This window comes from Pseudoalteromonas sp. A3, assembly GCF_025942345.1.
GTDB classification, from domain to species: domain Bacteria; phylum Pseudomonadota; class Gammaproteobacteria; order Enterobacterales; family Alteromonadaceae; genus Pseudoalteromonas; species Pseudoalteromonas atlantica.
This window is the reverse complement of the sequence record NZ_JAPCKL010000005.1, coordinates 57672-173014: the sequence shown is the minus strand read 5'-3', so window position 1 is coordinate 173014 and position 115343 is coordinate 57672. Positions and strand designations below refer to the sequence as shown.

Annotated in this window: 97 protein-coding genes, 2 pseudogenes and 1 riboswitch (2 of these 100 cut by a window edge); of the genes and pseudogenes, 37 read left to right on the top strand and 62 right to left on the bottom strand. The window is 41.2% G+C overall.

Going from position 1 to position 115343, the window contains the following annotated elements; translation table 11 throughout:
• From OIZ54_RS11250 to OIZ54_RS11240, 3 genes are all read left to right on the top strand, one after another.
• A protein-coding gene (locus OIZ54_RS11250) for a cryptochrome/deoxyribodipyrimidine photo-lyase family protein (RefSeq protein WP_264390426.1) crosses the window boundary here: on the top strand, positions 1-634 show its end. Its footprint begins 869 nt before the window's first position; only the last 634 of its 1503 coding nucleotides appear in the window; the start codon falls outside the window, past its left edge; it ends in the stop codon at positions 632-634.
• A gap of 1 nt (position 635) precedes the next feature.
• Positions 636-773 carry a DUF2256 domain-containing protein gene (locus tag OIZ54_RS11245; protein WP_024034255.1) on the top strand — a complete coding sequence of 46 codons (138 nt, stop codon included), beginning with the start codon at positions 636-638 and terminating at the stop codon, positions 771-773.
• Positions 774-920: 147 nt separating this feature from the next.
• Positions 921-1358: an OsmC family protein gene (locus OIZ54_RS11240; RefSeq protein WP_024034256.1), complete on the top strand. Its 438-nt coding sequence runs from the start codon at positions 921-923 to the stop codon at positions 1356-1358.
• A gap of 58 nt (positions 1359-1416) precedes the next feature.
• Here the strand turns inward: OIZ54_RS11240 and OIZ54_RS11235 are convergent, their stop codons facing one another.
• Positions 1417-1605 carry a 2TM domain-containing protein gene (locus OIZ54_RS11235; RefSeq protein ID WP_264390425.1) on the bottom strand — a complete coding sequence of 63 codons (189 nt, stop codon included), beginning with the start codon at positions 1603-1605 and terminating at the stop codon, positions 1417-1419.
• Positions 1606-1843: 238 nt separating this feature from the next.
• Between OIZ54_RS11235 and OIZ54_RS11230 the strand changes: the two genes are divergently transcribed.
• Entirely contained in the window at positions 1844-2629 is a 786-nt protein-coding gene (locus tag OIZ54_RS11230; protein WP_264390424.1) for a putative porin, read from the top strand.
• Positions 2630-2703: 74 nt separating this feature from the next.
• Here OIZ54_RS11230 and OIZ54_RS11225 read toward each other — a convergent pair whose 3' ends face one another.
• Positions 2704-4185, bottom strand: a complete 1482-nt coding sequence (locus OIZ54_RS11225) for a dipeptidase (protein WP_264390423.1) — start codon at positions 4183-4185, stop codon at positions 2704-2706.
• A gap of 215 nt (positions 4186-4400) precedes the next feature.
• Between OIZ54_RS11225 and OIZ54_RS11220 the strand changes: the two genes are divergently transcribed.
• Complete coding sequence (locus OIZ54_RS11220; RefSeq protein ID WP_264390422.1) at positions 4401-4574, top strand: DUF2986 domain-containing protein; 174 nt, start codon at positions 4401-4403, stop codon at positions 4572-4574.
• Between the two features lie 42 nt (positions 4575-4616).
• On the opposite strand, the gene OIZ54_RS11215 is transcribed toward OIZ54_RS11220, so the two are convergent.
• The 3 genes and pseudogenes from OIZ54_RS11215 to OIZ54_RS20335 form a co-directional block, all read right to left on the bottom strand.
• Positions 4617-6746, bottom strand: a complete 2130-nt coding sequence (locus tag OIZ54_RS11215; protein WP_264390421.1) for a TonB-dependent receptor plug domain-containing protein — start codon at positions 6744-6746, stop codon at positions 4617-4619.
• A gap of 98 nt (positions 6747-6844) precedes the next feature.
• A pseudogene (locus tag OIZ54_RS20340) lies at positions 6845-7270 on the bottom strand (methyl-accepting chemotaxis protein); the annotation flags it as partial.
• Between the two features lie 105 nt (positions 7271-7375).
• A pseudogene (locus OIZ54_RS20335) lies at positions 7376-8146 on the bottom strand (PAS domain-containing protein); the annotation flags it as partial.
• A 370-nt stretch (positions 8147-8516) separates the two neighbouring features.
• On the opposite strand from OIZ54_RS20335, the gene OIZ54_RS11200 reads away from it, so the two are divergent.
• Entirely contained in the window at positions 8517-9719 is a 1203-nt protein-coding gene (locus tag OIZ54_RS11200; RefSeq protein WP_264390420.1) for an MFS transporter, read from the top strand.
• A gap of 69 nt (positions 9720-9788) precedes the next feature.
• Here OIZ54_RS11200 and OIZ54_RS11195 read toward each other — a convergent pair whose 3' ends face one another.
• The 8 genes from OIZ54_RS11195 to OIZ54_RS11160 all read right to left on the bottom strand — a co-directional run bounded on the left by OIZ54_RS11195 (position 9789) and on the right by OIZ54_RS11160 (position 21759).
• Positions 9789-10838, bottom strand: coding sequence for an NAD(P)-dependent alcohol dehydrogenase (locus OIZ54_RS11195; protein ID WP_154944824.1), 1050 nt, complete (start codon positions 10836-10838; stop codon positions 9789-9791).
• Positions 10839-11030: 192 nt separating this feature from the next.
• Entirely contained in the window at positions 11031-11753 is a 723-nt protein-coding gene (locus tag OIZ54_RS11190) for a DUF1499 domain-containing protein (RefSeq protein WP_154944826.1), read from the bottom strand.
• Between the two features lie 256 nt (positions 11754-12009).
• The gene (locus tag OIZ54_RS11185) at positions 12010-13350 is read right to left on the bottom strand and encodes a DUF1501 domain-containing protein (RefSeq protein ID WP_126006262.1); all 1341 of its coding nucleotides are present in this window, start codon (positions 13348-13350) and stop codon (positions 12010-12012) included.
• Positions 13351-13359: 9 nt separating this feature from the next.
• On the bottom strand, positions 13360-15267 hold the full coding sequence (locus OIZ54_RS11180; RefSeq protein WP_264390419.1) for a DUF1800 domain-containing protein: 1908 nt from the start codon (positions 15265-15267) through the stop codon (positions 13360-13362).
• A gap of 110 nt (positions 15268-15377) precedes the next feature.
• Entirely contained in the window at positions 15378-16418 is a 1041-nt protein-coding gene (locus OIZ54_RS11175) for a sterol desaturase family protein (protein ID WP_085065492.1), read from the bottom strand.
• Positions 16419-16428: 10 nt separating this feature from the next.
• On the bottom strand, positions 16429-18663 hold the full coding sequence (locus tag OIZ54_RS11170; protein WP_264390418.1) for a TonB-dependent receptor family protein: 2235 nt from the start codon (positions 18661-18663) through the stop codon (positions 16429-16431).
• A gap of 8 nt (positions 18664-18671) precedes the next feature.
• Positions 18672-19946 carry an imelysin family protein gene (locus OIZ54_RS11165; RefSeq protein ID WP_264390417.1) on the bottom strand — a complete coding sequence of 425 codons (1275 nt, stop codon included), beginning with the start codon at positions 19944-19946 and terminating at the stop codon, positions 18672-18674.
• A gap of 85 nt (positions 19947-20031) precedes the next feature.
• A complete protein-coding gene (locus OIZ54_RS11160) occupies positions 20032-21759 on the bottom strand; it encodes a DUF4856 domain-containing protein (protein ID WP_264390416.1) in 1728 nt (575 codons plus the stop codon).
• A gap of 876 nt (positions 21760-22635) precedes the next feature.
• Between OIZ54_RS11160 and OIZ54_RS11155 the strand changes: the two genes are divergently transcribed.
• A complete protein-coding gene (locus tag OIZ54_RS11155; protein WP_004587424.1) occupies positions 22636-22851 on the top strand; it encodes a hypothetical protein in 216 nt (71 codons plus the stop codon).
• Between the two features lie 82 nt (positions 22852-22933).
• On the opposite strand, the gene OIZ54_RS11150 is transcribed toward OIZ54_RS11155, so the two are convergent.
• The gene (locus tag OIZ54_RS11150) at positions 22934-23398 is read right to left on the bottom strand and encodes a nuclear transport factor 2 family protein (RefSeq protein WP_264390415.1); all 465 of its coding nucleotides are present in this window, start codon (positions 23396-23398) and stop codon (positions 22934-22936) included.
• A gap of 94 nt (positions 23399-23492) precedes the next feature.
• Positions 23493-25919, bottom strand: a complete 2427-nt coding sequence (gene hrpB / locus OIZ54_RS11145) for an ATP-dependent helicase HrpB (protein WP_264390414.1) — start codon at positions 25917-25919, stop codon at positions 23493-23495.
• A gap of 273 nt (positions 25920-26192) precedes the next feature.
• On the opposite strand from hrpB, the gene OIZ54_RS11140 reads away from it, so the two are divergent.
• The 3 genes from OIZ54_RS11140 to OIZ54_RS11130 all read left to right on the top strand — a co-directional run bounded on the left by OIZ54_RS11140 (position 26193) and on the right by OIZ54_RS11130 (position 28000).
• Positions 26193-26390 (top strand): CsbD family protein, encoded by a 198-nt coding sequence (locus OIZ54_RS11140; protein ID WP_064386857.1) that lies wholly within the window; start codon positions 26193-26195, stop codon positions 26388-26390.
• A gap of 257 nt (positions 26391-26647) precedes the next feature.
• A complete protein-coding gene (locus OIZ54_RS11135) occupies positions 26648-27547 on the top strand; it encodes a M15 family metallopeptidase (RefSeq protein WP_264390413.1) in 900 nt (299 codons plus the stop codon).
• Between the two features lie 9 nt (positions 27548-27556).
• Entirely contained in the window at positions 27557-28000 is a 444-nt protein-coding gene (locus tag OIZ54_RS11130) for a hypothetical protein (protein ID WP_096739986.1), read from the top strand.
• Between the two features lie 80 nt (positions 28001-28080).
• On the opposite strand, the gene OIZ54_RS11125 is transcribed toward OIZ54_RS11130, so the two are convergent.
• The 5 genes from OIZ54_RS11125 to OIZ54_RS11105 form a co-directional block, all read right to left on the bottom strand.
• The gene (locus tag OIZ54_RS11125; RefSeq protein ID WP_096739987.1) at positions 28081-30342 is read right to left on the bottom strand and encodes a xanthine dehydrogenase family protein molybdopterin-binding subunit; all 2262 of its coding nucleotides are present in this window, start codon (positions 30340-30342) and stop codon (positions 28081-28083) included.
• Positions 30339-30836 carry a (2Fe-2S)-binding protein gene (locus OIZ54_RS11120; protein ID WP_024034278.1) on the bottom strand — a complete coding sequence of 166 codons (498 nt, stop codon included), beginning with the start codon at positions 30834-30836 and terminating at the stop codon, positions 30339-30341. Before OIZ54_RS11120 ends, OIZ54_RS11125 begins: the two co-directional genes overlap by 4 nt.
• A gap of 185 nt (positions 30837-31021) precedes the next feature.
• Complete coding sequence (locus OIZ54_RS11115; protein ID WP_096739988.1) at positions 31022-31777, bottom strand: hypothetical protein; 756 nt, start codon at positions 31775-31777, stop codon at positions 31022-31024.
• Positions 31778-31923: 146 nt separating this feature from the next.
• Complete coding sequence (locus OIZ54_RS11110; RefSeq protein WP_096739989.1) at positions 31924-32304, bottom strand: hypothetical protein; 381 nt, start codon at positions 32302-32304, stop codon at positions 31924-31926.
• 68 nt (positions 32305-32372) lie between these two features.
• Positions 32373-32738 carry a hypothetical protein gene (locus OIZ54_RS11105; protein WP_096739990.1) on the bottom strand — a complete coding sequence of 122 codons (366 nt, stop codon included), beginning with the start codon at positions 32736-32738 and terminating at the stop codon, positions 32373-32375.
• 491 nt (positions 32739-33229) lie between these two features.
• Here OIZ54_RS11105 and OIZ54_RS11100 point away from each other — a divergent pair, with 491 nt between their 5' ends.
• Positions 33230-33784, top strand: a complete 555-nt coding sequence (locus OIZ54_RS11100; RefSeq protein WP_264390412.1) for a hypothetical protein — start codon at positions 33230-33232, stop codon at positions 33782-33784.
• Positions 33785-33888: 104 nt separating this feature from the next.
• Here the strand turns inward: OIZ54_RS11100 and metH are convergent, their stop codons facing one another.
• Genes metH through metA form a run of 3 tightly spaced genes read right to left on the bottom strand, consistent with a single transcriptional unit; the run spans position 33889 to position 38541 of the window.
• Positions 33889-36522, bottom strand: coding sequence for a methionine synthase (gene metH / locus OIZ54_RS11095; RefSeq protein ID WP_264390411.1), 2634 nt, complete (start codon positions 36520-36522; stop codon positions 33889-33891).
• Between the two features lie 8 nt (positions 36523-36530).
• Positions 36531-37604 carry a homocysteine S-methyltransferase family protein gene (locus tag OIZ54_RS11090; RefSeq protein WP_248451664.1) on the bottom strand — a complete coding sequence of 358 codons (1074 nt, stop codon included), beginning with the start codon at positions 37602-37604 and terminating at the stop codon, positions 36531-36533.
• On the bottom strand, positions 37594-38541 hold the full coding sequence (metA, locus tag OIZ54_RS11085; RefSeq protein WP_004587433.1) for a homoserine O-acetyltransferase MetA: 948 nt from the start codon (positions 38539-38541) through the stop codon (positions 37594-37596). Before metA ends, OIZ54_RS11090 begins: the two co-directional genes overlap by 11 nt.
• Positions 38542-38775: 234 nt before the next feature.
• Here metA and ettA point away from each other — a divergent pair, with 234 nt between their 5' ends.
• The 3 genes from ettA (at position 38776) to OIZ54_RS11070 (ending at position 41896) form a co-directional block, all read left to right on the top strand.
• Positions 38776-40449, top strand: a complete 1674-nt coding sequence (gene ettA, locus OIZ54_RS11080) for an energy-dependent translational throttle protein EttA (protein ID WP_029773845.1) — start codon at positions 38776-38778, stop codon at positions 40447-40449.
• A gap of 119 nt (positions 40450-40568) precedes the next feature.
• Positions 40569-40925: a PilZ domain-containing protein gene (locus tag OIZ54_RS11075; protein ID WP_096042578.1), complete on the top strand. Its 357-nt coding sequence runs from the start codon at positions 40569-40571 to the stop codon at positions 40923-40925.
• Between the two features lie 62 nt (positions 40926-40987).
• Positions 40988-41896, top strand: a complete 909-nt coding sequence (locus OIZ54_RS11070; protein WP_264390410.1) for a histone deacetylase — start codon at positions 40988-40990, stop codon at positions 41894-41896.
• Positions 41897-41918: 22 nt separating this feature from the next.
• Here the strand turns inward: OIZ54_RS11070 and OIZ54_RS11065 are convergent, their stop codons facing one another.
• Positions 41919-42917, bottom strand: a complete 999-nt coding sequence (locus tag OIZ54_RS11065) for a helix-turn-helix domain-containing protein (protein ID WP_024034286.1) — start codon at positions 42915-42917, stop codon at positions 41919-41921.
• Positions 42901-43818 carry a GGDEF domain-containing protein gene (locus OIZ54_RS11060; protein WP_264390409.1) on the bottom strand — a complete coding sequence of 306 codons (918 nt, stop codon included), beginning with the start codon at positions 43816-43818 and terminating at the stop codon, positions 42901-42903. Before OIZ54_RS11060 ends, OIZ54_RS11065 begins: the two co-directional genes overlap by 17 nt.
• A 285-nt stretch (positions 43819-44103) precedes the next feature.
• Between OIZ54_RS11060 and OIZ54_RS11055 the strand changes: the two genes are divergently transcribed.
• The 4 genes from OIZ54_RS11055 (at position 44104) to OIZ54_RS11040 (ending at position 50204) form a co-directional block, all read left to right on the top strand.
• Positions 44104-46398, top strand: coding sequence for a TonB-dependent receptor plug domain-containing protein (locus tag OIZ54_RS11055; RefSeq protein WP_264390408.1), 2295 nt, complete (start codon positions 44104-44106; stop codon positions 46396-46398).
• 63 nt (positions 46399-46461) lie between these two features.
• On the top strand, positions 46462-47436 hold the full coding sequence (locus OIZ54_RS11050; RefSeq protein WP_264390407.1) for a metallophosphoesterase: 975 nt from the start codon (positions 46462-46464) through the stop codon (positions 47434-47436).
• 11 nt (positions 47437-47447) lie between these two features.
• Positions 47448-49406: a phytase gene (locus tag OIZ54_RS11045; protein ID WP_264390406.1), complete on the top strand. Its 1959-nt coding sequence runs from the start codon at positions 47448-47450 to the stop codon at positions 49404-49406.
• Positions 49407-49538: 132 nt separating this feature from the next.
• Positions 49539-50204, top strand: coding sequence for a hypothetical protein (locus OIZ54_RS11040; protein ID WP_264390405.1), 666 nt, complete (start codon positions 49539-49541; stop codon positions 50202-50204).
• A 67-nt stretch (positions 50205-50271) separates the two neighbouring features.
• Here the strand turns inward: OIZ54_RS11040 and cyoE are convergent, their stop codons facing one another.
• The 17 genes from cyoE to OIZ54_RS10955 all read right to left on the bottom strand — a co-directional run bounded on the left by cyoE (position 50272) and on the right by OIZ54_RS10955 (position 67052).
• Positions 50272-51156 (bottom strand): heme o synthase, encoded by an 885-nt coding sequence (cyoE, locus tag OIZ54_RS11035; RefSeq protein WP_064386876.1) that lies wholly within the window; start codon positions 51154-51156, stop codon positions 50272-50274.
• Positions 51157-51165: 9 nt separating this feature from the next.
• Complete coding sequence (gene cyoD / locus OIZ54_RS11030; RefSeq protein ID WP_004587444.1) at positions 51166-51522, bottom strand: cytochrome o ubiquinol oxidase subunit IV; 357 nt, start codon at positions 51520-51522, stop codon at positions 51166-51168.
• Positions 51522-52157: a cytochrome o ubiquinol oxidase subunit III gene (gene cyoC, locus OIZ54_RS11025; protein ID WP_264390404.1), complete on the bottom strand. Its 636-nt coding sequence runs from the start codon at positions 52155-52157 to the stop codon at positions 51522-51524. Before cyoC ends, cyoD begins: the two co-directional genes overlap by 1 nt.
• Positions 52154-54142, bottom strand: coding sequence for a cytochrome o ubiquinol oxidase subunit I (gene cyoB / locus OIZ54_RS11020; RefSeq protein ID WP_004587446.1), 1989 nt, complete (start codon positions 54140-54142; stop codon positions 52154-52156). Before cyoB ends, cyoC begins: the two co-directional genes overlap by 4 nt.
• A 2-nt stretch (positions 54143-54144) precedes the next feature.
• The gene (cyoA, locus tag OIZ54_RS11015; RefSeq protein ID WP_248442972.1) at positions 54145-55098 is read right to left on the bottom strand and encodes a ubiquinol oxidase subunit II; all 954 of its coding nucleotides are present in this window, start codon (positions 55096-55098) and stop codon (positions 54145-54147) included.
• Between the two features lie 310 nt (positions 55099-55408).
• On the bottom strand, positions 55409-55828 hold the full coding sequence (locus OIZ54_RS11010) for a hypothetical protein (RefSeq protein ID WP_264390464.1): 420 nt from the start codon (positions 55826-55828) through the stop codon (positions 55409-55411).
• Positions 55829-57104: 1276 nt separating this feature from the next.
• On the bottom strand, positions 57105-57317 hold the full coding sequence (nqrM, locus tag OIZ54_RS11005; RefSeq protein WP_264390403.1) for a (Na+)-NQR maturation NqrM: 213 nt from the start codon (positions 57315-57317) through the stop codon (positions 57105-57107).
• A 162-nt stretch (positions 57318-57479) separates the two neighbouring features.
• The gene (locus tag OIZ54_RS11000) at positions 57480-58511 is read right to left on the bottom strand and encodes an FAD:protein FMN transferase (protein WP_264390402.1); all 1032 of its coding nucleotides are present in this window, start codon (positions 58509-58511) and stop codon (positions 57480-57482) included.
• A 98-nt stretch (positions 58512-58609) separates the two neighbouring features.
• Entirely contained in the window at positions 58610-59839 is a 1230-nt protein-coding gene (nqrF, locus tag OIZ54_RS10995; RefSeq protein ID WP_004587138.1) for an NADH:ubiquinone reductase (Na(+)-transporting) subunit F, read from the bottom strand.
• Positions 59840-59857: 18 nt separating this feature from the next.
• Complete coding sequence (gene nqrE, locus OIZ54_RS10990) at positions 59858-60466, bottom strand: NADH:ubiquinone reductase (Na(+)-transporting) subunit E (RefSeq protein ID WP_004587139.1); 609 nt, start codon at positions 60464-60466, stop codon at positions 59858-59860.
• 10 nt (positions 60467-60476) lie between these two features.
• Complete coding sequence (locus tag OIZ54_RS10985; protein WP_004587140.1) at positions 60477-61109, bottom strand: NADH:ubiquinone reductase (Na(+)-transporting) subunit D; 633 nt, start codon at positions 61107-61109, stop codon at positions 60477-60479.
• Positions 61109-61861 (bottom strand): Na(+)-translocating NADH-quinone reductase subunit C, encoded by a 753-nt coding sequence (locus OIZ54_RS10980; RefSeq protein ID WP_004587141.1) that lies wholly within the window; start codon positions 61859-61861, stop codon positions 61109-61111. Before OIZ54_RS10980 ends, OIZ54_RS10985 begins: the two co-directional genes overlap by 1 nt.
• Positions 61854-63056 (bottom strand): NADH:ubiquinone reductase (Na(+)-transporting) subunit B, encoded by a 1203-nt coding sequence (locus OIZ54_RS10975; protein ID WP_004587142.1) that lies wholly within the window; start codon positions 63054-63056, stop codon positions 61854-61856. The genes OIZ54_RS10980 and OIZ54_RS10975 overlap by 8 nt, the downstream gene beginning before the upstream one ends.
• Positions 63057-63059: 3 nt before the next feature.
• On the bottom strand, positions 63060-64403 hold the full coding sequence (locus OIZ54_RS10970) for a Na(+)-translocating NADH-quinone reductase subunit A (protein WP_004587143.1): 1344 nt from the start codon (positions 64401-64403) through the stop codon (positions 63060-63062).
• Positions 64404-64756: 353 nt separating this feature from the next.
• Entirely contained in the window at positions 64757-65950 is a 1194-nt protein-coding gene (gene fabV, locus OIZ54_RS10965) for an enoyl-ACP reductase FabV (protein WP_024034299.1), read from the bottom strand.
• A 123-nt stretch (positions 65951-66073) separates the two neighbouring features.
• Positions 66074-66385 (bottom strand): BolA family protein, encoded by a 312-nt coding sequence (locus OIZ54_RS10960; RefSeq protein WP_004587145.1) that lies wholly within the window; start codon positions 66383-66385, stop codon positions 66074-66076.
• Positions 66386-66440: 55 nt separating this feature from the next.
• Positions 66441-67052 (bottom strand): alpha-ketoglutarate-dependent dioxygenase AlkB family protein, encoded by a 612-nt coding sequence (locus tag OIZ54_RS10955; protein ID WP_004587146.1) that lies wholly within the window; start codon positions 67050-67052, stop codon positions 66441-66443.
• A gap of 42 nt (positions 67053-67094) precedes the next feature.
• Here OIZ54_RS10955 and OIZ54_RS10950 point away from each other — a divergent pair, with 42 nt between their 5' ends.
• From OIZ54_RS10950 to OIZ54_RS10935, 4 genes are read left to right on the top strand one after another with little or no spacing between them, the layout of a single operon-like run.
• Positions 67095-68237 (top strand): methyltransferase, encoded by a 1143-nt coding sequence (locus OIZ54_RS10950; RefSeq protein WP_024034301.1) that lies wholly within the window; start codon positions 67095-67097, stop codon positions 68235-68237.
• Between the two features lies 1 nt (position 68238).
• Entirely contained in the window at positions 68239-68799 is a 561-nt protein-coding gene (locus OIZ54_RS10945; protein ID WP_096042114.1) for a YajG family lipoprotein, read from the top strand.
• 2 nt (positions 68800-68801) lie between these two features.
• Entirely contained in the window at positions 68802-69419 is a 618-nt protein-coding gene (locus OIZ54_RS10940) for a peptidylprolyl isomerase (protein ID WP_004587149.1), read from the top strand.
• Positions 69420-69465: 46 nt separating this feature from the next.
• Positions 69466-70845 (top strand): AmpG family muropeptide MFS transporter, encoded by a 1380-nt coding sequence (locus OIZ54_RS10935; RefSeq protein WP_004587150.1) that lies wholly within the window; start codon positions 69466-69468, stop codon positions 70843-70845.
• A 71-nt stretch (positions 70846-70916) separates the two neighbouring features.
• Here OIZ54_RS10935 and OIZ54_RS10930 read toward each other — a convergent pair whose 3' ends face one another.
• The gene (locus OIZ54_RS10930; RefSeq protein WP_004587151.1) at positions 70917-71156 is read right to left on the bottom strand and encodes a helix-turn-helix domain-containing protein; all 240 of its coding nucleotides are present in this window, start codon (positions 71154-71156) and stop codon (positions 70917-70919) included.
• A 499-nt stretch (positions 71157-71655) separates the two neighbouring features.
• On the opposite strand from OIZ54_RS10930, the gene OIZ54_RS10925 reads away from it, so the two are divergent.
• Complete coding sequence (locus OIZ54_RS10925; RefSeq protein WP_004587152.1) at positions 71656-71844, top strand: hypothetical protein; 189 nt, start codon at positions 71656-71658, stop codon at positions 71842-71844.
• 48 nt (positions 71845-71892) lie between these two features.
• On the opposite strand, the gene erpA is transcribed toward OIZ54_RS10925, so the two are convergent.
• Positions 71893-72231 (bottom strand): iron-sulfur cluster insertion protein ErpA, encoded by a 339-nt coding sequence (gene erpA, locus OIZ54_RS10920; RefSeq protein WP_002958911.1) that lies wholly within the window; start codon positions 72229-72231, stop codon positions 71893-71895.
• 248 nt (positions 72232-72479) lie between these two features.
• Between erpA and OIZ54_RS10915 the strand changes: the two genes are divergently transcribed.
• The 5 genes from OIZ54_RS10915 (at position 72480) to OIZ54_RS10895 (ending at position 79052) form a co-directional block, all read left to right on the top strand.
• Entirely contained in the window at positions 72480-74162 is a 1683-nt protein-coding gene (locus tag OIZ54_RS10915; RefSeq protein ID WP_055252948.1) for a chloride channel protein, read from the top strand.
• A 7-nt stretch (positions 74163-74169) separates the two neighbouring features.
• On the top strand, positions 74170-74604 hold the full coding sequence (locus OIZ54_RS10910) for a CopD family protein (protein ID WP_248442964.1): 435 nt from the start codon (positions 74170-74172) through the stop codon (positions 74602-74604).
• Between the two features lie 116 nt (positions 74605-74720).
• Entirely contained in the window at positions 74721-75737 is a 1017-nt protein-coding gene (locus OIZ54_RS10905; protein ID WP_004587156.1) for an aspartate carbamoyltransferase, read from the top strand.
• A gap of 35 nt (positions 75738-75772) precedes the next feature.
• Positions 75773-77053, top strand: coding sequence for a glutamate-1-semialdehyde 2,1-aminomutase (hemL, locus tag OIZ54_RS10900; RefSeq protein WP_096042116.1), 1281 nt, complete (start codon positions 75773-75775; stop codon positions 77051-77053).
• Positions 77054-77210: 157 nt separating this feature from the next.
• Entirely contained in the window at positions 77211-79052 is a 1842-nt protein-coding gene (locus OIZ54_RS10895) for a methyl-accepting chemotaxis protein (protein ID WP_264390401.1), read from the top strand.
• A 62-nt stretch (positions 79053-79114) separates the two neighbouring features.
• Here the strand turns inward: OIZ54_RS10895 and mrcB are convergent, their stop codons facing one another.
• The 4 genes from mrcB to OIZ54_RS10875 all read right to left on the bottom strand — a co-directional run bounded on the left by mrcB (position 79115) and on the right by OIZ54_RS10875 (position 84629).
• Positions 79115-81457 (bottom strand): penicillin-binding protein 1B, encoded by a 2343-nt coding sequence (gene mrcB / locus OIZ54_RS10890; RefSeq protein WP_264390400.1) that lies wholly within the window; start codon positions 81455-81457, stop codon positions 79115-79117.
• 149 nt (positions 81458-81606) lie between these two features.
• Complete coding sequence (locus tag OIZ54_RS10885; protein WP_004587161.1) at positions 81607-82836, bottom strand: ammonium transporter; 1230 nt, start codon at positions 82834-82836, stop codon at positions 81607-81609.
• 12 nt (positions 82837-82848) lie between these two features.
• On the bottom strand, positions 82849-83187 hold the full coding sequence (locus OIZ54_RS10880) for a P-II family nitrogen regulator (RefSeq protein ID WP_004587162.1): 339 nt from the start codon (positions 83185-83187) through the stop codon (positions 82849-82851).
• Between the two features lie 221 nt (positions 83188-83408).
• Positions 83409-84629 carry a response regulator gene (locus OIZ54_RS10875; RefSeq protein WP_029773860.1) on the bottom strand — a complete coding sequence of 407 codons (1221 nt, stop codon included), beginning with the start codon at positions 84627-84629 and terminating at the stop codon, positions 83409-83411.
• A 336-nt stretch (positions 84630-84965) separates the two neighbouring features.
• Between OIZ54_RS10875 and OIZ54_RS10870 the strand changes: the two genes are divergently transcribed.
• Positions 84966-86483: a S10 family peptidase gene (locus OIZ54_RS10870; RefSeq protein WP_264390399.1), complete on the top strand. Its 1518-nt coding sequence runs from the start codon at positions 84966-84968 to the stop codon at positions 86481-86483.
• Positions 86484-86507: 24 nt separating this feature from the next.
• On the opposite strand, the gene OIZ54_RS10865 is transcribed toward OIZ54_RS10870, so the two are convergent.
• The 3 genes from OIZ54_RS10865 to OIZ54_RS10855 all read right to left on the bottom strand — a co-directional run bounded on the left by OIZ54_RS10865 (position 86508) and on the right by OIZ54_RS10855 (position 91234).
• Positions 86508-88754 (bottom strand): ATP-binding protein, encoded by a 2247-nt coding sequence (locus OIZ54_RS10865; protein ID WP_264390398.1) that lies wholly within the window; start codon positions 88752-88754, stop codon positions 86508-86510.
• On the bottom strand, positions 88741-89550 hold the full coding sequence (locus OIZ54_RS10860; RefSeq protein WP_264390397.1) for a phosphate/phosphite/phosphonate ABC transporter substrate-binding protein: 810 nt from the start codon (positions 89548-89550) through the stop codon (positions 88741-88743). The genes OIZ54_RS10865 and OIZ54_RS10860 overlap by 14 nt, the downstream gene beginning before the upstream one ends.
• 163 nt (positions 89551-89713) lie before the next feature.
• On the bottom strand, positions 89714-91234 hold the full coding sequence (locus OIZ54_RS10855) for a CYTH and CHAD domain-containing protein (protein ID WP_024034312.1): 1521 nt from the start codon (positions 91232-91234) through the stop codon (positions 89714-89716).
• A gap of 215 nt (positions 91235-91449) precedes the next feature.
• Here OIZ54_RS10855 and OIZ54_RS10850 point away from each other — a divergent pair, with 215 nt between their 5' ends.
• Entirely contained in the window at positions 91450-92055 is a 606-nt protein-coding gene (locus OIZ54_RS10850; protein ID WP_024034313.1) for a TIGR04211 family SH3 domain-containing protein, read from the top strand.
• A gap of 112 nt (positions 92056-92167) precedes the next feature.
• On the opposite strand, the gene OIZ54_RS10845 is transcribed toward OIZ54_RS10850, so the two are convergent.
• On the bottom strand, positions 92168-92650 hold the full coding sequence (locus OIZ54_RS10845) for a winged helix-turn-helix transcriptional regulator (protein ID WP_055252943.1): 483 nt from the start codon (positions 92648-92650) through the stop codon (positions 92168-92170).
• A gap of 207 nt (positions 92651-92857) precedes the next feature.
• Between OIZ54_RS10845 and putA the strand changes: the two genes are divergently transcribed.
• A complete protein-coding gene (gene putA / locus OIZ54_RS10840) occupies positions 92858-96661 on the top strand; it encodes a bifunctional proline dehydrogenase/L-glutamate gamma-semialdehyde dehydrogenase PutA (RefSeq protein ID WP_264390396.1) in 3804 nt (1267 codons plus the stop codon).
• A 119-nt stretch (positions 96662-96780) separates the two neighbouring features.
• The gene (locus OIZ54_RS10835; RefSeq protein WP_264390395.1) at positions 96781-97974 is read left to right on the top strand and encodes an HD-GYP domain-containing protein; all 1194 of its coding nucleotides are present in this window, start codon (positions 96781-96783) and stop codon (positions 97972-97974) included.
• A gap of 49 nt (positions 97975-98023) precedes the next feature.
• On the opposite strand, the gene OIZ54_RS10830 is transcribed toward OIZ54_RS10835, so the two are convergent.
• The 6 genes from OIZ54_RS10830 to OIZ54_RS10805 form a co-directional block, all read right to left on the bottom strand.
• Entirely contained in the window at positions 98024-99106 is a 1083-nt protein-coding gene (locus tag OIZ54_RS10830) for a general secretion pathway protein GspB (RefSeq protein ID WP_264390394.1), read from the bottom strand.
• Positions 99107-99117: 11 nt separating this feature from the next.
• On the bottom strand, positions 99118-100035 hold the full coding sequence (locus OIZ54_RS10825; protein WP_024034318.1) for an ExeA family protein: 918 nt from the start codon (positions 100033-100035) through the stop codon (positions 99118-99120).
• Between the two features lie 175 nt (positions 100036-100210).
• Entirely contained in the window at positions 100211-100729 is a 519-nt protein-coding gene (locus OIZ54_RS10820) for a DUF1566 domain-containing protein (RefSeq protein ID WP_096042124.1), read from the bottom strand.
• 9 nt (positions 100730-100738) lie between these two features.
• Positions 100739-102394 (bottom strand): DUF1566 domain-containing protein, encoded by a 1656-nt coding sequence (locus OIZ54_RS10815; protein ID WP_264390393.1) that lies wholly within the window; start codon positions 102392-102394, stop codon positions 100739-100741.
• Between the two features lie 151 nt (positions 102395-102545).
• Positions 102546-102878, bottom strand: a complete 333-nt coding sequence (locus OIZ54_RS10810; RefSeq protein WP_024034321.1) for a hypothetical protein — start codon at positions 102876-102878, stop codon at positions 102546-102548.
• Between the two features lie 20 nt (positions 102879-102898).
• Positions 102899-103603, bottom strand: coding sequence for a DUF2982 domain-containing protein (locus OIZ54_RS10805; RefSeq protein ID WP_029773870.1), 705 nt, complete (start codon positions 103601-103603; stop codon positions 102899-102901).
• A gap of 246 nt (positions 103604-103849) precedes the next feature.
• On the opposite strand from OIZ54_RS10805, the gene OIZ54_RS10800 reads away from it, so the two are divergent.
• The 3 genes from OIZ54_RS10800 (at position 103850) to msrA (ending at position 108639) form a co-directional block, all read left to right on the top strand.
• Positions 103850-104902, top strand: a complete 1053-nt coding sequence (locus OIZ54_RS10800; RefSeq protein WP_126006201.1) for an efflux RND transporter periplasmic adaptor subunit — start codon at positions 103850-103852, stop codon at positions 104900-104902.
• 3 nt (positions 104903-104905) lie between these two features.
• Positions 104906-108013: an efflux RND transporter permease subunit gene (locus OIZ54_RS10795; protein WP_264390392.1), complete on the top strand. Its 3108-nt coding sequence runs from the start codon at positions 104906-104908 to the stop codon at positions 108011-108013.
• Between the two features lie 89 nt (positions 108014-108102).
• Positions 108103-108639 carry a peptide-methionine (S)-S-oxide reductase MsrA gene (gene msrA, locus OIZ54_RS10790; RefSeq protein ID WP_055252937.1) on the top strand — a complete coding sequence of 179 codons (537 nt, stop codon included), beginning with the start codon at positions 108103-108105 and terminating at the stop codon, positions 108637-108639.
• A gap of 245 nt (positions 108640-108884) precedes the next feature.
• On the opposite strand, the gene OIZ54_RS10785 is transcribed toward msrA, so the two are convergent.
• The 3 genes from OIZ54_RS10785 to OIZ54_RS10775 form a co-directional block, all read right to left on the bottom strand.
• Positions 108885-110714, bottom strand: coding sequence for a TonB-dependent receptor domain-containing protein (locus tag OIZ54_RS10785; RefSeq protein ID WP_264390391.1), 1830 nt, complete (start codon positions 110712-110714; stop codon positions 108885-108887).
• A gap of 36 nt (positions 110715-110750) precedes the next feature.
• A riboswitch (cobalamin riboswitch) is annotated at positions 110751-110914 on the bottom strand.
• Positions 110915-111000: 86 nt separating this feature from the next.
• The gene (locus OIZ54_RS10780; protein ID WP_264390390.1) at positions 111001-111783 is read right to left on the bottom strand and encodes an ABC transporter substrate-binding protein; all 783 of its coding nucleotides are present in this window, start codon (positions 111781-111783) and stop codon (positions 111001-111003) included.
• A 268-nt stretch (positions 111784-112051) separates the two neighbouring features.
• On the bottom strand, positions 112052-112534 hold the full coding sequence (locus OIZ54_RS10775; protein WP_004588518.1) for a YajQ family cyclic di-GMP-binding protein: 483 nt from the start codon (positions 112532-112534) through the stop codon (positions 112052-112054).
• A 150-nt stretch (positions 112535-112684) separates the two neighbouring features.
• On the opposite strand from OIZ54_RS10775, the gene OIZ54_RS10770 reads away from it, so the two are divergent.
• Positions 112685-113038, top strand: coding sequence for a VanZ family protein (locus tag OIZ54_RS10770; protein WP_064386896.1), 354 nt, complete (start codon positions 112685-112687; stop codon positions 113036-113038).
• Positions 113031-113945 carry a ketopantoate reductase family protein gene (locus tag OIZ54_RS10765; protein WP_264390389.1) on the top strand — a complete coding sequence of 305 codons (915 nt, stop codon included), beginning with the start codon at positions 113031-113033 and terminating at the stop codon, positions 113943-113945. The genes OIZ54_RS10770 and OIZ54_RS10765 overlap by 8 nt, the downstream gene beginning before the upstream one ends.
• Before the next feature lie 14 nt (positions 113946-113959).
• On the opposite strand, the gene thiI is transcribed toward OIZ54_RS10765, so the two are convergent.
• Positions 113960-115343: the 3' portion of a tRNA uracil 4-sulfurtransferase ThiI gene (gene thiI, locus OIZ54_RS10760; RefSeq protein ID WP_096042132.1), read on the bottom strand. Its footprint extends 74 nt past the window's final position; the window shows 1384 of its 1458 coding nt (coding positions 75-1458); the start codon falls outside the window, past its right edge; its stop codon occupies positions 113960-113962.

The window sequence follows — 115343 nt, the reverse complement described above, 5'->3', positions numbered from 1 at the left end:
AGCGCTCAATGCGGGGTATCATCAGTTCCCATATAGAAACGATGACAACGTACAACACGATATTGAGCGCTGGGCACAAGGCCAAACGGGTATACCCATTATTGATGCCTGCATGCGCTGCTTAAAAACCACGGGCTATATTAATTTTAGAATGCGCGCTATGTTGGTTAGCTTCGTAACGCATCATTTAAATATAAGCTGGCAGCAGGCAAGCTTACCTTTGGCAAATTACTTTTTAGACTTTGAACCTGGCATTCATTACCCACAAATACAAATGCAGGCCTCAGTTACGGGTATTAACACCATTAGGCATTACAACCCAATTAAGCAATCTGAAGATCAAGACCCAACCGGCGCCTTTATTAAAAAATGGTGCCCCGAACTTGAAAAGCTGCCGATAGAATATTTACACGAGCCTTGGCAACAAACACCAATGGAAGCGCTGTTTAACGACTTTAAACTTGGTGAAGACTACCCCGAGCCAATGCTTGATTTAACTCAAGCCTCCAAACAAGCGCGCGAACGTTTATGGCAATATCGCGAGCGCGCCGATGTTAAACGTGCAATTCCTAACATATTAAAAAAGCATGTAGGGCTTACTCGTACACACAAAAACACCGCAAAAAGTAATTAATATGGCACATAAAAAAAGTCACTTACCACAAAAAATGTGCCCTGTTTGCAACAAGCCTTTTGCGTGGCGTAAAAAATGGCAGCGCGATTGGGATAACGTTATTTACTGCTCAGAGCGCTGTAAACGTAATAAAAAGTAAAAGGTATTAATCCTTTAAGCTATGCGTGAGCTGGCGTCTATTTTGCAATGGTATGAATAACTCGGCTTTTAAGGCTGTATTTAGGTGTTTTATGTAAATAGCACTTACTCAGCCTGAAAAGCTTACATGCAATGCAAGGAGAAGATGATGACGATTAAAAAAACGGCAAACTCAACTTGGTCAGGCGATATTAAAACAGGTAAAGGCAGTATTTCTACACAAAGCGGCGCACTTGATAAACAACCATTTGGTTTTAATACTCGCTTTGAAGACGAGCCTGGTTCTAACCCAGAAGAATTAGTGGGAGCTGCGCACAGTGCCTGCTTTAGTATGGCGCTTTCGCTTGCACTTGGCGATGCCGGTTTTAAAGCCGATAAAATTGATACTAAAGCCACCGTAAGCCTTGATGAGGTTGATGACGGCTTTGCAGTCACCCATATAGCGCTTGAAGTAAAAGCACGTATTAATGATATTGCTAACGAGCAATTTCAGGCATTGTGTGAGCAAACTAAAAAAAGCTGCCCTATTTCAAAGCTACTTAATACAGAAATCTCCCTAAACGCAACGCTCGACTCAACCGCATAAAACGTAATTTTTAAACCTTACGGTTTTACGCGTTAAGCCAGGTAACCTGTTACTTGGCTTAACACTCATCCCTAACCCTTTTTGAGTTATTTGAGTTTAATAACTCATTTAGCAGTGCTATACCCATCCCTAAAGCAGGCCAAACTACCCATAAATTATTTGGCGATGTAATTAAGTTTATCGCGGTCAAAAATACCAAAGCCACAAAGTAACGTTTTAAAATATCAAAAAATGCTGGTGTATTCATGTTTGCTCTCCTCTTAAAATGTAAGGTTATTATTGCCTTAATTTTAAAGCCTGAAAGGTGCCATTTGTCATCAGTTAATATGACATTAGTCATAAATTTATAGCGGCCCCTTCAAGCGCATCTCTACAAATATTTATACAAACATACAGTTACTTACAATTATTTAAATGTATTTTAAAGGGCATTTAATATAATACATTTTCTAGATACACCTATTTAATTATAAGAAAGGATACTTATGCGCTACTTAATACCACTCTCTTTGCTTGCACTTAGCTGTGCGCCGTCAGTAAACGCCGAACAATCAGCATCAAAGCAATGGTTTAATACAATTAACTACGCAAAAATTGATTCACGCTATTACAGCGATAATGTGTACGGATTATCTACGCATTATTACTTTGAAGAGCAACAAAGCTCGGGAGTGTGGGATGATTATGGCTACCTAGATACAGATAGTAATATAGGCTTAAATTACTTTAATTCAGATGGTTTTAGTAGAAAAGGGATTTTTGGAGAAGGCTTTTACGGTAATGCTTTTGCAACCATAGAGCTGCCTAATATTGGCGATACTGATACCTATTCACTTGGCATAGGTTACTTATTTGCTGATTCGTTAAAAGTATCTGCACGCATGGTAGATTACGAATATGGTGACACAGTTTATTTATTTAAAGCGCAATATAATCACCAAATTAATGACACCGACTACATTGGTTTTACTGTTGAGACGGATGATGAAATAGAGTCGTGGGACTTATCATCACGTTACTTTGCTCACCTTTACGATGAACGCTACTTTACTATAAATGCTGACTATCTCGATGCTGGCGATGATTCAATTTTTAATGTGTTGGCAAATTATTACTTTAATAAGCATGTTGCAGTTGGCGTTGGCTTATACGACTCAGATTTAGTTGTTGAAGGTAAATACTTTATTAACGATAACTACTATTTTACAGCTAATTACACCGATAACGATGACTACGATATATACAATCTCAGTTTTGTAGCTCAGTTTTAGTAAATACAAAAAAGCCGCCTTGCTGGAGTCACTTCAGCTAAATAAGGCGGCTTTTATATTAAAACAGCTATAGCTTACATATTACCTAGCTCTATCATCATTGCGGTATACATACGTAAATTAAGCGCTAATTGCTCAAGCGTAATAAATTCATGCTCTGAGTGGCCGGTATAACGTTTGCCTGGCATTGAAGGGCCAAACGATACTGCATTATCAAATAGCTTTGCGTTAGTGCCGCCACCTATTGATACAAAGTCAGCTTTTTCGTCACCTGTAAAATGTTTAAAAATATCGAGCAGCTTTTGTGCGTGCGGCGCGCTATCTAACAGCATGGGTGTACCAATAATGGTCTCGACTTTAGTAAGCGTTACGTTATTTGCAGTTTCCCATTCCTTAATCGCACTGTTTATTTGCGCTTTAAGTAAGTTTTCATCTTTACCAACTGGGCGGCGCGCGTTTATGGCTAACGTTAGTGCGTTACCATCGCGTTCAATTACGGTAGGGGCTACGCTCATTGGGCCCATGAATTCATGCTCGTAGGCAATATTACCAAATTGCTTACCATGAATATCTAAGCCAATTAATTGATTTACAAATTTTATAAGCTGGCCATCGCTATTATTTTCAAGTGCGACGTCTTTAAATAGCTCGCTCAGGTGTGCAATAGCATTAACGCCCGACTCTGGCTCTGATGAGTGCGCAGACACCCCTTTTACAGTTATTTTTAAGCCTTCACCTAGCTCTTCAAAGTTAAACTCAACTTCACTAAGTGTTTTAGCTTTTAATGAGTTAATAACTGCAGCGCTTGCGTTATGCAGCACTAAGCTTGCATCTTCTGGTATTTGGCTTTTAAACGCGCCGCCCGCTAAATCACTCACATACATACCGGTTTGTTTTGAGGTAGCATTAAAAGTAGGAGCAATTAAGCTCCAGCCTTTCTCGGCTACTACAACTGGGTATGATGCATCAATGGTTACGGCGTATTTTGGCTGCTCGTAGGTTTTCATAAATTCAGTAAGCGGGCCCCAGTCAGATTCCTCAGCTAGGTAAATCATCAGCTCTATGCGGTTATTAAGCTCTATGCCTTTATCTTTAATCGCTTTCATGGCGTATAGTGCGGTGGCTATTGCACCTTTGTCGTCTTCGGTACCGCGCCCGACTAATTTTCCAGGCTCTGAGGTATCAATAATAAATGGGCTTTGCTTCCACTTACTGGCATTGGCAGGTTGTACGTCTCCGTGGGTTACAACGGTAACCTTTTCGCTTTGATCTCCCATGCCTATAAGCACGGTGTAGCCTAGGTCTTGGTAATCAAACCCAAGCTCTGCAGCTTTCATTTTTAATACAGATTTGAAATTAATAAAGTCAGGATTTTGTGGCGCGGGTATCGACTCTTTATTTACCGTAGGAAAAGCCACTAAATTAGTTAACGTGTGAATTTGTGATTGTTGATAAGTATCCACAGCGTAATCGGCAACACTATCAATATTTGTATGTAATTGTGCATGTGCGCTAAAAGCAAATAAAGCACTACAAAGCAAAGCTAACTTTTTCAAAACGTATCCTTTTGTATGAATCATTACTACCAATGCGCAATAATAAATCGCTTAAATAATTAAATTGGTATTAAAGCTAAATTATACCGCCAAGCAATAGTATTAAATAGCACTTTGCGGCAGGGTTACAACAATCGCGCTTTAAATTTAGATAGCGGCTTACATTGCATTGGTTGTATAATGCGCGACCTTAATTAATCAGAGTATTAGTACTAATGAACCGCCGCAAAAAAATTGTCACCAAATTTCAGAAAAAAGATAAACGTGCTAATGCTAAATTGCATAAGAGTAATAAACCGGCGTATGTATCAAAAGCAGCGCGTGAAAAACTAGCTTTAGAGGCGCAGCAAACAACCAACGCCGAGCAAGTTACGCCAACATCAGATTAAACTTAAGCGCCAAGCAACCTATTCTCAACGCTTTATATGGGTTTAAAATGCGTAACTGGCACTTATATTAAATGAGCGCCCTTGCCCAGCTAATTGAGTAAACCCCGTGCTGTTACCTTGCTTAAGCGCTGCAATACTTACCCCGCCTAGGGGTAATTGGTAAAACGTATCAAATAAGTTTACCACCTCAATACCCAGCGTAAGCGCATCAAAAGAAGCTTTAGAGCTTATATTAACTAAGCTGTAACTGACGGTTTGGTTTTCTAAGCGGTTAACATCAAGGCGTGATTTTGTATCTACCCACTCCCACGACAGCGCATTTTCAAATAATCCTATTTGCTGGCTTAGTGAGAGCGCTGTATGTAACGGCTTAATTTGATAAAGCGGTTGGTTAGTGTCGCGGCGCTTACCACGAGTGCTCGTTATGTTTGCTTTTAATTGCCATTCGCCAAACTGTGTTGATTGATAAAGAGACTTACTTATATCAAGCTTTGCGCCATAAAGTGTGGCGTCAACATTACTAAACTGCAAAATATTACGTGATGTGTTTGCTAACCCATAACTATTAAAACTACGTACAATATCTGCATCAATGTAGTCGTTTACATCGGTGTACCACACATTAGCACTTACCCGCCACGCATCATTTTTTGCTGTTTTTAAATACGTTGCACTGATGGTATGGGCGGTTTCGGCTTTGAGGTTTGGGTTACCAATATAACCATTAGCGTCGCCGTACCAGCCAATCATAGTGCTTGCCATATTACTTACACCCCAACTGTAACGTTCATATAAATTAGGGGCTCGGTTTTTACGGGCCAAGCCTAATTGCAGCTCGTCATAAAGTGTAATTTGATAATTAGCTAGTACATTTACATCAACTAAGGTGTCGGTTTTGTCTCTATCAGCATTGTTAAAGTTATTGGCAGCTAGCGCATTATTGGCAGTTGTCATTGCGCTCATACTGCCCGTATTCATCATGCCATCGTTATAGGCTTGTACTTCATCAACCTGTGTATTAACACGCTCAACCCTTATACCCGTATTTAACCAGAGCTTGTTATTGATTTGGCTTGCATATTCTGCAAATAAGGCAATACGCTCACGCTTACCGTTATTAATATTTATATAATCATTTGGCCCCATCATGGTTGAGCCTTCAATCGCTGGCCACCAATCATCAATGCGGTAATTATAATATTCTTGTCCAAGTAGTAATGAGCTATTTTGATCAAGTGTAAGGCGCCATTTAAGCTGTGTGCTTATGTCTTTTGCATCTGTTTTCATGGGCATCATGCCGGTTTTTTCTTTACTAAAAAAACCCATTTCGTGTTTAACGCTGTGCCAATTAACTTGTCCTTGTAGCTCGCTGTTTTCAAAACTGCGCTTATATTGGGCAATAGCGCCATAACTGGTGTTATCAGTCATATCCATGTACTGATTAGCAAAACCCTGATACGGTATTTTTTGATGCGTAAGCTTTATCACAAATTGTTGTTTATCGTCACGTATCGCGCCAGTTAGGCTGTGGTTTTGAGCCCGATATAATGTATCAAGTACCACATTACCCTTTCCATCTTCGTAGCTGTTGGCATCGCTAAACGAGCCTTGGTAATTAAGGCTCACAGTATCGCTTGCTAAACGTGCTCCCAAACCTAGTTTTTGGCCATTATCCACACTGCTGTACTTAGCCGAGACATAGCCTGAGTGCCATGCAAGCTCAGTATTTTCGCTGTATTGTGGTGAAATTGAGTTAACGCTTATTACACCTGCAATGTTATCGCCACCAGCACTTACAGGTGAAACACCAGCAACTACATTGTAAGCCGTTACTTGATTAGCTGATATATAAGAAAGAGGCGGGTTCATCTGATTAGCGCACGCTGCAGTAACCTCTGCGCCATCAATCAGTACTTTTACTCTATCGCCCATTAAACCATTTAAAATAGGTAAGTTAGACACCCCGCCCGCAGCCGAAAAATCAACACCTAAATTGCTAAGCATTGCCTCTGACGAACCAAGCGATAAGTGCTTATTGTGTACCTGCCCATGCACTTCAATAATTTCTAAAGTGTTATCATCTGCAAATACTGCAGGAGAAAAAAGGCCAGTTAATAAAAGTGCTAAAGGAGAGAATAAATAAGTGTGTTGGATATGTTGAATATGAGCCATTTATAATTTATGCCACTGTTATATATGGCATAAATTATATAATGTAGTTACAAGTTTAGAGCGCGACAAAATGTCGCACTTTGAGAACTTACTGCCACTTAACTCGCGTTAAGCTTAGACACTGTAGCAGAAACAGCATCTGCGCCGCGTTCTATTTCTTGAATTACTTCTGAGACTTTCGCTATTAGCTCTCGGCCTTGCTCTGAGGAATCAGAGACGGAGGTGATTTGCTTTGAAATATCGTTAGTCAGCTCTTGGTTGTTTTTAACTACGGTTGCAATTTCGTTGGTTGAACTGCTGGTGCTTGCTGCAAGCTGCCTAACTTCATCGGCTACCACGGCAAAGCCTCGCCCGTACTCGCCCGCTCGGGCGGCTTCAATGGCTGCATTTAACGCCAATAAATTAGTTTGATCGGCAATACTGCTTATGGTCGACACAATAGAGCCGATAACTGCTGACTGCTCATTCAGGTTTTTAATTAAATCAACCGATTTAAGTACTTGGCTTACAATTGCATCTGAGTTTGCAATTGCATCATGTAATATATCTGAGCCCCTTTTAGCCGTTTGCGCACTCGACACCGCCGATTCATACGCAATTTGTGCGGCCTCACTAACGGCTTCGTTGTCTTTTATGCGATCGGTAATATTAGAGGCAAACTTCACTATTTTTATCACTTTGCCTTTATTATCTAAAATTGGGTTATAAGTTGCCTCCAGCCATATTTGCGAGCCATCAGAGGTTATGCGTTTAAACTTACCCGACTTAAACTGTCCATCGCTTAGCTCTTCCCAAAACCGAGGGTTATTTTGATAAAAAGAGTCGGTACAAAACATTTTGTGATGTTTGCCAACTATTTCTGCAAGTGAATAACCCACCGTAGATAAAAAGTTTTGATTTGCTTTAATTATGGTGCCGTCGGGGTTAAATTCTATTGTAGCCAGCGCCTTATCAAGCGCTTCGGTGAGCGCTTCTTGAGATTTTCGCTGTACATAATTTTTTGTAATATCCGACGCTATTTTAATAACCTTAGTAACCACCCCGTTTACTTCAACAGGAAAATAAGTAGCCTCTAGCCATAGCTTTTCGCCATTAGCGTTAAAGCGCATAAAGGTACCGCTCGTTGAGTTTGCCCCTTGCAGCGCTTGCCAAAATTGGCCGTACTCACTCGACTTAGCGTAGTCTGAATCGCAAAAAATCCGGTGGTGCTTGCCTATTACCTCTTCTCTTTTGTAGCCTACGGTATCTAAAAAAAGATCATTAGCGTCTAAAATTTTTCCCTCGGGTGTAAATTCAATATACGCTACATGGTTATAAATAGCGGATAGTAATGATTTACTTTCATTGAGTTGACGTTCCAATTCTTCAACTTTGGCGTTATCTTTTCGTAGACCAAACATGTGTTAAACCTTTAGGGAATAATAATAGGATGACAATAACAAACAAATATAAAAATAATATGTAAGCTAGCAATAAATGTAACAACTTTGTAAATATAGGTGTTTTTTAGTTTTTCTGCGAGCAATTAAACACTTGCTAGTGAGCTGCTTTGTAAAAACTTTTTATAAATTAATCTAATAAGTAGCACTTTTTGATAGTTAACAAAAGTAAAACAAGCCAAAAATACTATTTTTTATACATGACGCAGTACACTTTTTAACTTAAAATAGCCATCTCACTGACACACTCCACACCTAATATATGTTTACTCTCCACACAGTTAATGTGTGGCTATTCACTATTTTTAAAATCAAAGTTAAAGGATCTTCTATGAGTGCAGATGTTGCGTCGGCATCTAATCAGTTAAATAAAGCTGCTATTTTATTAGTGTTAGCACTAGGTACGTTTATTTTAGGATTATCAGAATTTTCAATGATGCCTATGCTGCCGCTGATCAGTGAAACGTTTGGCTCAACCCCTTCGCAAAGTGGCTATGCAATTAGCGCCTATGCTATTGGTGTTGTGGTAGGCGCGCCGGTATTAATGCTTACAACGGCCAATATGCGAAAACGCAAAGCTTTGCTGATTTTTTTAAGCCTAATGTGTATTTCTAATGGTTTGAGTGCATTAGCAACCTCATTAGAGCAGCTCGTTATTTTTCGCTTTTTAAGTGGCTTACCTCACGGCGCTTACTTTGGTGCCGCTATTTTGCTTGCCTCCGATATTGCCCCTTCGGGTAAACGCGCGAGCTTTATGTCAAAAGTATTTATGGGCTTAACCATTGCAACCATCGTAGGCGTGCCTATTGTTACCTTGGTGGGGCAAAACCTAAGCTGGCGTTATTGCTTAGGTGGCGCTGCGGTTTTAGCGTTTATTGCGTTTATATTTGTATACAAAGTAGTGCCAAATATTGATAACGCTAAGCCATCTAACTTACTTAACGAGTTTGGCGTACTTAAAAATAAACTGGTGTGGTCTATTTTAGGTATTGTTATTATTGGCTTTGGCGGCGTGTTTTGTATTTATACATACATTGCCGATACAATTTTAGATGTAACTAAAACAGCCCCTTACACTATTTCTATCGCTATGGTGATGTTTGGTATTGGTTGTACGTTAGGTAATTACGTATTAGGCAAAGCGGCCGATAAATCTGCCATTAAAACCACAGGCCTTGCACTGGTGTGCACCATCGTATTTGCAATTGCCTACGTTAGCGCAAGTTACAATATTTGGATGCTTTATGCGGTTATATTTTTTATTGGTTGCAGTGTGGGTTTGGCAACGCTTATTCAATCTTTACTAATGGATGTAGCCCCAGAGGGCCATGCAATGATTGGTGCATTAGTACAATGCGCATTTAACACCGCAAATGCTATCGGCCCTTGGGTTGGCGGGGCTGTTATTGCACAAGGTGCAGCGCCTAACCAAACAGGTTATGTCGCAGCGGCGTTGTTTTTAGGCGGCTTAGTAATGTGGTTTTTAAGCTACTTGCAACTTAATAAACAACAACCCACAGCACAAACGTGTTAAGCATATAAAAAGAGCGGCTAATACAATTAGCCGCTCTTTTACTTTAACAAGGGTATTTAATCACCCACCTTACTGGGCCTCTAACGACGCCATATCAATAACAAAACGATAGCGTACGTCTGATTTTTCCATTCGCTCATACGCGGTGTTTATTTGGTCAATATTAATCATTTCGCACTCTGGCAATACGTTATTTTTGCCGCAGAAATCTAGCATCTGCTGGGTTTCTTCTATCCCACCAATTAGTGATCCTGCGATGCGCCGACGACCCATTAAAAGAGGCACTGTGTTTAGCTCCTCTACAGGGCCAACCTGCCCAACAATAACTAGCGTCCCATCTATGTCTAATAAGGGTGTGTAAATAGACAAATCGTGCTTAACAGGTACGGTGTCAATAATAATATCAAAAGCCGACTGCGACGCTTTCATTGCATCTTCGTCAGTCGACACTAAATAATGCTGCGCGCCAAGTTTTACTGCGTCATCTTTTTTAGACTCACTTCGCCCAACCACTGTTACACTCGCGCCCATCGCTACGGCATTTTTAACAGCCATGTGACCTAAGCCACCAAGCCCTACAACAGCAACACGGCTGCCTTTTGTAACGCCCCACTTATGTAATGGGGAGTAAGTAGTGATACCTGCACATAATAAAGGGGCAACGCGCGAAAGCTCTAGGTTTTCAGGGACTGATAGTACAAATTCTTCACGAACAACAATATGTTTAGAATAGCCACCTTGGGTCATCTCGCCGGTTACTCTATCTTTACCTGCGTATGTGCCTACCATGCCTTCTTGGCAAAATTGCTCTTCGCCGTTATCACACTGTTTACAGCTTTGGCATGAATCAACCATGCAGCCTACCGCTACCGTGTCACCTTTTGCATAGTTTTTAACAGCGCTACCAATGGCTTTTACTTTACCTACAATTTCGTGCCCAGGGACTAACGGGTAACGGCTGCCTCCCCAGTCATTGCGCACTGCATGTAAATCAGAGTGGCATACGCCACAATATAAAATTTCAATTTCTACATCGTTATCGCGTAAATCGCGGCGCTCAAAAGTATATTCACCTAGTTGCGCACCTTCGCTTTTTGCTGCATATCCTACTGTTTTCATAACAACTCCATAGTCTGTAAAAATTTAAGTCGTCTACCTTTTCGCTTATTTAAGTGCTTTATTTTAAAACTAATCCCATGAGGGCTAGCTCTAAAAATAAAACCGGTATGCACTTTGATGTGGTTTACACTAACGCCGGCGCTGTGAATGCACCCTGACCAAAAAAGCCCAACAAGGTTGGGCTTTTTTAACTTAAATGTTTGTCTTGTCCAGTAACGTATTTATCTCATCAATGAGTGAATGTATACGTTCAGCATTTTTTCCTAAATCGCTTCGCCCCACGCGTGACTTACTGCGTATATCGACAAAGCGCTGGCTGCCTTCGTCATTGATACGCACAACTACATCGTCTTTAAAACCAAACCATGTGGTGGTATCCGTTGCTTCTACAATGCCCGTAGCCGCATTAACATTAACAAGCTCAAACCCTAAATTTTTAACCGCTTGCTCGGTAGCAGCCAATAAGTCTGTTTTTGATTGTGCATAATTTAGTGTTTTTAGCTCAGGGTAAGCTTTGCGTTGCTGCGTGGCTGTTTCTTCTCCTGCGTATTCAGCTGGGTTTTTAGCATCCGCTCGCAGCGGTACAATTGCCACAAATTTTGGCGGGTTAATTAAATCGGTCGAAATATCATGGATCGCGGGTACACTTTTAGCCTTGCTCATCATGCTCAGTGGCATTGCAATCGCGATGGCTGCAAACACCAATGCCATTAAAGTGCTGCCCATGCTAAGCGTTTTACGCATAAAAATAACCTGTATAACAAGCAGCACTAATGCAGCGCCACCCACATACACACCAAATCTAAACCCTGCAAACGCAGTACTTAGTTCAACAACCCCATACTTATATAAAGGCCCTGGCAGTAAAACGAGTAAAAAAGCGATTAAACTTACTAAGCTCACTAAAATTTTCATTATTATGATTCCTTTATCATGTGTGATCTTTAATTTTAAGTATTTGAAACCAGTACATTATACTGCCAAGCACTGGGTTTAGATTACAATTAACAGCTCACGCCACTGTATAGTGATAATTAAGTGCTTTAAATAATAAGCTTTGTTCAAAAACCTTAAAATAAGCTAATTAAAACAACTAAATAACGCATTTTTATTATCAAGCAGCGGCGCTTTAACCTTAAACTAACGTACCTAGGCTGGCGTGTCAGTATCATTACACAAAAAAGTCTAAGGTAGCGCTGTTAAAGTTACTTAAATTAGGAAAAATATCAACCAGCTCCGAAACAGGCACGCCAAACCACTGCGCTAACGTTGCAAAGTATTGCTCGTTAGCCACTTGCGGAATTAACCGCCCGCCTCCGGTATCGTATTCGCCCTCTAATTGCTGAGTAAGTAACTGGCCATAAATAGAACGGCCTTTTACCGCGCCGCCCATTACTATTTGATTCCCCGCCCAGCCATGGTCGGTGCCATCGCCGTTTGAGGTGAGCGTGCGGCCAAAGTCCGACATAGTAAACGTGGTGACTTTATCATTCATGTTTAGCTCTTTCATGGCACTGTTAAACTCGCTGAGCCCTTGAGCTAGCGTATTTAATAACGCAGGGTGCGCAGTAAGCTGATCATCGTGGGTGTCAAATCCCCCCATAGAGACAAAAAATACTTGGCGCTGTGTACTTAACGACGACTGCACACTAATAGCTTTGGCCACCGCGGCTAATTGCTCACTCAAGCTAGTATCGCTAAAGGTGGTAGTAAGCGCTGGGGCTTGTTCAAGCGCACTGTTCATCGTTTGCGTGTTGGTAATTGCGCTATTTAAGCCATTCGCATATTCACGCCCTAGTACATGGCTTGCATTGCCTAGCAAGCGGTTCATTATGTTAGTAACGTGCTCAGTGCGGGGCTGATAACCACCAAAGGCGTTAATTGTGCTTATGCCACTTTTGTTAAGCGCAAAGGCACTGGTATTTGTGCCTGTTTGCCATAAATTAGTGCCATCGAGAGAGATATTTGCCGCAAACTGATCCTCTACAGCTAATCGCTCTAGCATACGTGCGCCCCACCCACTGTTTAAAGAGGCTTTTTCTCGGCCGTACATCCATGACGCTTGCTGATCGTTATGCGAAAATAAATGCTTAGGTAAAGGCACCGCGTTATTTTTGTAATCTGTTAATGTGGTGGGAGTAAGTAAAGTGCCTACGCCACCAACAAAGGCTAAATCATCCGACTCAAACACGCTCTGTAAAGGCGCAAGTGAGGGATGAATTCCCACGCCACCTGCAAACTGCTGAGAAACACTTAACGCTAGCGGATTGTCTACTGCGAGGTTTTGCCGGCTTTGCTCGTATAAACTACGCTGCTCTCCCTCAAGGGGTAGCAACATATTAAGTGAGTCGTTTCCGCCGTATAAAAATACACACACTAGGGCTTTATAATCACCGAGTTCTATTGCATTAGTTGCCCCCGTTAGCGCTTGTAGCTGCAAACTGGTTAAAGCGGCTGCCGATACCCCGCCTTTTAAACATAATGACAAAAAGTCTCTTCTATTTAGGCTCATTATGCGCTCCTAATACTGCACGTTAAATTCAGGTGAAATAGCAATCATGTATAACAAGTACGAAACCCTCACGCGGTACTGTTCCTCGTCAAAATAGGCATCTAAATCAAGTAAAGCTTGTGTTGTGTCAGCGCTCATATTGCCGGCAAAATACAGGGTATTATATTGCTCTATCAATGCGCTAATGCCATTTTGCGCCAAGTAATCCATATCGCGTTGAACATAAACATAAATTCCTGCAGGGTTTAACTCGGTATGCGCTTCGGCTGTACTCCAAACCAAACTTGCAAATAAGGCATTCATTGTGCCTATTAAAGTCGCATCGTTGGCTATTTGTAATTCAGGCGCTACCAAACCTTGGGGGCGTAACGCCGCACTTTGGTAATCGGGTCTAAAAAAATTAAATACTGAGCCCGACTGCATGGGGCCTTGCCCATAGCTATCGACTAAGTTCCACGTTGTATAATAACCTTGCTGCGACTTCGCATTAAGGTTTCGCCAAAACTGCACAGTTTTTAAAAGTGGTTCTTTAATTTTACCTTGATAGCTAAGTACACTGCCAAAATGGCGTGCTTCGTCATCTAAATAAATAGCTTTAACAACTGCGGCTAAATCGCCTCGCACACCACTTCCATTATCGTTAAATACACGTGCAACGCGCTCTACATATTGCGCAGTAGGGTTTGAGGTAATTAACCGCTGAATAAGCTGCTTAGAAATAAACGGCGCTACGTTATCGTGATTAAATAAATTATCGAGGGCTATTTTTAGCGACTCCTCTGGGCCATAACCTGGCGGTATAACCTCATTATTTAATAGGACTTTTTCTTTGCTCGAATGGTATTCGCTGTAAGCTTGCATAGGGTTTATATAATCACGGCTTTTGCGTTTAAAGGTTTCGCTGCCGGCAAATGTCCAGCCTGTAAATACACGCGCAAACCCCTGTATTTGAGCCTGTCCGTAAGTTGCTATGCTATTACCGTCTGCATCTAGTTTAGCGGTGCCATCAAGGTTTAACTCATCTAGGCCAATGGTAAATAATTGCATAACCTCACGGGCGTAATTTTCATCTGGGCGAATATTAAGTGCTTCATCAGCTTTTTCGTTCCCTAAATGGCTTAGGTACGTGCCCATAATTGGCGAAAGCGTTACCTCTTCGAGTAACTCTCTAAAATTGCCAAACGCATGTTTGAGTAATAAATCGTAGTAAGTGATCATGCCCTCTGGTTGTGCACGCAAATCGCTATTTTCATCCGATACAACCAATATTTCACTCAGTGCAAATGCAACGCGTTGGCGTAGTTGATCGTCACTTTGTAGCACCGCTTTCCACCATGCATCTATTCGGCTTATATATTTAAAGTCTTCGTCATCTTCAAGTTTTACCAAGTAGTTTCGATGGTAGCTAACTGGCAGTGCTATTTGGTTATCGAGCCATTGTTGCTCACTTAAACCTTGAGCACTGTTTATTTCAGCAAGCGTTGGCCCCATGCTAGCTTGGTGTAATAACCTAGCGGCGCTGTGTATGTCCATGCTGTTTTTGGCTACAAATGTAACGGTTTGAGTGTTTGTTGCCCCTTCATTATCGGTGGCTGTTACGCTAAATGAATACGTTATAGGCTCATAACTTTGCGCAGCGGGTATAGTAAGGCGGGTACTTAACGCATCTAATGGTTCATTCAATAACGTGGTGCCCGCAGTTTGTTGCCAAACCACACTGCTTATTGAGCCGTCTTCATCGCTTGCTGTTGCAATTAGCTCAATGGTTTGGCCTTTAGTTAATTCGCTGGGTATGTCGGCAACCGACAAGGTAGGAATTTTATTTGAATTGACGGTGGGCGTGTCATCGCCGCCTGAGCCACCACAGGCGCTTAGCAATAAAGCACAACTTGCTAATAAAACTGATTTGTAATGCATGTTAAATCGTCATCGTAAATTAAAGAAGGTACGCGTGTATGTACCGAGTTTGATACGATTATTGAAACACAAAATTTACAGTTTAACCTTTTATTTTTTGTAACCGAGCGCTATTTAGCTGTTTTGTCGTTAATATTAACCTCAATAATGGGCTTTTTTTTATTAAAAACGTTCACCTTATTAGCGGCTTTAGCCACACGTTGCCAAGGCGTTTGTAGGTTCTCGTAAATTGGCCGCCAATACGCATCCATTACACTGTTGTGCCCCCGGTCGTTATTGCCAACCCCCACGGTAATTTTACCTACTTGATGCGCTTTTATCAGCGTGCCACAGGCTCTATCCCAAATGGCTAACGCTGAGCCTAGGTTACGGTCAAAATGTTTTGGGTTATCGCTGTGATGAATTTGGTGCTGAGCTGGGCTAATTAACCAATTTTCTATTTTTTTACCAAAGCTCCACCACACATGTGAGTGGCGTAAATTAGCGCCTAAAGCATTAAAGGCAAATACAAATACATTAGCCCCCAAAATATCTAACATTGATAAATTTCGGCCAAAGCAATACACACAAACGCCCACTACAAAACCTTGGGCTAACGCCATTCGACAGGCATATAAATAGCTTTCAAACGGGTGGCTGCGATAAATGGTCATTGGGGTGAGCACTAACGCACTATGATGTACCTTATGAAAATGCCACAAAAACGGCACTTTATGCAGTGCTAAATGTAATAAAAACCGTGTTAAATCATCAAATATAAACAATAAAACGGTAAAAATAACTAACACCACAGTACTTGGCAGCTGCCATACTGCGCGCTCACCAAAAAGCCATTGCAGGGCATCACTTACGCCAATAGCAACAGGCACCATAGTTAACACTATAGGCACCCACAGCGCGGCTTTAAGTAAGCGGTTTATAATTAATAATTGGTAGTCGAGCTTGGCACTTTTACTCAGCCAAATACGCTTACTAAATAAATAGCGCCCCAGCCCACGCCACGTGCGCTTTTTTTGCTGCGCACGGCCCGAGAAATAAAGCAACATTGCAATCACTAACGCCGCAATGCTATAGCCAATAAAAATACGTTTATTGGCATCAAACAAATAATTTGGCGTTTGAAGAAGCGTTTGCCATATAGTCTCGAGCATAACTTACCTCTTAAAATTGATATTTGTAACCCACGGCTACGCTACGCGGTTTACCCGGGCGCGCGCCATATGGGCGACGACTAACAATGTTATCTTGGTCAAACAGATTATCTACCTTAGCGTAAATATGCCCATATTGATCAAGCTCGTAGCGCGCAGCAATATCTACAACGGTTGTAGCGGGTACCTCGACACCTGCCAACGGTAATGAAAAATCATTCCCTGTGGTGTTACCAAGCTCGCCAGCGGTATAAGCTACGCCAGCGGCCTCTGGCATTTCTGAGGTGTATTTTATTAATACATCAACCGACCAATCGTTATGTGCAAGGCCTAAGCTCAGCGCAGCTTGATGGTTAGGCAAGTACGGTAAATGATCGCCCGGGCGAATATGCCCCCACTGCGTAAATTCGCTAAATAGCTCTTCTTTAAACTCACTTTGCGTGTAGGTATAAGTTAAGCGTACCGGCACATCAATGTGCTTATTTAATGCGTAAGTGTGTGCAAATTGAGACTCAACGCCCCATACATCCACTTCCCCACCACTAAATTCGCGGTCAATTTCGTTTTCGATTCCACAATTTGACTGGCCACAGCTTTCTACTAAGTTTGAATAATCATTAAAAAAGCTCACTACTTCCACTTGGCTGTTACCGTTGTTGTAACGGCCACCAAATTCATAGTTTACGCTTTTTTCAAACTCTTCATCTCCTTCACGTACAGGGCTAGATGGGCTTGAGGGCACAAACCCTTGGTGTACACCAAAAAGTAACCCTGCATTGGCCGATAATTGGTAAAAGCCACTTAACCCAGGTAACCAAATACGGCTCGATTTATCTTGCCAATCGTTTGCTTGTCCAGGGGCGTCATTTTGATACGACATATCCATTAACTCGCCGCGCACGCCCAAACCAAGAGTTAGCTTATCGAAAGTTACTTTGTCTTCAATATATAACGACCACGCATCGGTAGATTCGGTATTTTGTGTGGTAAATACACTCGCGGTGTCTGTACGGGTGTTAACCGCGTTAACCATGGCGTAGGTGTCTTCAAAATGATCGCGCTCTATTTCATCTTGATGAAAACGCACCCCGAATGAGAGTGAGTGCTCTAGCCCAAACGCAGCGACTTGCCAATCACCATCAAACTGTATGCCTTGTGAGAAAAAGGCTCTGTCGTTCGTTCCCATAGTTAAAAACACATTGCTTTCACCACTTTGAACCGAATCGGCTTGGCCACTAATAACGCTGTATTCACGCTCAAAGCGTGTTGGGTCTGCCAAAATATCCGACAAACTACCACTGCTGTTAGTAACCGCGTTGAGTTTAAGCCACGCACGTTCAAAATCGTTGCGATAGGCGCGGGTTGTAAGGGCAAAATTGTCGCTGCTAAGCTGGTGGGTAAACATCACTTGCGTATGCTTAGTGTCCATATTTGCAGGGCCACTGGCGGCATAACGGCGATACGGTGTTTGCTGGTAATCTTCTTCGGTTAACCCAAGGTAGGTTTCGTTAGAAAGCTCATCTGAATAGGCCAGCTTTAACTCAAAGCGTTGTTTATACTGCTCGCTATTAAGTGTGTAATCTAATTTAACTAATAAATCGTCTTTTTCAAAGCCAGTATCTTGCCCACCATCAAGCTCTTTAAAACCGTCACTTTCTAGGTGAACGCCTTCAACTAAAAAGCCAAACTGCCCTTGGCGATTACCATAATACGCGTGCGCTTTTTTATAGCCATCGGAGCCTGCTGAAATATCAAGCATACCGCTGGCGTCATCAGGCACTTGGCGCGACACTAAATTAAGCGTACCCGCCACCGTTTGCGGGCCATAATGTATGGCTGCTGGGCCTTTAAACACTTCAACTGCGGTCATGCGTGTAGTAAGCGGAAAATAATAAGCCGCCGGTGCCGAATACGGCGCAGGGCCAATTAAAACACCGTCTTCTAAAATGGTTATTTTTTTACTACGTTCAGGGGTTACGCCCCTAAAACCAATGTTAGGCCTTAGCCCAAAGCCGTCTTCTTCGCGAATGTTTACCCCAGGCACCTGCGATAAAATACGATGAATATCATCAAACTCAAATTGTTCAAGTTGCGCTTCGCCAATTAAAGTAGCCGAGCCTGCTTCGGTGCGCAATTTATCGTTATGGCTAATAATTTGAATATGCTCTAATTCGTTTTTTTGCTCTGCCACTGCTTGGCAACTTAAGGCCATAAGCAATGCAATTGTAAGTTTATTGTATTTCATTGTCGCCCTTAGTCGTTATCGCCTGCAGAGGTGGTGGGTAGCTCAAGTGCTAGCTCATTAATAAAGTCATTTTTTAGCTCATCGGTCAGCACTTTCACTTGCCCATGTACATCACGTACCTGTTGCTCGTTATCAATTAGCAAATCGGCCAGCGAGCTATCTATGCTATTTAAAGTGGCTTTAAGGGCTGCTATTCCTTCAACTAAACGTGATTTAGTAGCCTGTGCTTGCTCTGCATCTAAAAAGTCATCAAAGCCAGTGCCTGCTTGCTCAGCGTCTAAATTACCCATAATTAACGCTTCAAACGCCGCTAAGTTATTACGAATATTATCTAAAGAGCTTTTCGCATCTAGGCTTTCTACATCTTCAGGGCACGCCGATGCGCCACACGAATTTGAAAAAATACCAATCGGCTCTGCTAATTTTTTATCTTTTACTATTGTGTCGATATAAAACAGTGCATCGCTAATATGATTAAGCGCTTCGTGAGTTGTGCTAAAGCGAGAGCCACTTTGGCCGGTATTTTTTAATTCGTTAGCAAAACCGTTATCCCCTTGCCAAGCTTGTAATAGCTGCGCTGACGAACTTAAAACATCTTCACTTGCCACCACAGCAAACTCACAACGAGCCTGACGACGTGCTAAATCTGTACGGTTATTCCAATCTGCAAGGGCGTCATTTGCCACACTACAGTGATGTGCTAATTGCTCGTTAAACAACACATGCCCAATTGCAAATAAGCCGCGGCGTGTTGCTGTTCTTTCGCTAATGGCATACGGGCGATTTTGATCTTGGTTAATAACACCGTCTTGGTTATACACCACGTCTTGGTCTATCCCACAACGGCTAAAAGTAGGCCATGAATATATTTGGTTACGTAACTGCCCTGCGTTATCAAGAAGCGGCCCCATTTGCATCATTTCGGCTTGTTGCCAACCCGCCATGGTATCTAGCCAGGCTTGTTGTGCTTGAGCACGCAGCGCAATGGCCTCTTCTGAGCTTTCTTGTACGCTTTGTATTTCAGCTTGGCAGTAATTTGCAACGGCCTGTGTTTGTGTTTGTGCTTGTTGATTAAACAAAACAAACGTCGGTGTTATTACATTATCGACTAAGTTAGCAACGAGTTGTGCTTCATCAAACTCTGTAACCGCAGGCGTCGTAGTTTGCCCGCTATCACTACTTTGAAAATCACTACCTGTGCTACTTGAGCTACTTTCACCACACCCACTAAGGGTTAATACAGTAGCTGCAACCACAACCCCTTTTTTTGCATAATTGAACATTATTTCAACCCTAAAAACTTTGAAAATTAAACGGCAAAAGGCCAGCCCGTGGGCTGACCTTCCTTGGTGCTAAAACGGGTGGTTATTACCAGTTTTCAATGTTTTGAGCATCAAAGCCGTAAACTTCCTGCATCAAATCACGTGCCTCTACTAACTGCGCTTTGTATGCATCTGTTAGCAGTGGCGCTTCACCGAGTAATGTATGTAGCTCGGCAAATTTACCTGCGTTATCGTCGCTGTAAAAAGGTGAAAATGGGTTAAATTGAAAGTTCAGTGCAAAGCCTTTCATTTCACTAAAGTGTTTAGCTAAATTAGCAAAATCGTCAGCACTTGCCTCTGTACCTTGTACTGTATCAATGTCGGCTAATGTGTCGTTGATGTAATGTACAACGGTGGCTGCAATTGCGTTTTCCCAATTGGCTACAGCAATATCACGTTGTGCTAATAACTGCGTTTTTTGATCATCGGTTAATGTACTTGGTGCAGCATCGTTAATAATTTTACGACCCGCAATAAACGCCGTCATTGCTGCGCTGCTAAAGTCAGTTGCTACTACCGCGCCTTTATCACGTTTAGCTGCGTTGGTAGAGTTACCCCAGTTGTATTCACTCGCTAAGTCAATTTTGCCATCGCCATCAATATCAGCGCTTGCGCTACCATCAGCAATAGCCTCGTCGCTAAATTCTAAATAATGACGTGCTGCGCCAAAGTAACCAAAACCTTCATCGTATTGATGCTCTAAAGTACTGTAAGTGCCATCGGCTGCTGCATCGGTGTTATCTTCATCAAGCCCTTCGTCTAGGTAATCGTCAGTGCCTTGCGAGAACATTAACGCACCTAGCGTGTGCTTTTGAATAAGCTGGTTTAAATCAAGGCCACTTGTTGTGATGTATGCCGCAGTAATGTCATTACCGTTTACATCCTCAGATTGTGTACCGCTTGCAATTGCATCTACATTAGCGGCAAGTAAATCAAAGTAATGAAAAATAAGCCCTTCTGGTGTTTTTGCTTGAGTGCCAAAGTCACTCCAGCCTTCAAATGTACCTTCTGTTAGCCAATCTTCTTCCATTTTAGACGCATCGTTACCGGCAATTTTACCTGTTAAGGTTTTGCCTGAATTCGAAATTTCTGCAAACGACTGTTGCAATGTAGTTGCGCCATCAATAAACAAAAAGCTGTTATCTTTTACGGCTTCGTAATCGCTCCAATAAGCCATTAACTGCGCTTTAACGGCATCGCCCGTTAAGCCTTCGCTTTCAATGTAATCAACACTTAATAAGCTTATGTAAGCTTTAATTTGCGCCGAAAGTGCATGACGAGCCACTTGGCCTGTGTAACTTACCGCAGAATTACTAGCATTAACTGTTGAGGCAAATTCGTAAACGTTTACGCCATCTTGCGCTTCAATATCAGTTACAGATACGCTCAGTGTTTGTGTAAAACTTAAATCGCCAGCATCGGTTGCAGTAACTGTTACATCAATTGTTTCTACTTGCTCAGCATTAAGCGCTAACGTGCTTTTAAGCGTTAGCTCATTGCTGTCATTAATTTCAAAATACTGTTCATCATCAGAAAGTGTAAATACCATGCCTGTTGCATCGTCATCGGTTGCACTTAAAGTACCGACTACTGCGCCTACTTCATCTTCTGTTACAGCCGCTGTTGATAAGCTAATAGCGGTAGGTGCCGAATTAGTCACTGTTGGAGTGGTTGGTGTTTCGGTGCTATCGCTAGAGCTTGAGCCGCCACACGCAGTTAAACCCATAGTTGCAGTAATTACTGCACTAGCAAGGAGAGATTTACGCAAATTCATGTTGAATCCTAATATTGTATGTGAATCATTCTTATTTGTAATAGCGACTATTCTAATTACAAATACCTAACAATCAACCTAAATGTTGCTTTTTTGTTTTATTTTTAAAATAGTTTTAGTTTTTAGAACAAAGGGAGATCGGCAAAAATACTATTTAACATAGCTAAACAACACGTAAATTGCTTAGCAAAACATTCGCTGTACAAAGCTAATCTACTTATTAAAGTAATTAACTATCAAAAACTTATAACAATGCTTGGTTTGTACTAGATAAGTATTTTTAGAAAGGAACACTGCGGCTTAATGCAAAGTGCGAACATTACGTAAAAATAAAATCACATTAACTTTTTAGATATAAAAGCTATTTGTAATAATTATTATTTATTTTAAAAACGCACCACTTATAGCGTTTAAGTGTGGTTTTTTGCTTCACTTACTGTTTTAGAGGCTTATATCAGCGTATTGATTAAAGGTATACTAGGGTGTGTTGACCTTGGCGGATAGAAATTTGTTCAATCTAGGGGGGATTAAATCACGGCGTGTGGTTTGTAACTTAGTAGGCTCGATAACGGCTTCTGCGTTATTTTAATGACTTACATCCATGTAAGAATAAGTAAAAACCAATTAAGAATAGTTTATCGCCCTAGAAAGAACCCAATGGGCAGCCCATGTTTGGCTTTTATACTGCGTTATCGCCTATTTATGGGGAATAACCAAGTTTCATAGACTCTGCCTTGCCTAAAACCCAAACATACGGCTGAAAATTCAACCATTAAAAATCAACACACCCAAGAGATTATGAGAGGTGGTAATGCATTAAATAGTGTAATTTTACTACTCACTTTTAGCTAAGCCATACAATAACAGAGCCTTTTTATGAAAACAGAAATTCGCTACCGCTTTGAAACCTCGCAAGTTGCTAACCGCTTTGTGCATGTACTAAAAGATTGGCCCGTAAACCAAGTTAAAACTCGCCTATTTAATGGCGGCGACAGTGTAAAAGTCACTTACGAGTATGATGAAAGCGGATTTGATTACACCTCTGCCGAGCTAGATGATTTAGCAGAGCAACACGGTGGTAAAGAAGTTTAAGCACTTAACAACAAAAAGCTATTACAGCCCAATTAGCCATTAACTTTGCTTTAATGGCTAGCGCGTTTTATCACTTTACGTTTTATTCGTGATATTTACGGATCATCGCCACTTTACCGTTTTCAACTTCTATTACTTCCATCATTACTGATGTGTACTCTATTGGCTGCTTACTTTGCGGATGAATACCCTTAGCGTGTTTTTTATAACGAATCGCAAAGCCGCTATCGTTAAATACAAAGGTATTAAGCAGCTCGCTTTCGTATAAGGTGTGCGCGCCTAAATAAAAACGCATGCCCTTACGCATTAGTTTTTTACCCTCTGCAGTGCGAGAGTCATCTACTTGATACGGTATGTGCTGGCTGCCTACATCGTCTGTTAATAAATTAAGGTAAGCTTCAAGCTCTTTTTCACTTGCGTTAGGCGCTTGCGTGGCGGTCATTGTGTTGTAGTAATGCTGTGCAAATTTGTTTAAGTCCAGTGCCTTTTCAGCATTAACCGAAAAGGTACTCACTAATAGCAAAGCTAATGTAAATAGTCGTTTCATCACTTCTTCCTTGTAGTTAAAAGTATAGATTTATATATAGGTACACTATATTCACATGTTCAAAAATAAAACAAATACTTTTAAGTTAATAAACCTACATTTTGCTTTTTACTCTATTGGTTGCCACGCTGTTGGCTGGATCGTCGGGCCAAAAATGCTTGGGATAACGTCCTTTCATTTCTTTTTGTACATCGCGATAACTACTAGCCCAAAAGTGCGCAAGATCTTGCGTAAGCTGTAATGAGCGCTTACCTGGCGAGAGTAACTCCATAAGCAGTGGCAGCTTGTCATTTGCAAGCATTGGCGTACTTGTTAAACCATACACTTCTTGCATGCGCACGCTAAGTTTTGCGGGGCCATCTAGCTGGTAATTAATTTTTATATTTGAGCCACTCGGTACCGTTAACCTAAGCGGTAACAGCGTTTTTAGGGCTGTTTGCTGTGTCCAGTCAAAACAATTTTGCAGTGCTTCAAAGTAGTTAAACTTTTTAAGCTGCTCCAGCGTTTTTATATCCTGTAAATATACGCCTAACCAATCATCAGCTGTTTTGATAAGTTGCTGCTCGCTTATTGCCGGGAACGTATCTGGCATAAACTGACTGGCTAAACTCATGCGAATTAATAATTGCTGCGCATCGGGTTGTTCATTAAATAATGCAAAGCCGTGCTTAGTAAATAAATTAAGCCACGCTTTGGCGCGCTCGGTTTTATCAAGCTTTTGCTTACTTGGTTGGCTTGTAAGGGTAATAGCGCCGAGCTTTACTTCGTCTTGATGGATAAAGCGCGCGGTTTTTTCATCAAACTCACAGCGGGTAAGCGTAGTAAACAAATGCGGTAAGTAATCTTGTAGTTCAAATGGGCTAAGTGCGGTGGCTGCAAAAATACGCGTGCCTTTATGACCGCCCATGCTTGCAATAGCAAGGTAGTCATCGTTATGCCAGTAATCGGTGTTTAAATCAGCGCCCGCACCATTGGCAAGTAAGTAGCCATTGCCGCGTTTTTTTGCAATGCGATCGGGGTAAGCTAATGCCACCAGCAAACCTAAATACTCGGTGTTTAGCTCACTGTTACTGTCGGTTACTTTTAAACGGCTTTGCCAGTATTTTAACTGCTGCTTAAATACTGGGTGTGGCCTTTGTTGTTGGCTATGTAGCGCCAAGCTTAGCTCGTTGGCGCTGTTTATTCGGCTCTCAAGCAGCGCCACTAAATAAAGTGCTAAGCGATAAATACCAGGGAGTTCTGCCTCAAGCGCTTGCGCTTTTAAAAGCATATGCGCTAAGCGAATATCCGCCCCAAAACCCAGCATGTTGCTGCCCAATTTGGTTAACTTACCTTTAGAGTCGATGGCTTCAAGCATGGTTAGTAAGTTTGCCGCTTGCGTGCATTGCTGCGCTGTTGGCGTATCAAGCAAGGTGAGTTCGCTGATATTTGCGCCCCACTGTTTTGCCTCCAGCATAAGTTGGCTTATGTCTGAGGTGAGTATTTCCGGGCTATCGTGGCTATTGCGTCGCTCAAAGGTTTGCTTTGAGCCAAGCCTGTAAACAACACCGGGTTCTATTCGCCCTGCACGCCCTGCTCGCTGCACAGCAGAGGAGCGAGATATACTTTGTGTTGTAAGCTCAGTTACGCCTGTTTTTAAGTTATAGCTCGCCGCGCGGCGTTTGCCGCTATCAATAACAATGCGAATGCCTTCAATGGTTAAACTAGTTTCGGCTACATTGGTGGTAAGCACAATTTTGCGCATACCTTTAGCCGCAGGGGCAATCGCCGCTTGCTGATTGGCTTTATCTTGCTCGCCAAATAATGTGGCAACTAAGCAGTTACTTGGTAAATCATTAAGGGCCTGCTGCACACGTACTATTTCAAATTGCCCAGGTAAAAAGACTAATGCACTACCGCTTTGCTCATTGAGCGCTTGCTTAACGATATTAGGAATGGCATCTAACCAGCGGCTCTCATCTTTTATTGGTATATATACTTCGTCTATGGGGTAACTACGCCCGCTTGATTGTATAACCGGGCAATCAAAAAACTGCGTATAGCGCTCAGTATCAAGGGTGGCCGACATAAGTAGTATGGTTAAATCGTCGCGCAGCGCACTTTGGGTCTCTAAAGCAAAGGCCAGTGAGGTGTCGGCCGCAATTGAGCGTTCATGAAATTCATCAAATATCAGTAAATCTATATCGCTTAATTCGGGGTCGTTTTGTAGCATGCGGGTAAGCATGCCCTCGGTGACTATTTCAAGGCGCGTATGGCTACTTACTTTACTCTCGCCGCGTACACGCAGGCCAACACTTTGCCCCACATTTTCGTTTTGGCACTGTGCTAAGTAATTGGCAATATTACGTGCTGCTAAGCGGCGCGGCTCAAGCATTACAATACGTTTAAAATGGCCGTCGCGCATAAGCTGTAGCGGCAACCAGGTTGATTTTCCCGCACCAGGCGGTGCTTGTAATAACGTTATGGGGTTACTTTGTAATGTAGTTAAAAGTTGTTGATATATGTTTTGAACCGGCAGCACTGCTATTTACCCAAAATTGCTTTGTGCGCATTGTAACAAAAACCAAAAATAAACGCGCCGCAAAAGCGGATGAGTTTACGCGTATCCATAATCAGAAATAATTACAGACCGCTCTGTACATTTTTTAAGAACATACGCGCTATATTAACTTCTACTACCCCAATAAAAAAATAACACCTTGATTATAATTACAAAAATTTAAATTTAACTTATTGGTACACGCCTTGCTCCTTTTATAGTGAACGTTAATTAAATCTAAGTAAGGAGATACTTATGAACAACGATCGTATGAAAGGTAATTGGAACGAACTTAAAGGTAAGGCGCAACAAAAATGGGGCGATCTTACTGACGACGATTTAGACAAAATTGAAGGTAGCCGTAAGGAGCTAGTGGGTAAAATACAGCAGCAGTACGGTAAATCTAAAGAAGAAGCAGAGCGCGAAGTAGACGAGTTTGAAAAAACTCACTAATCGCTAACTTCTAAAAAAACCGCCATTTGGCGGTTTTTTTGTTTACTAGAAACCATTTAAGTTAAATTAGGTAAAGCTTACCTAAAATAATTTTAACGAAGCCATTGTTCCTCTCTATTTTGAAATTTTACGGTGTATCCATAATGATTTAACGAAAATATTGTTCCTATATTTTATCTTTAGTTATATTCTTTTATCGCTAATATAACGAACGCGATGGAATAAATGCGGTTAACTATAAATTTAAAGGAACTTATATGAATAATAATGCTGTAGTGTCAGCTTTAAGTGGTGTGACGGATTTATTTGGTAGGTTTTCTCTTCAAAGAGGAGACAATGACAAAAAACAAATCTGGGAAGGAAAAAGCCTCATAGCTAATCACTCTTTTGTATCCGAATTACAAATATTGCTCAATAAATTAGGAACATATAAATCAAAAGTTGATGGTGATTTTGGCTTAAAAACTGCGCTCGCATTAAAGTTATTCCAATGGAACGCCAAATCAGCACCGTATCGATTAAAAAATTTGAGGGTTATTAATCAACTGCCCACCTTTAAGGGAAGTACCTCTGGACAAACTGACAAAGCAACTCATCGAGAGCTTAATATCTGGGCCGCTAGCAATTTTCAATGTACAGGTGACTTGCTAAGGTTAAGAGAAGCAACTTTTACTAATATAGAGCTCAATCCTAACTTCAAATTAATTGCAAACCAAAATGTATTGAAAGGTGAATTTGTAGTTTCAGCAACTTTAATTACTGAGATAAAAGCAATGAACATTGAAGCAAAAAAACTAGGTTTAAAATTGGTTTTAAACCAGACAGTAAGGCAGCTTGGAGTTTCTCCAAATGGCGCTGTAGTAACGCCAGCAAAACGCAGCCAACATTATATTGGGCATGCTTTAGATTTAAATATTGTTGATGGCTCTAATTGGAACAACTCAACAGCTTTTAAAACTAAAAGTGCTACGTCTTCAGCCATTAAATTTATTGATGCAATGAAAAAAAGAGGGCTTAGATGGGGAGGCGATTTTACCAGGATGGATTCTCCTCACTTCGATAAGCAGCTATCGGCTTCAACATTCGACTATGAAGCTAAGCACTTTTTTAACCAATCATCAATTTCAAACAATCAGATGATTCCACTTTCTATATAGGATACTAAAATGAAAAAAATCCTATTAGGGTGCTTTGCTTTTAGCGTAATCGGCTGCACTGGGGTAGTAACTGCTGAACAAACATCTTCAGAGAAACAGCTATGCGATGACTATAATAATGATAAAGCTATTATTATTATAGGAAATACACCATTTGAAGATTCTGAGTGGTATGCAGACTGGTCATCAATCCTCAATAGCTTTGTTATCGCAAACAATGAGTTTTTACATGTATATAGAGCCAGCCAATTTAAACATACAGATTTAAAAAATTACTCAGTATTATTCAGTAAAAAGTCTAAGCAGAACTACCTACTTGAGGAAGTTATTGAGCCACAATCTTATGAATACGTCCTTCTAGAATATACTCAAGCCAATATACCTAAACATATTAGTGCGTTTAAACCGAACCATGTCAATACAAATTTAGTGAGCAAAATATGTAATTTATGAGTTTGAAAAGACATAGACTTACGAATAAAAAAACCGCCATTTGGCGGTTTCTTTGTTTAACGGCTAAAAAAGGACGTTATTTACGCTTTTAATTGATTACCTATTGGCAGTTGCCTAATACGTTTACCACAAGCGGCAAAAATAGCGTTACACAGCGCTGGGGCGTAAACCGGCGTTGCAGGCTCGCCTACACCTGCTGGCGGTGCATCGCTTTGTATGATTTCTACTTCTACCTCTAGTGGTGAGTCGCTCATACGCGGTACGCGGTAATCATGAAAATTACTTTGCTGCACGCGGCCTTTATCAAAGGTAATACCATCGCTTATTGCTGTTGTAATACCGTAAATAGAGCCACCTTGCGTTTGATTTTTAACGGTATCGGTGTTTACTACCGTACCTGCATCAATAGCCACCCACGATTTAATCACGTTTAAATCACCAGCGTCGGATACCTCTACCTCAACCACAGTAGCCACATAGGTTAAAAAGCTGCGGTGCGCTGCAATACCTAACCCGCGACCTTTTGGCAGCTTTCGGCCCCATTTGCTTATATCGGCTACTTTTTCAATAACATGGCGTAATTTACCAATATCTAATGGGTAAACATCTTTATCGCCGCCATAGTTATCGTACGAGGCATTTTGCTCGGTTACATCTAAAATGCGATCAGGGCCTATGGTTTCAAGTAAATAGTCTTTTTGGTCGCGCCCTGCTTTGTGCGCCGCTTCAGCAATAAATGACTGAATAGCAAAAGCATGAAAAATATTTGATACCGAACGCATCCAACCTACTCTTGTTTTAGCGGGTGCTTCGCCGTTTTCTAACTTTAAGTTAGGTGAGTTTATGGGGTTATCGGTAAAGCCCAAGCGCAGCTCAAAACCTGCAGGCGACGTTGCCCCTTCTTGAAAGGTCGACATAATTGGCGAAAACGCCGTACGGTGTAAGTAAGCCTCAATATTACCTTTTTCATCTAGTGAAGCTTCAATATGTTGAGCCGATACCGCATGATAAAAACTGTGCTGAATATCATCCTCTCGCGTCCACTGTACGCGTATAGGTTGTCCTACTTTCATTGAAATGTAGGCAGCTTCTGCTGAAAAATCAGGTTTTGATTTACGCCCAAAACCGCCACCTAACATGGTGACATGCACGTTAATTTGGCTCTCCTCCATACCAAGTAACGCAGCTACGGTTTTCATATCAGCTTGCGGGTTTTGCGTTGCAGCCCAAATATCTACCCTGTCTTTATTGTACATTGCAGTGGCGCAAGGTGGCTCCATAGGTGCTTGAGCCAAATGCGGCGCGTAATAGTCGGCTACTAACTTATTGCTCGATTTAGCCAATACGCTGGCGGTATCGCCTATTTCACGTACATGCGCTTGCGGCTCATTAACGGTTTGTAATAACGACTTTTTAAATTCTTTTGAATTATAATCGCCGTTTTTACCATCATCCCACACCACCTTTAGTACTTTACGCGCCTGCCATGCAGCCCAGGTATTTTTAGCAACAATAGCAATACCGCCTTTTGGCTGAAATTGCGGCGCACCTTTTGGTACAGGCATTTCAATAATATCAACTACGCCATTAATTGCTTTAGCGGCGCTGGCATCAAACGATTTAACCACACCACCTACTACCGGTGGGCGCTCAATAATAGCCACCAGCGCTTTTGGTTCGCGAACATCAGCAGCAAATGTGGCTTTACCGGTTACTAAATCGGTTAAATCTATATGCGCCATACCGGTATTTATATAACGCCATTCTTTGCGTGTTTTAAGTGTTAACTTATCAACTTCTGGTGGCGTTATTGTAAGTGCTAAGTCGATTAAATCTTTATAAGTAAGCGATTTACCTGAGCTGTGTGTAACCACGTGTTGATTGGCTGTACAGGTTTGCGGCTCAACTTTCCAATATTTAGCGGCTGCGTGCTGCATCATATAACGTACACTTGCGCCCATTTCGCGCAGGCGCTGCATGTTGTAGCGAATACTGCGCGATCCATCAGTATTTTGATCCCCGTATTTAGGGTCGCCCTTACCTTGAATAACAACCACTTTATCCCACGCGGCTTCCATTTCGTCTGCCACAATTTGGGCAATGGCGGTACGAATTTGCTGGCCCATTTCAGAGCGGTGGCAGGTTATTTCAACCATGCCATCGGGGCGCAGCGCTATAAATAAGTTAGCACGTTTTGCTTGCTCAGAGGGTTGCTCTAACACGCCTGCAAACGCTTTTGGTGCACTGCCTACAAAATAAGTGCCTAATACTAATGCGCCTATTGCGCTGGTTTTTAAAAATTGGCGACGGTTTAAGTCAAAGTACGTATTGTCGTTTTTCATACCTCTTCCCCTTGTTCATTTGGGTCAAAATATTCAACGCCCGCAATAGTTTTAGCCGCCGACTTAATTGCTTTATGAATACGCGGATACGTGCCACAACGACAAATATTGCCCGACATATTACTCACTATTTCATCATCAGTGGGATTAGGGTTAGCGGCTAATAAGCTTGCCGCTTGCATTATTTGTCCGCACTGACAAAACCCACATTGCGGCACTTTATGCTCAACCCAGGCTTTTTGCACGGGGTGGTCGCCTTGCTCGCTTAACCCTTCAATAGAGGTAATAGCACGCCCTGCCACAGCCGACACCGGTAATATGCACGAGCGCTGCGCTACGCCATCAATATGTATGGTGCACGCACCACATTGCGCCATACCACAGCCAAACTTAGGCCCGGTTAAATTTAATTCATCTCGAAGATACCAAAGCACCGGCGTTGACGGATCGCCTGTAAACTCATGTTTATTACCATTAACGGTAAGCGTGATCATATTTAACTCCTTGGCAAAGCGCTTTAAAGGAATGCCTTGTTGCGCGAGAACGGTTTGAATAATTGCTACTTTTTTAGCCTACCACTTAGGATTGGTTTATTGAAATTTTTATCGGCGAACCGCCAACTTATAGCTGTTATTTAGTGGCAGCTTTATTAGGTATAAATAAGAAGGCTTTATTGACTCTACTCAGCACTTATAACTGGCTCATTTAATAACTGCTCATCATTTTTATATACTTCAAGCCAACCAGGTGGCGATGTATCGCAACCAATTACAGTAACGTGTAATACGTAACTATAGCGTCCGTTTTTAAACGTATAACTATGATTACCGCCAGTGCCACTAACAGTCACATCGCCGTTAAATAAAACCATATCTGGCTTGTCCTTTGGCCTTTTATCACTACTCCACACTGCATAACGGTAATTTCTATCACCTAAATCATCAACGCGAATATGGTAGCTAGCCGTTTTCCAATCCAGCACTGGCTCTTCATACGTATTAATACTTGAATGGAGTGATTGCTTGTCTTGTTCAATTAAGCGTTTAGCAAATGCCTGCTCTTTAGATGTTCCGCGATTTATACCGAAAATTTTGCCGTCAGTATCAACCCACATCACGCCGTTATTTAGCATAATGCCGCGCCAACCAACTTTATCCCAATCGGTATTAATATTAGAGCTGCCAATAACGGCAACTAGTTCATCGTCGAACACTTCATCAAAGCGGTTAATAAACTCAGCTTCATTTTTAATGTCGGGCAATGGATATTGCCTTTTTAGAGGGTAGCGAATATGCGCAGCAATCGCAGTTTTATCCTCCGCTTTAAAAGCAGCAATAACAGGTAAAACACTCTCGTGATACTTCTGCTCAAGCGCAAATGTGTTCGATGTGAAAAGTAGGAATAGGCAAAGCAATATGTAATTTAGATACTTCATGAATAGTCCTTTATCTAAAGTAATAGAATAGATTTATAAAGAGATTAAATGTATTAGAGTTTTAGGCAAAGTATATCTAATAACCTAAAAGAATAAATAATTATTGTTTTAAATCAATGGAGTACGAATGTAATCCCACTTAAAGCTTAGCCTTTACTATTTTTTAAAAAGGCAGCAAATTCGTGAGGCGAACTATCATAAAATAGACGTATTATATTTTCTGTTTCATCTTCATTTTTATCTATAAAGATTTTAAAGGTGCTACGCTTAAAGAAGGGCCCTAGAAAGCGCCTTCGGATGGAAGCACTGGCAGAAATGCACCATAATTTTTTTTCTAGGCAACTTATTTGCAATGAAGCCTCATTATCCCCTAAGGATTGAAAAAATAAAATTTTCATGGCGGATTCTGAACTCTCATTCTCCCAAATAAAACCTTTGAAAAAGGTTATAGCTTCACTAATGTTTGGTTGTAATGGAACATCCTGCTCCGCTTCCTCATCATAATACCCACAAAAAATATTTTCCATTAGATATTTTTTCCTTTTAAGTTATAAATTTTCAGCTTAAAGAAGCTAAAAATCACATTAAATAAACCTTATAAACTATACAGCTTATTAATAAATACATAGATTATTAATCCGCATATAAACGAAGCTAGTATATTTGAGTAAATTCGAACGTCATAGCTTTTCATAAAGCGTTCTTTCATTATAGTTATGGGGATTAAAGCTAAGCACAAATAAGCAAACCAAGAAGATACAAATATATCTGCTAATTTAGATTGCATTAAGGGAGCGCTATTGCCATATTTTGCGTTACTTATCGCCTCAAAACTCTCACGATCGAATGCGATGGCAGCTACACCAAATAAAAAAATTATATGAGTAAATAATAAAGCTAAATTTAGCGCTCTTTTAAACAAGCTGATTTCATGAGTTTTAATAATACGCGATCCTTGCATTTTAGCTTCCTGTTCCTAAAAATTGATTTGAAAGGCTAGTCTGACTTGTTTAACCTCAAAGCGAAAATTAAATAACGTTCCTGCGAATAAAACAAGTTTGCTTTTACTTTTTTTGGCTAACCGAGTTTGGGTGCCATGGGCTGAAGTATCATAAAAAAGCACAACGCGAGATCCTATGATAATATTTTATATAAACCAAACTTACTTGGTGCTTTTTAAAATCAATCTAAGACACTTTACTTTTTTAACCTAAACAAAACCTGCTACTTCGTTTTTCATTGTAAAAGATTTGAAGTGAAATCTAGCTTATTTTTTCTTATTGGGGCTCTTGCTGCAGGAGTAGCTATATGTTTAATTTATATACTATATTAGATAGCTAAAAAATTGTAGTTAGTCTAAGAGTTGCCAATAATGCATATGTCGAAGCCGTATAAAGTGTAACCGCGACGTCTTTTTTTTACCTTGTTTAAATGATGATTAAAGAGAATTTAATGAAACACGACAGAGTAACATTAAGTGAAAATATAAAGGGTGTTTTTTTATTTGTTTTATTCTTTATCATCACCTTAGTTTTACCGATTGCACCATATAATGAAGTGGCATTTGTCTTTGAGGCGTTAAATAATCACCCGATGATTTTTAAGGAAAAGAGTTTTGCTCCGAGCTTAATTTTAGGCACGCCAGCATTTGCTATGCTCACTCGGCTAATATTATTAAAAGTAAGAAACACTGAAGTAGAGCCAGAGCTTCTAATTAAATGGTATAAGCTCTGTGGGATTACTTTAATTTTACTATTAGTTTCAGTTCCTACTTATACTTACTTTATTGAAAGTAAAATTAAAAGTGAAGGCTATATTATTTGTAACTCTTACAGTGGCAGCACTAGAGGAGCCCCAGATGTATGGGTTACCTCTCAACACTACTGCATTAAAAAAGGTTACAGAGTCAGCTCAGAAATAATAGATTGGTTAAAACAACAAACGACTGAACCAAAACCAAAAGATGTTATAAAAAAAGTAGATGAGCTACTCGCTTATAGCCCTTGATGATTTTTTAAAATACACACAAAAACGAGCCTCTCTGGGCTCGTTTTCGTTTTAACTGATAGCTGACAGCTAAAAACTGACCGCTTCGCTATTTAACCACTTCACTATGACTCCGGCTCATACCCCAAATTAGGCGATAGCCAACGTTCAGCCTCTTCGAGCGTCATATTAGTTCGCTTGGCGTAATCTTCTACCTGATCCTTTTGAATAGATGCTACGGCGTAGTATTTTGCCTCTGGGTGTGAGAAATACCAGCCCGAAACCGCTGCCCCTGGCCACATGGCGTATGAGCTGGTGAGCTGCATGCCAATGCGTTTTTCGGTATCGAGTAACTGCCAAATTTTCTTTTTCTCGGTGTGCTCTGGGCACGCTGGGTAACCAGGCGCTGGGCGAATACCTTGGTAGTTTTCGCGAATTAGCTCATCGTTACTTAAGTTTTCATCGGCTGCGTAACCCCAATACTCTTTACGCACTTGTTCGTGCAAGTATTCTGCAAAGGCCTCTGCAAGCCTGTCGGCAACGGCTTTTACCATTATTTTATTGTAGTCGTCTTGCTTGGCATCGAACGCGTCGGCTAGGTCGTCTTCTTCTAAACCGCCCGTTACTGCAAACGCGCCAAAGTAATCAGGTGTGCCTTTTGGCGCAATGTAGTCGGCTAAACAATAGTTAGCAAAGTCGGTTTTTTCGGTTTGCTGGCGTAAATGGCATGAGGTAGTTAACAGCTCTTTGCGCGTTTCGTCGGTGTAAATTTCTATGTCATCACCCATGCGGTTTGCAGGGAATAAACCAATTACACCTAAAGGTTGCAAAGCACCTGACTTTTCAAGGTCGTCGAGCATGTCGTTAGCGTCTTTAAATAAGCTACGTGCTTGCTCGCCAACGACTTCATCGTCCATTATGCGCGGGTATTTACCAGCGATTGACCACGTCATAAAGTACGGGGTCCAATCTATGTATTTACGTAACGTGGCGATTGATACATTTTTAAATTCGGTCACGCCCAGCTTTTTAGGCACCGGTGGCGTGTAATTATCCCAATCAAGCTTGGCTGCGTTATCGCGGGCACGCTGTATGGTAACGGGTTTTGAACGTGGCTTTTTGCGCGCTTGTTGCTCGCGTACTTTTTCGTACTCGGCTTTAGTTTTTTCTAAAAAGGCCGGTTTTAGCTCTTTAGATAATAAGCTTGATACCACGCCCACTGCACGGCTGGCGTTATTTACGTACACTACGCCTTTGTCGTACTGCGGTTCAATTTTAACGGCAGTATGCGCTTTAGAGGTCGTTGCGCCGCCAATCATAAGTGGGAGCTCAAAGCCTCGGCGGGTCATTTCTTTGGCTACGTGTACCATTTCATCAAGCGATGGGGTAATTAAACCCGAAAGGCCGATTATGTCGGCTTTTTCGTCAATCGCGGTTTGCAGTATTTTTTCGGCAGGTACCATTACGCCTAAGTCGATTACTTCGTAGTTATTACATTGCAGTACTACGCCTACAATGTTTTTACCTATGTCGTGCACGTCGCCTTTTACGGTGGCCATAACTACTTTACCGTTAGTGGCACCTTCTTCTTTTTCGGCTTCTATGAATGGGTCTAGGTAGGCCACTGCGCGTTTCATTACGCGGGCCGATTTAACAACTTGCGGTAAAAACATTTTACCTGCACCAAATAAATCCCCTACCACGTTCATGCCATCCATTAATGGCCCTTCAATTACGTGAATAGGTTTATCGGCGGCAGCGCGGCACTCTTCGGTGTCTTCATCTATAAAAGTAGTAATGCCTTTCACAAGAGCGTGCTCTAGGCGTTTTTCAACTGGCCATGTACGCCACTCTAAATCTTCTACGCGTTCGGCTTGTGCCATACCCGAAAACTTAGGGGCTATTTCTACTAAGCGCTCACCTGCACCTGGGTCGGTGTTAAGGATTACATCTTCTACGGCTTTGCGAAGTTCCTCGGGTATATCGTCGTAAACCGCAAGTTGCCCTGCGTTTACAATACCCATATCCATACCCGCTTTTATCGCGTGGTATAAAAACACCGAGTGAATCGCTTCACGTACGGGGTTATTACCCCTAAACGAAAACGAGACATTAGACACCCCGCCCGACACTTTACAGTGTGGTAAGTTTTGTTTAATTCGGCGTGTACCTTCAATAAATTCTACGGCGTAGTTGTCGTGCTCTTCTATACCGGTGGCTACGGCAAATATATTGGGGTCGAAAATAATATCTTCCGGCGGGAAGCCAATCTCTTCGACTAATATTTTGTAGCTGCGTTCACATATTTCGTATTTACGGTCTGCGGTGTCGGCTTGGCCGTCGGTATCAAACGCCATAACAACAGCAGCTGCACCAAAGCGTTTAATAATTTTAGCTTGGCGTTTAAATGGCTCTTCACCCTCTTTAAGCGATATTGAGTTAACAATAGCCTTGCCTTGAATACACTTTAAACCTGCTTCTATTACTTCCCATTTAGAGGAGTCGACCATAATGGGCACTTTAGAAATATCGGGCTCTGAGGCAATTAAGTTTAAAAACTTAACCATGGCCGCTTTTGAGTCCAACATGGCTTCGTCCATGTTTATATCAATAACTTGGGCGCCGTTTTCTACTTGCTCGCGGGCAACATTCAGGGCGGTCTCGTAATCTTCTTCCATGATTAAGCGTTTAAACATGGCAGAGCCAGTTACGTTGGTACGCTCGCCAACATTGGTAAATACTGCAATTTGCTGGGTCATGTTGGCTCCTAGTTTAAGTTACAGGCTTCAAGGCCTGATAAACGCATGCGAACATCAAGCTCTGGCAATGCGCGAGGTTTTACCCCTTCAAGCCCTTTGGCAAACGCACGAATATGCGCAGGCGTTGTGCCGCAGCAACCACCAACAATATTTATAAAGCCCGATTTGCCCCAGTCTATAATCTCTTTCGCCATGTCCTCTGCTTCTAGGTCGTACTCACCAAATTCGTTAGGTAAACCTGCATTTGGGTGTACTGAGGTAAATGTTTCGCATACGCGCGAAAGCTCTTCTACGTATTGGCGAAGTAAATCTGGCCCTAGGGCGCAGTTAAGGCCTATAGAAAGCGGCTTAATATGGCGAATAGAGTTATAAAATGCTTCGGTGGTTTGCCCCGAAAGCGTACGCCCAGAGGCATCGGTAATTGTGCCCGAGATCATTACAGGTAATGTGCGCCCTGCTTGCTCAAACGCTTCTTCTACTGCGAATGAGGCCGCTTTTGCATTTAGCGTGTCGAAAATGGTTTCGATAAGTATTAAATCAGCGCCGCCTTCCATTAATGCAAGAGTAGACTCAACATAGGCAGTAACCAGCTTATCAAAGGTAATATTGCGATAACCAGGGTCGTTTACATCTGGCGAAATTGAGCAGGTTTTAGAGGTTGGCCCTAACACACCGGCTACATAGCGTGGTTTTTCTGGGTTTTTAGCGGTGAACTCGTCACATATTGCGCGTGCGAGTTTGGCCGACTCTAAGTTTACCTCACGGCTTATGCTTGCCATGTCGTAATCTTCCATCGAAATGGTGGTTGAGTTAAAGGTATTGGTTTCAATAATGTCTGCACCGGCGGCTAAAAAGCTGCGGTGTATATCGGTTATTAACTCAGGTTTTGTAAGGCTTAATAAATCGTTATTGCCTTTAATTAGTACGTGCCAGTCTTTAAAGCGCTCGCCTCGGTAGTCTTCTTCTTCAAGCTTGTGAGTTTGGATCATGGTGCCCATGGCGCCATCTAAAATTAAAATACGCTCTTTTAATGCTGCGCTTAATTCGCTGTGTTTATTATTGTTTTGCACGTTATTCGGCATAGTTGTTAGTCCTCACATCTTGGCTAACTAAATTAATATCATAAGGGGTCGTTTGGTACACGTAGTAATTTAACCAGTTCGAAAACAGCAAAAAAGCATGGCTTTGCCACGTTTTTGACGGCTTTTTGCTTGCATCGTTATCTGGAAAATAGTTTTCGGGTTTTGGCGCATCAGGGCTTTTTTGTAAATCGCGCTCGTACTCTGCTTTTAATGTGTCGGCATCGTATTCTGGGTGGCCGGTTATAAACACTTGGCTGCCCGACTTATTTTTCATTAAGTAAGCGCCTACTTTTTCAGAGCCTGCCAGCACGACTATATCGTCGCAGGCATTTATTTTATTTATATCTATGTGGCCATAACGTGAGTGCGGCACTAAAAAGGTGTCGTCGAAGCCACGAGTAAGTGCCCCGTGATCAAAGTAACACTGGTGAGTAAACACACCACAAAGTTTATCTTCTTTTAAATCGCGTTTTAAATTGTAACGATGGTACAACGCGGCATGCGCCGCCCAGCACGAAAACAGCGTAGAGGTAACGTGCTGCTCTGCCCAATCAATAATCACTTTTAGCTCATCCCAGTACGCAACATCGTCGTATTCAAGGTGTGCAAGTGGCGCGCCGGTAACAATTAACGCATCGTAGTTATTGTCTTTCACTTCTGAAAAATAACGGTAAAAGGTATCTAGGTGCTCTTCTGAGTTGCTACTGCTGCGGTGCGTATCTAGGCGCAATAGCTCTACATTTACTTGCAAAGGCGAATTTGCAAGCAAACGAATAAACTGCACTTCGGTTTCTACTTTATTAGGCATTAAATTTAAAATAGCCAAACGCATAGGACGAATTTCTTGCGTTTTTGCGCGACTTTTTGGCATTACAAACACGTTTTCTTCACGTAAACGGGCAATAGCCGGTAGCTCGTCTTTCACTGTAATTGGCATATTTTTTACTCCTACTCATAAAAACCGAGAATTTATACGCTCTCATTATGAACAGTATGCTAAAAATATCAACCTCTAGATGTATAGATGTCTAAATGAAATTTATTCATGATTTTATACTTTATCAACCTGCAGCCATTAGCGCTTTAAAACCCGCCATTCGTTGACTGTTTCACCCGTGAGCCACTACAATACAACATTGAAATTTTTATTATTATTTGAAGGCTTTCCTCCATGGTTTTACCTGATAAGTTTATATTCTCGATGAGTCGAGTATCTAAAGTTGTGCCACCTAAGCGCACAATTTTAAAAGATATTTCGTTGCACTTTTTCCCTGGCGCTAAAATTGGTGTGCTAGGTTTAAATGGTGCTGGTAAATCTACATTACTTCGCATTATGGCCGGTGTTGACCAAGACTTTGAAGGTGAAGCCCGCCCTCAACCTGGCACTAAAATTGGTTACTTACCGCAAGAGCCTGTGCTGGATGAAAGCAAAACAGTACGCGAAATAGTTGAAGAAGCTGTTGGCGAAGTAAAGCATGCCCTTAACCGCCTTGACGAAGTGTACAACGAGTACGCAATGGAAGACGCTGACTTTGACGCCCTAGCAAAAGAGCAAGGCGAGCTTGAAGCAATCATTCAAGCGCACGATGGTCACAACATCGATAACGTTTTAGAACGCGCTGCTGATGCACTTCGTTTACCTGAGTGGGATGCTAAAATTGAGCACCTTTCAGGTGGTGAGCGCCGCCGTGTTGCTATTTGTCGTTTATTACTCGAAAAACCAGATATGCTTATTCTCGATGAGCCTACTAACCACTTAGATGCTGAGTCGGTTGCTTGGCTTGAGCGCTTCTTACATGATTACGAAGGCACTGTTGTGGCGGTAACGCATGACCGTTACTTCCTTGATAATGTAGCTGGCTGGATACTAGAGCTTGACCGTGGTGAAGGTATTCCGTGGGAAGGTAACTACTCTTCTTGGCTTGAGCAAAAAGATGCGCGCTTACAACAAGAGCAAAAATCTGAAAAAGCACGTCAAAAATCAATTGCTCAAGAGCTTGAGTGGGTACGTTCAAACCCTAAAGGTCGTCAAGCTAAGTCTAAAGCGCGTATGGCGCAGTTTAGCGAGCTACAGCAGTCTGATTACCAAAAGCGTAACGAAACTAACGAGCTATTTATTCCACCTGGTCCGCGTTTAGGTGACCAAGTGCTTGAAGTTAATAACTTACGTAAGAGTTTTGGCGATCGCGTATTAATCGACGATTTAAGCTTTAGTATGCCAAAAGGCGCGATTGTGGGCATTATCGGTGCCAATGGCGCGGGTAAATCAACCCTATTTAAAATGCTAAGCGGCGAAGAGCAACCAGATAGCGGCAGCATTAGCGTAGGTGAAACTGTAGAGCTTGCAACGGTTGATCAGTTCCGTGGCAACATGGACGAAAGCAAAACTGTATTCCAAGAAATATCTGACGGGCAAGACGTGCTAAAAATTGGTAACTTTGAGTTCCCAAGCCGTGCATACGTTAGCCGCTTTAACTTTAAAGGTAACGATCAGCAAAAGTTTGTAAAAGACTTATCAGGTGGTGAGCGCAACCGTTTACACCTTGCTAAGCTTTTAAAAGCGGGTGGTAACGTAGTACTACTGGATGAGCCAACCAATGACCTTGATGTTGAAACACTTCGCGCCCTTGAGAACGCTATTTTAGAGTTCCCAGGCTGTGTAATGTGTATATCGCATGACCGTTGGTTCCTCGACCGTATTGCAACACATATTTTAGATTACCGCGACGAAGGCCAAATTAACTTCTTTGATGGTAACTACACTGAATACGAAGAGTGGCTTAAAAAGACCTTAGGCGCAGAAGCTGCACAACCTAAGCGTATTAAGTATAAAAAAATTGGTTAATTGTTAACTGATATAACAAACCCTGCATTTATGCGGGGTTTTTTTATGCCATTTTTTATCGCTATGGGCTATTTCCCGCTATGCTTGATTTAAATATTACAATAAAGGCAACTCGTTTTATGGAAAATCGACGTCAGTTCTCGCGTATTCTTTTTTCAACCGCGGCCCAATTAGAATTTGCAGGAGAGAGCTACCCATGCAAATTACTCGATGTATCTTTACATGGCGCACTCATTACTAAATGCGCGGCGTTTAGTGGCACAAAAAATAGCGAAGCCACCTTGCGCTTTACCTTGCCACAAAGCGATATAGAAATAAAAATGGAGGTGTTTATTTGCCACATAGAAGATCAACACATCGGCCTTAATTGCCACCATATAGATATAAACAGCATTACCTATTTAAAACGGTTAGTTGAACTTAATTTAGCCGATGAAAAATTACTTCATCGCGAGCTTGCCTCATTGATTGAATAGCGGCAATAGACTCCCTTAGCTAAGTTTATTACCATAGCGCAAACTTTATTATTGATACGGTTATGCGCCTAAACCCTCACTTACCTTTGGTCTATCACAGTAATTATTCGTTTAGCTTTGACCCTAAGCACCGATTTGTAATGAGTAAATTTGCTCATTTATATGAGCAGGTTAAAGGTTTAGGCATTGCAGGTAATAATTTAGTAGAGCCTATTTTGGGCTCCCCTGAACCACTTGAACTGGTACACTGCGAAAACTACATTCACGATTTATGGCATAACCGTCTAGACGAAAAAGCCATGCGCCGCATTGGCTTACCTTGGTCGCAACCGCTAATGAACCGTACATTCACCGCCCCACAAGGCACGTTACAAACTGCACGCTTAGCATTAAAGCATGGCTTAGCCTGTCATTTAGCAGGCGGTACACACCATGCACACACTGATTTTGGCTCAGGTTTTTGTATGGTGAACGACTTAGCCTTTACCGCGCAAACATTAATACAACGCGGTGAAGTGACCAACGTGCTCATTTTTGATTTAGACGTACACCAAGGCGATGGCACAGCTGCAATGCTTGCGCATCAGCCGTATGCGTATACATGCTCTATACACTGCGAAAAAAACTTCCCGTTTAGAAAATCCCCCAGCGATTTAGACATAGGCCTTGCTAACAATATGCAAGACGCAGAATACTTAGGCATTGTGGATGATACGCTGCAGTTTTTACTAAAAGAGCTCAACCCCGATTTAGTCCTATACGATGCGGGTGTAGATATTTGGCAAGACGATGGCTTAGGCAAACTAGATATAAGCTGGGACGGTATTAAACAGCGTGACCATTTAGTGTTTAAGCGCTGCCTTGAACATAACACCGCTATTGCCAGTGTTATTGGTGGCGGCTACGACAGAGACCATACGCGTTTAGCGCAGCGCCATGCAATAGTGATTGAGCAGGCTGCTGGTTTTTAACAGAAGTATTAACCTGTGCGCTTTATACTTTTAACTGGCTTGGGGTTAGCCCTGTCCAACGTTTAAATGCCCGCCTAAAGTTAGGAATATCGTAAAATGCCAAACGCTCAGCAACATGCTCATTGCACTTAGCGCGCAAGGTAAGTAAATAAATGGCTTTATGTTTATTTTGCTCATCTACTAAGCTCGAAAAGCGCATATTATGGCATTTTAGTTTTCGTTTAAACGTGGCTGGGCTCATGGCAAAATACTGGGCGGTTTGCTCTAAACTTGCCTCGTTATAAGTGTGTAGATAGCGCCAAACAGCCTCTATAAAGGTGTATTTTTCGTGTGATTTTACAGCCAATTGAGCGCGTGCTTGCATAAAGCGTAATTCGCTGGCGTACGGGTTAGCTTGGCGAAGCAATGTTTTGCTAATTACCCAACGAGTCGTTGGCTGCTCAAAACGTAGCTTTAAACCTAAATGTTGCTCGTACTGATGAATATGACGCGGTCGCTTAAAGCTAAAGTCGAACTCACATTGCGGATAGTGCGGGCTTAAACGCTTTAATAAACTATAAAACGCGGCACTGTAAATTTCTAAAATGTAGTTATGTAGGTCGTCATCAAGCCCTGTAGCAGCATTTAAAAAAATATAAAATTGCTGATTACTTACATAGTGCTGACTAAAAAACAAAGGGCAAAGCTGTAAACGCGCTCGCTGTATTTGTAACAGTGCCGCCCCTAGTTTAGCGCTGAACAATACACTTTGTGCTGCGCTACTTGAATCGTTAACTAATTGACTACCTAGTAAAAAACCGCTGTCGGGGGTGTTCATTAGGCGTTTAAATTGACTTAGTAATTTAACTTGCTGCTCTAAACTAAAGCAATGCTCAACGCTGAGTAAATCTTGTTCAAAAATCCCGGTGCCGCGTAACAACTTATGTAAGGCAACCCCCCTACTTTGCGCAAGCTCTACAACGGCAGTTATAAGCCCCTGTGCAGTTAAATACTTGTCACTTAAGCTAACATAACTGTTCACTGCTGGTGGCTCTTTGTTGTTTTTGTAGTTGTAGGCCGCTGTGCAATTGTTGCATTAGAATGTGAGCTGTATCACTTTTTTGCGCTTGTATGATGTGGGTAGTTACACACTGAAACTTAGCAAGCCCAGAGCCTTCTACTTTAAAAGCACAATGTTTTAATGCGGCTGTTATTTGCCTAAGAAGCTCTTGGCCTTGCTGCTTTGATGTGGCTGGCATTAGCACCATAAAACAGTCTCCCGCATAACGACATACCACATCGCTTAACCGACAGTTCATTAGTATAAGCTCGCTTATTTCGCGTAGCAGTCGATCCCCTTCGCTAAAACCAAACTCATTATTAAAACTAGCGAAGTCGCGTATATCAATAGCGGCTAATAAAACTGGCTGCGGCGCCTTAAGCTGCGTGTTTAAAACGCTTTGTAAGTATTCGGCTGTATAAACGCCGGTAACGGGGCATACTTTGTCGTGTTCACGTAAATGTGCTTCACGGCGCCTTAGCTGTTTATTTAAAACATATTGTTCTTGGTGCCAATGGTATAAACCTAAACTGGTTAGTAGCATCCCAACGGGGGCTGGCAGTGACTCTATCCAGCTTAGCCACTGCTGCGCAGGTTGCATTAACCATTCATCGAGCAAATCGAGCGTGGCCGAGAACATAAATAAACCAAGCCCAAGCACCAAATAACGAGTAACTTTACCCGGCGGGCGCGAAATAAGTAAGGCAACAATCCAAGTTAGGGTCATAATCACTATGCCGCCCTCACCAATAATATCGAGCCATTGTATGTGTTGCAGCTCTTTGAGCTCCCCTAAATAGGCACATAAAAATATGGCTAATAACGCCATAGCTATAATACTGTTTGTTAAAAGCCGATGGCTAATAAAGGGATTAAATCGCATAGTTTGTCTTATTTAAATTGCGTATGTATTTATGCTACCCGAAGTGCATTTTTTGTAGCAGGGTCATATTAGCTCAATGATGTGACAGCTAAATGATATGCACTTACTTATAACCTGCACATAGCCCATTAACGCTATATTGCTTGGGAGTGCGATTAGCTCACACGCCAAGGTAAAGCTTTTAAAACCTTAATAACCTGCTGATCTAAATAGGGTGTTGTCACATTTGCGTCATTTAATTTAATTAGTTTGCTTTCAAACCAAGCAGCAACAGGAGCAAATTACATGGCACACTTTAAACTTAAAGCACTGGTAACAGCGCTATCACTTTGCAATTTAGCAGTACATGCAGCACAAGAAGAACACACAACTGATGTAAAAATATCTGAAGAGTTAGTAGTTTATGGCGAAATAGGTTATCGCAACCGCTCACAAGAACTAGCCCCAACGCTTGAATACTCTCAAGAATACTTTCAGCGTTTTGAACCACTAACAGCAGGTGATGCACTAAAGCGTGTACCGAGTGTGACGTTTTTATCAGATGTGCTTGAGTCTGACGGCGCACGTATGCGCGGTTTGAGCCCTGCTTACACAAAAGTACTGATCAATGGCGAAGAAGTTCCAGGCGCTGGTGCTGATCGCTCATTTTTTGTTGACCGTATTCCTGCCGAATTAATCGAGCGTGTAGAAATAATTCGTTCATCAAGTGCCAACCGCTCTGCCGATGCAATTGCGGGCACCCTTAACATTGTACTTCGAGATGGCTACAGCTTAGACGGCGGTTATATTCGCGCAGGAGGATTACGCTATGATGATGGTGAACTAAAAGAAAGCTTTGCGGGCGTTTACGGTACTGAGTTTGCAGGTGGACGTTTACTACTAGGCGCTAATTTTCAAGGTCGTTATAACCCAAAACAAAAATCAAGCATACGTTATGGTGATAGCCCTGAAAATAACCCTAATTATGCAACTGATGATTTTGATAACCGTGAAGATCAATCTGATACTCGTGATGGCGATGACACATCATTAAATGCCAGCTTTGAAAAGGTATTTGATAACGGCGGTAAATTTGATATTAGCGCAATGTGGGTTGATACAGACCGTACCGAAGACGAGCGTTCTTTTGAATATGACGACGCGACGGCCACGTCTAACTCTGTGGTTGAAGGCGGTAACTTGCTTTCAGACAACGCAAATGTTTCCTACATTGACCAAACCAACTACAACATAAACTCAGGTTATGAATTACCGTTATTAGGCGGTACCAGCAAGTTTAAAGTAGGCTATGCCAGCTTTGAAGAGTCAGTTTACGAGCAAGAAGTTGAGCTTGATACATCTGAGCTCCCAATGGTTTTTGAGGAAGCAGAAGAAACTGTTGAGATTGACGATAAAGAATGGTCATTACAATGGCAACATAGCTTACTGCTAGGTGACTCAAAAGAAGTTCAGTTTGGTGCTTTTGTTCAAGGAAAAGAGCGCGACACAGCAATTTTTGAAGCTGAAGATGAAAGTGAGCAAACACTTACTGGCTGGGATCAATTTAGCCAGACGCCAATGTCATTAGCGCAATTTAACAATGAATTTGAAGCAGTAGACGGAGGCGTTAATACGCTTGAAGAAGACCGTTTTGACTTATTTGCATTAATCAAACACGAAGCTGATGTGTTCTCATGGGAGATGGGTGTGCGCTGGGAGTCAACTGACTCAAACATTACCGATACCAATGAAGGCGTTACTGCAAAAAATGACTATGACTTTTTCTTACCTTCAGCTCACTTTCGTTACAGTGTAAGTGATAACGGCCGAGTCAGCGCCTCTGTTGCTCGTAGCTTACGCCGCCCAGATTTTGATTACATGACACCGGCTCTTCTTGAAGAAGAACTCGCTGATAATGACTTTTTAGGTAACCCAAACCTCAAGCCAGAATCTTCTTGGGGTATCGATTTAGGTTACGAATACCGTTTAGGTAAAAGTGGCGTTGTCGGTGTAAACGTATTTTACCGTGACGTAAACGACCTAATTGAAATTGCCAGCACAGGTGTTGAAGGCTCAGAAGGCGAAGGTACATTTGTACTGCAACCACAAAATACTGGCGATGGCACAGTACAAGGTATTGAGTTTGATTTATCAACGCCACTGAGCGCAATCAACATGCCAAATACTGGTATTTTCTTAAACTACTCTTGGCTTGACAGTGAAGTTGAAGACAGTTTTGGCAAACGTAAATTTAACGACCAATCAGATTATGTTTATAACATTGGCTTTATCCAAGATTTACAAATACTGCGTGCATCATTTGGCGCAACTTACCGTAACCAAGGTGATGCATACGGACGCTTTGTAGGGGAAGAAGTAACAACCTCTTACGGTGCTGATTTAGAGCTTTTCGTTGAAAAGCGCTGGGATGATGTAACACTTCGCCTAGTGGGTTCAAACTTACTTGATGCCAGTAAAGATGAAGTTTTTAACAAATTTGACTCACTTGATGACCAAAACAATCGTGACTTTGATGAGTACGAGCTTGAATCTGAAGAAGCAGGCCCAGTCATTCAAGTAATGTTGCGCTACGCATTTTAATAGCAGGCATCATCATATTAGGCACGTAATCGCTTGCTATTACGTGCCTTTTGGAGTTAGAACATGTTTAAATTGTCTTTCATAATGGCCGCCCTACTAAGCTCATCAGCACTCAGTGCTGACGAGTCTGTTATTTATAAAGATGAGCTTTATCAACAGCAAAAAATAGCTAAGTTAAATACGCTACCTGATAGCCTTAACTTTATTGTAATTGGTGATTGGGGACACAACGGCCACTTTTATCAAAAAGAAGTGGCTCACCAATTAGAAATAGCCATGTACCAAACTGATGCTGACTTTATCGTCTCAACTGGCGATAACTTTTACCCAAATGGTGTGGCAAGCGTCAACGACCCTTTATGGCAATCAGCCTTTGAGAACATATACCATGGCCCGCATACTTTTGAAGACTGGTATGTTGTGTTAGGTAATCACGATTACTTGGGTAACGCCCAAGCACAAATTGACTACACAGAAAAAAGCCAGCGTTGGCAGTTACCTGCAAGGTACTACAGTAAAACATTTGCGCTTGAAAACAACGAGCAAGTGTTAATGGTTTTTTTAGATACCAACCCAATTCAGCCTGAATATAAAGGCCGTGATAAATACCGTTCTACCCAAGGGCAAGGCTATAAAACCCAGCTTACTTGGCTTGAAACCCAACTTGCCGGCAGTAGAGCAAAGTGGAAAATTGTGGTAGGCCACCACCCGCTTTATTCAAGTGGTAAACGCTTTGGCCGTAACCAAGGGCTTCGCGACATTTTAGAACCTATTTTGGAGCGTCATAACGTGCAAGCTTATATCGCTGGGCACGAGCACGACTTGCAATACAACCAACCAAAAAATAGCAAAGTGGCTCACTTTATCTCTGGTGGAGGCAGTGAAGCACGGTTTGTAAAACAACGTGAATTTACCCGCTACGCAGAAGCAACACCTGGTTTTTTAAGTGTATCTATCAATGGCGAAACACTCAGTGTAAGTGCGATTAATCACCTTGGTGAAGTACGTTTTAGCACTGAAAAGCACATAGATAAGTAAAGGATAAAATAATGAACTTTAAATTAAATACCATTTCAACAGTGCTCTCAAGTGCACTTCTGGTTACAGCTCTTAGCGGCTGCACAAGTAATGAGGAACCTAGCAGCCAAAGCAACGCAGCTATGGTAAAAGCAGCAATAGCTGTGGAAAAATTTGGCCCTCAACAAAATATGCAAGGCTCACAGGCAGCAGCGCTGGGTAATAACCAATGGTTGATTGCCAGCGAAAGCCAGGGCTTATTAGTGGCAGATAAAGACCAAAGCAGTGTGTTATTGGCCGGAAACTTTGAGTCAATTTCACTAAAACAATTATCAGCGCAGCAATTTTTACTCTCAAGCATTGATAAAAGCCAAGACAACGTCGCCATCTTTAAGCTTGAAAAAAATGGTCAAACTTGGCAGATAAATGAACTCTCTCGTATTACCCCTCCTCAAGCTCAGCCTGATGCCGTGTGTTTATTTAAAAACACTGATAACAAGACTGTCTCAGCATTTGTGCCGGATGTTCGAGGCTTGATCAGCGAAACCATTATTTATGATTTAGCCACTAAACAAGCTAAAAATATTGCAGTACGTGAGTTCTCTGCAGTCACTGAGGCTTCAGGCTGTGCTGTTAATGATGAAACTAAAACTTTGTATGTGGGCGAAGCAGAGCTAGGTGTGTGGGCCATTAATGCTGATGCGGAATCAGATGCCAATAAACAACCTGTGGCTTTAGTGCAACCTTACGGTGAATTAAAAGCTGAAATCGGGGCATTATCAGTATCACAAGATGGTACTTTATGGCTTACTGCCACTGATGGCAATATGATCTATGCTTACCACGAAAATACTGAAAAACTAAGTCAGTGGTCACTTTCTGGCGATCACACCATTGAATCTGTTGCAGCGAGTTTGCTCAATAACAATCAAGCGCAGCTAGTTTTAATTGATGATGAAACAGGTGCCTACATTCAAGCAAATGTTAACTACACTGCGCAAACAGTTACTTCACAAAACCAAGTCGCGATGACTCACCTTCATGCCAGCACACAAACAACGCCAGTTGCAGCATTTGGCGATGCAGCAGATGACCCGGCAATTTGGATAAATGAACAAGACGCTAAAAGCAGCTTAATTTTAGGCACAGACAAACGCCGCGGCTTAATGGTTTATGATCTTGCTGGCAACAAAATACAATCACTTAATGTAGGGCGTTTAAATAATGTTGATGTACGCCAGCATCAGGATATAAACAACGAAACCCAGACTTGGATCACAGCCAGCAACCGCACGCTTAACAGTATTAGCGTGTTTACTGTCGATAGCGCGAACAAAGTAAACCATGTAACAGAAGTAGCCACAAACCTGCTTGAGATTTACGGTATGTGTATGTATTCGTCTGAATCTGGTCAATACATATTTGTTAATGATAAATCAGGTTTATTCCAGCAATATAAACTCACCGGTGAGCAAAGTAACTTAAGCGGTGAACTGGTTAGAGAGTTTACCCTACCAAGCCAGCCTGAAGGCTGTAGTGCTGATGATAAGCGCGGCCAATTATTTGCAGGTGAAGAAGATGCAGGCATTTGGTATATCGGTGCTGAGCCAACCTCTGGCAACAAAGCGGTCATGCTACAAGGTATAAATGAGCAACTTGTGGCAGATGTTGAAGGCATGGAAATCTATCATGCTGATGATAAGCGCTATTTAGTAGTATCAAGCCAAGGCGATAATAGCTATGTGCTTTATAAAATATCAGATAATACACAGCCTAGCCTAAGCTTTGCAGGTAAATTTAATGTGATTGCTAATCTAGATAAAGGCATTGACGGCGCAGGTGAAACAGACGGCTTAACCGTTACAGCTAAAGCTTTACCAGGCTATCCTGAAGGCATGCTTATAGTGCAAGACGGCTACAACCGTATGCCACTACAACCACAAAATTTTAAAATTATTGACTGGCGTGAAGTAAAAAAAGCGATTAAGTAAAACCTACCATATTTAAACGTAATAAGGCTCTTACGAGCCTTTTTACTATGTGTATTTAAAATAAACCTAGTAAATTTAGAGTTATTAAAGCTATATACTACACTTTAAGCTCATAAATTAATTGAGATTATTATGCGTTTACTTCTTACATTGTTGCTCATTACTATAAGCGGATACGCTTTTGCTGAGGAAGAGGCAGCAGAATTGCCACCACTCAACCCCAAATACAAGGCTGAGCATGCAATAGCACTGGTGAATAAAGGTTCAGGGATTTATGCGTTTAACTTACCCGGCTATAAATTACCTCACGATGTACAAGTGGTGTATAGGATTAAAAACCCCGATGTGGCTTTTTTAGATGTTGTGCGCAACGCAGAGCTTATAACGCTAAAGCCCAAACCTTTTAATATTCAACGCTTAATGCGCGGTGAAGAAATAACCATTACCGCAGATGTGTACGAGGGCAATTACAAAAAAGCAGGTAGCCTAATTTACACAAACAGAACAATAGAATTGAGTAAACAGCTATATGCTCGCCAATTAAAAGATTTAGCTAAACCTAGCCAGTGGCAAGAATACGACATGATAGACCTAGGTAGCACAGAGCGTATTTACATACATAAAATTAGCCAAGCACCTAGTTTCAGCCACTTAATTTTTGTAGATTTAGTAAATGCCTGTATGCAAAAATTTAGAACCTCAACCCTCCTTCCTAGCCAGAATGAGTTAACGTATAAATTTATAAACTGCGGCACCCTAAAACCTTTATTTTACGAAGCAGAAAGTTTAAAAAAATAGTTTCAAACATGAAAAAAGGCCCTTTCGAGCCTTTGGATTAACTTTGGAAATATAAAGCTTTAAAAAATTATATCAGTGTAAGCAGTTGTGGCGCTGCGCTGTGGTAGTCAACGGCCATAGCAATACTGAGTGCTGTAATATTTATAATAGAAAAAGCAAACACTTGGCGTGCCCAGCTCGTTAAATTAACATTACGGCGATAGCCACGCAGTGCCATAAGTAACCACCAAAAACTGGTAATACACGCCACTGCCATAAAGGCGGCGCCAGTGTAGCCACTTATTGGTAATAGCATGACGACTAAAGCGTACACAGCAATATAAAGTACAATATGGCGCTTCGCTTTATCAATACCTTGCGCTACGGGTAATACGGGAATACCTGCGGCTTGGTAATCTTTAAAACGAAAAATAGCAATGGCATATGAATGTGGCATTTGCCACAGACTAAACATAACTAATAATATTAATGCACCTATATCGAACTGCCCGGTTACAGCGCAGTAACCTACAACAGGAGGCACTGCGCCAGAAAGGCTACCTACAAACGTGCCATAAACTGAGTTGCGCTTCATGTAAAGGCTATAAACCCCAACATAAATGATATAGCCAAACGCTGCAAAAAATACCGCGGCTTGTGTGGTGTAAGCAATGAGTAAACCAAAACCTACAACCCCCAATAAAACCCCGTGACTTAGTGCAGCAAAGGCCGACATTTCGCCTGTTACTGTAACCCGCGTACGAGTACGTGCCATGGCTACATCTATGTCCCTATCAATTACATTGTTGATAGCACAGCCCGATGCAACCACAAGTGACAAGCCAATAAGCGTAACAACCATTAGCCATGGGTCTATATCCCCGCGCGAGGCAAGTAAAAAACCGCCTGCAACGCTGATAAGGTTGCCCATAATAATGCCTGGCTTAGTCACTGATAAATAACGACGAAACATCTTCAACTCCTAGTACATCATCATTGCGTTAGATTCGTAAATTATCCAAACCGATAACCCAACAACCATGACGATAATTAGGGCACTGAATAAAAATGAGAAGGTACTTGCACGGCCATCTTCTGTCGTAAAATTAAGGTGTAAAAAGTATTTTAAGTGCACCCAAATTTGTACAATAGCTAAAGTAACAATGCTCCAAAGCGTAGTTACTTTTGAAAAGTCGCCTTCCATTACCATGTAAAACGGTATCGCGGTTAAAATTATGGATAGCACAAAGCCTATTAAGTACGTTTTAACACTGCCATGAGACTCATCATGGTGCTCGTTTTGCATTTGCTTTAACGCGTGCGCTTCGCTGTGGCTCATTACATTGCTCCCATTAAATAAACAACGGTAAATACACAAATCCAAACAATGTCTAAGAAGTGCCAAAATAGGCTTAGGCAGCTTAAGCGTGTCACTGTTTGTTTACCTAAGCCACGTTTAGCCACTTCTATCATCATAATACTCATCCAAATTAGACCCGCAGTTACGTGTAAACCATGTAAGCCTACTAACGAGAAGAATGAGGTTAAAAAGGCACTTTGTTGTGGACCATTGCCATGCACAATTAGGTGGTGAAATTCGTAAATTTCCATGCCTATAAACACAGCACCTAAACAAAAGGTAATAAACAACCAGGTGAGTGTTAGTGCCTTTTTTTGCCCTTGTGCGGCAATCATGGCAAAGCCAAAAGTAATACTACTAATGAGTAGCGCCGCTGTTTCTACAGCAACAAAGTCGAGTTCAAAAATGTCTTTACCTGATACACCACCGGCTGTGTTCATAAACAGCACGGCGTAAGTGGCAAAAAACGAGGCAAATAATAGACAATCGGTCATTAGGTATAACCAAAAGCCAAAGATTGTATCGCCAGAGGTATCGTGATGCTCATGTGCATGAGCATCGTGCGAAACTGAGTCTAAATGGGTAGTTTCTACATTCGCAGATAGTGTACTCACGCGCTTAGCTCCTTATTTCCACTAGAATTATACGCAGCTTCAATACGTGCGATTTCATCAGGTTGTATATAGTAATCAACATCGCTGGTGTAACAACGCTTGATAAATAAGGCAATTGCGCCAACAAAACCAACGGCAGCTAACCACCAGATATGCCAGATCATGGCAAAGCTAAATACAGTTAAGCTTGCTGCAATTAACACCCCAGATGCTGTGTTTTTAGGCATATGAATTGGGCTGTAGCTTGCTTTTGTTTGATACGCTTGGCCTTTTTCTTTCGCTTCGGTCCAGGCATCAATGTCATCAACGTGAGGAATAGTGGCAAAGTTATACACTTGTGGAGGTGAGCTAGTTGCCCATTCTAGTGTATGGCCGTTCCACGGATCGCCGGTTGTATCGTCAAGTGCTTCGCGGTCTCTAAAGCTAACAAAGAGCTGCACGACTTGGAAAATAATACCAAACATAATAATGACAGCACCGCCTGCTGCAATGTATAACCACATGTTCCAATCTGGGTTATTAGTGTGATTTAAGCGACGTGTCATACCTAAGAAACCAAGTACATACAACGGCATAAACGCCACGAAGAAACCAACTATCCAACACCAAAAAGACGCTTTACCCCATTTTTCGCTAAGCTTAAAGCCCATTGCTTTAGGGAACCAAAATACAAAACCTGCAAGGTAGCCAAATACAGCGCCACCAATAATTGTGTTATGGAAATGCGCAATTAAGAATAAACTGTTATGCAACACGTAATCGGCACCCGGAATAGCCAGTAGTACGCCGGTCATACCGCCTACTGTAAAGGTAACCATAAAGCCTAATGTCCAAAGTACAGGAACGCTGATACGTAAACGGCCGCGGTAAATGGTAAACAACCAGTTGAATAGCTTAACGCCAGTAGGGACGGCAATAACCATGGTCATTACCCCAAAGAACGCATTAACGTTGGCGCTCGACCCCATGGTGAAAAAGTGGTGTAGCCAAACAATAAAACCTAAAATAGAGATTGCACCGCTGGCATACACCATCGATTTGTAACCAAATAAACGTTTACCGGCAAAGGTTGAGATAATTTCAGAAAATATACCAAAAGCAGGCAGTACTAAAATATAAACCTCAGGGTGACCCCACGCCCAAAACAGGTTGATGTACATCATGGCGTTGCCGCCCGCTGCATTGGTAAAAAAGTGAAAATCAAGGTAACGGTCAAGCGTTAGCATGCCCAGCACAGCAGTTAAAATAGGGAAAGATGCTGCAATTAAGATATTTGCCCATGTACATGCCCATGTAAAAATTGGCATTTTCATTAGGGTCATACCTGGGGCACGCATTTTAAACACAGTCGCTAAAAAGTTTACTGCAGTTAAAAGCGTACCGAGTCCGGAAATTTGCAAGGCCCAAATATAATAATCAACCCCCACCCCAGGGCTAAAGGTCAGCTCCGAAAGCGGCGGATACGCCACCCAACCTGTTTTTGCAAACTCACCAAATACAAGCGACAAGTTAATTAAAATGGCACCGCTGGCAGTAAACCAAAAACTTAAGTTATTTAAAAATGGAAAAGCGACATCGCGTGCGCCAATTTGCAGTGGCAATACAATGTTCATTAGGCCAATCATAAATGGCATAGCCATAAATATGATCATGATAACGCCGTGCGCTGTAAATATTTGGTCGTAATGCTCAGGAGGCAAATAACCAGGTGCACCACTAGTAGCAAGTGCTAACTGCGCACGCATCATAATGGCATCAGAAAAACCACGAAACAGCATTATTAATGCTAAAAAGATGTACATTACGCCTAAGCGTTTATGATCAACAGAGGTGATCCAGTCGTGCCAAAGCACGCCCCACTTTTTATATTTAGTAATAAGCCCGGCAATAATAAGCCCGGCAATCGCTATCACCGTCATGGTAACCATTATAATTGGCTCATGAAACGGAATTGCGTCGAGTGAAAGTTTACCTAAAAACGACATTATTATTCCTCGCCCTGGCTGTGAGATGAAGGCATTGCGTGTTCATTCATTTCATGGTGCTTTTTGCTCATTTGCCCATGCTCGCTCATCGCTTGATGTTTTTTGTTCATATCGCCATGTGCCTGCATATACTTCATCACAATGGTATGAAATAGGCCGTCGTCGACCTTGCCATAATAGGCAACAGGATTGTTTTCACTGGCTTTTGCAAGCTCAACATAATTGGCATGAGTGAGGTTATTAGCATTGGCTTTAACGCTTGTTACCCACTTGTCAAAATCAGCTTGTGTTGGAGTGGCAATGGCATTGAACTTCATACCGGTAAAACCTGCGCCACTGTAATTAGCAGAAAAGCCTTTAAATGTGCCCGGCTCATTTGCGATTAAATGAAGCTTGGTTTCCATGCCTGCCATAGAATAAATTTGACTACCTAGCTGAGGAATAAAAAACGAGTTCATTGTGCTTTCTGAAGTGATTTTGTATTCCACCGGCACATTTGCCGGAAATACCAATTCATTTACCGTTGCAATACCTTGCTCTGGGTAAATAAATAGCCACTTCCAGTTTAATGAAACCACCTCTACAGTGAGGTGCTCGCCTTTACCTTCAATAGGCTTATAGGGGTCTAAGTCTTGGGTAGACTGCCAGGTAATAACACCTAAAATAATAACGATAACAATAGGAACAGCCCAAACAACGGCTTCAATCTTATTTGAATGAGCCCATTTTGGTGCATAAATTTCATGATCTTGTGTGTCTCGGTATTTCCATGCGAAATACAAAGTCATCACAATAACGGGGATTACTACGAGCAGCATAAGGACAGTAGCAATGATGATTAAGTTTTTCTCATCAATACCTATTTGGCCTTTTGGATCGAGTATCCCGCCTTTACAGCCTGACAACGCCAGCACCGTACTAGCTAAAGCAATATTACAAAGGTTACGAATTAACAAGGGAGTATCCTACAAACCTAGAGTTTTAATTTGCTGCTTTAAATAAAAATTAAGCAACGATTTTTCAATAAAAACCCAAGTTAACTAGAACTAAATTATAAAAATAAAGGGGACTGAACCCGCTGCAAGTGGATGCAAAAAATACCTAGCAACAAACCCAGCTTCTAAACGCATTTATATAACGTAATAAAAGTTAACTTGGGTGAGTGTTGGTTGGCTGACGTGTTTAAAACACGCGGCTACATTGCTAATGCAAACTTTAATTATTTACAGCAAGAAAAAATAATTAAAACCAGCAACAAGTGAAGCCTTACAGACAACCTGTAAAGCTAGGTGGAGCACGACAACCATGTGCAGCGGACACAGGTTGGTGTACTTTTGCCTCGCGAAAAGCGAAAGCGGCTTTACGAAGGATTATTCCAGCACGACGCGCCGGAAAAATATGGAACAATAACCAGCAAAGGCCAATGAGTAACTGACTAGATATGATCGGATGAGCTAAAAATTGCGTAATGTGCAGCAAAACAGGCTGAACAATAGAGCCATTGCTAAACAACGCTTCAAGCTGAAAGGCATCCTCTAATGCACCACTTAGCAGCATTACCGTATTAAACACTAATAATGTTATAGCGACACACACGCCCTTGCCCGCTTTATTCAAGCGTTCACACGTTTGCGGTTTGCTAGAAGCAATAGCCGTATTTGTATGATGCAAAGAAAGTGTGTTCAAAGACATTAACCTACTAAATGACTAATAACAAAATTAGAGTAATAAAGCGCGCAATGGAAAAATTAAAAAAACATTGCTGCTGTAAGCCCTAAAACGAGGTGCTAAATACAATCAAACCCGGCTAGCACACATTTACCTAGTGAGAATTGATCCGTATCAAACAAACTTTCAAAACTTACTGAAAGTTCGATGCTGAGTATAACAAAGACAGTTTTCGGTTCAACAAAAAATATAAAGTTTTGCGTTAAGCTTTCGCAGCTATTTTGTTAATAAAAAATAACATAATAAAAATAAAGACTTAGTTTATAAATATTTTATATTTAGGAAGCTTGAGGAGTAGAGATAAGGGGGATTAATGAAGTTAAAAATAAAGCCGCACAAACAAAAACAGCCCAAATTCAGTCACCACCGAACTTGAGCCGCCTTTCACACTGACAACATCTTCACACACATATAAAGATTCTTGGTTTACACTGCATGGCAATTGTAGGGAATAAAAACAACTCAAAACCGGTCACCACCGACCTTGAGTTGCCTTTCACACTGACAACATCTTCACACACAATATAAAGATTTTTGGTTTACACTGCGTGGCAATTGTAGGAGATAAAAACAACTCAAGCTAAGTCACCACCAAACTTGAGTTGCCTTTCACACTGACAACATCTTCACACACAATATAAAGATTCTTGGTTTACACTGCGCGGCAATTGTAGGGAATAAAAACAACTCAAGCTAAGTCACCACCGAACTTGAGTTGCCTTTCACACTGACAACATCTTCACACACAATATAAAGATTCTTGGTTTACACTGCGTGGCAATTGTAGAGAATAAAAACAACTCAAGCTAAGTCACCACCGAACTTGAGTTGCCTTTCACACTGACAACATCTTCACACACAATATAAAGATTCTTGGTTTACACTGCGTGGCAATTGTAGAGAATAAAAACAACTCAAGCTAAGTCACCACCGAACTTGAGTTGCCTTTCACACTGACAACATCTTCACACACAATATAAAGATTCTTTTAAGCGAGGCTAACTTTTATGCCTCAAGCTTATGACTAGAGCCTTGCTCTGTGTCTATGGTTAAACTTTAGAGTGTTAGCTCCAATTTGACAAACGAGAAAAATAAACCTAATAGGTGAAAAAAACTAAACTATAGACCTTGGTCTAATACATTAAGCTTGCGTTTATTTAAAACAGAGGTTGGACAATAAATATACAGGTACAAAAAAAGCGCCATAAGGCGCTTTTTATCATTAAGCTACTGCTTAAATAATTTGGTTTTCTTTCCAGGCTTGCTCTTTAGCCATACGCTTTTTACGCTTATCACATGGATCGTCACAATCACAGGCTTTATCAATACCTACCGAGCCTAATCCACCGCAACTACTTGCCATAGATTTTCTTTGCACGATCATACCAACAGCCATAGCTATCACGATTAAAATTAATAAACCAAATGTAAGAAAAAAAAGTGACATTGCTTAGCCCCTATTGATCAGCAATAAATTATGCTCAAACATTTTTGAGCGACCGCTAAATTATACACCCAAAACCCACATAGATGCGAGAGAAGTCTATTTCAAAAAATCGGTTGTAATATGCGTTTAGCACGAATAAAGCTTTAGCTAAACGCCATTATATTACAAATAAGGTTTAAAAGCAGTGCTCGCGTAAGTCACAATGCCTTTGTCTGATTTAGCCATTAAGTACACAGGTAAATCGTGCTTTTCAGCGTATGCTTTAGCATCGTCCATTCCCATAACCGTTAATGCGGTTGCTAAGCCATCTGCGGTCATTGCACTAGGATGTAATACAGTAACCGACACTAAGTCATGTTTGATTGGCATGCCTGTTACTGGGTCAATTAAATGAGTGTAAGTTTCGCCATCCATTTTATAAAAAATACGGTAGTCACCTGATGTTGCAATGCCATTCGTACCGGGCGCTAATACTCGGTGAACTTTTCGCTCGCCTGGTGGCGCATCTGGCTGCTCTATCGCGATTTTCCAATCTTGGTTATTTGGCTTTTCACCGCCAATGCGCAGCTCCCCACCTATTTCTACCATGTAGTTACTAATATTTTGGCTTTCAAGTAATTGCGCTACTTTATCAATGCCATACCCTTTCGCTGTGGCCGAAAACGACAGCTCTAAACCATCAACTGTTTTAGCAAGGCCCTGCTCAGTAAGATTTAGTTTATCTACACCAATTTTTTCAATCATTGCAGCAAGTGCTTCATCACTTGGGCGCTTAGTTGGTTTTTTATCAGGTCCAAAGCCCCATAAATCTATTAACGGGCCCATCGTTACATCAAGCGTTTTGGTCGACTTACCTAAACGAATCGATTCACTCACCACAGCCCTAAAGTCTTCACTAATTGGCATAACCTGGTTGGCGGGTAATTTATTAAATGTGTTAATTTCAGAATCGCGGATATACGTAGACATAGACTGATTAACCGCTTTCAATTGCGTATCTATTTGCTGCTGTAATTTAGTGGCATCAACGCTTTTATCGTCGGCGAAGTATTTAATATGATAGGTGGTGCCCATCGTTTTGCCTTCTAAAAATACCTCCTGAGGTGTTTTATCAGCCCCACAGCCAGAGATAAATAGCACTATAGTTAATAAAAAAATACTGATAACGCCTTGAGAACTGCTTACTCTATTCATTAAATTAGCCCATGTAAAATAAAATAAAAAAAGCCCCGTAGCACAAAGTGCGACGAGGCCCGTATTTTAACCAAAACTAAGCTGTTTTGATATGGGTGTTAGCCACCGAAGTCATCTAGTAAGATGTTTTCGTCTTCTACACCTAGGTCTTTAAGCATGCCGATAACAGCCGCGTTCATCATTGGAGGACCACACATGTAGAACTCACAATCTTCTGGCGCTTCATGATCTTTCAAGTAGTTTTCATAAAGTACGTTATGGATAAAGCCTGTGTAACCTTCCCAGTTATCTTCTGGTTGTGGGTCAGACAATGCGGTATGCCATACAAAGTTATCGTTTTCAGCTGCTAAGCCGTCGAAATCTTCAACATAGAACATTTCACGCTCAGAACGCGCACCATACCAGAAACTAATCTTACGCTTAGAGTTTAAACGCTTAAGTTGGTCAAAGATATGTGAACGCATTGGTGCCATACCTGCACCACCACCTACGAATACCATTTCAGCGTCGGTGTCTTTAGCGAAGAACTCACCAAATGGACCTGAAATTGTTACCTTGTCGCCTGCTTTAAGTGACCAAATGTACGATGACATTTTACCACATGGTAGGCTTAGGTTTCTTGGCGGCGGCGTAGCAATACGCACGTTAAGCATGATAATGCCTTCTTCTTCTGGGTAGTTAGCCATTGAGTATGCACGAATTGTTTCGTCGTCTACTTTTGACTCCAGGTCGAAGAAACCAAAGTGATTCCAGTCGCCACGATACTCTTCAGGAATATCGAAATCTGCGTATTTAACATGGTGAGCAGGCGCTTCGATTTGGATGTAACCACCCGCACGGAAAGGCACTGATTCGCCATCTGGAATTTGTAGCTTAAGCTCTTTAATGAACGTTGCTTTGTTATCGTTAGAGATAACTTCACAATCCCATTTTTTAACACCGAAAATTGACTCTTCAAGTTCAATTTCCATGTCGTTTTTAACATTTACCTGACACGCTAAACGACAGCCTTCACGGGCTTCACCTTTAGAAATGTGATCAAGTTCTGTTGGTAAGATATCGCCACCACCTTCTTTAATGTGTACACGACACTGACCACAAGAGCCACCGCCACCACACGCAGATGATACGAAAATACCTGATTCAGATAGCGCGCCTAAAAGCTTGCTACCTGCTGATGTTTTAATGGCTTTGTCTGGATCGCCATTAATACCGATGATGATGTCACCGCTTGCAACTAACTTAGATTTAGCACCAATGATAACTAAAACTAGTAGTACAACGATAGCGATGAAAACACCAACGCCTAAGAAAATCTCATAACTCATGATTTATCCTCGCTACCTTTACAGTGAAATACCAGAGAATGACATAAAGCCAAGACCCATTAAACCAACAGTGATGAAGGTAATACCTAAACCACGTAGGCCATCTGGCACGTCTGAATATTTCATTTTCTCACGGATACCTGCAAGTAATGTAATTGCAAGCGCCCAACCAACACCAGCGCCAACACCATAAACAACAGACTCGCCGAAGTTATAGTTACGCTCAACCATGAATGATACCGCACCAAAAATCGCACAGTTAACTGTGATTAGTGGTAAGAAGATACCTAATGCGTTGTAAAGTGCAGGGAAAAACTTATCTAATGCCATTTCCAAAATTTGCACAAGTGCTGCAATAACACCAATGAACGTTAAGAAACGTAAAAAGCTAAGGTCTGCTTCAGGGTAACCAAGCCACTCTAATGCACCCGGTGCAAGTACGGCATGGTAAACCAAGTTATTTACTGGTACAGAAATACCCAGTACCACAATAACGGCTACACCTAGGCCAATTGATGTAGTTACTTTTTTAGATACTGCTAAGAAAGTACACATACCTAGGAAGAAAGCTAAAGCTAAGTTTTCAATAAAAACCGCTTTTACAAATAAACTAATATAATGTTCCACTGCTTGCCCCTTACGCTTTAGCTTCTACTTGGTCTTTCTTATAAGTACGAAGTACCCATATGAATAAACCAATGATGAAGAATGCACTCGGTGGTAAAATCAATAGACCCATAGGTTGATACCAACCACCATCTTGTACTAATGGGATAATATCAACACCGAATAGTGTTCCCTTACCAAATAGCTCACGAATGAAACCAACAGTAAGTAATACCACTGAGTAGCCTAAGCCATTACCAATACCATCTAAAAATGACATAAGTGGCGGCGACTTCATTGCGTACGCTTCAGCACGACCCATTACAATACAGTTAGTAATGATTAGGCCAACGAATACAGAAAGCTCTTTCGCCGTAGCGTAAGAGAATGCTTGTAATACTTGGTCTACAACAATTACTAGTGAAGCAATGATCGTCATCTGTACGATAATACGTACTGATGAAGGTATGTGGTTACGAATGCTTGAAATGAACAAGCTAGAAAACGCCGTTACTAATGTCAAAGCAATTGACATGATTAAGGCATTTTTTAAGCTAGACGTTACCGCCAGAGCAGAACAAATACCAAGTACTTGTAATGCGATTGGGTTGTTAGCTAAAACCGGACCAAATAGGACCGACTTCATTTCTTTAGTATCAGCCATTATTTCAACGCTCCTTCACGTACCTTCGCAAGGAAAGGACCAAAGCCGTTTTCACCAGTCCAAAAGTCAACTGTGTGATCAACACCATTAGAAGTTAGTGTAGCACCTGATAAACCATCAATTTGATGTTCGTTGCTAGCACCGCTTTTCATAATGTTAATAGGTAACTCTTTACCTTGCCATTTAGCTGTCCATTGTGGGTTTTGAATTTCGCCACCCAGGCCTGGTGTTTCGCTATGCTTGTAAAAGTTGATGTTTTTAACTGTCTCGCCATCGCTTTCAAGCGCTAAGAAACCATACATTACACCCCAAAGGCCGTAACCTTGGATAGGTAAAATGATTGCATCTGTAGAGCCATCTTCTTTTTTAGAGATGTAAACAGGTGAGTTTTTAGTCATACGCTGAATACCAGCGATGTCCTTAATCCCTTCTGCTTTAAGTGCAAAACTTCTTTGTTGGTCGAATTTCGATTTTTCGAAATCAAATGAGTTTGGATCAGCATCTTCAACAAATTCGCCAGTGTCCATATCAACAACACGTGCTTCGATTTTGCCATCGAATGTGTCAGATACAGAGTTTGCGATTTCAATATCAGCTGCTGCTAAGATATTACGTTGAATATCTTGAGTTTTATTAGCTTGCTGTAAAGGACGAAGCTGTACAGAAGCAAACGATACAATAATTGCACACACTAAACATAGTGCTACAACAACCGTTAACGTTTTGCCGATTGATTCGTTATTACTAGACATTACGTGCCAACCTCCGCTTGATATTAGCTTGCACTACAAAGTGATCGAACAGTGGAGCAAATAAGTTAGCAAATAAGATTGCTAGCATCATGCCTTCTGGGAAAGCAGGGTTTACTACACGGATCATAACTACCATAAAGCCAATAAGCGCGCCGTATGCGAACTTACCTTTATCGGTAAATGCAGCTGATACAGGGTCAGTAGCCATAAAGAACATACCAAACGCAAAACCACCCAGTACTAAATGCCAATGCCAAGGCATTGCAAATACAGGGTTGCTCTCAGAGCCAACCGCATTTAATAAGAATGCAGTTGCCACCATACCTAGGAATACACCTAGTACAATGCGCCAAGAAGCGATGCGAACGTAAATTAAGAATAAGCCACCAATAAGCACAGCAAGCGTAGATGTCTCACCTACAGAACCTTGAATGAAACCGTAAAACGCATTCCACCATAGCTCCATGTTGCTGTAATCAAGAGTGCCTACAAACGCTTGACCTAGCATAGTTGCACCAGAGAACGAGTCTACTGCAGTCCATACTGTGTCACCTGAAATTTGTGCAGGGTATGCGAAGAATAAAAACGCACGGCCCGCTAATGCAGGGTTTAAGAAGTTACGGCCTGTACCACCAAAGATTTCTTTAGCAATAACAACACCAAACGTAATACCTAACGCCACTTGCCATAAAGGAATAGTCGCAGGCAAAATAAGTGCAAATAATACAGAGGTTACGAAGAAACCTTCGTTAACTTCATGCTTACGCACAGAAGCAAATAGTACTTCCCAAAAACCACCTACTGCAAAAGTAACGGCGTATATTGGTAAGAAGAAGCATGCCCCGTAGAACATTTTAGCGCCCCAGCCCGACTCAGCGGTTAATTCACCACCAAATAACTGGAACAAGCCAACCTGCCAAGAGTTTGCTAGTTCAAAACCTTGTGCTAAAGCACCTGCGGCCTGATGACCGATGTTGAACATACCAAAAAACATAGCTGGGAACGTCGCCATCCACACTAAAATCATCATGCGTTTTAGGTCGATATTATCGCGAACGTGAGTTGCGCCTTTATTTACATAACCTGGCGTGTAAAAAATAGTCGCGGCTGCTTCATACAGGGCGTACCATTTTTCGTGTTTACCACCTGGTTCAAAATGCGGCTCAATGTCTTCTAAAAATTTCTTTAAACCCATCTCTTAGCCTTCCTTCTCGATCGTTGTTAAGCAATCGCGTAGGATAGAACCATACTCGTATTTGCCCGGACAAACGAAGGTACATAACGCTAAATCTTCTTCATCAAGTTCAAGCGCACCTAATGAAATTGCACTGTCTAAGTCACGTGAAATTAAGTCACGTAATAATAGGGTTGGCAAAATATCTAGCGGCATTACGCGCTCGTAGCTACCAATTGGTACCATGGCACGTTTTGAACCACCTGTAGACGTTGTCATTTTAAATAAACGACTCGGTGCAAGGTGAGAAAGGAATGTACGCGTTACAGAGAATTTATCACTACCTGGTGCAATCCAACCAAACAGCTCTTTTTCGCGACCTTCAAGTAAAACAGATACTTGAACGTGGTAGCGGCCTAAGAATGCATGAGGACCTGAAGAAATAGCGCCAGATAAAACAGAACCAGAAATAACACGGTTATCACCGTCTTCTAATTCGCCTGCCACTAAATCATCTAATGAAGCACCTAGTTGTGTTTTCACTAAACGAGGGTTTTTAACGCGAGGACCTGCAAGCGAAATAACACGGTCTGTGTTGATTTCACCAGTAAGGAATAAGTGACCATACGCGATAACGTCTTGGTAACCAATATGCCAAACTTGTTTATTAACAGATACTGCATCAAGGTGATGAATATGAGTACCAACTAAGCCTGCTGGATGCACGCCACCGAACTCATGTACTTCTACTTGAGCGATAGACGAGCTAGGAACTTGACTGCCAGCTTGCTTACATACAAATACTTTGCCATCGGTCAAACGCGAAACAACAGCAAGACCCGCTTCAAATGCAGCTGCATTTTCGGCAATAATTACTGCAGGATCTGCAGCAAGAGGGTTTGTGTCGATAGCGGTTACAAATATAGAGCTAGGATTTGCATCCAACGCAGCTATTTTGCTAAATGGGCGAGCACGAAGTGCTGTCCATTGACCTGACTGAACAAGTACTTCTTTGGCTTTTTCACGCGATAAGCTTGCAAGCTCATCTGCATTGAAAGAGTCAAAGGTGATTTGCTCACTGCCGTTTACTTCAATAACAACAGATTGCAGCACACGTTTAGCACCACGATTAATTTCTTTTACTGTACCAGAAGCTGGTGCAGTAAATAGGACGCCTGGGTTCTTTTTGTCTTCAAAAAGTACCTGGCCTTTTTTGACTTGGTCATCCACACGAACATGCATGGTTGGACGCATACCGATAAACTCTTCACCTAGCACAGCTACACGTTTGATGGCAGAACCATCATGAATAACTTGCTGAGGCGCGCCCTCTATGGGTAAATCCAGACCTTTTTTTATGTTGATCATACGCACTTGCATTAATTAACGGAAAGAAACTGAAAAATCGTATCAACCACGTCGCCACTTGAGTTATCCAAGATATATCAAGGTACAAAAGAACAACTTGCTAGGAATATCAAACAAGCAACGCAGTAAAACTCCTCACATATTGCTTCGATTTTAACATCATTATGTACGACTATGCGAGTGTATTTATGAAAATTATACGACAGAAACGCTTATTTAGTTTTGTTAAGTGTTTTAAATAAAAATCAAGGTAGACCAAAGTGGTAGCCTAAGCACCTAACTGCCACAAAATATCTAAAACACTAAAAGCAAAAAAGCCGCAATAAGCGACTTTTTATAATTACAAAGTATGATTAGTCAATCATGTTTGCAATTGGCTTCACTGCGTCTACATCTTGCTCATAGTCAACAGCGTCAATGCCAAAACCAAATAAACGTAAAAATTCGTTATGGTAGCCTACATAATCGGTTAGCTCATCAATTGAGCTCGTATCTACTTTATCCCAAACAGCTTGCACACGTGCTTGTACATCGTCTTCTAGCTCTTTGTAGTTTTGGAATAAGTGGCCGCCCTCGTCAAAGCGTGGGTTTTCACCGTATAGGTTTTCGCTAAATAAAGCATGAATTTGCTCAATGGTGCCTTCATAAGTGCCATCGGCTTTCATTACTTTAAATAAAGCAGAGATATATAGCGGCATAATAGGAATAGCAGAGCTTGCCTGAGTAACAACAGCATTTAACGACGACACATAGGCTTGACCATTTAAATCTTTTGTCGATTCTTTAATTGCGGCAGTTGCACGGTCTAAATCTTCTTTTGCTTTACCTATTGTTGCGTGCCCGTAGATTGGCCACGTTAACTCTTTACCTATATAAGTATAAGCCGTGGTTTTAAAGTTATCGGCTAGTACGTCTGCTTCTTTTAATGCATCAATCCACATTTCCCAATCTTCACCGCCCATCACTTTAATGGTGTTATCGATGTCATCTTGGCTTGCGGCTTCTACTGTTACTTCGTCAATTTCGCGCTTTGACGTATTTAAATTTTTTGTAGTTACAGCACTGCCAATAGGTTTAAGTGTAGATGAATACACCTCACCTGTATTTGGATCGGTACGACGAGGCGATGCTAAGCTGTAAATAATACAGTCTACTTTGCCTAAATCTGCTTTGATTGTCTCGATTGCTTTTTGCTTAATTTCGTTAGAAAACGCATCGCCATTAATATTTTTTGACCAAAGCCCAGCTTCATCTGCAGCGTCTTGAAATGCTGCTGTATTGTACCAACCAGCAGAACCTGTTTTACGCTCTGTACCTTCTTTTTCAAAGAAAATACCCAGTGTTTTAGCCCCACCGCCAAATGCCGCCGTAATACGAGACGCTAAGCCGTAGCCAGTAGATGCCCCAATTACGAGTACATTTTTAGGCGCATCTTTTAATTCGCCTTGTTGTTTTACATAGTTAATTTGCTCTTGAACATGCTCTGCACATCCTACAGGGTGTGCGTTAGTACAAATAAATCCACGAATTTTAGGCTTAATGACCATTGATCATCCTATATCTTTTACAATAAAAATTAGCGCTAGTTTAAAGGCTAATACTAAAAACACTGATCTGATCAGTTAAACCTGATCAAATACCCCTATTATATTGGCTAACGTACATTGTGGTTAATTTAGCTTTGAGCCGCCCATACAATTTGGAGAGTCAGGTGCTTCGCCACCCTGCTCTGAAAATTCATCTGGCGTGTACGTATGAATTGCTAAGGCATGAATATGATTTGCTAGCTCATCTTTTAGTACTTCGTTAATTTGGCGGTGGCGCTGTAATAATCGTTTACCCGCAAATTCTTCGCTTACCACAATTACTTTAAAATGCGACTCAGTACCGGCGCTGTGCATATGGCTTTCGTTAATTACGTTTAAATGCTTACAGGCAATCGCGCTACTAAGCTTGTCTTGAATTTGTTGTTGCATTGACATTAAAACACCATATTTAGTCACTGATTTGTGCAGCTACTATAACAAGTTAATTTAACTAACTAAATTGCTTTTGTTTAATGTGCTCAATAAAGCGGTACGTTAAGCTGATCCGTGGGTGAGCAAGCGTTGTTTGTTTGGGGATTGCGTGCTGGTAGTCGCGCTGACTATGCCCACTCATCACTAAGCAACTGCCGCTTTGTAATTTTAAGTCGGTGACTTTATTAGTGGCTTTTTGTTTTAATTTGAGTACGCGCTCAGCACCAAGCGATATACATACAATGGTAGGCTCAGGGCCTAGCTCTATTTCATCATCACTGTGCCAGCCCATGGTGTCGTTACCATCACGGTAATAATTAACTAATAACGAATTAAGCGGCTTATTTAAATGTCGCTCTAAACGTTTTCGCATTGCTAAAAGCACCTCATCCCACGGCTCTACTATTTGTTTACTGTGTGAGTAACCATATTCAATATTTAAGTCGCTCATAAAACATTGCAAACGTGGAATGGGCCCTGTTCTGCCATACACAGTGACATTAGGCTGCTGCCAATTAAGATTTTTTTGTAAATAATAAAATAAATCGAGGCTTTTTTGCGCACTAAGCGCCTTACTTTGATAAGAAAAGCCGTTTGGTAACTGTTGGGGGTTGGCGTTTTGCCGTTGCATGTTAGAATTTACCTACATTAGATTACTGATCAACAAACCATTATGACGACGCAAGCCCAGCTAGGCGATAAAACATTTACTCTTGAACGTTTCCCTTTGGATCAAAAAAACCGCAGTTTACAAGCGTGGGATTCGGCCGACGAGTACCTTATCAATTATGTTAACGAACATCACCCTGATTGTCGCTCATTACTAATTTTAAACGACGCGTTTGGTGCTCTTGCCTGTTATTTTAGTGAATTAACGGTTTGTTCAGTTAACGATTCTTATATTAGCCACCAAGCTGCAGCCTATAATTTAAAAGAAAATAAACTATCAACAGCCCAATTTACACAGTTAGATAGCTTATCTGCGCTGCCTGAAGAGGTTGATTTAGTACTTATAAAAATACCGCGTAACGTCGGGTTTTTACAGTTTCAATTAAGCGAGTTGAGTGAAGTACTTGCCCCTGGCACACCGGTTATTGCCGCGGGTAAAACAAAGGAAATTCATAACTCAACTATAAAAGCGTTTGAGCAATTTATTGGCGAAACCAAAACAAGTTTGGCCGTTAAAAAGTCGCGTTTAATATTAAGTACAGCTAAAGGCGGTTATAAAGAAGCTAACTTCCCGGTAAGTTGGCAGCTTGAAGGCACTGATTTTAATATAACCAACCATGCCAATGTGTTTTCGCGCGATTCGTTAGATATAGGTGCACGGTTCTTTTTTAATTACTTGCCGCAAACCTCAAAAGCAAAAAGTATTATCGACTTAGGTTGTGGTAATGGTGTGGTGGGTTTAATGACGTTATCACGCTGTCCAAATGCGTCGGTAACCTTTGTTGATGAGTCGTACATGGCGGTCGAATCTGCACGTTTAAATGTAGAACTTAACCAAGCAAATAAATTTGATGATTGCCAATTTATAGAAAACGATTGTTTAACCGGCTTTGCAAGAGACAGTGTGGATATGGTGTTGTGTAACCCTCCATTTCACCAAGCCCAAGCTGTTACCGACCACATTGCGTGGCAAATGTTTAAACAAGCAAAAGATACATTAAAAGAAGGTGGCGAGCTGCGTATTATTGGTAATCGTCATTTAGATTATCACGATAAATTAAATCGTATGTTTGGTAACTGTAAGCTATTAGGTTCAAACAAAAAGTTTGTAGTGCTCAGCGCAACTAAAAATAGTGGGATGCTATAAAATGAAATTAACTAAATTTATTTTAGCCTGTTGCTCCATGCTGGTGTTTAGCGCATGCAGTAACCAGCCAAACCAAGTGATATTAAACCCGGTTTATAAAAGTGGCCAAATTAGCGTTATTTCAGCCAGTTTAAGTACCAGCGTTATTGATTTACGTGGTGATAGCGCAACCCTTAAGCTTGTTGAGTCGGACAAAACCAAGACCTTTGCCAGCCAAGATATTGTAACCTCTGTTAAAAGCGTATTAGATAGCGCGCTAAACCGTAACGGGGCAAGCATTTCTAACCTAGCAACAACCCGCTTTGAACTAGATATTCATGCCCTACAAGCACAAGTGACTGAAAAGCTCATGAGCCATACCAGCGAAGCGCACATTGAGCTAGGCGTACGGGTCATTCGCTCTACCAGCAATTTTAGTAAAGTGTATCGTGGCAGTGCTAATTTAGAAGGGCCGCTGAGCCACGATCGCGCCAAAATTGAAGGTCAACTCAATAAGTTGACGGAACAAATTATAACCCGCATTGTATCGGACCCAGAATTAATTGAATTTTTAGAAGGTTAACAATGAAACGATTTTTAATCTGCTTAAGCCTACTATTTAGTGTAAGCACCTTTGCCGCACAAGAAGGCCGTTTTGTTCAAAAAGACAATATTTTTCCGCGTGTAGAAATAGTCACGTCATTGGGTAGCATTGTGGTTGAGCTAGACCGCTCAAAAGCCCCTATTACGGTAAATAACTTTTTAACCTACGTAATGGATAAAAGTTACCAAGGCAGTATATTTCACCGTGTAGAACGTGATGTTGAAAACGACCGTGACTTTGTAATACAAGGTGGTGGCTACGATAAAGACCTTGATGGCTTACACGAAAACGACCCTATATTTAACGAAAGCGGCAACGGTTTAAAAAATGATATGTACAGCATCGCTATGGCGTATCAAGACCGTGAACCGCATTCAGGAACTCGCCAGTTCTTTTTTAATATGGATGATAACGATCATTTAAACCCAGGTAGAGACTGGGGCTTTGCCGTGTTTGGCAATGTAATGGATGGTTACGACACGCTAGATAAAATTATGGCTGTAGAAACCGGCTTTAATGAAAAAATAGGCTACGACTTTGTACCAAAAACGCCCGTTGTTATTTTAAATATTAAAGTACTTGAGCAAACCCCATTATAAATCACTGAGGTGCAACTAAGTTGCACCCAACGCCAATGAAGGCCCTATGAGCAAAACCCTCTCAGTAAGCGAATATTTCTCGTATTTTAAAGATAAACGTTTAATCAATATTTTTATATTTGGTATGAGCAGTGGTTTTCCATGGGTACTGATTGGCTCTGTGATGTCGGCTTGGCTAAAAGACGAAGGCCTAAGCCGCAGTATGATTGGCTTATTTGGTATTGTATTTGGCGCATACAGCATTAATTTTATGTGGTCGCCGCTTATTGATAGAACCAAACTGCCATTATTGTACAAATGGTTTGGGCAACGTCGCAGCTGGATTTTATTTTGCCAAAGCTTTATGTTTATTGGCACCCTGCTTTTAGCGGGGCTTGATTTAAAAGCAAACTTAGCGATTGCCGCCGGCTTATGTTTACTCATCGCAGTCGCCTCTGCCACACAAGACATAGCAATTGATGCTTTTAGAATAGACACGTTAAGCGAAAACGAATCTCATAAAGCCACTGCAGCTGCTGCTATGGCCACATCGGGTTGGTGGACAGGTTACGCATTACTGGGTGCTATTCCTTTTTACATGGCCGATATCCCCTCTTTAGATTGGCCACAAGTGTATTACTTTTTAGCCGCTGTTATGTTGATACTAATGAGCGGCGTGTTGTTTGCCAAAGAGCCTAAATCAAACCGAGAAGCTGTTCACGCAGAGCTTGAGCGCGTATACCTTGAAAAACTAGCCAGCATTAAGCAAACGCCCTTTACTAAAGTGATTGCTTGGCTTGGCGTTACAGTGGTTGATCCCTTTAAAACCTTTTTTGCTAAAAATGGGGTTAAAACAGCCCTTGCCTTATTAGCATTTATTTTCTTATTTAAAATAGGCGAAGCTTTTTTAGGGCGTATGTCGATTGTTTTTTATAAAGAAATAGGCTTTAGCAACAGCGACATAGCTACTTTTTCAAAAGTAGGCACTGCAGTACTCACCATTGCTTTTACCTTTGTGGGCAGCTTGTTCAATCAAAAGTACGGCATTGTAAAAGGGTTATTTATAAGTGGCGTTGCTATGGCGGGGTCTAATTTAGCATTTTCGGCTATTGCGCTGGTTGGCCCTAATTTAGGCTTATACGCTTTTGCTATTGTAATTGATGGCTTTACTCAGGCTTGGTCGTTAGTGGCTATGGTGGCATTTATATCGATGTTATGTGACCGGGCATTTAGTGCAACACATTATGCATTACTGGCTTCGCTTGGGAATTTAGGGCGTACACTGCTTTCAAGTTACAGTGGTGTGGTTATTGATGATTGGCTAATGGGAAATTGGGCATTATTTTTTGTGTTAACGGCATTAATGGTAATACCTTCGCTGGTGTTTTTATATTTGATTAGGCATAAGCTCTATCAGTTAGAGCAAAATTATCATAAAAATATGTAATGCATCCCTGCATTAACGTGATTTGCTTAGGCCGTTCAAGTGCCCCTTATAACACCCTAAGCAAAACAATATTAATCCGCTTTAATTAAGCCTAGCGCTTCATGCGGATCAACTTCAAGTGCATTACAGTAACGTACAAACTCAATAACATCTAAGCGGCGTTCTTGATTTTCAATCTTACCGATAAATGAGTGAGGTGTTCCTAGCACTTGTGCCAGGCTACGCATTGTATGACCCTTTTCATGGCGTTTTGTTTTAAGCCATTTAGTTAGCTTTTCGTTTTCTTCAGAAGAAACAGTCTTGCCCATCATTTTACATCTCCTACTAGATGATATGACATACCCGTCAAAGCAGTAGTCACACAATGATTGGAGGCATATAAGCAGATACCCACTACATTATTCAATAGCAAGCTATTGCTTAAATAAGCAAAGGTATTGCTACTTATTCAACCTACCAATCTATTCAGTGCTAACCCGCAAAAATAGGATATAGGTTTATTTTTATTAAGAGTGAAATTTTGCCCGTCTCACTCTTGGATACATTATATACTATTAACAGTTCGGTTAAATAATTAATTACATAGTTTGCATAAATTTACCCAACCACTAACCTTTACTTATGCTGAATATTTAAGTTAACGTACCAAAAATATTAAGTTTTTTCCTAAAAAATTAATTGTAAGATAAAAGCACTTTGTTACAAATTAACGTGCGAATAACCTTGCTGTATTGATGTTTAAACAACAGTAAGGGTAAAAAAGTTCCCATAAATAACGTTTTTCCCTAACTAAGGGACTAAAGAGGAAGTATGTTTAGAGTCTTATTTTTGTTGCCTATTTTACTATGCTTTTTATGGTTTTTGTTTTTACGTCACTACGGAGTACCCATTAAACAAGGTAAAAAAGGCTTTTTATACATACTTGCCTTTTCTGCTTTTGTATTAGGCTTTTTTGTATTAATAATGCAGTTTACCCATTACAGCCCAATTGAATTTTAGGCATTAAAAAAGCCGCTAACGCGGCTTTAATAGCTAAGCGTAAATTGCTTAAACGCTAAAACTTGCACCACACCCACAGGTAGTCGTTGCATTAGGATTAGATACAAAAAAGCGTGCGCCTTCTAACCCTTCGGTGTAATCCACTTCGCCATCAACTAAGTACTGAATACTCATTGGGTCAATAACCAGGGTTACACCATTTTTAACTATTTCTAAATCGCCAGGATTTGCTTTTTCATCAAAAGTAAAACCATATTGAAAACCAGAACAACCACCACCTGTTACGTAAACACGCAGTTTTAAATCTGGATTTTCTTCTTCGTCGATTAACTGTTTAACACGAACAGCAGCTGCATCGCTGAACTTTATTGGTAATTCTTCAGACATTTTAAAACCCTCAATATCGCAATGGCGTGATTATCTAATACCCGAGTGTTTTAATCAAGTATAGTCAAACATCTCTTGCGCTATCTTAGGCTTTAAACTATTGCTTTAGCCGATACGATAGCAAAATGTGTTTTCAGTGGTTGCTGTAATATTTGTTAATATAAGTGTTTAAAATTGCAAAATCACAAGGACTTACCTGCACACTTTTGTTAAACTGCTCGCTGAAAAAATGTGGCGGAGAATACAGCATGTGGCTTGAGCAACTCAGGCGTCGATTAGCAAAACCAAAAACCTCTGTGCAATTATGCTTATTAGGCGTAAGTGCTGGTTTAATTGCTGCATTTTTTATTATTTTATTTCGCTTAACGATTCTGTTTTTTCAAAGCTTATTTTTAGACACTCCCGATAATTTTACTACTATCCCCACTCTTGAACGGGTTTTAATGCCGTTAATTGCTGCGCTACTGATTGCTACATTTGCTGCATTTACTGGCTTTAAGCACTACCGATTAGGCATTCCTTTTGTTATTCATCGTATTAAACGCCACTACGGGCAAATGCCGCTTTACAACACCGTAAATCAATTTGTTGGTGGTGCACTGGCACTTATTAGTGGTTTTTCGGTGGGCCGCGAAGGGCCATCTGTTCATATGGGCGCAACTGGCGCAAGTATATTAGCCGATAAACTTCATTTACCGCATAACGCCATGCGTACATTAAGTGGCTGTGGTGTCGCCGCTGGTATTGCGGCCTCGTTTAATACCCCTCTGGCTGCGGTTATTTTTGTAATGGAAGTGGTGCTACGTGAGTACAAAGTGCATATTTTTGTACCAATTATGCTTGCCGCACTAACTGGTGCATTAGCAACCCAATTTGTGTTTGGTGAAGGCTCAGAGCTTGCACTTATTAGCATTACGCCATTGAGTGGTTGGCATTACCCATATTTAATTTTATGTGGCATGGCCTTAGGGGCAATTGCCTATAGCTTTAATCAAAATTTAATGCTGATCATAAAAACATTTAAACCTTTAAGCATGTTTCCTCGTTTACTCATTGCAGGTTGTATTGCGAGTATTATTGCCTATGCAGTGCCCCAAGCAATGGGTTCGGGTATGAGCGCGATTACTATTGCGGTTGAATCGCCTGAAAACGCGCAACTACTTACCACTATTTTAATAGCTAAACTGCTAGCGACCTTGTTTGCCATTGGCCTAGGAATACCGGGTGGCTTAATAGGCCCCGTTATTGGGCTAGGTGTATTAACAGGTACTTTAATGGCCTTTTTTGCCCAATTTATAAGCCCAGGTGCTGACATTGCAGGCACATACGGCGTATTAGGAATGGCAGGATTACTCGCAGCTACATTACATGCGCCGTTAGCAGCATTAACTACTGTGATGGAGCTTACGTCCTCGCCAGAGATTATTGTACCGGCCATGTTAGTGATAACAACCGCCTATGTAACGGCGCTGCAAGTATTTGGCAATCGGTCTATATTTTTGCAACAGCTCGATTTTCAGGGGCTACCCTATCATGTATCGCCCGCAACGGAGGCGCTACAAAAAGTGGGCATAATGGATGATATGGATGAGGACTTTAAACTGCTTTATTCAGACGATAAAGAGCAAATTAAAAACACCTTAGACGCCATGGATAGCCAAACCCCTTTAATAGTTTACGATGAAGAAAACGGCTATCGCTTAGCAGAGTACGACCTTACCCTGATGTCGGGCGAAAACATAAATATAAACTACATTAGCTTACAAGGCATTAGCAGCCAGTCGACCTTAGCTGATGCCTTTGATATTTTAAAAGATAAACGCAGCGGCGCCCTGTATGTATACAACTTGCTAGATGATCAGCAAATAATGGGGCTATTACGCTGGGATCAAATAAATAATATTTTAACTATTCGTAACAGCCTACTTTAGGATTCTTATGAGCGCTTTACTAATTTATAAAACACTGCACATTTTTTTTATGATTGCTTGGTTTGCCGGTATTTTTTATTTACCTCGGTTATTTGTATACCACGCAATGAGCGAAGAAAAAGCCTGTAACTCTATGCTTAAAGTGATGGAACGCCGGCTACTCTTTTTTGTTACCCCGTTTGCTATTTTAACGGCCGTTTTTGGTGTACTCACTATTGTAGAATATGGCCGTGAGTGGTTTAGATACAGCATGTGGCTGCACTACAAACTGGTACTGGTCATTATTTTATATCTATATCACGGCTACTGCTTTAAATTACTGAGCGACTTTAAACACGACAAAAATACCAAAACGGACCGTTTTTATCGTATTTTTAATGAGCTCCCAGTTATTGCGCTGCTAATTATTGTAGCGCTTGCGGTAATAAAACCTAATTTATAAGCTGTGTAGCGCATGTTAAACTGCGCTGCAATTTACAATACTTACTATAACACGCGCGATTGCGTGCCCCATTTTAATGGATTATCGCGCCCCTTTGATTGATTAGGAACAACCCCATGTTAAGTTTCCAAGGTGAACATATACTGTCGGTAAATCAACTCGACAGAGACTGCATTGAGCGTATTTTTGCAGTAGCGAAAAAAATGGAGCCTTATGCTAAAAAACAAAAGCAAACAACAGTGCTAGAAGGCGCTATTTTAGCTAATTTGTTTTTTGAACCAAGCACGCGTACGCGTGTAAGCTTTGGTACTGCCTTTAATTTATTAGGCGGTGGCGTGCGCGAAACAACCGGCATGCAAAGCTCAGCCCTTGCTAAAGGCGAATCGCTTTACGACACTGCACGCGTTATTTCAGCGTACGCTGATGCCGTCGCTATGCGCCACCCTGATGCAGGCTCGGTAAGCGAATTTGCAGACGGTTGTACCGTTCCGGTAATTAACGGTGGCGATGGCCCAAACGAGCACCCTACTCAAGCACTACTTGACTTACTTACTATTGAGCGCGAACTCAACCGATTTGATCAAAACATTGATGGCATGCATATCGCCTTAGTTGGCGATTTAAAATATGGCCGCACAGTACATTCATTATCTAAATTATTGTGCCATTACAAAAACGTAAAATTTTCGATGGTGGCGCCCGATGGCCTGCAAATGCCAACGAGTATTTTAGATGCGGTAGAAAATGCAGGCCATAAAATACAATTAGTCAACAAAATGGAAGGGAACTTAGCAGCCGATATTGTGTACCAAACACGTATTCAAGAAGAGCGCTTCCCTTCACAAGAAGAGGCTAATAAATACCGTGGCGGCTTTAGAATTAGCCAATCAATTTATAACGCGCACTGTAAGCCAAACTCCGTGCTTATGCACCCGCTACCACGCGATAGCCGTTTAGAAGCTAATGAGCTTGATAACGACTTAAACAGTAACGACAATTTAGCTATATTCCGCCAAGTACAAAATGGCGTGTTAATTCGTATGGCACTGTTTGCTTTAACCCTCGGCGTAGAAAACAAAGTCGAGCAATATGAAGTAGACGTACCTTGGTTTAGCCGCAAACGCGACAGCTAAACACTTTTACCAAGCGACAACTAATAGGATTTTTCATGACAATTAGCCAAGATTTATTTAATCGCGCACAAACTTCAATTCCTGGTGGCGTAAATTCACCTGTACGTGCATTTAACGGTGTAGGTGGCACGCCACTATTTATTACCAAAGCCGAGGGTGCATTTACCTTTGATGCCGATGGCAACCGTTATATTGATTATGTAGGTTCGTGGGGCCCGATGATCATGGGCCATAACCACCCTGCTATAAAGCAAGCTGTTCACGAAGCGGTAGAAAACGGTTTAAGTTATGGGGCGCCCACTGAAGCTGAAATTTTAATGGCTGAAAAAGTAAAAGCGCTTGTTCCCTCAATCGAAAAAGTACGCATGGTAAGCTCAGGTACCGAAGCAACAATGAGCGCCATTCGCTTAGCTCGTGGCTATACAGGGCGTGATAAAATCCTTAAGTTTGAAGGTTGTTACCACGGCCATGCCGACTCATTATTAGTAAAAGCAGGCTCTGGCGCATTAACCATGGGTGTGCCAAATTCACCCGGTATCCCTGAGGATTTTGCAAAGCACACGCTTACCGTATCGTTTAATAACCTTGATGAAGTAAAAGCGGTATTTGAAAAATACGCAGACGACATTGCCTGTATCATCGTTGAGCCAGTTGCGGGTAACATGAACTGTATTCCTCCTGTAGAAGGCTTTTTAGACGGCTTGCGTGCAGTATGTGATGAGTACAAATCAGTGCTTATTTTTGACGAAGTAATGACCGGCTTTCGTGTTGCTTTAGGTGGCGCTCAGGCGTATTACAACATAAAACCTGACTTAACATGTTTAGGTAAAGTCATTGGCGGCGGCATGCCTGTTGGTGCCTTTGGCGGCAAAACCGAAATTATGGATTACATTGCGCCAGTAGGTCCGGTTTACCAAGCCGGTACTCTTTCTGGTAACCCTATTGCAATGGCTGCGGGTTTAAAATCGCTTGAGCTATTAAGTGAGCCAGGTTTGCACGATAAGTTAGAAGCTATTTCTAAAGCTATTTGTGAAGGCTTTGAGGCAGGCGCTAAAAAAGCAGGCATTCCTTTAACCACTAACTACGCTGGCGGTATGTATGGCTTTTTCTTCACTGAAGCTGAAAAAGTAACCACTTATAAACAAGCTACAGAATGTGATTTAGAACGTTTTAAACGCTTTTTCCACTTAATGCTGGAAGAAGGCGTATACCTAGCACCTTCTGCATTTGAAGCAGGGTTTGTGTGTGCTGCGCACACAGAGCAAGAAGTACAAGCAACTATTGAAGCTGCAGAGCGCGCCTTCGCTAAGCTATAAGCATCCAATACATGTGTTAATAATGTGCGTTATTAACTCTAAAGTTAAAAAAAGCCCTTACGGGCTTTTTTTATTTGTGCGTATTGATAATTGAATGGTTTTTAGCCTTTATACGGTCTCACTTTTTAGACTCACTTTTACCCCACAAGAGAAACGTATGACGAGCTTAAGGCACTTAGCAGCACCTGCTATATCATTAATGGGCAACTTAAAATATAAAACTAAAATTGGTTTAGTTTTTGGAATTTTATTATTACCCCTTGCGCTTAGTTTGTTTTTTTTAGTCTCTTTATTAAGCGAGAGTATCAGCGTCTCTCAAATGCAAAAACAAGGTTTACTGGGCTACAGAGACATTCTTGCAAATCAAATGCAGGGTGAAACCTATAAAAATGTAAAAGTAGCAAAAGCACGTGGTTTTAATGTAAAAGATGAGCAAATGAATGACGTACTTGAGCTGGTTTCAATACAGTCTAATTTAGCCTTAGATAACCAACTTGCGAGTGCTTATGTTAATCGCGCATTAGTTACGCCTATACCTGCGCTTATCATGCAGATAAATGCGACAGCGCAAAGCGCTAATACTGTTCTTACTAATCAGCGTTTTACACCAGAGACTTTTATTGCGCTTTCAAACTTAAGTAAGTCGCTACCTTTGTACCAGCAGCAACTCGATAAAATACTTACAATTGCCACCACGGCCGATGCATCTGTAAATAAAGCACTGACGCCCTCTCTCACTAATTTACATAACGCCATAGCCGCTTTTAAAACAGCCATTGATAAAAAGCTGCTTGAACCAGATGATATACAGCTTACACAAAACGAATTTGCAGGGCTTACCAGCCAAGTGCTTAGTCGTATTAGCCAACTAATTGATAAAAGCATCCCTACCCTTGAAACCCTTATTGAAAATAAACTTCAAACACAGCAGTGGATCAGAAACACAGTATTAGCAGCATCTGTAATAAGTTTACTCTTTGCGTTTTACTTGATGATAGGTTTTTACTTTGCTGTGGTCGATACCATTAATCGCTTTGCCGAAGCTGCGCAAAGAGCAGCAAGTGGCGACTTAAATGCGGTTATCAACTCAAGTACTAATGATGAAATGGATATTATTGCAGCGCGATATAACGCACTTCTTAATGCCTTTTCAAAACTTTTAGAGAATGTAAAAGCAAGTACTGTGGATCTATGCGGCGCCACTAAATCGCTTTCACAGGCAAGCAGCCAAACGAGTAACGATGTTGAAAAACAGCAAATGCGGGTAAACGCTATTCATGATGCACTAAGTAATATGGAGCAAAGTGCGCTAAGTGTTGAAGACTCTGCTAATCAAGCGGTGTTAACAGCACAAGATGCCGCGCAGCATGTAAAGCAAGGCTCTAACAACACCATGGAACTAGCCAAATACATGCAAGACCTTCAAGTTGAATTTACCGAAAGCCAACAAGCCTTAGATAGACTAGCTCAAGATAGCCAAGAAATTAGTAAAGTAAGTAAAGGCATTAGCGAAATAGCCGATCAAACTAACTTACTTGCACTTAATGCCGCCATTGAGGCAGCACGAGCCGGTGAGCATGGCCGTGGTTTTGCCGTGGTAGCTGATGAAGTAAGAACCCTTGCGCAGCGTACACAAACTCAAACGCAAGAAATTCACCAAATAATTAGCTCACTCCAACAAGCCTCTGACGATACACAACAAAAAATGCGCTCAAGTGTCCAGAAGATGGAACAATCGGTAAAAGCCGCCACCGAAACAAACGATATTTTACAAAGTGCAGAGCAAAGCATGGGCGATATAAAACACCAAGGCGAAGAGATAGCACTGCGGGTTAAAGAGCAATCTAACGCAACCACCCAAGCATTAAGTGATGCACAAGAAGTCAGTAACTTAGCAGATCAAACTCTTCTCTCTGCACAATCTACACTGCAAGACGCACAGCAACTTAGTCAGCTCTCTGATCACTTAACTAAATCAATGCAGTTTTTTAAATCTTGATAGGTAAGCTAAATATAATAAAACCGCTGAGTTAGCGGTTTTATTATTAAGGTTTTATTTTATTAGCGTATACACTGCGGCCTAGGTTCAAACTCACTGGCTCTTAGTGGTAACTGAATGACTTTTCCGCATCCGGGCGGTGCTTGTAAACCCGTTCTTTCATTGACGAAAGCCCATCTAATTGATGGCGGACGTGTATCTGCTATTGCTTCAGGGTTGAGCGGTTTTAAGTAACGAATATAAGCTTCTAACGCGCCCACACTACCGGTTAAACCGGTGCTTCTATTATCGTCTCTACCAAGCCACGCAACGGTCACTGTGTTTTGATCAAACCCTGCAAACCAGCTATCACGTAAATCATTACTAGTGCCTGTTTTACCGGCAAGCTGAATTGATGGAAAGTGTAAATTTAAACGCTTAGCGGTGCCGTCTTTTGTCACTCGCTTCATGGCATATTTAGTCATATATACAGCGTCTTTTGCAAAGCGCGGCTCAGACTTAACTTTATGCTTATACAAAACGTTACCTACCGAGTCTGTAAGGGCAGATACAGAGGTAAGCTCTCTATACTCGCCATCTGCTGCGATAGTGGTATAAAGCTGGGCAACCTCAAAGCTCGACATTTCTACAGCACCAAGTAGCAGCGAGGGGTATTCATCTATATTACCTTTTGCGCCTAATCCTTTGAGCGTATTTGCAACTTTATCAACACCTACATCTAGGCCTAAATTTACCGCAGGAATATTAATACTGTTACTAAAGGCTTTATAAAGTGGCAATGCACCTCGGTATTGGTGATCAAAGTTCTCAGGTTGCCACACTTTACCCTGCTCATTTGTTACCTGCACAGGGGAGTCATCAAGTAATGTGGCTAAGTTATAGTGTGGTAACTGCAGGGCTGTTAAGTACACCGCGGGTTTAACTAGAGAGCCAATATTTCGTTTAGTATCGAGCACTCGGTTGAAACCTGAGTAGCGAACATCGCGCCCCGACACTAAAGCCGACACACCGCCTTTTTCTACATTAACTGAGATCATGGCTGCTTCGAGTTTATCGGTGTTAGGGCGTTTTTCTAAATACGGTAAACTTTTTTGAATGGACTCTTCCATCGCCGTTTGTTTTTGCAAATCAAAGTAAGTAAATACACGAACCCCAGCATCTAGTGTTTTTTGATCAGGTAATAACTGCTTAAGCTCACGGTTTACAAGTTCTAAAAAGCCAGGGTATGACTTTTGTAAACTTGCTTTCATAGGCGCTATATCAATTGGGCGTTTAAGTGATGCACGGTATTCTTTTGTAGTTAGTAGCTTGTTTTCAACCATTAAGCGCAGTACTAGGTCGCGACGCTCCATAGTGCGCTCTTTATAGCGTCGAGGATTGTAATACGAAGGCCCTTTGACCATCGCTACCAGCAGCGCTATTTGGTCATATTCCAGCTCATCAACAGGCTTTGAAAAATAAAACTCAGAGGCCAAGCCCATGCCATGCACGCCTTGGTTATAAGATTGTCCTAGGTAAACTTCATTCAAATAAGCTTCTAAAATCTGATCCTTTGAATAACGGTAATCTAGAATAAGCGCAATAAATGCTTCATTTATTTTACGCACTAAAGAACGCTCACGCGTTAGGTATATATTTTTTGCAAGCTGCTGCGTTAAGGTGCTACCACCTTGCACGGTACGCCCTGCTTTAATATTTGAATAAAGCGCGCGCAAAATAGAAAATACCGACACACCATGGTGCTGATAAAAATCCCGATCTTCTACTACTAATAACGTGTCTTTCAACATAGGCGGAAACTTATCAAGCGGTACAAACTCTCTATCTTGCTTTGAATCATTTCCAATACGGGCTATTTGCACAGGCTCTAGGCGAGCGCTGTTTAGGCGCCTGCCAAATTTATCTTTAATGGTTGCTACCTTTTGCCCGGCAAAACGTAGCTCAATAATGTGCGATTCTTCAAGGCCATCATAAAACTCAAAGTCGCGTCGGTAAATTTTTATGCTATCGGCTGTTTTTACAAACTGCCCCGTGCGGCTTAGCCTGTTAACTGATGAATAATTTAGGCGCTCAAGCTCCCACACAACCTCTTGGCTAGATAAAAACTGCCCTGGGTAAAACTCCATTGAGCGTGCGTATACTTGGGCGGGTAACTGCCATTTATTACCTTCAAATATACGTGTTGTTTTTGAATCTAAATATATAAGATACATGGCCATAGCAATAAAAACAGCTAAGCTCAATTTCCAAAAAACAGACCATGTTTTTCGCATAAATGTGCGTTTAACAACAGTGTTTGACGTTTTTTTAGTCGTTTTTGATTTAGCTTTACCTGGCGAGCTGGTTGCTTTAGGTGCACGCTTAGAAGTGGTTTTACTACTGGGTGTTTTTTTGTTGTCAGCCATTTAAATGTAATTTATTCCAAGGTTTATTCACGAGTGTGAGCTTAGCATATTGGCTATAGCCTAACACCTGAAAAGTTAACCTTCCCTGAAACGAAAAAAAGCCCTACCAAGGTAGGGCTTTGTGAACACAATGATTAATCTATTTAATATTAGTTACTGCGAACAGATACAAACTCAGGGTAAGCATCAACACCACAATCGTGTTGGTCCATACCGCTTAACTCTTCTTCTTCGGTTACGCGAATACCCATAGTTTGCTTTAAAATAGCCCACACAATAAATGAAGCTACAAAAACAAAGGCTAAAATAGTCACTAAACCAATAAGCTGTGTTACAAAGTTTGCATCGCCGTTAGATACAGGCACTAACATAATACCTAGCGCGCCACATACACCGTGAACAGAGATAGCACCAACTGGGTCATCAATCTTCGCTTTATCTAGAGCTACAATGCTAAATACAACCAGTGACCCACCTAAAATACCTAGTAAACACGCCATTAATGGAGATGGTGAAAGTGGGTCTGCTGTAATAACCACTAAACCTGCTAATGCGCCGTTTAATACCATAGTTAAATCTGCCTTACCCCATAACACTTTACATACAAACAGTGCGGCAATTGCACCCATTGCAGCAGCAGCGTTAGTATTAAGTAAAATTTGACCTACAGCCGTTGCATTTTCTTTGTCTGAAAGAAGTAATTGCGAACCACCGTTAAAACCAAACCAACCCATCCATAAAATAAACGTACCTAATGTAGCAAGTGGTAGGTTAGAGCCTGGAATTGGGTAAATTTCACCGTTTTTACCGTATTTACCTTTACGAGCGCCAAGTAAAATTACACCTGCTAAAGCAGCTGCAGCACCAGCACCATGAACAATGGCAGAGCCTGCAAAATCAACAAAGCCCATTTCTGATAAGAAACCGCCACCCCATGTCCAGTAACCTTCCATTGGGTAAATAAAGCCAGTTAAAACAACTGCAAATGCTAAGAAAGCAAATAACTTCATACGTTCAGCCACGGCACCCGATACAATCGACATAGCCGTTGCAACAAATACTACTTGGAAGAAAAAGTCAGATTCTAAAGAGTGGTCAGCATCGGCCGCTTGCGTGCCAATTAATGCGCCAATTGAAGGGATAATACCGCCTTCAGCGTTGTCTACATACATAATGTTGTAGCCAACTAATAAAAACATGGTACATGCGATAGAATACAGCGCCACGTTTTTAGTTAAAATTTCAGTGGTGTTTTTAGAGCGAACTAAACCCGCTTCTAACATGGCAAAACCTGCTGCCATCCACATTACTAATATACCCGACACCAGAAAATAAAAGGTGTCGAGTGAAAATTTGAGTTCTACAATTGTGTTTTCCATTAATCAGCCCCCTTAAATTGCTTCTTCATCAAGTTCGCCCGTACGAATACGCACAATTTGATCTAAGTCGTACACGAAAATTTTACCGTCACCAATTTTGCCTGTTGATGCAATTTTGGTAATTGCTTCAACTACGCGTTGGCAATTTTCAGTACGAGTAGCAATTTCAAGTTTGATCTTTGGAATAAAATCTACCTGATACTCTGCTCCACGATACAGCTCTGTATGGCCTCGTTGACGTCCAAAACCTTTAACATCAACTACGGTCATCCCTTCAATACCTAAATCAGCGAGCGCTTCACGCACATCATCTAATTTAAATGGTTTTATGATTGCACTAATCATTTTCATAGTGGCCCCCTCGGACGCTTTATTGTTATCCTGTTGACTTACATAATCCAACCTTTGTGCCACTATTAAAAAACACTTAATATCAATAAGATAAACGTAAATAGTAAATTTAAAACAAAAAAAACGCACCATCAAGGTGCGCTTTTTTAACAACTTAGCTACATTGGTGCATCACCAAAAGTGATGCCCTACTAGCTTGTAATTAGTGTTATTTTTTATATTTACACAACACAGTTTCGGCCATTGTTTTTGGCTTCGTAAAGGGCCGCATCTGCGATGCGCATGGCCTGAGTTAAATCAGTGTTTTGAAAATCAGCAACACCAATACTAATGGTGATAGAAAACGGTTTTTCATCGATTAAAAATTCATGTTTAGCGAGTTTTTTTCTAAAGCCTTCTAAGTACTCTCGCCCACGCGCCGTGTCTATATCATCTAATATAATGGCAAACTCTTCGCCGCCCACCCGCGCAACGGTAAACTTAGAAAACGTAGTTTTAATTAACGTGGCTACCTGCTTTAGTGCCTGATCGCCCGCTTCGTGGCCTAAGGTGTCATTAATATTTTTAAAAAAATCTATATCGAGTAATGCAAGCGTATTTTGCTGTTGTTTTTTTAATAGTTGCTCTGCATATTGGTAAAAATAACGGCGGTTATACATACCCGTTAAATAGTCTCTGTAAGCACTTTCTTTAATATCCGCAATCAGTGACAACTGCTCCATTGTTTGCATAACACGACAATGAAACTCTTCATTCATAAATGGCTTTGTTAAAAAGTCGTTGGCACCGTATTTAATAAACCGAGCCGATAACCCATGTTTACCTGCCCCCGAAAGCCCGATAATGGCCAAATCATCGCGCCCTCTAAAATTACGCACCGCTTTAACCAGTTCAAAGCCATCCATTAATGGCATCGCATAATCGGTCATGAGCAATTTTATATTAGGGTTACTTTTTATTATTTCGAGTGCTTGCTGACCATCTTGCGCATCGGTTACATCAAATAATTGCTTTTCTAGCATTTGCTTCATTAAGGAGCGGCTTAACACCGAATCATCAGCAACCAACGCCTTACAGCCTTGATTTCTCAGAAGCTGAGCCACTAACTTAATAGCGTAATGGTATGAATCGCGATTGTCTTTAATTACGTAATCAATAACACCAAGCTCTAGCATTTGTTGGCGCTTATATTCATCAATTTTTGAGGTAAGTACCACAGTAGGAATGGCGTGTGAAAGTGTAAATTTAGCGACCTCGCCATTAGGTGCATCAGGCAAAGTTAAATCAACTAAAGCCAGCGAGTATTTATGTTTCTCAATATAGTCTTGGCATTCATTTAATGACCATGCGAAATCGACAGCGACATCTAAATATTGAGCCGTTAAGTGGCGTAGCACCTGCTGCACTACTTTACTGTCTTCAACCACTAATACTCTTTGCATAAACTTCTCTTTAATCTTGTTATTTTACGTACTTAAACTTGCACTGAAGCGACAAGCTATGAAAACATCCAATAAAGTTCTGTTTATGTAGCCAGTAAGTAGGCTAGGTCCATTAATGTAAGCGCAAGGCTTGTATTTAATTCAAATACAAAGTCGACCAAATATACTTGATTTTTTAGCTAAGCTAAACACGCTAGGATAAATTAACCCTAAATAAACAAACACGCCGTGTATAAGTTTAGACTTAACCAGTATTATCGACCATTAATCTCAATACTTTTGTTATTTGTGTGTTTTTTATTTTAAATAGCATCTAAACAAAAATAAGGAACGACAATGAAGCTTGTCCAATTAACTCGTTACACCTTAGCGCTTGCCATCGTATTACTTAGCAGTACTGCAACAGCAGAAAACCAACGAAAAATAGACATTGATAGCCACGTAGTCACTAAGCATAAAGCAAAAATTAATGGTGAACGCTTTAGCTACACAGTTAAAACAGGCACTCAGCCGGTGTGGAATGATAATGGCGATACCATTGCCACATTACAATATACCTATTACACACGAGATAAAGTCGATAACACCGCAGCTCGCCCATTACTGATATCGTTTAATGGCGGTCCTGGCTCTGCATCTGTATGGATGCACTTAGCCTATACTGGCCCACGCGTATTAAAAATTGATGACGAAGGCTACCCCATTCAGCCTTATGGCGTAAAAGATAACCCCTACTCAGTATTAGATGTAGCAGATATTGTTTATGTAAATCCGGTAAATACAGGTTATTCACGCGTAGTAGAAAACGCTAAAGGTGAAATGCTTTCGAAAGAGCAACAAAAAGAGCACTTTTTTGGTGTCAATGCCGACATAAAATACTTAGCTGAATGGCTAAATACCTTTGTTAACCGAAACGAGCGCTGGCGCTCACCTAAGTTTTTAATTGGAGAAAGCTACGGCACTACTCGTGTATCAGGCCTTGCCCATGAACTACAAAACAGTCAATGGATGTACATTAATGGGGTGGTATTAGTATCGCCGACCGATATTGGTATAAAACGCGACGGCCCTATAAAAGCGGCTAATCGCTTACCTTATTTTGCTGCAACTGCGTGGTATCACAAAGCACTGAATAAAAACTTGCAAGAAAAAGATCTCAATGAACTTTTACCCGAGGTAGAACAGTTCACTATTAATGAGCTTATTCCTGCCCTCGCTAAAGGTGGCTTTATCGATGCCGATAAAAAACGCCAAATAATAAAGAAGATGGCCGAATATGCAGGCCTTTCAGAGCAGTTTGTAGCGCAAAACAACTTAGATATTCCCACTCGATTTTTTTGGAAAGAACTTTTACGTGAGCGCGGACAAACTGTCGGGCGTCTAGATTCGCGCTATTTAGGTATTGATAAACGCGATGCTGGCGAATCACCTGATTACTGGGCTGAGCTTACCTCTTGGCTGCACTCATTTACGCCTGCAATTAACTATTACCTGCGTGAAGAGCTCAACTATAAAACGGATGTTAAATACAACTTATTTGGCAATGTTCACCCATGGGATCGTAGTAAAAATAATACCGGCGAAAACTTACGTTTAGCGATGGCACAAAACCCGTATTTAAACGTCATGATTCAAGCGGGTTACTACGATGGCGCAACAAATTACTTTGATGCTAAATACACGTTATGGCAGCTTGACCCAAGTGGAAAAATGAAAGATAGGTTAAGCTTTAAAGGGTACCGCAGCGGCCATATGATGTACCTACGACATGAAGATCTTAAGCTTTCAAATAACGACTTACGCGACTTCATTTTAAGATCCCTACCCGCTAAAGGGCAGGCCGCTAAATATTAATTAAAAGGGCCATTACATGAGGCATTAAGAAGATGCCTCATGTTTATTACAGTACACTTTTAACTGTGTAACCACTTCATTAAACCCTGTTTGTAGTGCAAATAATAACGCTTCATCGACCTTATTTTGCGCGGCTAAGCTTTCTATTTGCTGGCAAATATCACTTAACTTTAACGCTGCAACCGATTTAGCAGATGACTTTAAACCATGCGCTTGAAAAGATAAATCGGTGTAATTTAAACTATGTGTATACGCTTCAATTAATTTAACTTGCTCATAAGCGGTCTGTAAAAACGCCTGAAAGACTAAACAATGTACATGCGTATCTTTTCCTAACATCGAAAACAATAAAGGCATATCTAATTGACTGTACATAGAGCTTGCTTGCGCTGTGATTTGCAGCGGCTGTGTATGCGAAGGAACAATGCCTTGCGAGTGTTTCATCAACAGTGCTTTTAGGCTTTCAAGCTCTATCGGTTTAGTTAAAAAACCGTTCATCCCAGCGCTGTAACAATCTTGAATGTTTTTTTCCATTATGTTGGCCGTAACAGCAATAATTATGAGCTCATTGAACTGTGTGTTTTTTCGGATTTTTTTAGCCAATTCAAGGCCATTTAGCAACGGCATTTGAATATCGGTAAGTAGCATATCGAAGGACTTATCTTGGAGCATTTGCCAGGCCTGTTCGCCATTATTTGCAAACGTTGAATTAACACCAAGCATGGTCAGTTGCTGCTTTAAAACCTGCTGATTAGTCAGTTGATCTTCTGCCACCAGCACATTTAATACTGGGAGTTTACCTGAGGCGGAGTCTGCCGGCTCACTGCTGGGGTGACTTATCGGCTCATCAGCTTGTATAGTGGTTAAAGCGCTTTCTTTAAAACCATTAAAGCTAATGGTAAAACACGCGCCTTTATTTATTTGGCTATTTACTTGTAGCTGCCCTTGCATACGCTCTACAAGCTCTTTAGTAATAACTAAACCTATGCCCGTACCATGTGTTTTACTGGTCTCTGCCCCTAGTCTATCAAAGGGCTTAAAAAGCCTTAAAATATCATCTTCTGAAAAACCGCACCCTGTATCTTCAATATCAATATTACAGCGGCTTGAATCAGCAATCTCGCAGCGTATATCTATTTTACCTCGCACTTTGTTATATTTTATTGCGTTGGAAAGTAAATTAAGCAGCACCTGTTTAAAACGGCGCTTATCTACATATAAGTAAATACCTTCAAGGGAGTCAATATTGTGAGTATTTATAGTAACAAGCTCAACTCTGGCAAGTTCGCTCACCATTTCAATACTATGCTGTAGCATGTCTTTCACGGGGGCATATTCAAAATTAAACTGCATATTCCCCGACTCAATAGAAGTTAAATCTAGCACGTCGTTTATTAGTAAAAGTAAATGCTCCCCAGCTTGGTAAATACTTTGCGCATTGTCTTTGTGTACCTCGGTTGCTTTACTGTCATATTGATAAAGCTGCGCTAACCCTAAAATCGCATTTAACGGCGTTCTAAGCTCATGGCTCATACTCGCCATAAAGTCAGACTTAGCCTTACTGGCCGACTCGGCTTGAATTCTCAGCGCGTTTACTTTTTGATGATTAGTAGCAACCTCACCGGCCATTTTATTAAATGCATTTATGACGCTGCCAATCTCATTTTTTTGCTGAACGCTAACGTGGCAATCAAAGTTCCCTTTAGCCAGTTTAGAAAAGGCGACTTCGAGCGCCCGTAAAGGGCTGGTAATTCTATAATCGACCAACCAAGCTAAGCCAATAAAAAACACCACAAGTATAAAAAACTGAATATAAATTAACGTGTAATGTAGCTTAGCCGCTTCGTTTATTTTGTCTTCAAAATTAACGACTAACGTTATTTCAGCCAAAGGTTTATCTAAAAAAGTAATCTGCTCATTTAACGTAACATTGCCCTGCTGCGCTAACAGCTGCCACTCATCTAAAGGATATAACTGATTACCTGTAGTCGGCTCTACTACTCTAATTGCTTTCCAATTAGGGTTTGTATTAAGTTGCGCGTCTATTTGCTCATAAAGCTGTGCGTATTGGCGAGTTAATAAAGGGGTTTTTATTGATGTGGATAGTTGCTGTAAAGAGCGCTGCGCGGCGCTAGAAAGGCCATTGTTTACCCACCTAGCTTGCTCTGGCAAAGCGTAAAAAATAAATAAGCATATTAATAAAAAGCCAAATGCCATTACCGCAATAAAGCTTTGAACCCTTAGGCTGCGCCACCAGTTAATTTTCAACATAAAACGAGCGTAAACCCCATTGCGTTAATTGTTTATAATCGTCAATGCTTGCTTTACTTGGGTTAATTATAGGAATACCCGCTAGTAAGTGTTTTTGTTTAGGGTCGCTCCCTATTTCTATAATTGCTTGTTGAACTTGCGCTTGTACCTGATTATTTACTCTAGGGTGAACCACAATGGGGTGGCGGCTAACCTTACGCGTTTTGTAAATAACTTTTAGCTTTTGCTGCAAATTTTGAGGCTGTTGCTTTAATGTGCCCATCACCCCGCCGCCGGCAGGCGTTGCGTTAAGTGCCACATTTAAATAAACAGATGAGTGCGTTTGAACATACACAGGCTTTATTGTTAAGCCATACAATAGGGCAAGCTCCGCCCGCATTAATAAAGAAGCGCCTAACGCATTAGGCGCAGGAAAAGCAATTTCGGCACCTTCAAGCTGCTTAACGGATTCAATATTACTGTTTTTATTGACCACTAATACGCCTTGCAAATGGCGCGCAGCATCTTTCACTATAGGTAAATAGCCTTGTTTGTTGTAAGCAATCACACTATGCCATGGGTTCATATAAGCAAAATCGTAATCGCCATCTGCAAAACCTTGCTCAAAAACCGGGATTGATTCCACGGTAACAAGCTGTAGTTGTACGCCTGTTTTTTCGGTTACTTTATTAAGAAAGGGCTGCCATATTGCAGTGAGCTTTTGAGGCTCATATTGCGGAACTACACCAAAAGTAAAGGTTTGAGCATAGACACCCATACTATTGAATAAAAAAAGCAAAACAACACTACACTTCATATTAGTCTTACCGTTGTAGGTTTATGACTATAAGCATAGTTAACGAGTGACTAACGCACCATTTTTATTACGTAGAAATTAAGAGGTTATTTAATTAAGGAGGTTTAAGAAAGTTTCAACAAAAAGATAAAAGCAGGCGCCAATACACACCTGCTTAAATATATTACTGCCAGTACGGCTCTATATCAAAAGACGCTAAACGGCTTTGCTCCATTGCACTGACTAAGTAATCTGACTTTTGATCTAGCCACTGTTGAATTTTAGCCAATTGCTCGTCTTCTTGCCCGCCGCAAAGCTGCTTTAAATATTCCAGCGTGCTGAGCTCGTACATACCATGAGAAATATCCAGCCACGGCAGTCTAAATTCTAAGCGCTCTTCTTTGTCAAACAATGACCCTAAGCAATTACCGCTTAATAAGCTGTTTTCTAATTGGGTGCGTAAGCTTAAATAATCTTGTGCTGTAAGCGTTTGCTCTTTAGGAAGTAGCTTATCTAAATTTTGCCAATCTTTATTAAATAAACGTTTAGCAATTTTAGCTACTGGCTGCTCTGCCGCCTGTAGTTGAGTTTGCCCCCAAAACTTACGCCATTGTTTATCTACCAACCAAGTAGTCAACGACAGCAATAAACGGTTGTATCGCGCGCTTTGAAACAAAGCATTAATATCATCAATGCTTGGCTGTAGCTCTTTTAAATCGTTAATAACTTGCGCTAATGCAGGCGCTGCATTTATTTTTTTATAAAATGCATGGCGTTTAGATGTATAAGTTTTTAGCTGAATTGCATTTTCAACCCAGGCTAATTCACTTAACAGCCACTTTAACTCTGTTCTTAATTGCTCAGTACTGTCTTTACTTACAATATCGTCAAACAACCAAAAATTATGCCTAATTAAGCTAATGCCATCAGTCACACGTTTGAGCGTTTTTAAACTTGGCTTGTCAAAGTAACACTGCTCATGCTTTTGCACAAAACGAATACCAAAGTTCATGGCCTCTATTAGTGCTTGCTCTTGAGTTGCTTGTTTTTTTAATTTTACAAACCCAATAGACTTACTTGGTTTAAGCGGTGTTTCATCGGCTAGTCGGTAGCCTCTAGCTGCTTTTGAATAAAGCCCTAAACGAATACAGTTTTGGCTAACAAGTTTATCTGCCAAAGCAAATAGCTCGTCTCTGTTGCCCTCAACAAGCTCTATTTCTAGCTCGCTAATAATATCAACCTTACCCGATGCTGCTATTTCGCCTTTATCTAGCACGACTTCAATTTTTGCGCCATTTGGAGTTTCTATTAACCAAGTACGACGAATAAAGTTAGTGCTAAAAATAGGATATAAATTATCGCTAATAGCATTCACTTGCATACCATGAGGCCAAATAGCATTATTAAATGCTAATAAATCAGGACGGCTTGATTCAATTGGTAAGTTGTATTCAGGACGTTGGTGTAGCCCACCCACAACTTCGCCAGCAAGCTTTATTGTTTGTTCGCATTTACTGTCGGCACAGCGGGTTCTAAAACCTATATCAAGGGCTCTAAGCTCTCTACTTGGGGTATCGTAATAGGCATTTTGCAAACTACGTGAAGGTTTATTAATAACCGTTTTAGCAAATTGTGTGATTAGCGAGGGGATCAGTGGAACAACGGCATCTGATACCAAAAACTTCAGTTCTATCTCAGTATCCATTAGGGTTGAGGATTACCTTTAAAATAAATAAGTGCTCAAAATAAACAAAGCCACCTCATTTTGCAAATTTTTTAACCTTTTTGGCTGAGCAACGCCCGCACTGGGTTACAATATCAACCTTGCTATTAACGCGTTTAATCCATACTATCTCACTACTTATGTGAAAATCTCAATCACAACCACAACGGACACGGATAGACTAACAAGGTAGATAAATGCTAAAACACTGTTTACTAGGGCTACTTTTAACAGCCACCTCGTTTATAAGCCAAGCACAAGAAGCTCAAACAGCCAATTCATCAGATGCAAATTCAGCTTATATAATCGATAATCTATATACCTTTATGCGCTCTGGCGCAGGTAAAAACTACCGCTTACTTGGCTCTGTAGATGCGGGTACTAAATTAACCGTGCTATCAAAAGAAGAAAACGGCTTTATAAAAATAAAAGACGATAAAGACCGTGAAGGTTGGGTTGAGTCTAAATTTATATCGCAAACGCCAGGGCTTCATCAGCAGTATCAAACACTCAGTAGCGAAATGAGCACAGTGCAAAACAAACTACGCCAAGCACAAGTTGAACTACCCCAGTTACAAGAACATAATCAAAGCTTAACTAATCAAAACAAATTGCTTAATCAACAAATTACTGAGCTGCAAACAACGCTTGAGCAAGAACGCGCTCAAAAACAAGCAGCCACTGCAAAAGAAAAACGCCAACTACTTACTTATGGTGGCGCTATTGCTTTTATAGGTTTGTTTTTAGGTATTATACTTACCGTTGTACTTTCGCGCCGTAAGCGCTACGAAGGGTGGGCTTAATTAACCTAAACCTTGGTTAACTAAGTTTAATAGCCGCTGGCTAATCATTAAAAAAGCACCCTTAGGTGCTTTTTTAATGTGTGTGTAATGTATTGCAATAAGCATTTGGTTTTTAAATATCCAAACGTAAACCAGGATCCTGCTTAATTTTTTCTATTACCATGTAAGTATGGTGAGTACCTACTCCCGGAATATCGACTAAGTCTCCTAGCACCTGTCGATACTCATCCATATCCGAGACCCTAATTTTTAGCAGGTAGTCGTACCCTCCCGCTACCATATCGCACTCTACAACTTGCTCAATTTTAAGTATATGCTCTTTAAATACTTTAAAAACAGCCGTGTTAGATGTCACCAGCGATACTTGCACATGTGCTACTAAGCTCTGATTCAGCTTTTGTTCGCTAAGCTTTGCGAAGTACCCTTCTATATAGCCTTCTTGCTCTAAACGTTTTACACGGTCAAGGCATGGACTAGGACTTAAATTAACCTGTTTTGCTAGGTTAACATTAGAAATTCTGCCGTTCTTTTGAAGAACGTCTAATATTGCTAAATCGATACGATCAAGCAGGCGTAATCTATTTGGACTTGTCATACAGAATTTTATACGGATAAGTTGAAAATATGCCCTGTAAATTATCGTAAATCGTGAAATTTAACCAGCATATTCTGCTGAAATTTAATTAGAATGCACGCATTACATCACTGGTAATTTATTGGTAGCAAAGTTGCTTTAGCTCAACAGCCCAAGCACATAAATTTTGTTCTACTATTTACATATTAACATTCCTAAGGGTTGCTTATGTTATTCAATGGCGATTTGACAACAACCTGTCCTACAAGACAGAAAATTCGTGATTTTTACCGCATTGATGAAAATGCTGTTATTGATCATATTTTACCACTTGCAGAAGTGGGTGTTAAAGCACGAAGCCGTGCATGGGAAAGAGCTCGCCAGATTGTTTTAAACATTCGAAAAGATCAAGACGGTCAAAGCGGTGTAGACGCACTTTTAAATGAATTCTCACTCTCTAGTGAGGAAGGTGTAGTGTTAATGTGTTTGGCCGAAGCCCTACTTCGCGTACCAGACAAAGCCACGCAAGATACGTTAATTCGTGACAAGCTTGCTAAAGGTGATTGGAGTTCTCATTTAGGAAGCAGCGATTCTTTATTCGTTAATGCTTCTTCGTGGGGATTATTAGTAACCGGTAAAATGGTTAACTACACAGATAAAACCAAAGAACAGCAATTTGGCATGCTTAAAAAGACCATAGGTCGTTTAGGCGAGCCTGTGATTCGCAAGTCTGTAAACTTTGCCATGAAAATTATGGGTAAGCAGTTCGTTATGGGTCGCACCATTGACGAAGCCATTGAACGCGCAGCTGAAAAAGAGCAAAAAGGCTACGTTTACTCATACGACATGCTAGGCGAAGGCGCGCGCACAATGAAAGATGCCAAGCGTTACTTCGACAGCTACATGAACGCAATCCATGCAATTGGTAAAGCGGCAAATGGCCGTGGCCCAGTTAAAAGCCCAGGTATTTCAGTTAAACTTTCTGCTATTCATCCACGTTATGAGTTTACGCATAAAGACCGCGTAATGGCCGAAATTGTACCTAAACTGAAAGAGCTCGCGCTTGCTGCTAAAAAGTACGACATTGGCTTTACAGTTGATGCAGAAGAAGCTGACCGCTTAGATATTTCTCTAGATGTTATAGAAGCGGTATTCAGCGATGAAGATTTAGGTAACTGGCAAGGTTTTGGTTTAGCCGTACAAGCATACCAAAAGCGCGCTATTTTTGTTATTGAATGGGTAACTGAACTTGCTACTCGTGTAGGCCGTAAAATGATGGTTCGCCTTGTAAAAGGTGCCTACTGGGATACAGAAATTAAAACCACGCAACAAGATGGTTTAGAGCACTACCCAGTATTTACGCGTAAAGCAACTACCGATGTATCTTACAAAGCTTGTGCTATTAGAATGCTAGAAGCACGCGATGTACTGTACCCGCAATTTGCAACACACAACGCTTACACTGCAGCCACTATTTTAGAAGTTGCTAAAGGCGATAACACCGGATTTGAATTCCAGCGTTTACACGGTATGGGCGAATCTTTATTTGACCAAATCGTAAATGAAGAAAAAATTCAATGCCGTGTTTATGCACCCGTTGGCCAGCACGAAGACCTACTTGCCTACTTAGTACGTCGTTTACTAGAAAATGGCGCTAACTCATCGTTTGTAAACGCCATTGTAGATACCACTAAACCTGTTGAGTCGCTATTACCTGATCCAGTAGAAACACTGCAAGGTTTACGTAATAAGTACAATACGCAAATTAAAATGCCAATCGACTTATACGGCGATGAACGTGCTAACTCTAAAGGCATGGACTTAACCGATATTAATGTAATTACGCCATTCAAAGAAAACCTTGAAAACTGGTTTAACGATCACTTAATTGATCAAAGCCAAGTACCTGAAGGCGCATTAGCAGTTAAAAACCCAGCTAATCACAACGAAATCATCGGCCACGTTAAACTGCAATCTGGCGATGAGATGAAAGACATTTTGGCCAATGCAGAAGCGGCGTTTGAGTCATGGTCACAAACATCTGTAAAAGAGCGTGCTAATTTATTACGCCGCGTGGCAGATATTCTAGAGCGTCACCACGACGAGCTCGTCGCTATTTGTATTAAAGAAGCCGGTAAAATTGCGCAAGATGGTATTGACGAAGTACGTGAAGCCGTTGATTTTTGTCGTTACTACGCGGCACGTGCAGAAGAACTTGCAAGCGATGAGCGCTTTGAAGCACGCGGTGTAATTTTATGTATTAGCCCGTGGAACTTCCCGCTTGCTATTTTCTTAGGTCAGGTGGCCGCTGCGATAGTGACTGGTAATACTGTTATTGCAAAACCTGCAGAGCAAACAAGCTTAATCGCACTTCGCGCTATTGAGTTAATGCTTTCGGTTGGCTTACCAGAGCATGTAGTACAGCCGGTGATTGCCCGTGGTTCTGAGGTAGGTAAAACAATCGTACCTGATGAGCGTATTCAGGCAGTTATGTTTACTGGTTCTACAGAAACAGGCACACTGATTTCACAAACACTGGCTGCGCGTAACGATATTCAAGTACCGTTAATTGCAGAAACCGGTGGCCAAAACTGTATGATTGTGGATTCAACAGCGCTGCCAGAGCAAGTTGTTGATGATGTAATAAGCTCAGGTTTTCAAAGTGCAGGCCAGCGCTGTTCAGCACTGCGTGTATTATTTATACAAGAAGATGTAGCCGATGGCATTATTGAAATGCTTAAAGGCGCACTCGCCGAGCTGCATATTGGCGATCCGTCATTACTTTCTACCGATGTAGGCCCAGTAATTGATGAAAAAGCCCTTAAAACGCTAAATGATCATGTTGAATACTTAAAAGGTAATGCAACACTTCATTACGAATGTAAGATCCCTGATAACACCGAAAATGGCGCCTACTTTTTTGCCCCTCGTTTATACGAAATCGAAGATTTATCAGTACTTAAGCGTGAAGTATTTGGTCCATGTGTGCACATTATTCGCTTTAAAGCGAATGATATCGACAACGTGATTGACCAAATTAACAACACAGGTTATGGCTTAACAATGGGTGTTCATTCACGTATTGAAGAGCGTTGTGAGTACCTAGCTAAAATGTCGCGTGCGGGTAACGTATATGTAAACCGCAACATGATTGGTGCCATTGTAGGTGTGCAACCATTTGGTGGCCGTGGTTTATCTGGTACTGGCCCTAAAGCCGGTGGCCCTAACTACCTGCAGCGTTTAGTAAAAGAGAAAGCATCACCTGATAACGTACAAATGACTAACCTAACGCCAGATGAGCTTGATTTACACCATTACAGCGGTGCAAACGAGCAAGTTGAAAAGCTAATGGCTAACTCAATGCGCGATGAGAAAATTTGGCGTGCAACACCGTTAAATGACCGTGTATCGGCTGTTCGTCAGTTGCTTGCTAAAGTAGCAACGGTCGAAATTATTGATGATCTAGCGGACGATTTGGCATTAACGCTTTCAGAAGCGCGTGCACAACTTAACCGTTTAGAAAAACACATGCGTAAGTTTACTACTTTGCCTGGGCCTACTGGTGAATCAAACACCTTGCACCTTGAAGCACGTGGTTGTGTAGTATGTTATGCAGATAAAAGCACGTCATTTAACTTTTGGGCGCTTTCAATCATTACAGCACTTGCTGCAGGTAATACAGTAATTACGGTAGCATCAGAGCTATTTTACGATGAAGCGGTAGCCTTTAAAGATAAGTTTATTGCCACAGGCGTTGCTGAGGGCGTGTTCCAGGTTGCAAAACCTAATCAGCTACAAGCTATTTTGGCTCACCCTCACTTAGCGGGTGCGGTGGTTGCTGCACGTTCGTCTCGTTTAGGTTACTTCAGCCAACAACTTGCACAGCGTAAAGGCGCTATTTTACCAGTAATTACTTCAGAGTATTACGATACGTTAATTAAGCGCTTAATTACTGAAAAAACGATCAGTATAGATACTACCGCATCTGGTGGTAATACTTCACTGATGACCCTAGTAGAAGATGACGAATAGCCCATCTAGTACTAATTAACTAAAAATGTAAAAAAAGGCACTTAAAAGTGCCTTTTTTTTTACCCTGCAACGTATAATGATGATAATTTAAACAAAGATCCATTACAGAAGTAAAAAAATTGAAAGTTATCTCTATTTCGCAATTACAGCCTGGCATGTTTGTTCAAAGTGTTACAAAACAAACTGGGCGCATAAAAATTAAGAACCAAGGCTGGGTTAAGACTCAGGCGAGTATCGATAAGCTCAAAAAAGCGGGCATTTTAGAAATAGAGATAGATCCAGATAAAACATTAACTACACCCGAGCCCGACACTCAAGCCCCTGCGCCTAAGGCAGAGATTAAAAAACGCGACCCTTGGCTTAAAGTTCACAGTAGTGAACAAGAAATGGGCAAAGCTAAAAAGCTCTACGACGAAGCTAAAACACTTCAACAAAAGGCCTTTGGCGATATAAAAGCGGGTAGAAATATAGACATAGCGCCTTTTAAAGAGCTTGCCAGTGGCTTTATGGACTCTATTTTTAGAAACCAAGATGCCCTAGCCTGCTTAACCCAAATGCGCCAAAAAGATGCTTACTTATTAGAGCACTCTATCAACGTTTCTATTTTAATGGGTATTTTTGCAAAGCACTTAGGCATAGAGCGCGACATTATTGTAGAGCTCACTACAGGTGCTTTGTTACATGACATAGGAAAAATTAAAATTCCTGACGAAGTGCTCAATAAACCGGGTCGCTTTAGTGATGACGAATTTAAAATTATGCAAAACCATGCTCTGTATTCTAAGCAAATTTTAGAAGAAGCGGGGTTAACGGGGATTGCTGTAGATATTGCCGGCCTACACCATGAGCGCTTAGACGGAAAAGGCTATCCGTTTGCCAAAAAAGGCGATGAGATAAGCCAATACGTACGTATGGCGTCAATTGTAGATGTATATGATGCACTTACGGCAGAGCGGGTATATAAAGCAGGTATGGAGCCTATAAAAGCGTTTAAAATTTTAAAAGATGGTTGCCCTGATAGCTTTGATGGTGAGCTACTTACTAAGTTTATCCAATGTATTGGCATTCACCCTGTAGGCACCTTAGTGCGCTTATCTAGCCAAAAAGTAGGCTTGGTTACACAGAGTAACCCTGAAACACCTTTAAAGCCGGTGGTTAAAACATTTTATAGTGCTAAACACGGTCGCTACACGGAAATGCAAGATATAAACTTGGCAAATAAAAAAACAGCTGACAAGCTCGAATCAACCGTTAAGCCGACCGACTACAACATTGATTTAGAGCGCTTTTACAAAAACGCTATTTTACCTTGAGTTAAAAAGTAAAGCCGCAGTTTTGCGGCTTTACTTTATTAGCTGCGCTTTATTGCGGCCAATCCTGCAAAGCTTTAATACTGAATTCATAACCATCAAAATCAAGTACACTTTGCTCTGGGGTAATTTCGCGCACTTTTAGTGCCCCTATGCTCTCCCCTTCGTGTAGCTCTCTGCCATTAAGCTTTATCCAGCGTTTATCTGCACTTGAAGAGTATATATGTGCTTGGTATTTAATGCTTGGCAGCATGGCTTGTAAGCCATCAGGTAATAGCTCAACCGGTTTAACTCGAGATGAGCTGCGTGAGGCCTGGGTTACTTCGTAATCTTGTTCTTGCTCCGAGTCTTTTATCGCTTGCGCAAAGGCATCTTTTAATTTACTCGGTACAGCATCAAGCTCCGGACTACTTTGCGGCGCTTGCGTGCTTGGGGTATTCTCACCATTCAGTGGTTTTCCAAGCACTTTATACTTGCTCATATCTAAACCTGCTGAGCTTGTATTTTGTGTTTGTGGCTGCATAAATTGCGTGTTTTGGCCGTGTGCATTATAAGCAAGTGGATTATAGCTTTGCGTATTAGGTAGCTGTGCATTGTAAGTCTGCTGATTAAACGCATTTTGATTATACCCGTTAGCATTTATAGGGGGTTGCACATTGTAACCTGGTTGCTGCTGCGCCGGATTATCATTAATAGGGATATATTGCCCTTGTGGGGTAAGCAACATTTTTTGTACCCCGGTAGGTGTTTGTACATACACCAACTGCCCTTCAATCGTTGCTTTATTACTATTTTTTTCAGCCTCTGAAGACGGTGATGTTACAGGCTTTTCGGCTTTATTTTGCGCTGTAGTTGGCTCATCTGTTACTGCTTGTTTTTGTTTTTTGCTATCAGTGCTAACAACGTCAACCGGCTGGGTTGTTTTTAATAGTGCGCTGCTTTGAAACCACTTACCCGCTGTAAAGCCACCCGCTATGGCAATAAATGCTGCAATTGCGCCACCAAGTAGCCACACCATTTTTTTATAGCGCGTAAGTGCTTGCTGCTGTTTTAACTGCGCTGACTGCAAATCATATTGCTCGGCGCTCATATCTGCTTGTTGAGATTGCTTTAATGCATCTAATAAATAAGACATAAATTACCTAACTATATAATAAACGACATGCCAACACCTACTGCAAACAAAGCAGCAAATGCTAAGTAATAATAAACACGGCCAGTGGATTTAGGCGCATTATTCTGCGCAGCCACAAAGTCCATAGGCAGTGATTCTTGGGCTGATTGTTTTATAATATCACTATCAACAATAAGCTGCTGCTTAGAAAAAGCCCCGACTAACGCGCGCTCACAGACTAAATTCATTAAGCGTGGAATGCCGCCAGTTAACTGATGTACAGCTTGCATCGCATCGAGCGAAAACACGCCTTTATCACACCCGGCAATATGTAAACGATGCTTTATATACGCAACTGTTTGCCCTTGGGTGAGCGGTAATAAATGATAACGTGCTGTAATTCGCTGCGCTAACTGCCTAAGCTCAGTACGTTTTAATAATGCCTGAAGCTCTGGTTGACCCACTAAGACTATTTGTAACAGTTTTTTATGATCAGTTTCTATGTTGGTTAATAGTCGTAATTGCTCAAGCACATCGGGGGCAAGGAGCTGCGCTTCATCAATAATTAAAATTGTGTGCCCGCCCGCTTTGTTATTAGCCTCTAGGTGCTGCTTAATAATGTCGGTTAAACTTTTAAGGGTGGCATTTTGGGCATCGTAAGTAATGTTTAGCTCATCACAAATACTGGCCAAAAGTTCAAGCTCCGACAGTGCCGGATTATGGATCATTGCAACTTGAGTGTTCTCTGGCAGTTGCTCTAACATACTGCGGGTAATGGTGGTTTTGCCTGTTCCCACTTCGCCGGTTAGCAATACAAACCCGCCATCTTCGCCTAAACCATAGGTTAAGTGGGCAAGTGCCTCTTTGTGGCGTTCGCTTAAAAATAAATAATGGGGGTTGGGCGAGATCGAAAATGGCTTTTCGCTCAAGCCAAAGTAGCTTAAATACACCGCAATGTTCCTTCGTCATTAAAACTCGGCCTATAATGGCAAAAAAAACGACAAAGTAACAACGTTGTATGCGCTTTATTATTGAAATAACGTAAATTTATGTAAAACAAAAAAGCGCCGCTAAATTTAGCGGCGCTTTTGTATTAAAGCTAAGTGCTTGGCTATTTTATTTTACTTAGTTTTCGTAACGCACCAAACGTAAATACACGTCACTGGTTTTAGCATGTAAGCTATTAAGCCCACTATCAAACTGGTAAACCCATGCTGAGCTCATCGTGCTTACCCCTGAGGTATTACTCCAGTAGTTTTGCAATTTAGTGCCTAAAAACACCTCTTCGTTAATACTTGGTTCGGTGCAGCTGTGCTCTAAAATACTGGCAAGCTCTTTAACATTAGGCACCTGCCAATCGTCGTAATCGGCAGTGGTGTCGTTTTCTGCGCCTCTAAGTGCTTCTTGCCAATTAAGTGACGGAGAAGAGCCTGTACATGTTTCAGTGTCGCTATCGTAAACTTGTCCGTAGCTACAACGTTGCCACATTAGGCCTGTTTCTGTATCTAACACTGTGCCATCGTCATTAAGGGTGAAGCGAGTGGTTGGGGTTGTTGTATCCGCCCCGTCGTAACACGTTTGCGCTGCGACTAGTTGAAAGCTTGCGCTAAATACAGCCATTGAAAATAGTAAGCATGTTTTCATGATTTTCTCCTATCGGCTTCTGACTAAACGTACATACGCGTATTTTTCTTTCGGGTAGGCTAAGTCATTCCCGTTGCTCATATCGATAATGTACGCTTGCGATAAGCTGGTACCATCGGCTGCAGTTTGTGATGTCCAGTACGGTAAATTCACATCATCTATAGCGCCTGCTTCTGGCATATTTGGAAAAAACGCTTCATCAATTAATACGTTTTCGCCCTGCTTGCCATAATCTATTAAGCTCAACAGCTCAGTGTAAGTTGGTAAGCGCCAATTGGTACCGCCGCAAAAATCTAAGTCGTTCACTTCATTTATATAGGTTTGCACACCACAGCTTGTATCATCTGGACAGGTGGTATTAGCGGTACTGGTATCGGTAAAGGTTGTCGTGCCTAAATCCCAAAAGTAATGATTTTGGCCATCGCGTAAGGTGGTATTAGGTAATGTACCTGACTCTACACTTTTCACTTCCCATACAAGCCCCGTTACGTTGTCGCGTATACAAGTAAAGTCGTCACTATCATCCGCTACTTCATCAGCAAACTGATTTAGCTTAGTGTAGTCAAACGCAAGGTTACCTTGGCCTGCTTTATCGAGTTGGTTGGCAAAGCTGTCTCGACCAAGCTCTGCATCTTGACCCGGAAAGTCACTACTTTGGCAATTGATACGCTGGGTATTGTTATAACACTCGCCTAGGCCACTGTCGTTAATTAACCCTAATGCTTTTGGTGATACGTCAATAAATACGGTATCGGTGTCAGTGCGCCCTTTAGAATCAGTAACAGTGACTTCAAAGCTCAACGTGGTATCTAAATCAACGTCGGAGGCAAAAAATGTCGTGGTACATTGGCTAGTATTTGCCAGCGTTTCGGCATTGCCCGTTAATTGTTGCCAGCTACATGAAAACGTATCTGTTAGGGTGTCACTTTCACTTGCATCTAAGGTCACTTCCTCAAATTCTTCAACGTTTTGGTCATCTCCGGCATTGGCCACAACCAGCTCGTCTGTTTTATTTAATGTCATACTGTATTCAGTACTTGCCTCGCCGCCCTCGTCGTCGGTAACGCTTAATTGCCATATTAAATTAGTATTTGATTCAAGCAGCGGGTGGCTAAAACTTACCGTAGAGTTGTCAAAGTCGGTTACATCTAAATCAGGGCCTGAAATTAATTGCCACTGATAGCTATTAATTTGGCTATTTTCATCAGGGTCGCTCGACTCTTCAGCGCTTAACGTTACGGTGTCGTTATAGGTTGAAGGCAGTGTTTCTGGGGCTGTTTGACTAACAACAGCAAGCGGTAATTGATTACTTGAGGTAATAAATATGCTCACGTTGTCACTAACTAAGCTGCCATTATCTGTTTGATAGCTTACAGATAGTACAAGTTCACTATCGGCTTTAACATCGGGCGCAGTAATTGTTTGCTCTGCACCTTCAAGCGGGAAGCCGTCCACAGATGGGCCGCTAACGCGCTGCCAAGTAAAGGTACCGTCGGCTGGTGAGCCTTGTGCGGTGATTGTAAACTCTGTTTTTTCTACAACTTGAAGATCGGTTCCGGCATTAACCGAGGTTTCAACAGTAGAGTCTTCACTACCGCCGCCTCCACCGCCACAGGCAGCCAATAAAAAACAAGATATAAGGGGAGTAAAAGCAAACGCTTTCATAAAACGCACCTATAATGTCAAATAATTACTATAGTGTAATCACTAGCAATAAAGGTGCCATTTAGAGTTATACCAATTCGCTTAATTAAGTGATCCATTTTGAGGCTGGAAAACGTGTCGCAAAATGATTAAGCATTATTGCGGATTGGTATTACATATACGTATCTTGATGAATACGCACAAACAGCTTAGTGCCTATTTTTGAGTAATCTACTTTGTATTCACGCCCATCAAGCGCCTGAATAAACAACAGCTGTTTTTCTTCACCAAAAATATCAGCGCTACTTACATTAACAATTTCAAGGTAACGCTCTTTGGCATCACGCCGGTTTTTAGGTAGGTCCTCTTTAAATGGCTCCAAACCATTTTGAGTTACCTTTATACGTGGGTGCTGCTCTGCATTTACAATGACTAGATCAAGCTTTTTATCTTTATGGATGATGGTGTTGCGACCACTCTTTATAAAAGATCTTTCTTGGCTCATTATTTTTCCTACTATCGCATTTAGTGTCCAACTTGCGATGCTATAAACCGTTCAGGTGCGCGTTTCCATTTATTTAAATCGGCACTGAACGACCAAATGTCTGTCTCTAATACACTTGCGGGTAACAGTAAATTATATCCCGTTAACAACTCAAGGTGCTTGGCTCTGTTAGCAAACATAGCTATAAGTCCAGTATAGCTAAATCCTTTAGGTGAGGTGTATTGTGTCTCTTCTATTAACCATTCTGATGGGCAATTGCCATTTTTGCAATGTTTTTGAACAGCTTGCATAAATAAATTACGCTGCTCTATCAGTAGTTTTCCGGCAATGCGTGGGTGTATAGCGCTTAAAAATTCGTCCATATCATTGAGTTTTAAACCTACTGCGTTTAATTCAAGGTATTCAAGGCCGTCAGCCACCTTAGGAATACCGCTGTGGTGTAAGTTACTAACATGTAACTGCCACTGGCCATACTTATGCTGATACACAAGTAAGGACTCACTAAGCACTAAACTGTAATAAGGTTCCTGTGTTTTTAAAAAACCAATAAAAATAGCAGCTATGCACATGCTTACTAAAAAAATCTCTATTAAGCTAATTTCACCCGGGCGCAGTAAATTAAACAGCATAATAAATACTAAACCTACGCTGCCTACAGTAAGTACTTCAATGCCATTGCGCGCCCCTTGCGCCCTGTATTTTATTATTGAACTTGGCTTACCCATATTGGTAAAAAGCCATATAAAATAAAAACATAACAATACCCCAAAGTATTATTTTTCTCATTGTTAAACAGGTTTTACACTGCGGTGGTTGCTTCATCGTTTTATCATAATTTTAGTGTTAAATGGGAACAAGTAATTAGTCTCATAAATTTTTACGCCTAACGCACAAATTTATGAGACACATAACCGCCTTTTCACGGTCTTATTTCGTACAATACTTACAATTTATTTTCAGGTATGAAAACGATGTATTCAAAACAGTCAGGTAAAGCTCTTTTTCCATTTTTAATTACGCTTCTTGTTATTTTAAGTGTGTACTTATATTTGCCATCTAGCCATGGTGAACAATCTAATTCAAGTGATACACCCACACAGGTAATGGCTCATACGGTATCGTCTCAAGAAAACACCGTTATGATTGAAGCCATAGGCAGTGCACGCGCAAACCAAGCAATTTATATAAAAAGCGCACAAAGCGATTATGTTACACACATATATTTTGAAGATGGCGACTTAGTAAGTAAAGGCCAACGCCTTGTGCAGCTGCAAAATCAGCAAGAACAATACGCTGTAAAAGAGCTAGGCATTAACTTAAAAGAAGAAAAACGTCAGTTAAGCCGCCTTACTGAGCTTTCTCGTACGCAATCTACCGCTAAATCATTATTAGAAGAGCAGCTTTCTCGCGTAGATGCCACGCAAGCCCAACTAGAAAGCGCTAAAACCAAACTTGATGAAATGCTAATTACCGCGCCGTTTTCTGGCTTATTAGGCAAACGAGAAGTGTCAGTTGGTGCTTATGTAAGTAGCGATACAATTATTACAACGCTTGATGATATTAGTATTATAAAAGTTGACTTTAAAGTCCCTGAAAAATATTTATCTCAACTTAACCTAGGCATGAAAGTACATACTCAAAACGATGCCTACCCAGGGCGCACTTTTACCGGCAAAGTGACCCATATTAGTTCTCGTATCGACTCGATTACTCGCAGTGTAGAAGTAACCGCAAGCTTTGCTAATAAATCCGGATTATTACGCCCTGGTATGCTTTTAAACACCGCTTTGGAGCTTAGTAGCAATCAGGCGCTTATGGTGCCAGAAAAAGCCGTGATCCCACTGCAAGATAAACATTTTGTATACCAAGTAAAAGATGGTATTGCCAATAAGGTAGAAGTGCATGTTGCTGGCAGAAATAACGGCTGGGTAGCGATTGATGAAGGCCTTAGCGATGGCGAGCAAGTGATTACCGAAGGCATTATTAAAATTCGCCCTGGTAGCAAAGTAAGTGTTGAGGGTTAATCGGTGAAAATTACAGATACGAGTGTTAAACGCCCTGTTTTTGCCATAGTAATTAACTTACTACTGCTAACATTTGGCTTGGTGGCTTTTTCGATGCTACCACTTAGAGAATACCCAGATATTGAAACTCCTATTGTTAGTATTAGTACTGACTACACTGGTGCTTCGGCAGAAATAGTCGAGACAAAAATAACGCAAATATTAGAAAACCGGATATCGGGTATTGAAGGCATTAAAAGTATTAATTCTTCAAGCAGAAATGGGCGCTCTAATATCGTTATTGAGTTTGATATAAGCCGTGATATTGACGCAGCCTCAAACGATGTACGAGAGCGAGTAGCTCGCGCACTAGATAACCTACCAGAGCAAGTACGCCCACCAGAGGTGTCTAAGTCAAACAGCGACGAGAGTCCTATTGCTTGGTTTGTACTTAACAGTGAAACCATGAACTCGCTGCAATTGAGCGATTATGCACAGCGCTTTATTGTCGACCGATTAGCCGTTGTAGATGGCGTTTCAAATGTACGTATTGGTGGTGAGCGCCAATACGCCATGAAAATTTGGCTAAACCGCCAGGCCATGGCTGCTCGTGGGATCACTTCAAGTGATATCGAAAACACCCTACGCAGCGAAAACGTAGAGCTACCAGCAGGTGAAATTGAATCTATCGACCGCGATTTTACCGTACGTACAGCGCGTAGCTATAAAGACCAACGTGATTTTCAAAACTTAGTTATTAAACGCGGTGAAGACGGCTACCTTGTGCGTTTAGGTGAAGTTGCCGATGTACATTTAGAAGCCGCCGACGATGAAAGCCTGTTCCGTGGTAACGGCCGTAACATGATTGGCCTTGGCATAGTAAAGCAAGCTAAAGCAAACACCTTAACAGTGGTAGACAACGCCCGCAGTGAACTTGAAAAAATAAAACGTAATTTGCCAGAGGGCACCACTATTCAAGACAGCTACGATTCGTCTATTTTTATTAAAGAATCAATCAACGAAGTATATAGCACGCTTGCCATTTCTATGGGTTTAGTAGTGTTAATAATATTTATCTTTTTAGGTAATATTCGCGCTACGCTTATCCCCGCCGTTACTGTGCCTGTAGCACTTGTTGGCAGCTTTATGTTTTTACTTGCCATGGGTTATTCAATCAACTTATTAACCTTACTTGCGCTGGTATTAGCAATTGGTTTGGTCGTAGATGACGCCATTGTAATGCTTGAAAATATTCACCGTCGTATTGAGCTTGGCGAGCCTCCCTTATTAGCAGCCTTTAGAGGTGCCCGCGAAGTAGGCTTTGCAATTATTGCGACAACGCTTGTGCTTATTTCGGTGTTTGTACCTTTAGTATTTATGGATGGCCGAATTGGCGCCTTGTTTACAGAGTTTGCAATGGCTGTAAGTGCCGCGGTGTTTTTCTCTAGTATTACCGCCCTTACCCTCTCGCCGGCGCTGTGCTCTAAAGTTTTAAAAGCGTCAGAAAAAGAAAGTAAATTTAGCCAATGGATGGACCGCGTTTTTAGCAAAGTTGAAAACAGTTACCGCCAATCGCTTACCTCAAATATGACCAAAAAATGGGGCCTAATGATAAGCCTAGTGCTTGCTGGTTTTGTTAGCTACTCGTTGTTTTTACAAGTGCCCTCTGAGCTTACGCCAAAAGAAGACCGCGGTACCTTTTTTATTATGATGAGCGGCCCTGAAGGCGCAAGTTATGAAAATAACGCTGCCAACATGGCCAAAATAGAAGAGCGCCTGCTTCCTTACTCAGAAGCTGGCGAATTAAGCCGTGTTTTAGTGCGCGTACCGGGCTGGGGCGGCAGTGGCGGTGTTGCTATCGTTGGTATGGCCGATTGGGATAAGCGCAAACGCTCTACCTGGGAAGTTATGGACGAAATAAGCGCCAAAATGACCGAAGTAACAGATGTACGTGCCTTTGCTATTATGCGCCGTGGTATTGGCGGTGGTGGCTCTTCTCGCCCCATTGAGTTTGTGCTACAAGGTAACGATTACGAGCAACTTGCTGATTGGCGCGACCGCATTATAGAGCGCGCAGAAAAAAATCCAGGCTTGGTAAGAATCGATCACGACTATAAAGAAACCTTTCCACAATTTTTAGTCAGCATAGATAAAAACAAAGCCGCTGATTTAGGTGTGTCGGTATCAGATGTAGGCACCACGCTTGAAACCATGTTAGGGCAGCGCCGTGTTACCACCTTTATTGACCGAGGTGAAGAATACGATGTAATTTTAAAAGGCACTAAACAAGACTTTACAAACCCTACTGACATTTCAAATATTTACCTTAAATCACGCAGTGGTGAACTGGTCCCACTAGATAGCCTTATAAGCTTAAAAGAAGAGGCCACAGCATCGCGCTTAAACCGTTATAACCGAATGCGCGCCATTACACTAAGCGCTAATCTTGCGGACGGTTATACACTTGAACAAGCACTTAACTTTTTAAACAAAGTAGCCGCAGAAGAAAACGACATTGACGGCGCTGTAGATTATAAAGGTGAATCACAATTATATTACGAAGGCGCATCGGCCATGACCTATGTATTTGTGCTTGCCCTAACTGTAACCTTTTTAGTTTTAGCTGCCCAATTTGAAAGCTTTATGCACCCGTTTGTCATTATGCTAACAGTACCACTTGGCCTAATGGGCGCCATGTTTGGCCTATGGGCAACCGGCTTAACGCTTAATATTTATAGCCAAATTGGTATTGTAATGCTGATAGGTTTAAGCGCTAAAAATGGTATTTTAATAGTCGAATTTACCAACCAACTGCGCGATAAAGGCGTAGAATTTAGCGAGGCTATTTTGCAAGCGGCCACACAGCGCCTGCGCCCAATAATAATGACCTCTCTGACTACGGTAATGAGCGCAGTGCCTTTAGTATTGGCATCAGGCCCAGGCGCAGAGAGCCGCATGGTAATTGGTGTGGTGGTATTTACAGGGGTTATTGTATCAACATTGCTAACACTTTATGTTGTGCCTGCAGCGTATTATGCCCTAGCCCGCCACACACAGTCGCCAGAGTTCTTACAGCAAAAATTAAATAAGCAAGCCGACTCTCACCCGTTAAAAGACAGCGAAGAAATTTAACTGAGCTTACACTGCGCCGTAACTTGCTGTTACGGCGTATTCAATTTATGCTCGCCTTAATACTGTAACAGACATAATTAGGACAACTTATGAGCACATCAACACAACTAGCAACATTTGGTGGAGGCTGTTTTTGGTGTATAGACGCTGCATTCAGACGAGTAAAAGGTGTACTAAACGTAAGCTCAGGTTACACCGGCGGCCATACCGACAACCCCACGTATAAATCAGTCTGCTCTGGTACAACAGGCCATGCTGAGGTTGTGCAACTGGAATTTGACAGCGCTGTAGTGAGTTTTGAAACACTGCTTAGCATGTTTTTTACGTTACACGATGCCACGCAATTAAATCGCCAAGGTAACGATATTGGCACACAGTATAGAAGTGTTGTTTATTACCACAACGATGCGCAATTAAGTCAAACCAATGAGATGATAGCCCAGTTACAAAACCATATTAGCGAGCCAATAGTGACAGAGGTTAGCCCTGCGACCACATATTACCCAGCAGAGCATTATCATCAAGATTACTACAACGAAAACCCACAGCAGGGTTACTGTAGTATTTTAATTGCGCCTAAGTTACACAAGTTTGAAACTGTATTTAAAGAGTTTTTAGCTGACTAGCTAATTTGCGTTGTTAAAATAATTCTAATACCAATCCGCATAATTAAGTGATCTATTTTGAGGATGGATAAACGTGTTGATAGCAAGGCAAAAAATCCGCTATTTAGTTGTTCTAAATGAGAATTTTTTAACGCAGATAGCGACACATTTAGCCCCTGAAAATGATTAAGTATTAATGCGAATTGGTATAAATACACATTAAAAAGCCCGATATAAATCGGGCTTTTGTATATTAAAAAACGCTATTAAAACTGATAGCTTGCACCTACAAAAAAGCGGCGCTCTGGGGTGTTGTAGTAATATACTTCACCGCTTATAAAGTCAGCTCTTGAGTCAACCACATTGTAATCTCTGTCAAATAGGTTCTCTACACGAAGCGACAGCTCAATATTATCGTTTACATGATAGTTACCCGCTAGGTTCCAAAGTGTATACGATCCTAGGCGCGTTACTGCCCCCTCGCGATCACTGCGGTATTGCATATCAATGCGAGCATCAAAATCACCAAATTGCTTTGCGAGCTCCCAATTAACAGTGCGCTTGGCAACATTGCGTAGCTCATCGCCGGTTTCTTTGTTTTCGGCACTTAAATATGCAAAATTAAAGTGGCTATCAAAACCTAAAATTTGCTGTGTAAGGCTAAACTCAACCCCTTCATAGCGAGCTTCGTTTATATTAGCTAACGCAAAGTTTTCATCGTAATCAATTTTATCTTCGATATCGTTTCTAAAAATTGCAAAATCGACTTGTGCACTGTCAAAATTAACATTTACACCAAGCTCGCGGTTTATTGACTTTTCAGGTTGGAGATCCGGATTACCAAAATTTGGGTAGTATAAATCGTTAAATGTTGGCGCTTTAAAACCTGTGCTTTGACTAATTCTAAATGTTGAATTTTCAGATAAATGATAACCAGCCGCCGCAGTATAGGTTGTTTCATCACCAAACTGTTCATCGTCGTCTTGGCGAAGAGTTAAATTGGCAAGCACAGTGTCGGTGTCGTAATAAGCCCCAACAAACACTGCTAATACATCGCGGCTATCCTCATCAAATGCTAGCGAGCTTTGCGATACATCATCGTTATACCAATTAACGCCGCCGCTAATATTAAGCGCATTTGTTAAGCGGTATTGGCCGCTGTAATCTACTTGCGAGCGCTTAGTAATAAATGTACTGGTTAATGGCCCGCCGGTAAAAGAGTCCACATATGTGCTGTCAGAATCATCGGTTGCAAAAGCAACATCTATAGCATGAGATTGGTTAGTGTAGTTTTTGCTCCACTGCGCCGACAGTTGATAGTTTTTAAAGTCCCCTCTTTCAACCGTGCTCGTTGCAGGGCTAAAGCTGCTATCGTAATCCGCGTAACCTTCGCTGTACTGGCCTAGTAGCTTAAAGTTACCGTAGTGTGCATCTGCATAGTTTACTTTAAAGCCTACGTTTTTATTTTCATAGCTGTCGTCATCGGGCGCTATACCTTGTAATGCATCAAAACCATCGGTTTTTTCAAAGCCTGCATTAAATGCGCTAACCACTTCATTTGATTTTACTGAACCTGCAAGCTGATAGTTTTGATAAGCGTTAGAGCCAAATGTGGCATCAAGTGATACATTGCTCGCTTCACGCGTTATTATATTAATAACCCCAGCTAATGCATCTGAGCCATACACAGCTGCACGCGAGCCTTTTATGATCTCGATTCTCTCAATACTATTTAGCGGCACGTTACTTAATGCTTTTTGTCCTAGCGTGGCTGAGCCCGTGCGTACACCATCAATTAAAATTAGCGTATCGCCAGAACCTGTACCACGTAAAGACACGCCCGACGTTTGGCCAAAGCCACCATTAGGATTAATTTGAAAACCCACTTGAGTGCTTAATAAGGTTGGTAAATCGCGTACATTGCTTGCATCTATTTCGGCGCGTTCAATTACATTAACGCTCGCTAATACATTATTTATTGATTGTTCAAATTTATTAGCGGTAACAGTGATTTTTTCAATTGGGCTTTGTGCAGCAGATACAGAAAAAGACAGCGCAGCCGAGATAGCAACGCCAAGAGTTGTTTTATTTAGCATGATGTTCCCTATCTTTGCCCACCGCAAAGATTTAAGTAAGTAAGATTACTTCAAGGCCGGTCTCCGGACTCAGTAAACACATAAATGCGTTAATACTTTACCGTTGCGGGGGCAGTGTTGGGATTGCTTTTATCATAAAGGCGCACCAACTTCCCGATTATCTCGCTGTTAGTTTTAATACTTTAAACCCTGTATTTAGCAACCAGCAAGCACCTTGAAAATAGGCGGTTATTGTGAGCAGTTTGTTTACAAATGTCAACGGACGTCTATATAGCTAAAGGTTAAATTATTTATTTTCAGTAAAGCTGGATGTTACGCCGTATGAACTTAAAAGCGCTGTGATTTTAGGTTTTATTTCAGACGAATTTAAAAGCTTATCCATTTGTTTTACCGTAATTTTACTGCGCGCAGGGTTAACTAAAAAATGAGTATCGTATATAGCATCTGGGGTATTACTCTTATAAAGCAGGTTCATATTAAAAATGTTGTTCCTTTTAAAGTATTGATAAGCTATGTTATTTAACACCCCTACATCGGCACGCTTTAATAGCAGCATTTTAACAACGTTAAACTCATCGATTGTTAAACTAACTTGGTGTTCTTCACTTAAATACTGTGCATCGGTTTTAAAATCAGCAAAACGATAGGAATACCCCAATACTCCCGCTTTTGTTAAAGCATGTAAGTCATCGAAATAGCTTTGCTTTTGGGCATTTTGTGCCAGCGTATACAACTCATTTTTAGCAATAACATAAAAGCTCGTTTCCTGTAAGGCACTTCTTGCTACCTCAGGTACCCATTGCATAGCCATTAAAAACAACATGTCGAATTCACCCCATTCGACCCACTTTTTGAGCCTTTTTACAGGCAAAGAGTTAAGAGTAAATTTATATTCGCTTTGAGAGTCATTGAGTATTTTTACAAACTCAGGCGCTAACCCTTGCTCTTTTTCGGCATTAATAATAATTGGAAAGTAACCGTCCTCTACCAACACATCTACATTTATTGGCTTGGCAAAACTAAACTTACTGCATGCAATAATAATTATAAAAATAAGAAACTTAAGCATTTAAAGCCTTTAACAGTCGCTATTAAGTAATATTGATATTAAGAATAGCCTAATATACGCAACTGCGTGATAAGCAGGTTTAATAATGCATTTAAATAACGTTAAAAGAGTATGGAATAACAGTGGAGTAATTTTACACAGGTAAAAGGGGGTTTAGGCTTGCGGGTAAGTAAAGGCTGTAATTAAGACGGGGGAAAATGTGTGGCTAATATATTTAATAACCACACATTTAAATTTTCACTTTAAAATACTAAAGGCACTTAGCTAATTAATCGCGAAAGTTTTTAAACTGGAAAGGCTGGCCTAAATCTGCAGTGCGAACGACTTGCATAGCGGCTTGTAAATCGTCACGCTTTTTACCCGTTACACGTACTTCTTCACCTTGAATAGCAGCTTGTACTTTTACTTTTGAGTCTTTAATGGCTTTAACTACTTTTTTAGCCATGTCTTTCTCAATGCCTTGTTTAAGTGCAACATTACGAAACACGTTTTTACCAGCACGAGTGATGTCTTGCAGCTCCAAGCTTGCTACGTCCATACCACGCTTAGAAATTTTACCTGCTAAAATATCAAACAATTGCATAACTTGTGAGTCAGCTTCAGCTTTTAGTTTAATTGTTTTGTCGTTTAGCTCAATTGATGCGTCAACACCTCTAAAGTCAAAGCGCGTTTCTAGCTCACGGTTTGCGTTATCTACTGCATTTTTAGCTTCGTTCATTTCTACTTCTGATACGATATCAAATGAAGGCATTGGGTTCTCCTAACTATTAAATCTAAATTTATGCGCCGATTATAACGCTAAAATTATAAACCTTTACATTTTTCTGCCAGTTGTTCAGGTGCGATACTAATTTAGTTTGATATACTGCAGCCTCTTTTTTAAGCGGTTTTAGGATTTATCGTGACAAGGCGTGTTTACCAAGCAGTTTTTTTGATTAGTATTGTGGTGTTTACCCTCTTATTTGCCAAAGAAATAAAAGGCGGCGTTACGAACTTATTTCCACATGTTGATAAAGTTGCCCACTTTGGGATTTTTTTTATACTTGCCATCATTATGGATAAAGCCTTTAAGTTACCGCTGTACACGCAAGTACTTTTGCTTGCGGGCTACGGTGCAGCAATAGAAATAATGCAAGATGCGCTTCCTTACAGGCAGGCCTCTTTAGGTGATTTTATTGCTGATTTTGCCGGTGCGGCCACGTACTTTTTACTAAGAACCATTTTTACTCCTCGAAAAAAGAACCCTTATGGCTAATATTCTTATTATTGGCGATGGCGCTATTGGTTTATTGCTAAGCCATTTTTTATCTAAAGCTCACTCTGTTCATGTGTTAACACGCAAAGCCACTGCAAATACACGCTTTTATTGCAAAGCAAAACAGCCTTCGCAAAAAATTAATGCGCGGTTTATTACGCTTAAGCAAATTAATGAACAGCCCGCGTTTGATATTGTTATTTTTGCAGTAAAGGCTTTTCAGGTGCAATCGGCCTTTACGCAAGTTAAACCCTTTTTATCGCCAAGTAGTGTACTTATTGTATCGCACAACGGTATGGGTAATGTTGAAACGCTCAATGAGCAACTCGATAAGCGACAAGCGTTGTACTTTTTAACCACCAGCATGGCTGGCTTTAAAACAAACGACTTTATAGTACAGCACACCGGTGAAGGTAAAAGCGTATTAGGTGCCTGCAACCCTTGCGCGCACAGTTATCGCCAAGCAATGTGTGAGCAATTGCAAAACGTGCCGCAGCTAAGCTACAGTACTAATATTGAGCAGCTACGTTTTGAAAAACTATTAGTAAATATTGCCATTAACCCATTAAGCGCACTGTATGATATTAAAAATGGTCAGTTACGTGCCCCTTATTTTAATAGCATTATCTTTAATTTATTAACTGAGGCATGCCAAATAGCCCATGCTTTAACGCTTGATATTAAGCTGGCCGATGCGCTTAACAACGCTTACAACGTAATGATGCTAACCGCTGAAAACTACTCTTCAATGCATCAAGACGTAGCGCATAACCGACAAACCGAAATAGACGCCATTTGTGGCTATATTAGCCAACAAGGTAAGCGATTAAATATCAGTACCCCGCTAAACGATGCTCTACTTGCTAAAATTAAGGCAAAAAAAAGCGTGGTACAAACCACGCTCTAAATTACGGTTAGCCTTTACGGGCGGTAAACTTTTACACCCGTAAAGCCTGCTTCATGAAGAATAAGTGCCTGTAACTGGCTCATAACCCCTCTTTCACAATACAGGTAGTAATCCTTATCTTTTGGCAGATCACCAAATTTAGTCGCTAAGCGGAAAAACGGTAAATGCACTACATCTATACCGTCAATCTCAAGCGGCGCTGCATCCTCTTCCTCTGGTGAGCGAATATCAACAACCACTGCACCCGCTGGTAAATCAACTACCGACTCAGCTTCTTTAAGTTCTTGCTTAGCTTCTACGTCTATATCACGCACATCCATAATACGAGCGTTTTCAACAACAGTATTAAGCACATCAAAGTCGAACTTTTCTTCTTCGGCTTTAATAACGTCAAGTTTAGCTTTAACCGTTGGCTTTTTAGATATTACGCCACAGTACTCAGGCATGGTTTCGGCCATTTCTGCGGTGCCAATTTTACGGGCAATATTAATAATTTCTTGTTTGTCGTGCTGAATAAGTGGGCGCAAAATCAGGGTTTCTGTTACGCGGTCAATCACACTTAAATTAGCTAAGGTTTGGCTAGAAACCTGACCTATACTCTCACCAGTTACCAAGGCTTGAATATTTAATTTTTCGGCTACTTTGCTGCCAGCACGCATCATCATGCGTTTTAGCACAACACCCATTTGGCTGTTTTCAACGTTCTCTAAAATTTCGGCTACAACCGGTTCAAAATCAACCGTGATAAATTTAACTTTATGAGTAGAGCTAAATTTTTTCCATAAATAGTAGCTGGCTTGTTTAACACCAATTTCGTGTGCTGCGCCACCTAAATTAAAGAATAAAAAGTGCGTGCGAGCGCCTTTACGGATCATCTGGTAACTTGCTACACCTGAGTCAAAGCCGCCTGACATTAATGAAAGCACGTCTTCTTGTGTTGGCAGTGGAAAGCCTGCCATACCTAGGTGAGTTTGCGTAACTATGTAGGCTTTATCGTCCTTTACTTCTAAGCGAATAGTTACTTCTGGGCGGCTTAACTTAACGCGAGCGCCTTCAACGTGCTGGTTTAAACCACCACCCACGTAACGCTCTAAATCGGTAGAAGTAAAGTCGTGTTGACCAATACGCTTTGCGCGTACACAAAACGTTTTACCAACGATGGTATGCCCTACTAGGTCTATGGTTTTTTTATAGATATCGTCAAGCGTTGTGAAGTCAGTTTCGGTCACTTCAATAAATTGCACAATACCAGGAATGCGCTGCAAGCTATCGATAAAGTCTAGGCGTGTTTGTGCATCATCAAGCTTAGTTACAACAGAAATATTATCCCAGTTGTTTCTTACTTGTACTTTTTCGTCAACACGGCGCAATACAATTTTGATGTTATTTTCTAACACT

Coding starts and splice junctions, on each gene's coding strand:
- OIZ54_RS10845 (WP_055252943.1), bottom strand. CDS start 92,650: ATGACAAGTCCAAATAGATTACGCCTGCTTGATCGTATCGATTTAGCA.
- nqrM (WP_264390403.1), bottom strand. CDS start 57,317: ATGTCACTTTTTTTTCTTACATTTGGTTTATTAATTTTAATCGTGATA.
- OIZ54_RS11060 (WP_264390409.1), bottom strand. CDS start 43,818: ATGCGATTTAATCCCTTTATTAGCCATCGGCTTTTAACAAACAGTATT.
- nqrF (WP_004587138.1), bottom strand. CDS start 59,839: ATGAGTTATGAGATTTTCTTAGGCGTTGGTGTTTTCATCGCTATCGTT.
- OIZ54_RS11220 (WP_264390422.1), top strand. CDS start 4,401: ATGAACCGCCGCAAAAAAATTGTCACCAAATTTCAGAAAAAAGATAAA.
- fabV (WP_024034299.1), bottom strand. CDS start 65,950: ATGGTCATTAAGCCTAAAATTCGTGGATTTATTTGTACTAACGCACAC.
- OIZ54_RS11160 (WP_264390416.1), bottom strand. CDS start 21,759: ATGAATTTGCGTAAATCTCTCCTTGCTAGTGCAGTAATTACTGCAACT.
- OIZ54_RS11170 (WP_264390418.1), bottom strand. CDS start 18,663: ATGAAATACAATAAACTTACAATTGCATTGCTTATGGCCTTAAGTTGC.
- OIZ54_RS11090 (WP_248451664.1), bottom strand. CDS start 37,604: ATGCCGAATAACGTGCAAAACAATAATAAACACAGCGAATTAAGCGCA.
- OIZ54_RS10960 (WP_004587145.1), bottom strand. CDS start 66,385: ATGTCAATGCAACAACAAATTCAAGACAAGCTTAGTAGCGCGATTGCC.
- OIZ54_RS11230 (WP_264390424.1), top strand. CDS start 1,844: ATGCGCTACTTAATACCACTCTCTTTGCTTGCACTTAGCTGTGCGCCG.
- OIZ54_RS10855 (WP_024034312.1), bottom strand. CDS start 91,234: ATGGATACTGAGATAGAACTGAAGTTTTTGGTATCAGATGCCGTTGTT.
- OIZ54_RS11000 (WP_264390402.1), bottom strand. CDS start 58,511: ATGAATAGAGTAAGCAGTTCTCAAGGCGTTATCAGTATTTTTTTATTA.
- OIZ54_RS11040 (WP_264390405.1), top strand. CDS start 49,539: ATGCGTTTACTTCTTACATTGTTGCTCATTACTATAAGCGGATACGCT.
- OIZ54_RS11180 (WP_264390419.1), bottom strand. CDS start 15,267: ATGCATTACAAATCAGTTTTATTAGCAAGTTGTGCTTTATTGCTAAGC.
- OIZ54_RS11190 (WP_154944826.1), bottom strand. CDS start 11,753: ATGAAAATTTTAGTGAGCTTAGTAAGTTTAATCGCTTTTTTACTCGTT.
- OIZ54_RS11075 (WP_096042578.1), top strand. CDS start 40,569: ATGGAAAATCGACGTCAGTTCTCGCGTATTCTTTTTTCAACCGCGGCC.
- OIZ54_RS10885 (WP_004587161.1), bottom strand. CDS start 82,836: ATGGAAAACACAATTGTAGAACTCAAATTTTCACTCGACACCTTTTAT.
- OIZ54_RS11125 (WP_096739987.1), bottom strand. CDS start 30,342: ATGAAAAACGACAATACGTACTTTGACTTAAACCGTCGCCAATTTTTA.
- OIZ54_RS10765 (WP_264390389.1), top strand. CDS start 113,031: ATGGCTAATATTCTTATTATTGGCGATGGCGCTATTGGTTTATTGCTA.
- OIZ54_RS10870 (WP_264390399.1), top strand. CDS start 84,966: ATGAAGCTTGTCCAATTAACTCGTTACACCTTAGCGCTTGCCATCGTA.
- OIZ54_RS11175 (WP_085065492.1), bottom strand. CDS start 16,418: ATGCTCGAGACTATATGGCAAACGCTTCTTCAAACGCCAAATTATTTG.
- OIZ54_RS11240 (WP_024034256.1), top strand. CDS start 921: ATGACGATTAAAAAAACGGCAAACTCAACTTGGTCAGGCGATATTAAA.
- OIZ54_RS11235 (WP_264390425.1), bottom strand. CDS start 1,605: ATGAATACACCAGCATTTTTTGATATTTTAAAACGTTACTTTGTGGCT.
- metH (WP_264390411.1), bottom strand. CDS start 36,522: ATGACCCAGCAAATTGCAGTATTTACCAATGTTGGCGAGCGTACCAAC.
- mrcB (WP_264390400.1), bottom strand. CDS start 81,457: ATGGCTGACAACAAAAAAACACCCAGTAGTAAAACCACTTCTAAGCGT.
- metA (WP_004587433.1), bottom strand. CDS start 38,541: ATGCCAATTACAGTGAAAGACGAGCTACCGGCTATTGCCCGTTTACGT.
- OIZ54_RS10975 (WP_004587142.1), bottom strand. CDS start 63,056: ATGGGTTTAAAGAAATTTTTAGAAGACATTGAGCCGCATTTTGAACCA.
- OIZ54_RS10985 (WP_004587140.1), bottom strand. CDS start 61,109: ATGGCTGATACTAAAGAAATGAAGTCGGTCCTATTTGGTCCGGTTTTA.
- msrA (WP_055252937.1), top strand. CDS start 108,103: ATGAGCACATCAACACAACTAGCAACATTTGGTGGAGGCTGTTTTTGG.
- OIZ54_RS11110 (WP_096739989.1), bottom strand. CDS start 32,304: ATGGAAAATATTTTTTGTGGGTATTATGATGAGGAAGCGGAGCAGGAT.
- OIZ54_RS10895 (WP_264390401.1), top strand. CDS start 77,211: ATGACGAGCTTAAGGCACTTAGCAGCACCTGCTATATCATTAATGGGC.
- OIZ54_RS10925 (WP_004587152.1), top strand. CDS start 71,656: ATGTTTAGAGTCTTATTTTTGTTGCCTATTTTACTATGCTTTTTATGG.
- OIZ54_RS10980 (WP_004587141.1), bottom strand. CDS start 61,861: ATGTCTAGTAATAACGAATCAATCGGCAAAACGTTAACGGTTGTTGTA.
- OIZ54_RS10820 (WP_096042124.1), bottom strand. CDS start 100,729: ATGAAAACATGCTTACTATTTTCAATGGCTGTATTTAGCGCAAGCTTT.
- OIZ54_RS11070 (WP_264390410.1), top strand. CDS start 40,988: ATGCGCCTAAACCCTCACTTACCTTTGGTCTATCACAGTAATTATTCG.
- OIZ54_RS11165 (WP_264390417.1), bottom strand. CDS start 19,946: ATGTTCAATTATGCAAAAAAAGGGGTTGTGGTTGCAGCTACTGTATTA.
- OIZ54_RS10910 (WP_248442964.1), top strand. CDS start 74,170: ATGAGCGCTTTACTAATTTATAAAACACTGCACATTTTTTTTATGATT.
- OIZ54_RS11155 (WP_004587424.1), top strand. CDS start 22,636: ATGAAAACAGAAATTCGCTACCGCTTTGAAACCTCGCAAGTTGCTAAC.
- putA (WP_264390396.1), top strand. CDS start 92,858: ATGTTATTCAATGGCGATTTGACAACAACCTGTCCTACAAGACAGAAA.
- OIZ54_RS11130 (WP_096739986.1), top strand. CDS start 27,557: ATGAAAAAAATCCTATTAGGGTGCTTTGCTTTTAGCGTAATCGGCTGC.
- OIZ54_RS11140 (WP_064386857.1), top strand. CDS start 26,193: ATGAACAACGATCGTATGAAAGGTAATTGGAACGAACTTAAAGGTAAG.
- OIZ54_RS10935 (WP_004587150.1), top strand. CDS start 69,466: ATGAGCAAAACCCTCTCAGTAAGCGAATATTTCTCGTATTTTAAAGAT.
- OIZ54_RS11105 (WP_096739990.1), bottom strand. CDS start 32,738: ATGCAAGGATCGCGTATTATTAAAACTCATGAAATCAGCTTGTTTAAA.
- OIZ54_RS11050 (WP_264390407.1), top strand. CDS start 46,462: ATGTTTAAATTGTCTTTCATAATGGCCGCCCTACTAAGCTCATCAGCA.
- hemL (WP_096042116.1), top strand. CDS start 75,773: ATGACAATTAGCCAAGATTTATTTAATCGCGCACAAACTTCAATTCCT.
- OIZ54_RS10775 (WP_004588518.1), bottom strand. CDS start 112,534: ATGCCTTCATTTGATATCGTATCAGAAGTAGAAATGAACGAAGCTAAA.
- OIZ54_RS10915 (WP_055252948.1), top strand. CDS start 72,480: ATGTGGCTTGAGCAACTCAGGCGTCGATTAGCAAAACCAAAAACCTCT.
- OIZ54_RS11245 (WP_024034255.1), top strand. CDS start 636: ATGGCACATAAAAAAAGTCACTTACCACAAAAAATGTGCCCTGTTTGC.
- ettA (WP_029773845.1), top strand. CDS start 38,776: ATGGTTTTACCTGATAAGTTTATATTCTCGATGAGTCGAGTATCTAAA.
- OIZ54_RS11055 (WP_264390408.1), top strand. CDS start 44,104: ATGGCACACTTTAAACTTAAAGCACTGGTAACAGCGCTATCACTTTGC.
- OIZ54_RS10785 (WP_264390391.1), bottom strand. CDS start 110,714: ATGCTAAATAAAACAACTCTTGGCGTTGCTATCTCGGCTGCGCTGTCT.
- erpA (WP_002958911.1), bottom strand. CDS start 72,231: ATGTCTGAAGAATTACCAATAAAGTTCAGCGATGCAGCTGCTGTTCGT.
- OIZ54_RS10810 (WP_024034321.1), bottom strand. CDS start 102,878: ATGAGCCAAGAAAGATCTTTTATAAAGAGTGGTCGCAACACCATCATC.
- OIZ54_RS10830 (WP_264390394.1), bottom strand. CDS start 99,106: ATGTCTTATTTATTAGATGCATTAAAGCAATCTCAACAAGCAGATATG.
- OIZ54_RS10930 (WP_004587151.1), bottom strand. CDS start 71,156: ATGATGGGCAAGACTGTTTCTTCTGAAGAAAACGAAAAGCTAACTAAA.
- OIZ54_RS10955 (WP_004587146.1), bottom strand. CDS start 67,052: ATGCAACGGCAAAACGCCAACCCCCAACAGTTACCAAACGGCTTTTCT.
- OIZ54_RS11185 (WP_126006262.1), bottom strand. CDS start 13,350: ATGAGCCTAAATAGAAGAGACTTTTTGTCATTATGTTTAAAAGGCGGG.
- OIZ54_RS10880 (WP_004587162.1), bottom strand. CDS start 83,187: ATGAAAATGATTAGTGCAATCATAAAACCATTTAAATTAGATGATGTG.
- cyoB (WP_004587446.1), bottom strand. CDS start 54,142: ATGTCGTTTTTAGGTAAACTTTCACTCGACGCAATTCCGTTTCATGAG.
- OIZ54_RS11215 (WP_264390421.1), bottom strand. CDS start 6,746: ATGGCTCATATTCAACATATCCAACACACTTATTTATTCTCTCCTTTA.
- OIZ54_RS11135 (WP_264390413.1), top strand. CDS start 26,648: ATGAATAATAATGCTGTAGTGTCAGCTTTAAGTGGTGTGACGGATTTA.
- OIZ54_RS10815 (WP_264390393.1), bottom strand. CDS start 102,394: ATGAAAGCGTTTGCTTTTACTCCCCTTATATCTTGTTTTTTATTGGCT.
- OIZ54_RS10865 (WP_264390398.1), bottom strand. CDS start 88,754: ATGTTGAAAATTAACTGGTGGCGCAGCCTAAGGGTTCAAAGCTTTATT.
- OIZ54_RS10950 (WP_024034301.1), top strand. CDS start 67,095: ATGACGACGCAAGCCCAGCTAGGCGATAAAACATTTACTCTTGAACGT.
- OIZ54_RS10780 (WP_264390390.1), bottom strand. CDS start 111,783: ATGCTTAAGTTTCTTATTTTTATAATTATTATTGCATGCAGTAAGTTT.
- OIZ54_RS11150 (WP_264390415.1), bottom strand. CDS start 23,398: ATGAAACGACTATTTACATTAGCTTTGCTATTAGTGAGTACCTTTTCG.
- OIZ54_RS10905 (WP_004587156.1), top strand. CDS start 74,721: ATGTTAAGTTTCCAAGGTGAACATATACTGTCGGTAAATCAACTCGAC.
- cyoE (WP_064386876.1), bottom strand. CDS start 51,156: ATGTTTCGTCGTTATTTATCAGTGACTAAGCCAGGCATTATTATGGGC.
- OIZ54_RS10970 (WP_004587143.1), bottom strand. CDS start 64,403: ATGATCAACATAAAAAAAGGTCTGGATTTACCCATAGAGGGCGCGCCT.
- OIZ54_RS10805 (WP_029773870.1), bottom strand. CDS start 103,603: ATGGGTAAGCCAAGTTCAATAATAAAATACAGGGCGCAAGGGGCGCGC.
- OIZ54_RS10875 (WP_029773860.1), bottom strand. CDS start 84,629: ATGCAAAGAGTATTAGTGGTTGAAGACAGTAAAGTAGTGCAGCAGGTG.
- OIZ54_RS10860 (WP_264390397.1), bottom strand. CDS start 89,550: ATGAAGTGTAGTGTTGTTTTGCTTTTTTTATTCAATAGTATGGGTGTC.
- OIZ54_RS11195 (WP_154944824.1), bottom strand. CDS start 10,838: ATGAAAACAGTAGGATATGCAGCAAAAAGCGAAGGTGCGCAACTAGGT.
- OIZ54_RS11100 (WP_264390412.1), top strand. CDS start 33,230: ATGAAACACGACAGAGTAACATTAAGTGAAAATATAAAGGGTGTTTTT.
- OIZ54_RS11045 (WP_264390406.1), top strand. CDS start 47,448: ATGAACTTTAAATTAAATACCATTTCAACAGTGCTCTCAAGTGCACTT.
- cyoD (WP_004587444.1), bottom strand. CDS start 51,522: ATGAGCCACAGCGAAGCGCACGCGTTAAAGCAAATGCAAAACGAGCAC.
- OIZ54_RS10940 (WP_004587149.1), top strand. CDS start 68,802: ATGAAACGATTTTTAATCTGCTTAAGCCTACTATTTAGTGTAAGCACC.
- OIZ54_RS11115 (WP_096739988.1), bottom strand. CDS start 31,777: ATGAAGTATCTAAATTACATATTGCTTTGCCTATTCCTACTTTTCACA.
- OIZ54_RS11200 (WP_264390420.1), top strand. CDS start 8,517: ATGAGTGCAGATGTTGCGTCGGCATCTAATCAGTTAAATAAAGCTGCT.
- OIZ54_RS10850 (WP_024034313.1), top strand. CDS start 91,450: ATGCTAAAACACTGTTTACTAGGGCTACTTTTAACAGCCACCTCGTTT.
- OIZ54_RS10945 (WP_096042114.1), top strand. CDS start 68,239: ATGAAATTAACTAAATTTATTTTAGCCTGTTGCTCCATGCTGGTGTTT.
- OIZ54_RS11120 (WP_024034278.1), bottom strand. CDS start 30,836: ATGATCACGCTTACCGTTAATGGTAATAAACATGAGTTTACAGGCGAT.
- OIZ54_RS10800 (WP_126006201.1), top strand. CDS start 103,850: ATGTATTCAAAACAGTCAGGTAAAGCTCTTTTTCCATTTTTAATTACG.